At 70.8% G+C, this 113,405-nt stretch carries 102 protein-coding genes and 1 tRNA gene (2 of these 103 only partly in view); 42 read left to right on the top strand and 61 right to left on the bottom strand.

Annotated elements, in window-relative coordinates:
- Positions 1-504, top strand: partial view of a helix-turn-helix domain-containing protein gene (locus ACSDR0_RS04485; protein WP_435287433.1) — the 3' portion only. Its footprint begins 183 nt before the window's first position; 504 of the gene's 687 nt are visible here — the last part of the coding sequence; the start codon falls outside the window, past its left edge; the stop codon is at positions 502-504.
- Complete coding sequence (locus ACSDR0_RS04480) at positions 479-1,588, top strand: tyrosine-type recombinase/integrase (RefSeq protein WP_435287432.1); 1,110 nt, start codon at positions 479-481, stop codon at positions 1,586-1,588. The genes ACSDR0_RS04485 and ACSDR0_RS04480 overlap by 26 nt, the downstream gene beginning before the upstream one ends.
- Positions 1,589-1,628: 40 nt before the next feature.
- On the opposite strand, the gene ychF is transcribed toward ACSDR0_RS04480, so the two are convergent.
- Positions 1,629-2,717, bottom strand: coding sequence for a redox-regulated ATPase YchF (gene ychF, locus ACSDR0_RS04475; protein ID WP_435287431.1), 1,089 nt, complete (start codon positions 2,715-2,717; stop codon positions 1,629-1,631).
- 150 nt (positions 2,718-2,867) lie between these two features.
- Here ychF and ACSDR0_RS04470 point away from each other — a divergent pair, with 150 nt between their 5' ends.
- Together ACSDR0_RS04470 and ACSDR0_RS04465 are read left to right on the top strand one after the other, a co-directional pair.
- On the top strand, positions 2,868-4,172 hold the full coding sequence (locus tag ACSDR0_RS04470) for a DNA recombination protein RmuC (protein WP_435287597.1): 1,305 nt from the start codon (positions 2,868-2,870) through the stop codon (positions 4,170-4,172).
- A gap of 137 nt (positions 4,173-4,309) precedes the next feature.
- On the top strand, positions 4,310-4,837 hold the full coding sequence (locus tag ACSDR0_RS04465; RefSeq protein WP_435287430.1) for a DUF6542 domain-containing protein: 528 nt from the start codon (positions 4,310-4,312) through the stop codon (positions 4,835-4,837).
- Between the two features lie 243 nt (positions 4,838-5,080).
- Here ACSDR0_RS04465 and ACSDR0_RS04460 read toward each other — a convergent pair whose 3' ends face one another.
- Complete coding sequence (locus ACSDR0_RS04460) at positions 5,081-6,049, bottom strand: 4-hydroxy-3-methylbut-2-enyl diphosphate reductase (protein WP_435287429.1); 969 nt, start codon at positions 6,047-6,049, stop codon at positions 5,081-5,083.
- Between the two features lie 112 nt (positions 6,050-6,161).
- On the opposite strand from ACSDR0_RS04460, the gene ACSDR0_RS04455 reads away from it, so the two are divergent.
- Complete coding sequence (locus ACSDR0_RS04455; protein ID WP_435287428.1) at positions 6,162-7,739, top strand: hypothetical protein; 1,578 nt, start codon at positions 6,162-6,164, stop codon at positions 7,737-7,739.
- A gap of 26 nt (positions 7,740-7,765) precedes the next feature.
- Entirely contained in the window at positions 7,766-8,974 is a 1,209-nt protein-coding gene (gene xseA / locus ACSDR0_RS04450) for an exodeoxyribonuclease VII large subunit (protein ID WP_435287427.1), read from the top strand.
- On the opposite strand, the gene ACSDR0_RS04445 is transcribed toward xseA, so the two are convergent.
- Positions 8,952-9,422, bottom strand: a complete 471-nt coding sequence (locus ACSDR0_RS04445; RefSeq protein WP_435287426.1) for a GNAT family N-acetyltransferase — start codon at positions 9,420-9,422, stop codon at positions 8,952-8,954. The two genes, xseA and ACSDR0_RS04445, sit on opposite strands and share 23 nt — an antisense overlap.
- A 215-nt stretch (positions 9,423-9,637) precedes the next feature.
- Here ACSDR0_RS04445 and ACSDR0_RS04440 point away from each other — a divergent pair, with 215 nt between their 5' ends.
- Complete coding sequence (locus ACSDR0_RS04440; RefSeq protein WP_435287425.1) at positions 9,638-9,868, top strand: exodeoxyribonuclease VII small subunit; 231 nt, start codon at positions 9,638-9,640, stop codon at positions 9,866-9,868.
- Between the two features lie 37 nt (positions 9,869-9,905).
- On the opposite strand, the gene ACSDR0_RS04435 is transcribed toward ACSDR0_RS04440, so the two are convergent.
- Positions 9,906-10,439, bottom strand: coding sequence for a DUF4245 domain-containing protein (locus ACSDR0_RS04435; protein WP_435287424.1), 534 nt, complete (start codon positions 10,437-10,439; stop codon positions 9,906-9,908).
- Positions 10,440-10,477: 38 nt separating this feature from the next.
- The gene (locus ACSDR0_RS04430) at positions 10,478-11,083 is read right to left on the bottom strand and encodes a TetR/AcrR family transcriptional regulator (protein WP_435287423.1); all 606 of its coding nucleotides are present in this window, start codon (positions 11,081-11,083) and stop codon (positions 10,478-10,480) included.
- An 82-nt stretch (positions 11,084-11,165) separates the two neighbouring features.
- Between ACSDR0_RS04430 and glpX the strand changes: the two genes are divergently transcribed.
- Positions 11,166-12,200 (top strand): class II fructose-bisphosphatase, encoded by a 1,035-nt coding sequence (glpX, locus tag ACSDR0_RS04425; protein ID WP_435287422.1) that lies wholly within the window; start codon positions 11,166-11,168, stop codon positions 12,198-12,200.
- Positions 12,201-12,320: 120 nt separating this feature from the next.
- Here glpX and ACSDR0_RS04420 read toward each other — a convergent pair whose 3' ends face one another.
- A complete protein-coding gene (locus ACSDR0_RS04420; protein WP_435287421.1) occupies positions 12,321-12,923 on the bottom strand; it encodes a DUF1707 SHOCT-like domain-containing protein in 603 nt (200 codons plus the stop codon).
- 199 nt (positions 12,924-13,122) lie between these two features.
- On the opposite strand from ACSDR0_RS04420, the gene ACSDR0_RS04415 reads away from it, so the two are divergent.
- Positions 13,123-14,289, top strand: coding sequence for an MFS transporter (locus ACSDR0_RS04415; RefSeq protein ID WP_435287420.1), 1,167 nt, complete (start codon positions 13,123-13,125; stop codon positions 14,287-14,289).
- Positions 14,290-14,310: 21 nt separating this feature from the next.
- Here the strand turns inward: ACSDR0_RS04415 and iolD are convergent, their stop codons facing one another.
- The 7 genes from iolD to ACSDR0_RS04380 all read right to left on the bottom strand — a co-directional run bounded on the left by iolD (position 14,311) and on the right by ACSDR0_RS04380 (position 22,606).
- Complete coding sequence (gene iolD / locus ACSDR0_RS04410) at positions 14,311-16,155, bottom strand: 3D-(3,5/4)-trihydroxycyclohexane-1,2-dione acylhydrolase (decyclizing) (RefSeq protein ID WP_435287419.1); 1,845 nt, start codon at positions 16,153-16,155, stop codon at positions 14,311-14,313.
- Between the two features lies 1 nt (position 16,156).
- A complete protein-coding gene (iolB, locus tag ACSDR0_RS04405) occupies positions 16,157-16,996 on the bottom strand; it encodes a 5-deoxy-glucuronate isomerase (RefSeq protein ID WP_435287418.1) in 840 nt (279 codons plus the stop codon).
- 115 nt (positions 16,997-17,111) lie between these two features.
- Entirely contained in the window at positions 17,112-17,993 is an 882-nt protein-coding gene (locus ACSDR0_RS04400; protein ID WP_435287417.1) for a class I fructose-bisphosphate aldolase, read from the bottom strand.
- Positions 17,990-18,970 carry a 5-dehydro-2-deoxygluconokinase gene (iolC, locus tag ACSDR0_RS04395; protein ID WP_435287416.1) on the bottom strand — a complete coding sequence of 327 codons (981 nt, stop codon included), beginning with the start codon at positions 18,968-18,970 and terminating at the stop codon, positions 17,990-17,992. The genes ACSDR0_RS04400 and iolC overlap by 4 nt, the downstream gene beginning before the upstream one ends.
- A complete protein-coding gene (locus tag ACSDR0_RS04390) occupies positions 18,967-19,932 on the bottom strand; it encodes a TIM barrel protein (protein WP_435287415.1) in 966 nt (321 codons plus the stop codon). The genes iolC and ACSDR0_RS04390 overlap by 4 nt, the downstream gene beginning before the upstream one ends.
- Positions 19,933-19,982: 50 nt before the next feature.
- Positions 19,983-20,960, bottom strand: coding sequence for a Gfo/Idh/MocA family protein (locus ACSDR0_RS04385; protein ID WP_435287414.1), 978 nt, complete (start codon positions 20,958-20,960; stop codon positions 19,983-19,985).
- Positions 20,961-21,115: 155 nt separating this feature from the next.
- The gene (locus ACSDR0_RS04380) at positions 21,116-22,606 is read right to left on the bottom strand and encodes a PLP-dependent aminotransferase family protein (RefSeq protein WP_435287413.1); all 1,491 of its coding nucleotides are present in this window, start codon (positions 22,604-22,606) and stop codon (positions 21,116-21,118) included.
- A 67-nt stretch (positions 22,607-22,673) separates the two neighbouring features.
- On the opposite strand from ACSDR0_RS04380, the gene ACSDR0_RS04375 reads away from it, so the two are divergent.
- A complete protein-coding gene (locus ACSDR0_RS04375) occupies positions 22,674-23,636 on the top strand; it encodes a DMT family transporter (RefSeq protein WP_435287412.1) in 963 nt (320 codons plus the stop codon).
- On the opposite strand, the gene ACSDR0_RS04370 is transcribed toward ACSDR0_RS04375, so the two are convergent.
- A complete protein-coding gene (locus ACSDR0_RS04370; RefSeq protein WP_435287411.1) occupies positions 23,542-23,886 on the bottom strand; it encodes a hypothetical protein in 345 nt (114 codons plus the stop codon). The two genes, ACSDR0_RS04375 and ACSDR0_RS04370, sit on opposite strands and share 95 nt — an antisense overlap.
- Before the next feature lie 263 nt (positions 23,887-24,149).
- Between ACSDR0_RS04370 and ACSDR0_RS04365 the strand changes: the two genes are divergently transcribed.
- A complete protein-coding gene (locus ACSDR0_RS04365) occupies positions 24,150-25,802 on the top strand; it encodes a fumarate hydratase (protein ID WP_435287410.1) in 1,653 nt (550 codons plus the stop codon).
- A 28-nt stretch (positions 25,803-25,830) separates the two neighbouring features.
- Here ACSDR0_RS04365 and ACSDR0_RS04360 read toward each other — a convergent pair whose 3' ends face one another.
- Complete coding sequence (locus ACSDR0_RS04360; RefSeq protein ID WP_435287409.1) at positions 25,831-27,300, bottom strand: AAA family ATPase; 1,470 nt, start codon at positions 27,298-27,300, stop codon at positions 25,831-25,833.
- A 112-nt stretch (positions 27,301-27,412) separates the two neighbouring features.
- A complete protein-coding gene (locus ACSDR0_RS04355) occupies positions 27,413-27,946 on the bottom strand; it encodes a GNAT family N-acetyltransferase (RefSeq protein ID WP_435287408.1) in 534 nt (177 codons plus the stop codon).
- Between the two features lie 150 nt (positions 27,947-28,096).
- Here ACSDR0_RS04355 and ACSDR0_RS04350 point away from each other — a divergent pair, with 150 nt between their 5' ends.
- From ACSDR0_RS04350 to ACSDR0_RS04305, 10 genes are all read left to right on the top strand, one after another.
- Positions 28,097-28,705: a superoxide dismutase gene (locus tag ACSDR0_RS04350; protein ID WP_435287407.1), complete on the top strand. Its 609-nt coding sequence runs from the start codon at positions 28,097-28,099 to the stop codon at positions 28,703-28,705.
- Positions 28,706-28,843: 138 nt separating this feature from the next.
- Positions 28,844-29,959: a serine/threonine-protein kinase gene (locus ACSDR0_RS04345; RefSeq protein ID WP_435287406.1), complete on the top strand. Its 1,116-nt coding sequence runs from the start codon at positions 28,844-28,846 to the stop codon at positions 29,957-29,959.
- A 35-nt stretch (positions 29,960-29,994) separates the two neighbouring features.
- The gene (locus ACSDR0_RS04340; protein ID WP_435287405.1) at positions 29,995-31,797 is read left to right on the top strand and encodes a protein kinase domain-containing protein; all 1,803 of its coding nucleotides are present in this window, start codon (positions 29,995-29,997) and stop codon (positions 31,795-31,797) included.
- An 81-nt stretch (positions 31,798-31,878) separates the two neighbouring features.
- Complete coding sequence (locus tag ACSDR0_RS04335; RefSeq protein WP_435287404.1) at positions 31,879-33,270, top strand: class II fumarate hydratase; 1,392 nt, start codon at positions 31,879-31,881, stop codon at positions 33,268-33,270.
- A gap of 102 nt (positions 33,271-33,372) precedes the next feature.
- The gene (locus ACSDR0_RS04330; RefSeq protein WP_435287403.1) at positions 33,373-33,759 is read left to right on the top strand and encodes a tautomerase family protein; all 387 of its coding nucleotides are present in this window, start codon (positions 33,373-33,375) and stop codon (positions 33,757-33,759) included.
- A 204-nt stretch (positions 33,760-33,963) separates the two neighbouring features.
- Entirely contained in the window at positions 33,964-34,710 is a 747-nt protein-coding gene (locus ACSDR0_RS04325) for a 3-hydroxybutyrate dehydrogenase (RefSeq protein WP_435287402.1), read from the top strand.
- 132 nt (positions 34,711-34,842) lie between these two features.
- A complete protein-coding gene (locus ACSDR0_RS04320) occupies positions 34,843-36,825 on the top strand; it encodes a helix-turn-helix domain-containing protein (protein WP_435287401.1) in 1,983 nt (660 codons plus the stop codon).
- Between the two features lie 151 nt (positions 36,826-36,976).
- Positions 36,977-38,296, top strand: a complete 1,320-nt coding sequence (locus ACSDR0_RS04315) for an MFS transporter (RefSeq protein ID WP_435287400.1) — start codon at positions 36,977-36,979, stop codon at positions 38,294-38,296.
- A gap of 20 nt (positions 38,297-38,316) precedes the next feature.
- Entirely contained in the window at positions 38,317-39,378 is a 1,062-nt protein-coding gene (locus ACSDR0_RS04310) for an alpha/beta fold hydrolase (RefSeq protein ID WP_435287399.1), read from the top strand.
- A gap of 2 nt (positions 39,379-39,380) precedes the next feature.
- Positions 39,381-40,823 carry a tannase/feruloyl esterase family alpha/beta hydrolase gene (locus ACSDR0_RS04305; protein WP_435287398.1) on the top strand — a complete coding sequence of 481 codons (1,443 nt, stop codon included), beginning with the start codon at positions 39,381-39,383 and terminating at the stop codon, positions 40,821-40,823.
- A 55-nt stretch (positions 40,824-40,878) separates the two neighbouring features.
- Here the strand turns inward: ACSDR0_RS04305 and ACSDR0_RS04300 are convergent, their stop codons facing one another.
- Complete coding sequence (locus ACSDR0_RS04300; protein ID WP_435287397.1) at positions 40,879-42,852, bottom strand: glycosyltransferase family 2 protein; 1,974 nt, start codon at positions 42,850-42,852, stop codon at positions 40,879-40,881.
- Between the two features lie 60 nt (positions 42,853-42,912).
- The gene (locus tag ACSDR0_RS04295; RefSeq protein ID WP_435287396.1) at positions 42,913-43,545 is read right to left on the bottom strand and encodes a lytic transglycosylase domain-containing protein; all 633 of its coding nucleotides are present in this window, start codon (positions 43,543-43,545) and stop codon (positions 42,913-42,915) included.
- 414 nt (positions 43,546-43,959) lie between these two features.
- On the opposite strand from ACSDR0_RS04295, the gene ACSDR0_RS04290 reads away from it, so the two are divergent.
- From ACSDR0_RS04290 to ACSDR0_RS04280, 3 genes are read left to right on the top strand one after another with little or no spacing between them, the layout of a single operon-like run.
- Complete coding sequence (locus ACSDR0_RS04290; protein ID WP_329085956.1) at positions 43,960-44,634, top strand: response regulator transcription factor; 675 nt, start codon at positions 43,960-43,962, stop codon at positions 44,632-44,634.
- A gap of 20 nt (positions 44,635-44,654) precedes the next feature.
- Positions 44,655-46,061, top strand: coding sequence for an ATP-binding protein (locus tag ACSDR0_RS04285; protein WP_435287395.1), 1,407 nt, complete (start codon positions 44,655-44,657; stop codon positions 46,059-46,061).
- A complete protein-coding gene (locus ACSDR0_RS04280) occupies positions 46,058-46,750 on the top strand; it encodes a hypothetical protein (RefSeq protein ID WP_435287394.1) in 693 nt (230 codons plus the stop codon). Before ACSDR0_RS04285 ends, ACSDR0_RS04280 begins: the two co-directional genes overlap by 4 nt.
- Positions 46,751-46,971: 221 nt before the next feature.
- Here the strand turns inward: ACSDR0_RS04280 and ACSDR0_RS04275 are convergent, their stop codons facing one another.
- From ACSDR0_RS04275 to ACSDR0_RS04230, 10 genes are all read right to left on the bottom strand, one after another.
- Positions 46,972-48,294: a PhoH family protein gene (locus ACSDR0_RS04275; RefSeq protein WP_435287393.1), complete on the bottom strand. Its 1,323-nt coding sequence runs from the start codon at positions 48,292-48,294 to the stop codon at positions 46,972-46,974.
- Between the two features lie 242 nt (positions 48,295-48,536).
- Positions 48,537-49,304 (bottom strand): isoprenyl transferase, encoded by a 768-nt coding sequence (locus ACSDR0_RS04270; protein ID WP_435287392.1) that lies wholly within the window; start codon positions 49,302-49,304, stop codon positions 48,537-48,539.
- An 80-nt stretch (positions 49,305-49,384) separates the two neighbouring features.
- Positions 49,385-49,861, bottom strand: coding sequence for a hypothetical protein (locus ACSDR0_RS04265; RefSeq protein ID WP_435287391.1), 477 nt, complete (start codon positions 49,859-49,861; stop codon positions 49,385-49,387).
- 87 nt (positions 49,862-49,948) lie between these two features.
- Positions 49,949-50,962: a hypothetical protein gene (locus tag ACSDR0_RS04260; protein WP_435287390.1), complete on the bottom strand. Its 1,014-nt coding sequence runs from the start codon at positions 50,960-50,962 to the stop codon at positions 49,949-49,951.
- 190 nt (positions 50,963-51,152) lie between these two features.
- A complete protein-coding gene (locus ACSDR0_RS04255) occupies positions 51,153-51,902 on the bottom strand; it encodes a TIGR04222 domain-containing membrane protein (protein ID WP_435287389.1) in 750 nt (249 codons plus the stop codon).
- Between the two features lie 192 nt (positions 51,903-52,094).
- Positions 52,095-52,469, bottom strand: coding sequence for a hypothetical protein (locus ACSDR0_RS04250; protein ID WP_435287388.1), 375 nt, complete (start codon positions 52,467-52,469; stop codon positions 52,095-52,097).
- Positions 52,462-53,277 carry a DUF692 domain-containing protein gene (locus ACSDR0_RS04245; protein ID WP_435287387.1) on the bottom strand — a complete coding sequence of 272 codons (816 nt, stop codon included), beginning with the start codon at positions 53,275-53,277 and terminating at the stop codon, positions 52,462-52,464. Before ACSDR0_RS04245 ends, ACSDR0_RS04250 begins: the two co-directional genes overlap by 8 nt.
- 137 nt (positions 53,278-53,414) lie before the next feature.
- A complete protein-coding gene (locus ACSDR0_RS04240) occupies positions 53,415-54,374 on the bottom strand; it encodes a TIGR04222 domain-containing membrane protein (RefSeq protein ID WP_435287386.1) in 960 nt (319 codons plus the stop codon).
- A gap of 323 nt (positions 54,375-54,697) precedes the next feature.
- Positions 54,698-56,497 (bottom strand): phosphoenolpyruvate carboxykinase (GTP), encoded by a 1,800-nt coding sequence (locus ACSDR0_RS04235; protein WP_435287385.1) that lies wholly within the window; start codon positions 56,495-56,497, stop codon positions 54,698-54,700.
- A 290-nt stretch (positions 56,498-56,787) separates the two neighbouring features.
- Positions 56,788-57,315 (bottom strand): hypothetical protein, encoded by a 528-nt coding sequence (locus ACSDR0_RS04230; RefSeq protein WP_435287384.1) that lies wholly within the window; start codon positions 57,313-57,315, stop codon positions 56,788-56,790.
- A 209-nt stretch (positions 57,316-57,524) separates the two neighbouring features.
- Between ACSDR0_RS04230 and ACSDR0_RS04225 the strand changes: the two genes are divergently transcribed.
- Complete coding sequence (locus ACSDR0_RS04225; protein ID WP_435287383.1) at positions 57,525-58,223, top strand: TetR family transcriptional regulator; 699 nt, start codon at positions 57,525-57,527, stop codon at positions 58,221-58,223.
- A gap of 124 nt (positions 58,224-58,347) precedes the next feature.
- Here the strand turns inward: ACSDR0_RS04225 and ACSDR0_RS04220 are convergent, their stop codons facing one another.
- The 3 genes from ACSDR0_RS04220 to ACSDR0_RS04210 form a co-directional block, all read right to left on the bottom strand.
- Positions 58,348-59,616, bottom strand: coding sequence for a C40 family peptidase (locus tag ACSDR0_RS04220; protein WP_435287382.1), 1,269 nt, complete (start codon positions 59,614-59,616; stop codon positions 58,348-58,350).
- A gap of 199 nt (positions 59,617-59,815) precedes the next feature.
- Positions 59,816-60,316 carry a transcription elongation factor GreA gene (gene greA, locus ACSDR0_RS04215; protein WP_344750139.1) on the bottom strand — a complete coding sequence of 167 codons (501 nt, stop codon included), beginning with the start codon at positions 60,314-60,316 and terminating at the stop codon, positions 59,816-59,818.
- A gap of 110 nt (positions 60,317-60,426) precedes the next feature.
- Positions 60,427-60,855 (bottom strand): DUF4307 domain-containing protein, encoded by a 429-nt coding sequence (locus ACSDR0_RS04210; protein ID WP_435287381.1) that lies wholly within the window; start codon positions 60,853-60,855, stop codon positions 60,427-60,429.
- A 226-nt stretch (positions 60,856-61,081) separates the two neighbouring features.
- Between ACSDR0_RS04210 and mca the strand changes: the two genes are divergently transcribed.
- The 3 genes from mca (at position 61,082) to ACSDR0_RS04195 (ending at position 62,678) form a co-directional block, all read left to right on the top strand.
- Positions 61,082-61,978, top strand: coding sequence for a mycothiol conjugate amidase Mca (gene mca / locus ACSDR0_RS04205; protein ID WP_435287380.1), 897 nt, complete (start codon positions 61,082-61,084; stop codon positions 61,976-61,978).
- A gap of 34 nt (positions 61,979-62,012) precedes the next feature.
- Positions 62,013-62,213: a hypothetical protein gene (locus ACSDR0_RS04200; protein WP_435287379.1), complete on the top strand. Its 201-nt coding sequence runs from the start codon at positions 62,013-62,015 to the stop codon at positions 62,211-62,213.
- 147 nt (positions 62,214-62,360) lie between these two features.
- Positions 62,361-62,678 carry a GNAT family N-acetyltransferase gene (locus ACSDR0_RS04195; RefSeq protein WP_435287378.1) on the top strand — a complete coding sequence of 106 codons (318 nt, stop codon included), beginning with the start codon at positions 62,361-62,363 and terminating at the stop codon, positions 62,676-62,678.
- Between the two features lie 127 nt (positions 62,679-62,805).
- Here the strand turns inward: ACSDR0_RS04195 and ACSDR0_RS04190 are convergent, their stop codons facing one another.
- The 3 genes from ACSDR0_RS04190 to ACSDR0_RS04180 all read right to left on the bottom strand — a co-directional run bounded on the left by ACSDR0_RS04190 (position 62,806) and on the right by ACSDR0_RS04180 (position 65,618).
- The gene (locus tag ACSDR0_RS04190; RefSeq protein ID WP_435287377.1) at positions 62,806-63,966 is read right to left on the bottom strand and encodes a hypothetical protein; all 1,161 of its coding nucleotides are present in this window, start codon (positions 63,964-63,966) and stop codon (positions 62,806-62,808) included.
- 192 nt (positions 63,967-64,158) lie between these two features.
- Positions 64,159-65,067 (bottom strand): cytochrome c oxidase assembly protein, encoded by a 909-nt coding sequence (locus ACSDR0_RS04185; protein ID WP_435287376.1) that lies wholly within the window; start codon positions 65,065-65,067, stop codon positions 64,159-64,161.
- The gene (locus ACSDR0_RS04180) at positions 65,064-65,618 is read right to left on the bottom strand and encodes a DUF2243 domain-containing protein (protein ID WP_435287375.1); all 555 of its coding nucleotides are present in this window, start codon (positions 65,616-65,618) and stop codon (positions 65,064-65,066) included. Before ACSDR0_RS04180 ends, ACSDR0_RS04185 begins: the two co-directional genes overlap by 4 nt.
- A gap of 355 nt (positions 65,619-65,973) precedes the next feature.
- On the opposite strand from ACSDR0_RS04180, the gene ACSDR0_RS04175 reads away from it, so the two are divergent.
- Entirely contained in the window at positions 65,974-68,058 is a 2,085-nt protein-coding gene (locus tag ACSDR0_RS04175; RefSeq protein WP_435287374.1) for a thioredoxin domain-containing protein, read from the top strand.
- Between the two features lie 51 nt (positions 68,059-68,109).
- Here the strand turns inward: ACSDR0_RS04175 and ACSDR0_RS04170 are convergent, their stop codons facing one another.
- Positions 68,110-70,278 carry a transglycosylase domain-containing protein gene (locus tag ACSDR0_RS04170; protein ID WP_435287373.1) on the bottom strand — a complete coding sequence of 723 codons (2,169 nt, stop codon included), beginning with the start codon at positions 70,276-70,278 and terminating at the stop codon, positions 68,110-68,112.
- 101 nt (positions 70,279-70,379) lie between these two features.
- Complete coding sequence (locus tag ACSDR0_RS04165) at positions 70,380-70,859, bottom strand: Lrp/AsnC family transcriptional regulator (RefSeq protein ID WP_435287596.1); 480 nt, start codon at positions 70,857-70,859, stop codon at positions 70,380-70,382.
- Positions 70,860-70,961: 102 nt separating this feature from the next.
- Here ACSDR0_RS04165 and hppD point away from each other — a divergent pair, with 102 nt between their 5' ends.
- The 3 genes from hppD to ACSDR0_RS04150 all read left to right on the top strand — a co-directional run bounded on the left by hppD (position 70,962) and on the right by ACSDR0_RS04150 (position 74,680).
- Positions 70,962-72,071, top strand: coding sequence for a 4-hydroxyphenylpyruvate dioxygenase (hppD, locus tag ACSDR0_RS04160; protein ID WP_435287372.1), 1,110 nt, complete (start codon positions 70,962-70,964; stop codon positions 72,069-72,071).
- Between the two features lie 263 nt (positions 72,072-72,334).
- Positions 72,335-73,108, top strand: coding sequence for an RDD family protein (locus ACSDR0_RS04155; protein ID WP_435287371.1), 774 nt, complete (start codon positions 72,335-72,337; stop codon positions 73,106-73,108).
- A gap of 72 nt (positions 73,109-73,180) precedes the next feature.
- Positions 73,181-74,680 (top strand): M1 family metallopeptidase, encoded by a 1,500-nt coding sequence (locus tag ACSDR0_RS04150; protein ID WP_435287370.1) that lies wholly within the window; start codon positions 73,181-73,183, stop codon positions 74,678-74,680.
- 172 nt (positions 74,681-74,852) lie between these two features.
- Here ACSDR0_RS04150 and ilvA read toward each other — a convergent pair whose 3' ends face one another.
- Positions 74,853-76,061 (bottom strand): threonine ammonia-lyase, encoded by a 1,209-nt coding sequence (gene ilvA, locus ACSDR0_RS04145; protein WP_435287369.1) that lies wholly within the window; start codon positions 76,059-76,061, stop codon positions 74,853-74,855.
- Positions 76,062-76,216: 155 nt separating this feature from the next.
- Between ilvA and ACSDR0_RS04140 the strand changes: the two genes are divergently transcribed.
- Positions 76,217-76,822 carry a hypothetical protein gene (locus ACSDR0_RS04140; protein WP_435287368.1) on the top strand — a complete coding sequence of 202 codons (606 nt, stop codon included), beginning with the start codon at positions 76,217-76,219 and terminating at the stop codon, positions 76,820-76,822.
- A gap of 111 nt (positions 76,823-76,933) precedes the next feature.
- On the opposite strand, the gene ACSDR0_RS04135 is transcribed toward ACSDR0_RS04140, so the two are convergent.
- On the bottom strand, positions 76,934-78,115 hold the full coding sequence (locus tag ACSDR0_RS04135) for an FIST signal transduction protein (protein WP_435287367.1): 1,182 nt from the start codon (positions 78,113-78,115) through the stop codon (positions 76,934-76,936).
- Positions 78,116-78,464: 349 nt separating this feature from the next.
- Here ACSDR0_RS04135 and ACSDR0_RS04130 point away from each other — a divergent pair, with 349 nt between their 5' ends.
- The gene (locus ACSDR0_RS04130; protein WP_435287366.1) at positions 78,465-79,862 is read left to right on the top strand and encodes a sigma 54-interacting transcriptional regulator; all 1,398 of its coding nucleotides are present in this window, start codon (positions 78,465-78,467) and stop codon (positions 79,860-79,862) included.
- A 9-nt stretch (positions 79,863-79,871) separates the two neighbouring features.
- The gene (locus ACSDR0_RS04125; RefSeq protein WP_435287365.1) at positions 79,872-81,818 is read left to right on the top strand and encodes a vWA domain-containing protein; all 1,947 of its coding nucleotides are present in this window, start codon (positions 79,872-79,874) and stop codon (positions 81,816-81,818) included.
- Between the two features lie 49 nt (positions 81,819-81,867).
- On the opposite strand, the gene ACSDR0_RS04120 is transcribed toward ACSDR0_RS04125, so the two are convergent.
- The gene (locus tag ACSDR0_RS04120; protein ID WP_435287364.1) at positions 81,868-82,290 is read right to left on the bottom strand and encodes a DUF6292 family protein; all 423 of its coding nucleotides are present in this window, start codon (positions 82,288-82,290) and stop codon (positions 81,868-81,870) included.
- 402 nt (positions 82,291-82,692) lie between these two features.
- Between ACSDR0_RS04120 and ACSDR0_RS04115 the strand changes: the two genes are divergently transcribed.
- Together ACSDR0_RS04115 and ACSDR0_RS04110 are read left to right on the top strand one after the other, a co-directional pair.
- Entirely contained in the window at positions 82,693-83,016 is a 324-nt protein-coding gene (locus ACSDR0_RS04115; protein ID WP_435287363.1) for a hypothetical protein, read from the top strand.
- Between the two features lie 51 nt (positions 83,017-83,067).
- Positions 83,068-83,493, top strand: coding sequence for a hypothetical protein (locus ACSDR0_RS04110; protein WP_435287362.1), 426 nt, complete (start codon positions 83,068-83,070; stop codon positions 83,491-83,493).
- Positions 83,494-83,643: 150 nt separating this feature from the next.
- On the opposite strand, the gene ACSDR0_RS04105 is transcribed toward ACSDR0_RS04110, so the two are convergent.
- Together ACSDR0_RS04105 and ACSDR0_RS04100 are read right to left on the bottom strand one after the other, a co-directional pair.
- The gene (locus ACSDR0_RS04105; protein WP_435287361.1) at positions 83,644-84,783 is read right to left on the bottom strand and encodes a cystathionine gamma-synthase; all 1,140 of its coding nucleotides are present in this window, start codon (positions 84,781-84,783) and stop codon (positions 83,644-83,646) included.
- Positions 84,784-84,793: 10 nt separating this feature from the next.
- The gene (locus tag ACSDR0_RS04100; RefSeq protein WP_435287360.1) at positions 84,794-84,964 is read right to left on the bottom strand and encodes a hypothetical protein; all 171 of its coding nucleotides are present in this window, start codon (positions 84,962-84,964) and stop codon (positions 84,794-84,796) included.
- A 137-nt stretch (positions 84,965-85,101) separates the two neighbouring features.
- Between ACSDR0_RS04100 and ACSDR0_RS04095 the strand changes: the two genes are divergently transcribed.
- Positions 85,102-86,382: a sensor histidine kinase gene (locus tag ACSDR0_RS04095; protein ID WP_435287359.1), complete on the top strand. Its 1,281-nt coding sequence runs from the start codon at positions 85,102-85,104 to the stop codon at positions 86,380-86,382.
- Positions 86,383-86,430: 48 nt separating this feature from the next.
- Here ACSDR0_RS04095 and ACSDR0_RS04090 read toward each other — a convergent pair whose 3' ends face one another.
- Entirely contained in the window at positions 86,431-87,801 is a 1,371-nt protein-coding gene (locus ACSDR0_RS04090; RefSeq protein ID WP_435287358.1) for a cystathionine beta-synthase, read from the bottom strand.
- Positions 87,802-87,934: 133 nt separating this feature from the next.
- Between ACSDR0_RS04090 and ACSDR0_RS04085 the strand changes: the two genes are divergently transcribed.
- The 3 genes from ACSDR0_RS04085 to ACSDR0_RS04075 all read left to right on the top strand — a co-directional run bounded on the left by ACSDR0_RS04085 (position 87,935) and on the right by ACSDR0_RS04075 (position 91,709).
- Complete coding sequence (locus ACSDR0_RS04085; protein ID WP_435287357.1) at positions 87,935-88,909, top strand: SGNH/GDSL hydrolase family protein; 975 nt, start codon at positions 87,935-87,937, stop codon at positions 88,907-88,909.
- 59 nt (positions 88,910-88,968) lie between these two features.
- Positions 88,969-90,312, top strand: coding sequence for a PQQ-binding-like beta-propeller repeat protein (locus ACSDR0_RS04080; RefSeq protein ID WP_435287356.1), 1,344 nt, complete (start codon positions 88,969-88,971; stop codon positions 90,310-90,312).
- A 176-nt stretch (positions 90,313-90,488) separates the two neighbouring features.
- A complete protein-coding gene (locus ACSDR0_RS04075; RefSeq protein ID WP_435287355.1) occupies positions 90,489-91,709 on the top strand; it encodes an acetyl-CoA C-acetyltransferase in 1,221 nt (406 codons plus the stop codon).
- Positions 91,710-91,778: 69 nt separating this feature from the next.
- On the opposite strand, the gene ACSDR0_RS04070 is transcribed toward ACSDR0_RS04075, so the two are convergent.
- From ACSDR0_RS04070 to ACSDR0_RS04040, 7 genes are all read right to left on the bottom strand, one after another.
- Positions 91,779-92,189, bottom strand: a complete 411-nt coding sequence (locus tag ACSDR0_RS04070) for a PPOX class F420-dependent oxidoreductase (RefSeq protein WP_435287354.1) — start codon at positions 92,187-92,189, stop codon at positions 91,779-91,781.
- Between the two features lie 70 nt (positions 92,190-92,259).
- A complete protein-coding gene (locus tag ACSDR0_RS04065) occupies positions 92,260-92,487 on the bottom strand; it encodes a DUF4287 domain-containing protein (RefSeq protein WP_329093696.1) in 228 nt (75 codons plus the stop codon).
- 270 nt (positions 92,488-92,757) lie between these two features.
- Positions 92,758-93,432, bottom strand: a complete 675-nt coding sequence (locus ACSDR0_RS04060) for a response regulator transcription factor (RefSeq protein ID WP_435287353.1) — start codon at positions 93,430-93,432, stop codon at positions 92,758-92,760.
- Positions 93,433-93,493: 61 nt separating this feature from the next.
- The gene (locus tag ACSDR0_RS04055) at positions 93,494-94,681 is read right to left on the bottom strand and encodes a sensor histidine kinase (protein ID WP_435287352.1); all 1,188 of its coding nucleotides are present in this window, start codon (positions 94,679-94,681) and stop codon (positions 93,494-93,496) included.
- A gap of 132 nt (positions 94,682-94,813) precedes the next feature.
- Positions 94,814-96,142 (bottom strand): alpha/beta hydrolase family protein, encoded by a 1,329-nt coding sequence (locus ACSDR0_RS04050; RefSeq protein WP_435287351.1) that lies wholly within the window; start codon positions 96,140-96,142, stop codon positions 94,814-94,816.
- A 344-nt stretch (positions 96,143-96,486) separates the two neighbouring features.
- Positions 96,487-97,272 carry a Bax inhibitor-1/YccA family protein gene (locus ACSDR0_RS04045; protein WP_435287350.1) on the bottom strand — a complete coding sequence of 262 codons (786 nt, stop codon included), beginning with the start codon at positions 97,270-97,272 and terminating at the stop codon, positions 96,487-96,489.
- A gap of 147 nt (positions 97,273-97,419) precedes the next feature.
- Positions 97,420-97,803 (bottom strand): winged helix-turn-helix transcriptional regulator, encoded by a 384-nt coding sequence (locus tag ACSDR0_RS04040; protein ID WP_435287349.1) that lies wholly within the window; start codon positions 97,801-97,803, stop codon positions 97,420-97,422.
- 278 nt (positions 97,804-98,081) lie between these two features.
- Between ACSDR0_RS04040 and ACSDR0_RS04035 the strand changes: the two genes are divergently transcribed.
- Positions 98,082-99,308 carry an ATP-binding protein gene (locus ACSDR0_RS04035; protein WP_435287348.1) on the top strand — a complete coding sequence of 409 codons (1,227 nt, stop codon included), beginning with the start codon at positions 98,082-98,084 and terminating at the stop codon, positions 99,306-99,308.
- A gap of 147 nt (positions 99,309-99,455) precedes the next feature.
- On the opposite strand, the gene ACSDR0_RS04030 is transcribed toward ACSDR0_RS04035, so the two are convergent.
- From ACSDR0_RS04030 to mfd, 12 genes are all read right to left on the bottom strand, one after another.
- Positions 99,456-99,884 carry an ester cyclase gene (locus tag ACSDR0_RS04030; protein WP_435287347.1) on the bottom strand — a complete coding sequence of 143 codons (429 nt, stop codon included), beginning with the start codon at positions 99,882-99,884 and terminating at the stop codon, positions 99,456-99,458.
- A 672-nt stretch (positions 99,885-100,556) separates the two neighbouring features.
- Positions 100,557-100,629 (bottom strand) — tRNA-Leu (locus ACSDR0_RS04025).
- A gap of 228 nt (positions 100,630-100,857) precedes the next feature.
- Complete coding sequence (locus ACSDR0_RS04020; RefSeq protein WP_435287346.1) at positions 100,858-102,174, bottom strand: NAD(P)/FAD-dependent oxidoreductase; 1,317 nt, start codon at positions 102,172-102,174, stop codon at positions 100,858-100,860.
- Positions 102,175-102,344: 170 nt separating this feature from the next.
- Positions 102,345-103,145: a uracil-DNA glycosylase gene (locus ACSDR0_RS04015; protein WP_435287345.1), complete on the bottom strand. Its 801-nt coding sequence runs from the start codon at positions 103,143-103,145 to the stop codon at positions 102,345-102,347.
- Between the two features lie 307 nt (positions 103,146-103,452).
- Positions 103,453-104,535, bottom strand: coding sequence for a hypothetical protein (locus ACSDR0_RS04010; RefSeq protein ID WP_435287344.1), 1,083 nt, complete (start codon positions 104,533-104,535; stop codon positions 103,453-103,455).
- Positions 104,536-104,766: 231 nt separating this feature from the next.
- Entirely contained in the window at positions 104,767-105,726 is a 960-nt protein-coding gene (locus ACSDR0_RS04005) for a Ppx/GppA phosphatase family protein (protein ID WP_435287343.1), read from the bottom strand.
- Positions 105,723-106,271 (bottom strand): DUF501 domain-containing protein, encoded by a 549-nt coding sequence (locus tag ACSDR0_RS04000; protein WP_435287342.1) that lies wholly within the window; start codon positions 106,269-106,271, stop codon positions 105,723-105,725. The genes ACSDR0_RS04005 and ACSDR0_RS04000 overlap by 4 nt, the downstream gene beginning before the upstream one ends.
- A gap of 40 nt (positions 106,272-106,311) precedes the next feature.
- A complete protein-coding gene (locus tag ACSDR0_RS03995) occupies positions 106,312-106,722 on the bottom strand; it encodes an FtsB family cell division protein (protein WP_435287341.1) in 411 nt (136 codons plus the stop codon).
- A 256-nt stretch (positions 106,723-106,978) separates the two neighbouring features.
- Positions 106,979-108,256 (bottom strand): phosphopyruvate hydratase, encoded by a 1,278-nt coding sequence (gene eno / locus ACSDR0_RS03990; protein ID WP_435287340.1) that lies wholly within the window; start codon positions 108,254-108,256, stop codon positions 106,979-106,981.
- Between the two features lie 175 nt (positions 108,257-108,431).
- On the bottom strand, positions 108,432-109,376 hold the full coding sequence (locus ACSDR0_RS03985) for a MazG family protein (protein ID WP_435287339.1): 945 nt from the start codon (positions 109,374-109,376) through the stop codon (positions 108,432-108,434).
- Between the two features lie 9 nt (positions 109,377-109,385).
- A complete protein-coding gene (locus ACSDR0_RS03980) occupies positions 109,386-110,039 on the bottom strand; it encodes a SurA N-terminal domain-containing protein (protein ID WP_435287338.1) in 654 nt (217 codons plus the stop codon).
- Positions 110,040-110,066: 27 nt separating this feature from the next.
- Positions 110,067-113,405, bottom strand: partial view of a transcription-repair coupling factor gene (mfd, locus tag ACSDR0_RS03975; protein ID WP_435287337.1) — the 3' portion only. It continues 216 nt past the right edge of the window; only the last 3,339 of its 3,555 coding nucleotides appear in the window; its start codon lies beyond the right edge, outside the window — the gene reads right to left on this strand; the stop codon is at positions 110,067-110,069.

Here is a 113,405-nt window from a genome sequence, read left to right as displayed (position 1 = left end):
GCCGAGGTGATGGTGCTCGGCAAGGCGCTCGGTGTGCCTCCGATTGAGCTGATCTTCCCGGTGGGTCAGCAAGACGAGGTTGAAGTGCTCCCCGGCCAGAACCTGCCGCCGTGGGTGGCCCTCCAGTGGTTCGCCGGAGAGGATTCGTTCGGTAGGCGATTCCATGACGACGGCAAGATCTATAGCGAGGATCAGGAGGAATACGAGCAGTCCGCGACCTTCGCCTACCGGTGGCACAAGATCTACGTGAAGCAGTGCCTGGAAGCGAAGAATGAAGCCGACGGAGCACGCAAGGCGGCCACGGTCGCCGAGACAGACGCCGAGGCAAATGCCCACCTGAGGCACGCCAGGTCCGAAGAGGCGCAGTACCGCACCAATAGAGAGCTGCTGCGTGAACATCGTCAGCGCATGCGGCATGACGGAATCACTCCCCCTGAGATGTGGGGAGTCCTAGCCGATATCGATGAGGGCGGACGCGATGGCGAGCATCAAGAAGCGCGCTGACGGGAAGTGGCGGGCCCGGTACCGGGACGCGGAGGGCAAGGAGCACGCCCGGCACTTCGACAAGAAGGTGGACGGACAGCGGTGGCTCGACGAGGTCACCGCGAGCGTGCTCACTGGACAGTACGTCGACCCGCGCGCCGGGCGGGAGACGTTCAAGGCGTACGGCGAGCAGTGGCGGGAGGCCAAGCCACACCGGCCTGCGACGGCGAAGGCCGTCGAGCAGCATCTGAGGTGCTACGCCTACCCAGTGCTCGGCCGGCGGTCGCTGTCGTCGATCCGCGGCTCGGACATGCAGGGTTGGGTCACGGGGTTGACGAAGACGCACGGCCTGGCGGCGTCGACCGTCCGGACCGTGTACAACACGATCAATGCCGTCTTCCGGGCGGCGGTGAGGGACCGGCTGATCGCGCGGAACCCGTGCGAGGGCATGGAGCTCCCGGCGATCCCTCGGAAGAAGGTCGTGCCGCTGACTGTGAAACAGGTCCAGGAGCTCGCGGCGGCGATGCCCGCGCGATATCGGGCGCTGGTCGTCCTGGGGGCCGGCACCGGGCTACGGCCGGGCGAGCTGTTCGGCCTCCAGGTCCGGCACCTGAACTTCCTCAGGCGCATGGTTCAGGTCGATCAACAGGTGCAGCAGACCGCCGGGCACGGCGTCCGTGTGTGCGAGCTCAAGACCGAATCGTCGTATCGGGTGGTTCCACTCCCCCAGGTGGTCATTGACGCGCTGGCGGCCCATCTGGAGGCTTTCCCGGCCAAGCCTGAGGAGTTCGTCTTCAGCGCGCCGCAGGGCGGGCCGATCGTCTACACGCACTTCATGGACAACGCGTGGCGGAAAGCGGTGAAGGAGTCCGGTCTCCCGGCGAATACCGGGCCGCACGCGCTGAGGCACGCGTACGCCTCGATGCTGATCGCGGGCGGCGAGTCGGTGAAGGTCGTCTCCGAGCGCCTGGGGCACACGAACGCGGCGATGACCTTGAACGTCTACAGCCACCTGTTCCCCGATTCGGAGGACCGGACGAGGAAGGCGATCGACGCGGCATTTCAAGATCATGCGGACTCTGTGCGGACCGAGGTGGCCCAGTGAAGCACCCCGTCCCTGGTCAGAGCGTGGTTTCCAAGATCGGTCAGACGTTGAAGCGGAACTCCACCACGTCGCCGTCGCGCATGACGTAGTCCTTGCCCTCGATGCGGGCCTTGCCCGCCTGGCGGGCGGAAGCGATGGAGCCGGTCTCCATGAGCTCGTCGAAGGAGACGATCTCGGCCTTGATGAAGCCGCGCTGGAAGTCGGTGTGGATGACCCCGGCCGCCTCGGGGGCGGTGGCGCCCTTGCGGATCGTCCAGGCCCTCGTCTCCTTGGGACCGGCGGTCAGGTAGGTCTGCAGCCCCAGGGTCTCGAAGCCCACCCTGGCCAGCTGGGTCAGGCCCGACTCCTCCTGGCCGACGGACTGCAGGAGCTCCAGCGCCTCCGCGTCGTCGAGTTCGACGAGCTCGGACTCGATCTTCGCGTCGAGGAAGACGGCCTCGGCCGGTGCGACGAGCGCCGACAGCTGGGCCCGGAGCTTCTCGTCCACCAGTTCGTCGGCGTCGAGGTTGAAGACGTACAGGAATGGCTTGGCCGTCAGCAGGTGCAGCTCGCGCAGCTCCTTCGGGTCGATGCCCGCGCCCTTGGCCCCGGCGTACAGGGTGGCGCCGCCGTCGAGAAGCTTGAACGCCGCCTCCGCCGCGTCGAGCGCGGCCTTGCGGTCCTTGTTGGTCCTGGCCTCCTTCTGGAGGCGGGGGATCGCCTTCTCCAGAGTCTGCAGGTCGGCGAGGATCAGCTCGGTGTTGATCGTCTCGATGTCGCGCCCGGGGGCGACGCCGCCGTCCACGTGGGTCACGTCGGGGTCGTCGAAGACCCGGATGACCTGGCAGATCGCGTCGGTGTCACGGATGTTGGCGAGGAACTGGTTGCCTCGCCCCTGTCCCTCCGAGGCGCCGCGGACCAGACCGGCGATGTCGACGAACTCGACCTTCGCGGGCAGGATCTTCGCGGACCCGAAGATCTCGGCCAGCTTCTCAAGACGCGGGTCGGGAACGCCGACGATGCCCACGTTGGGCTCGATGGTGGCGAACGGATAGTTCGCCGCCAGGGCGTTGGCGGTCTTCGTCAGCGCGTTGAAAAGCGTTGACTTGCCGACGTTGGGCAATCCGACGATGCCGATGCTCAGGCTCACGTGAGCCGAGTTTACGCGGAATGCCCACTGCTACCCGCCACGGGCCGGTCACAGGTACGAGTCACCGGCGCGAACGGAGCCGGTTCCGGTCCGGGAGCGTGTCGGCGCGCCAGGAATGGACGAGCCTGGAATCATGCCGGGGTGGATGTCATGGCTCTCTCCTTCCAGCTCGCGGTGGGCCTCGCCGCGGGACTCGCGATCGGGTTCCTGCTGGGCCGGGCGCGAGCCTCCTCGGGAGCCGCGGACGTCACGACGCGCCTGGCCGACGCCGAGGCCCGCGCGAAGATCGCCGAAGAGAAGGTCGTCTACATCGAGGGTCAGCTCTCCGAACGGTTCCAGGCCCTGTCGAGCCGGGCGCTCGACGTCAACAACCTGCGGTTCCTGGAACTGGCGGAGACGAGGCTGGCCGCCAACCGGGCCGAGGCGTCCGGTGAGCTGGAGCAGCGCAAGCAGGCCGTCGAGCACCTGATCGAGCCGCTGAAGGACACCCTGGCCCGCGTCGAGACGCAGTTGCGCGACACCCAGACGGGCCAGCGCGCCGCCCACGCCGAGCTGGCCAAGCACATCGACGTCGTCCGCGAGAGCAACGAGCAGCTCCGCGCCCAGACGAGCTCGCTGGTGCGGGCCCTGCAGCGGCCCGAGGCCAGGGGCCGGTGGGGGGAGCTCCAGCTCCGCAGGGTCGCCGAGATCGCCGGTATGCAGCGGTTCTGCGACTTCGACGAGCAGGTGAGCGTCACCACGCCGGACGGCGTCCTGCGGCCCGACATGATCGTGCGACTGTCCGGCGGCAAGAACATCGTGGTCGACTCCAAGGTCTCGCTCTCCGCCTACCTGGAGGCCGCCGAGTCGACCGATCCCGACCACCAGTCGGCCCGGCTCGACGCCCACGCCCGGCATGTGCGCGACCACGTCGACCGGCTGGCCTCGAAGCCCTACTGGCAGGCGTTCAGCCCGGCGCCGGAGTTCATGGTGCTGTTCATCCCCGGCGAGGCGTTCCTCGCCCCGGCGCTGGAACGCGACCCCGCCCTGCTGGAGTACGCCATGCGGCGGCGGGTCCACATCGCCACGCCCACCACGCTGATCACCATGCTCCGCACCGCGCAGTACGCCTGGCAGCAGGCCGCGCTCGGCGAGAACGCGCTGGCGATCTTCGAGGTCGGCAAGGAGCTGTACGAGCGGCTGGGCAGCATGGGGCGCAACGTCGACGCCCTGGGCCGCTCGCTGAGCCGGGCCGTGGAGTCGTACAACAGGACGGTCGGCTCGCTGGAGACCCGGGTGCTGGTGAGCGCCCGCAAGCTGAACGATCTGGGGCTGGTCGAGACCGACCTGGACACGCCGCAGGCGGTCGAGGACCTGCCGCGCGCCCTGACCTCACCGGAACTGCTCGAGCGAGAGGAGCCAAGCCCGCCTCTCGTATCCCGCCTGAACGGTAGGTTGACCAACGACCTGCCCTGAAACTGTTCCCCGAAGGCTCCGGCGGCCGGACACTGGAGACGGCGGGTTCGACGACGCGCGGGCCCGCGAGGGTCAGGGTCAAGGGGGCGAGTGGTGGAGAAGCGAGGCGGCGTGCAGCCGGTCGGCGGGGTGATCGCATGAGTGAGCTTGACCGGGCCACGGGCATCCGGCTGACCGTCCGGGGCGCGCTGGCCTTCGTGCTGGTGGCCACGCTGCTGGGCAGCGTGCTGCAGGCGCTGCTGGGAGTGGCGGCGCTGACCGGGGCGGCGTTCGTGGCCGGTTGCGTGGCCGCCGCGTCGCTCGTGAACCGCCGGGACCTGCTGGCGCTGGTGGTGTCCCCGCCCCTGGTCTTCTTCGTGACCACCGCGTTCATCGAGGCGGTCCGCTCCCTGTTCGCGACCACGCCCGTTCAGGCCTTCGGCCTGGGCATGTACACCGCGCTGTCGCAGGGAGCCCCGTGGCTGTTCGGCGGCTCGTTCCTGGTGCTGGTCATCGCCTGGCGCCGCGGCCTGACCCGCTGCGTCCGCGAGCTGCGCGAGGAGCTCAAGGCGTCCAAGGCCTCGGTGCCCCGCCCCAGGAGCGGCGGCGACGGCGCCACCTTCGCCCCCGAGCCCGAGGGATACTTCGAGCCCAAGGTGTACGGCACCCCGCGCGAGGGGCAGTAGCGTCCGGGCACGAGGCCTCACACGTGATTCCTCCCGCACTCCTCCCGCGGCACGCGGGGCGACGAGGGCCACGACGACCCGCAGGACATCCGTGCCGGTCGTGCGCGGCACGGATGCCCGTACGGGCGACGGGGCCCGCTTCCCGCGGGCCCCGAGATGCGAGGTTCCCCGGACGGCGGGCCCCCTGTGGTGGAACCCCTCAGCCAGAGCCTCCCGGGGAGGCCGCTGACCGGACCGGCGTGATCAGACCGCGGCGCGCAGGTCCTTGCGCAGCTCGTGCGGGAGCGCGAAGCGCACGCTCTCGTGGACGGACTCGATCTCCTCGACGTCCGCGAAACCGTTTCGCGCGAGGCGGGCCAGGACCTCGGCGACGAGCTCCTCGGGCACCGAGGCACCACTCGTCACACCGACCGTGGTGACGCCGTCGAACCAGGCGTCGTCGATGAGCGAGGCGTCGTCGACCAGGTAGGAGGCGTCGGCCCCGTGGTCGAGGGCGACCTCGACCAGCCGCTTGGAGTTGGAGGAGTTCTCCGAGCCGACGACGATGACCAGCTGGGCCTGGGCGGCGATCTCCTTGACCGCGACCTGGCGGTTCTGGGTGGCGTAGCAGATGTCGTCGCTCGGGGGGTCGATCAGGTTGGGGAAGCGCTCCTTGAGCCGGGAGACCGTCTCGGTCGTCTCGTCCACCGACAGCGTGGTCTGCGACAGCCAGACCAGCCTCTCGGGGTCCTTGACCCGCACGGTGTCGACCGAGTGCAGGCCGTCGACCAGCTGGACGTGGTCGGGCGCCTCGCCCGCGGTGCCCTCGACCTCCTCGTGGCCCTCGTGGCCGATGAGGAGGATGTCGTAGTCCTGGGAGGCGAAGCGCTTGGCCTCGTTGTGCACCTTGGTCACCAGGGGACAGGTGGCGTCGATCGTCTTGAGGCTGCGCCGGGCGGCCTCCTGGTGGACCGCCGGGGAGACTCCGTGGGCGGAGAAGACGACGATGGCGCCCTCGGGCACCTCCTCGGTCTCCTCAACGAAGATCGCTCCGCGCTGCTCCAGCGTCTTGACCACGTGGGTGTTATGGACGATCTGCTTACGGACGTAGATCGGAGCGCCGTACTGCTCCAGCGCCTTCTCCACGGCCTGCACCGCACGATCAACCCCCGCGCAGTAACCACGGGGCTTCGCCACTAGTACGCGTCGGGTCGCGGGGGTGTCTGAAGTCATGCTCTTATGCTACGTGGACACGTCCGCGAGACAGCCCATACGTCCCACAAGCTCATGCGGCACAAGTCTTGCCACACTAGCCTTCTCCATACAGACCTCCCAGGGAGACGACATGTCAGTCCCCGACATGATTCGCAATGTCACACAAAAGGCAAAAGACCTGCCACTGCACATGCTGCAGTCCGCGCTGAGCGGGGTCGGCCAGGCCCTGCTCCTCGGCGACCGCGTGCGGACCAGGTTCAAGGGCACCTCCGGCCAGGGCGAGACCGCCGACGAGCCCCTCGGCACGGTCGACGCCCAGCCCGCGAAGACCGGCGAGGAGACCACGGGCCAGGCGGGGAAGCCCACCCGCCGCGAGCCCGTCATCTTCGCGCCGCGCCCGGAGAAGGCCGCGAGCGGGACCACCGCCGAGAGCAACGGGACCAAGACCACTCCCGACCCGGTCATCTTCAGCCCCGCCAAGCCCGACACCGCGGCGCCCTCCGCTCCCGAGGCCAAGGCCCCCGACGCCAAGGTCGAGGCCGTCGAGGCCCCGGCCACCGCCGAGACCACCGAGGCGCCGGCCGCCCCCCGGACCGCCGAGGCGCCCACCGCCGCTCCGGAGCCCGAGACCGTCACCGCTCCGGAGTCCGAGACCGTCACGGCGAAGCCCGCCGAGACCGTCACGGCGAAGCCCGCCGAGACCGTCGCCACGGAGGCCCCGGCCACCGCTGAGGCGAAGGCCGAGAAGGCTCCCGCCACCGCCGAGGCGAAGGCCGCGGAAGCCCCGGTCATCGAGGAAACCCCGGCCACCACGGAGGCCCCGGCCGCCGTCGAGACCGTCCAGACCGTCGAGGCCAAGGGCGCGGAGGTCCCGGCCGCCGAGGCCGGCGCCACCGAGGCCGCGGAGCCCGAGGTCGCCAAGAGCGTCGCCCCGGAGGCGACGGAGACGGCCGCTCCCGAGACCGCCCCGGTCGAGGCTCCCGCCGCCGAGGTCGTCGAGGCTCCCGTCGCCGAGGTCGTCGAGGCTCCCGTCGCCGAGGTCAAGGCCCCTGCCAGGAAGCCCAGGGCCACCAGGACCAAGGCCCCCGTCGCGAAGCCCGAAGCCGCGGAGCCCCGGGCCGAGGAGACGAGCGCGGTCGCCGAGGCCCCCGCCAGGAAGCCCAGGGCCACCCGGGCCAAGGCCAAGGCTCCGGTCACCGAGACCGCCGCGCCCGAGGTCGTGGACTCCGGGACCGTGGAGTCCGAGACCACCACCCCCGAGATCACCGCTCCCGAGGCGGCCAAGACCGCTCCGAAGGCCAGGGCGACCAGGGCCCGCAAGACGACCGCCAAGGCGGCCCCGGCGGAGGTCGCGGCCGAGGCTCCCGCGGCGGTGAAGGTCGAGGTCACGAAGGTCGAGACCGCGAAGCCCGAGACCGCGGAGGCCGCGGTGGTCGAGGTGACGGAGACCAGGGTCGCGGCACCCGAGGCGGCCGACGCGGCCGGGCTCTCCGGGGCGACCGAGCCCTCCTCGGAGACGACCGCCACACTCGCCGAGCCGCTGCCCGGTTACGCCGAGCTGACGGTCGCGTCCCTGCGGGCGCGGATGCGCGGCAGGACTGCCGGGCAGATCCTGGAACTGATCACCTACGAGCGGGCGACCGCCAACCGCGAGGCCGTCGTGCGGATGTACGAGAACCGCCTGGCCAAGCTGGAGGCCGCGGAATAGTCACGCCCGGCGCGTAGGCTCCCGGCATGAGCTCGAAGACCACCCCTGAGCAGCCCCTCCCGGTTCGCACGGTGTTGCAGATGGTCGGCGGCTGGATCGGCAAGCTCGGCACCGTCTGGGTCGAGGGGCAGATCACCGAGCTGACCGCCCGCGGCGGCACGGTGTTCCTGACGTTGCGTGATCCGGTGGCCAACGTGTCGGCCCGGGTCACCTGCCCGCGCGGCGTGTACGAGGCGACCCTCCCCCGGCCGGTCGACGGCGCCAGGATCGTGGCCCACCTGAAGCCCGACTTCTGGGTCAACAAGGGTTCCTTCGCGTTCACGGCGCTGGAGTTGCGGCCGGTCGGGGTCGGCGAGCTGCTGGCACGGCTGGAGCGGTTGCGCCAGCTGCTCGCGTCCGAGGGGCTCTTCGGTGTCGACAGGAAGCGGCGGCTGCCGTTCCTGCCGGGCACGGTCGGGCTGATCTGCGGTCGCGACTCGGCCGCCGAGCGCGACGTGCTGGAGAACTCGCGGCGCCGCTGGCCCGCCGTGCGGTTCAAGGTCGAGCCGGTGGCCGTGCAGGGGCCGTACGCGGTCGGCGAGGTCACCGAGGCGCTGCGCAAGCTCGACGCGGACGGCGAGGTCGACGTCATCGTGGTCGCGCGGGGCGGCGGGTCGATGGAGGACCTGCTGCCCTTCTCCGACGAGGCCCTCGTCCGGGCGGTGGCGGCGTGCCGCACGCCCGTGGTCAGCGCGATCGGCCACGAGCAGGACAATCCGCTGCTCGACCTGGTCGCCGACGTGCGCGCGTCCACGCCGACGGACGCGGCGAAGAAGGTCGTGCCGGACGTCGGCGAGCAGATGACGCTGATCCGCCAGCTCCGCGACCGGGGCCGCAGGGTGGCGGGCGGCTGGCTCGACCGCGAGACGGCCTGGCTGGCGGCGGCCCGCTCCCGCCCCTCTCTCGCCGACCCGGTGCGCGAGGTCGAACGCAGGGCCGAGCAGGCCGAGCAGCTCAGGGACCGGGCGAGACGCTCTCTCACCGCCTCCCTGGACCGCGCCCAGGATTCGCTGGAGCACCTGCGCGCCCGCCTGGTCTCGCTGTCTCCCGCCGCCACGCTGGAGCGCGGCTACGCGATCGTGCAGCGTCCCTCGGGTGACGTCGTACGTCTCGCGAGCGAGGTCTCCCCCGGTGACGAGCTGACGGTGCGCTTCCCCGACGACCGGGTGAAGGTCAGGAGCGAGACCGCCACGTGAGCGAGGGGTAGCCGTCGTCGACGAAGCCGAGCCGCCGGTAGAGGGGCTCGGCGTCGGAGGTCGCGTGCAGGTCGACCCTGCGGACCCCGATGTCGCGGTACCACCCCAGGAGCGCTTCCATGATCGCCCGGCCGTGCCCCTGGCGCCGGTGACGGGGGTCGGTGGCCATGCCCTGGACGTAGCCGTAGCGGCCGTCGGGGAGGGAAGGGCCGGGGAAACGCTGGAAGATGAGGCCGATCCCGCAGGCCGCCAGCCCCTCCCCGGGGGCGTCCACCACGTAGACGGCCGTGTCGAGGCTGCCCAGCCTCTCCTCGAGACTCTCCGCGTAGGCCTCCTGCCACTCCTCCTCGATCGGGTAACTGCCGTCCTGGGCCATGCGGTCGGCCAGAACCTCACGAAGACGCACCAGCTCGGGGATGTCCTCCGAGATCGCGTCGCGAACGCTCATCTGAGCATTGTTCCAGCCGCCTTCCCCGGCGGAGCCGCCGGGGAAGGCGCCCGGTGGATCACGCGGGTGCGCGCGGTACCGGTGACGGAGCCGCGGACGGTACGGCGAGGCGAGGCGCCGCAGGCGTCCGTCATCGGGCGTCCGTCACCGATGAGACCGCGCCGGGCGGGCGCCACAGGCTGAAGATCCCCGGGACACGACCTAAGGTGGGACGCGTGGCCGATGAGAAGACACCGTCGTACGAGCAGGCGCGCGAGGAGCTGACCGAGGTGGTCCGCAGCCTTGAGGCGGGCGGGCTCACGCTGGAACAGTCGATCGAGCTCTGGGAGCGCGGCGAGAAGCTGGCCGCGATCTGCGAGGAGTGGCTCCAGGGGGCCAGGGTGAAGCTCGCGGCGGCCATGGCGCAGCGGCGGCAACCCGACCCGGCCGGAGACGCCCCCTTCTGAGGCCCGGCCCAGGCGCCCTCCCGCGGCGAGGCGGGCGTCAGGAGGTGACTCTCGACTGCTGTTTCAGTGACCCGGCCAGGGCGGACAGCTCGTCCCACGGGGCGGTGCCGGTGACGACGATCGTGACGTCCGGCAGGAACCGTACGAGGGAACGCTGGTTCTTGTCCTCGCGGAGGCGCTGCTCCCAGGTCACGCCGTTGATCTGGACGGTGCCGGTGACCGTGGAGGTGTTGGCGAGCCGGTTGGCGAACTCGGCCGCGGGCTTCTCGTTGCTCTGGGCGAGCATGGCGTGGAAGCGCTTGGCGGTGGCGAAGCCGAGCCTCCAGGTCGTGACGCCGTTGTCGCTCGTGTTCCGGGAGCTGTTCGGTACCCACCCGGCGGCGACGGGCTCGGGGGCCCACAGCTGGAAGGGCGCCGTACGGCGCAGGTCGGCCAGGGCGATCGAGTAATCGACCCTGGGGATGTGCTCGGTCCTGCTCTGCGGCGTGACCAGCAGGAACAGGCCGACGGCGCCCAGACAGACCGCCATCGCGAACACGTAGCCGTAGAAGCCCTGAGTGAACTTTTGCACGACTGTCGACACTATCCGTTCGGGAGTGCGGTCCGTCCTCAGGGGCGGCGGATCTGGGCGATGATGGTCAGCACGTCCTCGGCGAGGGCCCGGGAGGCGTCCTCGTCGTCGGACAGGGCGACTTCGGAGACCGCGGCGGCGAGCGCGCCGGTGAGGACCACGACCAGTGCCCCCTCGTCTCCCTCGAACAGGGCGGCGTTGCGCTTGGCCCACTGCTGGAGCCGGTCGCGCATGACGACCTCGAACCCCGGCGGCCCGTCCCCGCGCAGGAACAGCGCGGAGATCTCCCGCTCGGCCAGGCAGCCCTCCAGGTAGGCGCGGGCCCCGGCGATGAACAGCCGCATCGGGTCGTCCTCGCCCTCAGCCCTGGAATCCTGGACCGCCTGCTTGGTCCGCTGGGTCTGGCGGGTCTGGAACTCCTCGAAAAGCGTGAGGTAGAGATCTGCTTTGCCGGAAAAATGATGGTAAAGACTTCCGACACTCGCCCCAGCGCGGGCGACCACATCGGTGACCCCGGTTTCGGCGAAACCGCTCGTGACGAAAATCTCCCTTGCGGCGGACAGGAGCGCGACGCGCGTGGCGGCACCTCGCTCGGAGGTCCGCGCACCCACGCCTTTCACCAGTCGTTCCGTGTCGCTGCTCATGCTGGGCACATTATCCTCCGCCGACCGGTCAGAGGGGTGCCAACTACGATCGTTGTATTGACCACGAGAGGGGTTTCCCACCATGTCCGATGAGACGTCCGTTCCCGACGCCCTCGCCACGGGAGAACACGCACCCGATCGCAACCTCGCTCTGGAACTGGTCCGGGTCACGGAAGCGGCCGCGATGGCCGGTGCTCGCTGGGTCGGGCGAGGTGACAAGAACGGCGCCGACGGCGCCGCGGTGAACGCCATGCGCCAGTTGATCAACACGGTGTCCATGAGCGGCGTGGTGGTGATCGGCGAGGGCGAGAAGGACAACGCGCCGATGCTCTACAACGGCGAGCACGTGGGCGACGGCAGCGGCCCGGCGTGCGACGTGGCCGTGGACCCGATCGACGGCACCAGGCTCACCGCGCTCGGCATGCCCAACGGCATCTCGGTGATCGCGGTCAGCGAGCGCGGCTCGATGTACGACCCGTCGGCCGTCTTCTACATGGACAAGCTGGTCACCGGCCCCGAGGCCGCCTCGTCGGTCGACATCAACGCGCCGGTGGCCGACAACGTCGCCGCGGTGGCCCGCGCCAAGGGCGGCGTGCCCTCGGACGTGACCGTGGTCGTCCTCGACCGGCCCCGCCACGAAAAGATCATCCGAGAGATCCGGGAGGCCGGCGCCCGGATCAGGCTCATCACCGACGGCGACGTGGCCGGTGCGATCATGGCGGCCCGGATGGGCACGGGCGTCGACCTGATGCTCGGCATCGGCGGCACCCCGGAGGGCATCATCGCCGCGTGCGCGCTCAAGTGCCTGGGCGGCGTCATCCAGGGCAGGCTCTGGCCGCAGGACGACGCCGAGCGCCGCCGGGCACTGGACGCGGGCCTCGACCTCGACGCCACGCTGAGCACCGACGACCTGGTCAGGTCGGACGACGTGTTCTTCGCGGCCACCGGGATCACCGACGGCGAGCTGATGCAGGGCGTCCGCTACCGCGCGGGGAGGGCCATCACCAACTCCCTGGTCATGCGCGGCCGTTCCGGGACGATACGGAAGATCGAGAGCGAGCACCAGCTCTGGAAGTTGCGGGCCTACAGCGCGATCAACTTCGACAGCGCCAGCTGAGGAACGGACGCCGGAGCCGGGATCGACGTCAGCCGAGGCGCCCGCAGACGGCGGAGTGCCGTCAGCGAAGAGGCGACGGCACTCCGGAGGCCGGTCCCGGCGGCCGGCCCGGAAACGGTGTCAGCGGCGGAACCAGGAGCGGCGGGGACGCTTGGGAGACTTGGCCACGATGCTCCCCAGCGTGACGAGGCCGGTGATCTCGATGACCGGCCCGTCGGGCGAGGGGGGAACCTGGTTCTTCTTGCCCCCCGCGAACGCCGAGGCGGGCATCTCGATCCGCACGCCCTCGGGGACGATCAGGGTGAGGGTGCCGCCCATCACGGTGACGTGCAGGGTCACGTGGCTCGACTGGAGCAGCGCGTCACACAGGTCGAGCTTGACGTTGGCGCAGATCGCGGTGGCCGTGAACCGGGTCGGCACGACCCAGCGGCCCGAGCGCTCCTCGGAGCCGAAGAACGCCGCCACCGGACGGACGTCGGTGCGGAGCGGCTGCGCCTCCGGCGGGAGCAGGTCGGCGGTGAGCGCGGAGAGCTCACCCAGCGTGCGGGCGCGGTAAAGGGCCTCGGTGCGCTCGTCGTGCTCCTCGTGGTTGAGACGTCCGTCGGCGAGCGCGTCGCCCAGCGCGGCGGCCACCCTCTCGCGGTCGACGTCTCCGGCCCTCAGGTCGGCGGGGCGTGGCTCGGGGTCGTAACGGCGGACGGCGGGGGGACGGGGACTCTCCACCCCTCGACCATAATCCCTGCCGGGGCTCCGGCAGCGGTGCGAGAGCACCGACATGCCCCGGAAGTTCGGCCCCGGCGCGGCGGCCCGCCCGCCCCCGCCCTGGCCGGCGAAACCGGCGGATGATCGGCCATTGACCCTCGGGTACCCCGCCCATACCCTGACGAGAACTTGAATCCCCCTCACGTTCCCGGAGGTCGTCATGCCGACCCCACGTGACAGGCGGGCGCGCGTGGCGACCTGGGCGGCGTTCTTCGTCCAGGGCCTCTGCTTCGCCACCCTGCTCACCCATGTGATCGACCTCCAGCACAAGTTCGGGCTCAGCGACGGCGACCTCAACCTGGTCCTGCTGCTCGTGCCGGTGATCGCCGGTGTCGGCAGCGCGGTCGCGGGCCTCCTGGCAGGCCGGTACGGCAGCGCCCCGGTCCTGCGGATCTCCCAGGTCGCCGTCTGCACCGCCGTGGTCCTGTCGGGCTGGAACGACCAGCTCGCCGGGCTGTACGCGCTCAGCGCCGTGTTCGGCCTGTTCCTCGGCGCGGTGGACGCGGCCATGAACATGCAGGCGGTCGCCGTCGAGCGCCGGTACGGCATGAGCGTGCTGACCGGCTTCCACGCCGTGTGGAGCGTCGGCTCGATGCTGGGGGCCGGGTTCAACGCCGCGTTCAGCGAGCTCGGCGTGGAACTGCGCTGGGCCTTCTCCATCCCGGTGCTGATCGGCGCGGCGATCTCGGTGACCATGCTCCCCCGCCTCTACGGGCGGGAGGAGGAGAGGTCCGGCGAGAAGGCCGCGCACGTGGCGGTCCGGGTGCCGTGGCGGCCGATCATCCCGCTCTGCCTGGCGATGGCGTTCCTGTACGTCGGCGACGCGGCGGTCTCCAACTACGGCACGGTCTACATGGAGAAGGCGCTGGCGGCGAGCGGCTGGCTGGTGCCGTTCGCCTACTTCGTCTACCAGGCGACCATGCTCCTGGCGCGGGTCCCCGGCGACCTCGCCGTCCGCAGGTACGGACCGGCGCCGGTGGTCCGCGTGGGCGCGGTGATCGCGGCCGTGGGCACGCTGGGGGTCGTCGTCGCGCCCGGCGTCGCGGTGGCCGTCGTGTCGTTCGGCCTGATCGGCGTCGGCCTGTCCGTCATCGCCCCGCAGTCGTTCTCGGCCGCGGGCCGTCTGGGCGCCGGGGCGGAGACCGCGATCGCGCGGGTCAACATGTTCAACTACGTCGGCTTCCTCGTCGGCGCCGCCGTGGTCGGGACGCTCAACGACACGGTGAGCATCCGGGTGGCGTTCGTCCCGGCCGTCGTCCTGGTGGCCCTGATCGTGTTCCTCGCCAGGGGCTTCCAGCCGGACCCCGAACCCGCCGCGCGGCCGTAGCCGCGGGGGAGCCCACAGGTCTCACAGGTAGCGGCGCTGGTCCCGTTTGGCCAGCTCGTAGGCGGCACGCGCCCGCCGCACCTCCGGCAGCCCCGACACCTCCGCCACCGGGACGTCCCACCAGGCCGTGGTGTCGGGACCCGGCCCCGGCACCGTCTCGACGTACACGACGGTGGTGCCGACGGCCTCCCTCGCCTTGGTGAGCGCCACCCGCAGCGCCTCGGGGCCGTCGGCGCGGATCACGTCGGCGCCCAGGCTGGCCGCGTTGGCGGCCAGGTCGACCGGGAGGAAGGCCCCGTCCAGCGCGCCCCCGGCCCCGCGCATCCGGTAGGCGGTGCCCAGGCGTCCCGCCCCGACCGACTCCGACAGGCCGCCGATGGAGGCGAAGCCCCGGTTGTCGACGAGCACCACGACGAGCTTGACGCCCTCCTGCACGGCGGTGGCGATCTCCTGGGCCATCATCAGGTAGGAGCCGTCGCCGACCAGCACGAACACCTCGCGCTCCGGCGCGGCCAGTTTCACCCCGAGCCCTCCGGCGATCTCGTAGCCCATGCAGGAGTAGCCGTACTCGACGTGGTAGGACTTCGGGTCGCTCGCGCGCCACAGCTTGTGCAGGTCGCCGGGCATCGATCCGGCCGCGTTCACCACCACGTCCGAGGGCCGGGCCACCTCGTTGACCATGCCAAGCACCACCGGCTGGGTCAGCACCTCCCCGGTCGTCAGCAGGGAGACCTGCTCCTGCCACTCGTGGGTCAGGCGCGTCGCCCTGGCGGTCCAGCCGGGGTCGGCGCTCCAGCCTCCGAGGTCCAGGGCGCGCAGCGCCTCGCGGGCGTCGGCGACGAGCATCTCGCCGGAGTGCTTGGCGGCGTCGAAGGCCGTGACGTTGACGTTGAGGAACGCGGCCTCGCCGAACAGGGTGCGGGAGGCGGTGGTGAAGTCGCTGTAGCGGGTGCCGATCCCGATGACCAGGTCGGCGTCGCGGGCCAGATCGTTGGCGGCGGCGGTGCCGGTGTGCCCGATCGCGCCGACCGCGCAGGGGTGGTCGTACGGCAGCGTCCCCTTGCCCGCCTGGGTCTCCCCCACCGGGACGCCGTGCCCGGCGGCGAACACGGCCAGCGTCTCCCACGCCTCGCTGTAGACCACCCCGCCCCCCGCCACGATCAGCGGCCGTCGCGACCGCCTGACCAGCTCCGCCGCCCGTGCCAGCGCGGCGGGTTCGGGGACGGGACGCGCCACGTGCCACACCCTGCGGGCGAACAGCTCCTCGGGCCAGTCGTACGCCTCCGTCTGCACGTCCTGCGGCAGCGCCAGCGTGACCGCGCCCGTCTCCGCCGGGTCGGCCAGCACTCGCATCGCGGCCGGCAGCGCCGAGAACAACTGCTCGGGCCGGTTGATCCTGTCGAAGAACCGGGAGACGGGACGCAGCGCGTCGTTGACGGTCACGTCGGGGAAGCGGGAGTCCTCCAGCTGCTGCAGGACCGGATCGGCGGCGCGGGTGGCGAAGACGTCGCCGGGCAGCAGCAGCACCGGGATCCGGTTGATCGTGGCCAGCGCCGCCCCGGTGACCATGTTGGTGGCGCCGGGGCCGATCGAGGTGGTGCAGGCGAAGGTGGACAGCCGGTTGCGGGCCCGCGCGTAGCCGACGGCGGTGTGCACCATGGCCTGCTCGTTGCGGGCCGGATAGTACGGGAGGTCGCCGTCCGTTCCCGCGCCCCGCTCGGCCAGGGCCTGCCCGATCCCGGCGACGTTGCCGTGGCCGAAGATGCCCAGGCATCCGGCCACCAGCCGGTGTTCCACGCCGTCGCGCTCCGACCACTGGTTCGCGAGGAACCGCAGGAGCGCCTGTGCCACGGTGAGTCTCGTCATTTCACTGCGCCTCACGGGGCCCCACGGGGCCTTTCGTCATCGGAACCCTCGGGTCGATCGGCTGCTCCGCCCACGAGGCGCGGATCCAGGCGTGCCGGGGGTCGTCGCAGAAGGCCATCGACCGTTCGGGCGCGGGCCCGGCCAGCACGTTCAGGTAGTAGAGGTCGTAGCCGGGGGCGGCCATCGACGGGCCGTGGTAGCCGCTGGGGACGAGCACCACGTCACCGCCGCCCACCTCGGCCAGGGTGTCGTGGGTGCCGTAGACCCGCTGGTAGCCGGGGCCGCCCTCGAAGTAGTAGATCTCCTCCAGCACGGCCTCGTGCTCGGAGACCGTGTCGTGCTTGTGCGGCGGGTAGGACGACCAGTTGCCGCCGGGGGTGAGCACCTCCACCGCGACGAGCTTGTCGCAGTCGAAGGCGTCGGGGGCGCAGAAGTTGTTGACCTGGCGGCTGGCCGACCCCGTCCCGCGCACCTCGACGGGGACCGCGTGCGCGGGGCCGTAGCGGACGGGGAAACGCCTGGTCGCGCGGGCGGTGGGGAGGGCGAAGCGGCCCTCGCCGGTGATCCGCGCGGTCGTGCCGACGGGCAGGTAGGCGAAGTCGGTGACCGCGTGGAAGACCGAGGTCCGGCCGTTCAGCGTGAGCCGCACCCCGTCGCACTCGACCACGCACGCGCCCGACAGCGGCAGGACCAGCATCTCCTCACCGCCGGTGTCGAACTCCACGCTCTCACCGGACATGCAGAGCACGCGGAGCCCCGCGTACGTCCACCCGGCCGCCTCCGGGGTGATCGACAGCGCCCACGGCGCCCGCGCGGTGCTTCCCGCGGGAATGAAGGTCATGACCGCTCCTCACCGGCACTCCGGCCGGGTCTCCCGTTCGTGTCCTCGCCGGCGCCGCTCCGGCTCGGTCTCCCGTTCCCGTTCTCGCCGTCGCGAACCCCGCCCGGTCTCCCGTTCACGACACCTCCAGCATCGCCGCGGCGGTGTCGACGGCCGCGGCCACGTCGTCATCGGAGGGATACAGCAACGCGCGGCCCACCACCAGACCCCGCACGCCGGGAAGTCGCAAGGCCTCGCGCCAGGCCGCGTAGGTGAGCTCCGGCGCGCCGCCCGGGTCGCCGCCCAGGAGCAGCGTCGGCAGCGTGGTGGCCCGCATCACCCGTTCCATGCCGTCCACGACCGGGATCTTCAGCCAGGTGCGCGCGGAGGTCGCGCCGAGCGCCTGGGCGACGTGCATGGACCGGATGACCCCCTCGGGTGACAGGTCGTGGGTGACCGCGCCGCCCACCCGCCGGGACCAGAACGGCTCGACCATGGCGACCAGGTCGCGCGAGGCCAGCTCGGTGACGGCCCGGCCGCACGATTCCAGGGTGAGGGCGGTGGCGGGGTCGTCCATGCCGATCCGGCAGAGCATCTTGCCGCCGTCCAGACCCGCCCGGACGATCCACGAGGTGTCGTAGGCGGTGAAGCGGTCGTCGAACTCGAAAGCCGACCCGTGCAGGCCGCCCCGGTTCATCGACCCGATCACGACCTTGCCCTCCAGCGCGCCGAGCAGCAGGAGGTCCTCGACGATGTCGGGGGTGCCGAGCAGGCCGTCCACACCGGGCCTGGCCAGCGCCACGCACAGACGTTCCAGCAGCTCGACGCGGCTCTCCATGGCCCCGGGGCGGCTTCCGACGCCGATGACGCCCCTGGCCGTGTGGTCGGCGGCGATGATCAGGAGCCGGTCGCGCTCCTCCAGCGGCCTCCCGCGCCGCCGCGCCGCCGCCGCCTCCGCGATCCGCCCGGGAAACCGCGCCCGCGTGTCGAGGAGCATCCGGTGCTCTCGCTCGTTCATGTGTTCCCCACCTGTCGCCCGTCTGTCCGGCCGCCTCGCTCACCCTTCGCGCCGAGCACGTCCATCACCTCGTCGAGCCGGGGCATGGCCGGGGCGCAGGCCAGCCGTCCCGCGACGATGGCCCCGGCCGCGTTGGCGAACCGCAGCGTGGCCTCAAGCGGCCAGCGTTCGAGGAGACCGTGGCAGAGGGCACCGCCGAAGGCGTCTCCCGCGCCGAGGCCGTTGACCACCTCCACCGGCACCGGCGGCACCTCCACCGTCTCTCCCGCGGTCATGCCGAGCACCCCTGCCGCGCCCTGCTTCACGATCGCGAGTTCGGCGCCCGCCTCCAGCAGCGCCTCGGCGGCCTCGTACGGCTCGCGGGTGCCGGTCGCCACCTCGACCTCGTCCAGGTTTCCCACCGCCACCGTGACGTGGCGCAGGGCCTCGCGCACCTGCTCGCGGGCCTCCTCGGCGCCGGACCAGAACATCGGGCGGTAGTCGAGATCCAGCACGGTGTGCGGCACGCGCCCCCTGGCCCGCCAGGCCGCGAGGTGCGCGCTCCTGGAGGGCTCCTGGGACAGCCCGGTGACGGTCGCCCAGAACAGCCGGGCCTCCGCGACGGCCTCCAGGTCCAGCTCCTCGGGAAAGATCTCCAGGTCGGGGGCCTTGGGGAAGCGGTAGAAGTAAAGCGGGAAGTCGTCCGGCGGCCGGATCTCGCAGAACGTCACCGGGGTGGGCAGGTGCGCGACCGGGGTGACGAAGCTGTCGTCGACCCCGTACTCGCGCAACGCGTCGTGCACGAAGAGCCCGAAAGGGTCGTCCCCGGTCCTGGTGATCACCGCGCTGAAACGGCCCAGCCGGGCGGCGGCCACGGCCACGTTGGTGGGACTGCCGCCCAGATACTTGCCGAAGGTCTCGACCTCGCGCAGCGACACCCCCACCTGCAGCGGGTAGATGTCGACCCCGGCCCGCCCCATGGTCAGGACCTCGATCATGGGCGCCCCTCGCCGGGTGGCCCGCCGGGAGACGCCCCCGCACCGATTCCCGCCGTGCCGGGCCCGCCCGGCACGCTCTCGTCGCCGGTGAGCCTCCTCAGGTACGCCAGGCTCTCGCGGACGTTCTCCTTGGGATCGTTGGAACCGTTGGGACCGTTGGCGTCGCCGTCGGCGGGGCCAAGCACGACGTCCTGCTCCAGGACGTACCAGCCGTCGTATCCGGCCGCGGTCAGGCCGCCGACGATGGCCGGGAGGTCCACGTCGCCCCGGCCCAGCGGGCGGTAGAGGCCTTCCTTCACGGCCCGGGTGTAGGTCAGCTCGCCCGCCCTGACCCGCCCGGCCATGGCGGCGTCCACGTCCTTGAGATGGACGTGCGCGATCCGTCCCGCGGCGCGGGAGACCAGCTCGGCGGGGTCGGTGCCGCCCGCGAGGAGATGGCCGGTGTCGAGGCACAGCGGCATCGAGCTGCCGTCGAGCACCCGCTGGACCTCCTCGCGGTTCTCCACCACGGTCCCGATGTGCGGGTGCAGGGTGACGGTCCTGCCGAACTCCCTGGCGTTCTTGAGGATGCGGCGCAGGTTGCCCATCAGGGTCTTCCAGGCGGAGGCGTCCAGCTCCGGCCTGGCGTCGTAGCTCTCGGCGCCGGTGGAGGCGGCCAGCACGACCACGTCCACCTCGCCGTCCATGAAGGCGCGCATCGCGGCCCGGACGACCGGGAGCGGGTCGTGGTCGGCATCGTGCAGGACGACGGGAACGAACCCGCCCACCGCCCGCAGCCCGTACTCCGCGAGGAGGGAGCGGCAGCGCGTCGGCGAGGGCGGCAGGAACCCGTCGGGGCCCAGCTCGGTGGCCGTCAGGCCCAGCTCCCTCATCTCGGCGAGCACCCGGTGACGATCCAGCTGCCGCCCCCAGCCGGGGACCTCGCAGACACCCCAGGAGATGGGGGCGCCGGCCGTTCTCACCGGACCGCCTCCGCCGGCGGATCCGGTCTCTCGCACAGGGTCGCCTCTTCTCACACGATCACCTCCGTGACGCGCACCGGACGCCCCTCGCGCCGGGAGAGCTCCGCGGCCTCGGCGAGGTAGAGCGCCGCGAGGGCGTCGTCGACGGTGCAGGGACTCTCCGTCTCCCCCCGTGCCGCGCCGAGAAACGCGCCGAGCTCGGCGACGTAGGCGGGCTCGAACCTCGTCGCGAAGTCGGGCCAGGGCTCGCCCGGCGGCTGCAGGCCCTCGGTGCTGGTCAGCGGCACGCGCGGGTCGAGGCCGACCGCCCAGGTCCCCAAAGTGCCCGCCAGCTCCATCCGCACGTCGTACCCGGCGCCGTTGTATCGCGAGCCCTGCAGGGTGACGAGCGTGCCGTCGTCCATGGTGAGCAGCGCGGCGCTGTTGTCGACGTCCCCCGCCTCGGCGAAGAACGCCTCGCCCCGGTTGGAACCGGTCGCGTAGACGGTGTCGGCCTCCCTGCCGGTGACCCAGCGCAGGATGTCGAAGTCGTGGATGTGGCAGTCGCGGTAAATGCCGCCCGAGCTCGGGATGTATCCGGGGTCGGGAGGCCGGGGGTCGGCGGTGAGCATGTGCACCCGGTGCAGCGTGCCCAGCTCGCCGGCGGCCAGCGACTTCCTCGCGGCGGCGTAACCGGCGTCGAAGCGCCGCTGGAAGCCGATGTGCACGACCGTGCCGCTCCGCCTGACCGCGTCGAGCACGCGGAGGGTGTCTCGTACGCCGGGCGCCACCGGTTTCTCGCAGAACACCGGCACCCCCTTGGCGCAAGCGCGCATCAGCAGCTCGGCGTGGGTCGCCGTGGGGGTGGCGACCACCACCGCGTCGCTGTCGAACGCGTCTCCCACCCGGGCTCCCAGCCTGGCGGCCACCCGCGCCGCCCGCTCGCCGTCCGCGTCGCTCACCACCAGCTCGTCGACCCCGGGATGCGCCGCCAGGGTCGCGGCGTGGAACGCCCCGATCCTGCCGAGTCCCAATAGCCCAACACGCATTGTGCCTCCGGAGAAGAAAGCGGTCGATCTCCAGTTCTAGGCGAGGAGTCAGAAGCCGTCAAGAATTTGTCAGGACATAAGGACGAGTCACCGGGCCATACGGGAAGGCCCGCGGAGGGCATGTCCACAGGTGGCGGGCGTTCCCGTGAAGCCGGTCAGTGGCGCAGAGCGTCCGCGAGGGCGCGGATCGTCGCGTCGGCGCGGCGGGCGGGCAGGCGGGCGAAGCCCATCACCAGTGCGGGCGGGCCAGGGGCGTGCCGCATCGGGCCCACCGGCTCGACCGCCAGCCCGCACTCCTCCGCCGTCTTCGCCACCATCGCCTCGTCCCAGCCGTACGGCAGCTCGGCGAGCAGGTGGAGCCCGGCGGAGACGCCCCGCACGGTGATCTCGGGAAGGTGCTCGCCGAGGGCCAGCGCGAAGGCGTCGCGGCGGGCGCGGTACTCCCTGCGCATCCTTCTCAGATGCCGGTCGTAGCCGCCGGTCGTGATGAAGTCGGCCAGGACGTACTGCTCCAGGACGGGCGACCCCAGGTCCAGCTCGCCGCGGGCCAGACGCAGCGATTCGGCGATCTCGGGCGGGGCGGCCACCCAGCCCAGGCGGAGCCCGGGGGCCAGGGACTTGCTGACGCTCCCGACCAGGATCACCCGGTCGGCGGCCAGCCCCTGCAGGCAGCCCACCGGGTCGCGGTCGAAGCGGAACTCCGCGTCGTAGTCGTCCTCCAGGATCGCCGCGTCCGTCGCGGTGGCCCACTCGATCAGCGCGGCGCGGCGGCGGGGCGAGAGCACGACCCCCGTCGGGTACTGGTGCGCGGGGGTGAGCAGCACCGCCCGCGCCCCGGTCGCGGCCAGGGCCTCGACGTCGACGCCCTCGCCGTCCACCGGGACGGCGACCAGGTCGGCGCCCGCGGCGTGCAGCAGCGGAAGCTGGCGTCCCCCCGCCGGGTCCTCGACCGCCAGCCGGATCCGGCCGGGAGGCGGCGCGGGGTGCGCGGCCCGCCGGACGTACCAGCCGAGGTCGTGGGGCGAGCGGACCCGGGGGAGCCGCCCGGCGAGCGCCTGGATCGTGAGGCTGATCCCCTGGGCCACCCCGCCCACGATCACCAGGTTGTCCGGGCTCACGTCGGCCGCCCTGACCCTCCGCAGATAGGCGGCCAGCTCCTCGCGCAGCGCCGTGACACCGCCGGGATCGCCGTAGTCCATGGCCTCGGCGGGCAGCGCGGCGAGCGTCCTCCTCATCGAGGCCAGCCACCGCTCCCTGGGGAACGCCCCCAGGTCGGGCGCGGTGGAACGGCGCCCGTGGTACGGCTCGAGATCCCTTTCCCGGGTGCGTGCGGCGCGCGGCGGGTCCTCCGGTGCCCGAGAGGGACCGTCGGGGAGGACTGGGAAGGCTGCGGGACGGCTCGCGGCGGGGGCCACGGTGGTTCCCGCCCCGATCCGGGAGATCAGGAAGCCCTCGGCGACGAGCTGCTCGTACGCCTCGACCACCACGCCGCGGGAGAGCCCGAGATCCCTGGCCAGCTCGCGGCTGGCGGGCAGCCTGACCCCGGCGGCCAGGCGCCCGCGCCGTACCGCCTCGCGGAGCTCGCGGGCGATCTGGGCGGCGACACCGCCCGCGGCCCGGTCGACGGCAAGATGCAGATCGGCCAATTGGTCCTCTGTTTCGATGCCACATTGGACCCGACAAGGGTGCCATTGGCTTCCTAGCATTCCGCACATGAACGTGGATGTCAGCACTACCACCCGCCCCGCCGCCCGGCCGGAGTCGCGCGGCCTGGCCGAGGCCGCGACGGCGATGTTCCTGGTGGGCACCCTGGCGGGGGTCTCCGGAGTGATCGGGGACTACCCGGTCTACGGCGGCCAGGCCCTGCGCTACCTGCTGGCGGCCGTGATCCTGCTCGCCGTCGCCCGGGTCGCGGGGCTGCGGTTCGTCCGGCTCACGCCCCGCGAGACGGCACTGCTGGCGACGCTGTCCCTGACGGGGTTGGTGATCTTCAACGTGTGCGTGATCGAGGCCACCCGGCACGGTGGCCCGGCCCTGGTCGGGACCATCCTCGGCACCGTGCCGCTGGCACTGGCCCTGTTCAGCGGGCGCCCCTCGCGCCGGCTTCTCGGGGCGGCGGCGGTGGTCGTCGCCGGGGCGACGGTGGCCACCGGGCTGGGCAGCGGCGACCTGGCCGGGCTGCTCTGGTCGCTGGGCGCGCTGAGCTGCGAGGTCTGCTTCTCCATGCTGGCCATCCCGCTGCTGCCGAAACTGGGCGCGGTGCGCGTCTCGGCGTACTCGGTGACGCTGGCCGTGCCGATGCTGGCGGTCGCCGGGCTGCTGGTGGACGGCGCCGCGATGGTCCGCGTGCCGACGGTGCCCGAGCTCGCGGGCCTGGGTTACCAGTCGCTGATCGTGACGACCGTGGCGTTCTTCCTCTGGTACGACGCCCTGCCCCGGCTCGGCCCGGGAACCGCGGGGCTGTTCGCCGGGCTGATCCCGGTCGGCGCCATCGTCACCGGCGCGGTCCTCGGCCTGGGCGCGCCCTCGGTGCCCGACCTGCTCGGTGCCGCGCTCGTGGTGGCCGGCATCGTCATCGGCCTCAGCTCCGCGGGGTCACCCGCTGCGGGGGTACGTCGACCGGCTGTGGCGGGGCGGCCCGCTGCCGGGGAACCTCGGCCTCCTGGGGCAGGCTGACCCGCGGCGTGGGCGCGTCGGCCCGCGGGGGCAGGGGCACCCGTCGCGAGGGCAGATCCGCCTGCCCCGAGGCGACGTCGACCCGCTGCCGGGAGAGGGTCATCGGGGGTTCCGGCCAGCTCACCGGCCACTGCGGGGTGCGGCCGTTGACTTCCTTGATGCTCGCCAGCGTGATGGCTATCAGTGACACGGCGAGACCGGCCACCACGAAGACGGCCACGATCGCCAGCAAGACGATGTTCCCAGTCATGACGGTGTTCATTGCTGTCTCCCGGCTCACGCCGGACGCCCGGTCCGGCTCCTTCCAGCTTCCTCCGTTCCTTCGGACATATATCCACAAAAGACGCATAGGCGACTAATGCTTGTCCCAAATATGTAGTTTTCATCACATATGTCAGCAACCCGGCTCGGGCTCGGAAGAGGGGCACCACCCCAACCGACCGCGAGGATCGAGCGTGAACGGGAGGCCGTACCCTCTAGGGAAAACAGCGCCCGCACGGAGGATCGACGACGATGCCCGAGTTCGACTACACCGACCTGCTTCCCATGGGACCGGACGAGACGGAATACCGTCTGATCACGGCCGAGGGGGTACGGGTCGTCGAGGCCGCGGGACGCAGGTTCCTGGAGGTCGAGCCCGAGGCGCTGCGGCTTCTCACCGAGAACGCGATCCACGACATCTCCCACTACCTGCGGTCGTCCCACCTCGCCCAGCTCCGCAAGATCATCGAAGACCCCGAGTCCAGCGGGAACGACCGCTTCGTCGCCCTCGACCTGCTGAAGAACGCCTCGATCTCGGCGGGCGGCGTGCTCCCGATGTGCCAGGACACCGGCACCGCGATCGTGATGGGCAAGCGCGGGCGCCACGTGCTCACCGACGGCGCCGACGCCGAGCACCTCTCCCGCGGGGTCTACGACGCCTACACCCGGCTGAACCTGCGCTACTCCCAGATGGCCCCCCTCACCATGTGGGAGGAGAAGAACACCGGCTCCAACCTCCCCGCGCAGATCGAGCTCTACGCCGAGGACCCGGGCGGCCACCCCGACGAGTACAAGCTGCTGTTCATGGCCAAGGGCGGCGGCAGCGCCAACAAGTCGTTCCTCTACCAGGAGACGAAGGCGGTGCTCAACGAGAAGCGGATGCTCCAGTTCCTGGAGGAGAAGATCCGCTCGCTCGGAACCGCCGCCTGCCCGCCGTACCACCTGGCGATCGTCGTCGGCGGCACGTCCGCCGAGTTCGCCCTGAAGACCGCCAAGTACGCCAGCGCCCGCTACCTGGACTCCATCCCCACCGAGGGCTCCCCCTCCGGCCACGGCTTCCGCGACACCGACCTGGAGGCCAAGGTCTTCGAGCTCACCCAGAAGCTCGGCATCGGCGCGCAGTTCGGCGGCAAGTACTTCTGCCACGACGTCCGCGTCATCCGCCTCCCCCGCCACGGCGCCTCCTGCCCCGTCGCCATCGCGGTCTCCTGCAGCGCCGACCGCCAGGCCCTGGCGAAGATCACCCCCGAGGGGGTCTTCCTGGAGCAGTTGGAGACCGACCCGGCGAGGTTCCTGCCGGAGACCACGGACGACCACCTCTCGGACGACGTCGTCAAGATCGACCTCAACCGCCCGATGCCGGAGATCCTCGCCGAGCTGACCAGATACCCGGTCAAGACCCGCCTGTCGCTGACCGGCCCGCTCGTGGTCGCCCGCGACATCGCCCACGCCAAGATCGGCGAGCTCCTGGACGCGGGCGGCGAGATGCCGGAGTACCTCAAGGACCACGCGGTCTACTACGCCGGTCCCGCCAAGACTCCCGAGGGCTACGCCTCGGGTTCCTTCGGCCCCACCACCGCCGGGCGCATGGACTCCTACGTCGAGCGCTTCCAGGCCGCCGGGGGCTCCAAGGTCATGCTCGCCAAGGGAAACCGCTCCAAGCAGGTCACCGACGCGTGCAAGACCCACGGCGGCTTCTACCTCGGCTCCATCGGCGGACCCGCCGCCCGCCTCGCCCAGGACTGCATCAAGAAGGTGGAGGTCCTCGAATACCCCGAGCTGGGCATGGAGGCCGTCTGGAAGATCGAGGTCGAGGACTTCCCCGCCTTCATCGTCGTGGACGACAAGGGTGAGGACTTCTTCACCGACTCCACCGGCCCCGTCCTGACCATCGGCCGCCGCTGACCACCCCCGCCCGCGAGACGCCGCCTCGTCAGGATCCGCCGTACAGGCGCTCGAGGTCGACGAGTTCGACGTCGGAGCGCCGTGCGGCGGTGTGCACGAGGTCGGCGGTGAAACCCGACCGGGAGAACAGCAGAAGCTTGGGCAGCGCGGCGACCTTCGCGCTGGGAAGCAGCCCGCGCAGGTGTTCGAGGCGCTGGAGTTCGGCGAGGGGAACGGGGGTGGTCGTCCCCTTGGCCTCCCCGATCGCGATGATCCTGTCGGCGGCGAACGGAGCCGTCTCGGTCACCACGATGTCCAGTTCGTGGCCCTGCCGGTGCTCCCTGCAGGGAATCTGCGTGGGCCGGACGGCCGCCGCGACACCTCCGAGGGTTTCGGCGGCGGCGTGTTCAAGGCACCACTCCCTGGAGAGGTCCTCGAAGTGCGGGCCGTAGATCTTCCCTGACACCGTGTCCGCGTTGGCGGCCCAGACCTGGGCCGCTCGCCGTATGACCAGTTCGGGCTCGTGCCGCTGAATGAGCAACTGATGGAAGCGGACGACGGGTTCCGCGACGCGGAACAGGGCGCGCTTCTCCCGCAGGGCGTCGTCGACCTGCTCGATCAGACCGATGTCCTGAAGTCCCGACAGCAGGTGTGCCAGGGCGCTGCTCGGGCGGCCGAGCGCCGAGGCGATCTCCGAACGCCGGTGGTTGCCGACGCTGAGAGCGCTCAGGGTCGCGGCGTAGGAGGTCGGGTCGGCGACGGAGGGTTCCTCCCTGAGCAGAAGCGCGCCCTCGCGAAACATCGCCGAGGCCGGGTTGAGCAGGCGCCGCTCTACCCATCGGTCGAACTTCGCGAGGTCGGCCGGCCCGGATCCACCGCACATCTCGAGGTAGGCCGGAGTCCCTCCGACCAGGGCGTTCAGCCGGAACGCGAGTTCGGGGTCTCGGCCGGCGTTCCAGAAGGCGGCGGCGTCGCGGAACCTGAACGGCCGGACGACCAGCTCCAGCGAGGCTCGTCCGCGAAGCGGCGCCCCACCGCCGAGAAGCTGGGCCATGGTGGTGAGGGCACTGCCACAGAGGATCATCCGGGTCCGCGTGCGCTCCTTCGCGTGGCCGAGTGGGCTGAGCGCCGCCTGAAGGTACGAGGGCAGGGCCGGGGTCGCCGCGGTCAGGTAGGGGAACTCGTCGATGATGACGGGCACGGCCCGCTCCTCGCCGAGACGCAGCAGTTCGTCCAGTGCGTCGCGCCAGGTCCCGAAGACGACGGGCGTGCCCAGTCCGCGAAAAGCCGCGTAGGCGGCACCGAGATCCGCGAGGTTCTGCCGCTCGCTCTGCTGAGTGGCCGCGAACAGGAATCCGCCCGTCTCCCTGGCCAGCAGTTCGAGCATCAGCGTCTTGCCCTGCCTCCGGCGGCCGTAGACCAGGCCCAGCGTCGCCCCGGCGACAGGGGACGTGACGAACTCCGAGAGCTCCTCCCATTCCGCGTCACGGCCGAAGAGACGGTCCGGTTTCGAGATCATCGTCCTCCTCGGATATCGCCACAAGAATGATAGCTACAACTATCATAGCTACAGCTATCATTCTTGTACTCATCATCATGCCCGACTTAGCCCACGGAGGCGACGGGCGACCTCAGATTCCGGGGACCTCGGGCGAGAGGTAGACGCGAAAGGTGCCGAGGAGCTCGCGGGTGACGCCGAACTCGCGCAGCGTGGACCAGCCGAGGCGTTCGTAGAGGCGTACGGCGGCGGTGGCCGCGGGTGAGGTGACGAGCCAGGAGGGGCCCGCGTCCGCGGTGACGCGGCGGAGCAGGGAGGCGCCGAGACCCCGGCCGGCGAAGCGCGGGTCGACCGCGAGCTCGTGGACCTCGAAGCGGGCCTTCAGCACCGACGTGTCGCCGCCGAGGGCGTCCGCGATGGGGCGGTAGAGGCGGTCGGAAGGCCAGGGGTCGGGGGTCTCGAAACCGCAGGTGAAACCGGCGGGCTCGCCGTCGACATGGACGGTCACGCAGCGGAAACCGGGCCTGCCCGTCTGTGACGGCAGGCGCCTGACGAAGGCCTCGACCTGGTCGGGGGTCTCGTGCCACGGCGACGGCGTGAACGCCGCCGCGTAGATCGACCTCAACACCGCGGGGCTTGGCTCCGCGTCGTCGAAGACCGGCGGCACGAGACCTCCTGGACCAAACTGACCTTCGCCATCATGATGCAACTGCAACTTATTTGCAATAGTAGGAGACCTAGGTCGCAAGGCTGATGCAGATGCGAATAACTTGCAATAGTGTCCAAGGAAAAGGTGATCAACGAGGAGGTAGCCCGCATGGGTGAGTACACCCTTCCCGACATGCCCTACGACTACGCGGCCCTGGAGCCCGCGATCACCGGGGAGATCCTGGAACTGCACCACTCCAAGCACCACGCCGCCTACGTCAAGGGCGCCAACGACACCCTGGAACGGCTGGCCGAGGCGCGCGACAAGGGCGAGTTCGGCGGCCTGGTCGGGCTGGAGAAGACCTTCGCCTTCAACCTGTCCGGGCACGTGCTGCACTCGATCTTCTGGCAGAACCTCTCCCCGGACGGCGGTGACCGCCCCGACGGGGAGCTGGCCGCGGCCGTCGACGAGCACTTCGGCTCCTTCGAGGCCTTCGCCGGGCAGCTCACCGCCGCCACCGCCGGGGTGCAGGGCTCCGGCTGGGGCATCCTGGCCTGGGAGCCGCTGAGCCGCCGCCTGGTCGTCGAGCAGGTCTACGACCACCACGGCAACGTCGGGATGAACACCACCCCGCTGCTGGCCTTCGACGCCTGGGAGCACGCCTATTACCTCCAGTACCGCAACGTACGACCCGACTATGTGGAGAAGCTGTGGAGCTTGGTCAACTGGGCGGATGTCACGCAGCGTTTCTCAACAGTTACAAGCACGAAAATCTGACCCAAGTTGGCAAGAAGATTCGGCCCGGTCTCTACTGGTCGCATTACGCAAATCGGTAAGCTGCACCACATGCGTGCGCCGCCCGGATACCTTCTCGCAGCGCGCTACCGGCTGTCAGAACCGGTTGGGCGCGGTGGCATGGGTACTGTTTGGCGCGCGCACGACGAGTTGCTCAACCGTGAGGTGGCCGTCAAGGAGGTCCGCCTCCCCCTGGTCCTCGACGAGGAACTCCGCGCCGAGCTGTGCGCCAGAACCGAGCGCGAGGGGCGCGCGACCGCGATGGTCGCCCACCCCTCCGTCATCACCGTCTTCGACGTCGTCACCGAGGACGAGCGCCCCTGGATCGTGATGGAGCTGCTCCGCGCCAAGTCGCTGGAGCAGCTTCTCCAGGACCACGGCCCGCTGCCGCCGCGCCAGGTGGCGGAGATCGGCCGGCAGGTCCTGGGGGCGCTGCGCGCCGTGCACGCCAAGGGAATCCTTCACCGCGACGTGAAGCCGAGCAACGTCCTGGTGACCGACGACCGGGCCGTGCTCACCGACTTCGGCCTGGCCGCGCTCGAAGGCGACGTGTCGATCACCCAGGCGGGCATCGTGCTGGGTTCCGCCGGATACATCGCCCCCGAGCGCGTGCTGGGTGCCAAGGCCAGCCCGTCCGGCGACCTGTGGTCGCTCGGCGCGACCCTCTACACCGCCGTCGAGGGCCGGGGCCTGCACGGGCGCCGCACGGCCGCGGCCGCGCTCGCCGCGCTGACCAGTGGCGAGCCGATCCCCATGGAGCGGGCCGGACCGCTGACCCCCGTGCTGCGCGGCCTCCTCACGATCGACCCCAACTCCCGGCTCGAGGCGGGACGGGCCTCGATGATGCTCGCCCGGGTGGCGGCCGGCGGGATGGTCGAGGAGTCCTTCTCCAGGTCCCCGGGGCGGCCCGACGGCAGGCTGTCCACGAGCGGCTCCGACGGGGCGTCGGCTCCGCCGTTCAGCCGCCGCTCGCAGCACCGCGGGTTGCACCGGGTCGGCTCCTCGCCGCCGCCGGCACCGCGGCTCTCGTCGCCCGTGTCGCCCCCGCCGCCCTCGGGACCCACGTCGGGGCCGATGCCCCAGCTTCGCTCGCACCGGCGCCCCGGAGAGGGGGTCCACAGGAAACCAATGGAGGTTTCGCCAAGCTATCGCCCAATTGTCCGTTTTATGACACCCTTTATAAGGTTGGTCCTCCCGCGTCTTCTCTGGCCGAGGGAACTCCGTAAGCGTGGGTAAAGCGCTTCTCAAGTCGGAATGGCTATCTTCTTCTCATGCCGGAACAGCAGACGCGCGTGCTCGCGGACCGTTACGAGCTGATCGCGCCGCTCGGCCGGGGCACGATGGGCACCGTTTGGAAAGCCCACGACCGTTCCCTTGGCCGCGAGGTCGCGATCAAGGAGATCCGTCAGGAGCCCGGTCTCAGCGAGGCACAGCGCGCCGAACTTCGGGAACGGATGATCCGTGAGGGTCGTACGGCCGCCCGGATCAGCCACCCCTCGGTGGCCACCATCCACGACGCCATCGTCGAGGACGGCAGCCCCTGGATCATCATGGAGCTCGTGCAGGCGCGTTCCCTGGAGCAGGTGATCGAGGAGGAAGGGCCCCTTCCACCCCGTCTTGTCGCCGAGATCGGGGCCGACCTGCTGGGAGCGCTCCGCGCGGCCCACGCCCAGGGGGTTCTGCACCGCGACGTCAAGCCCGGCAACGTGCTGATCACCGAGAGCGGCCGGGTGGTCCTCACCGACTTCGGCATCGCCAAGGCGGAGGGCGACACGAGCCTCACCAAGACCGGCATGGTGATCGGCTCCCCCGGATACACCGCTCCCGAGCGGGCCCGTGGCGAGCACACCGGGCCCGAGTCCGACCTGTGGTCCCTCGGCGCCACGCTGTACTTCGCGGTCGAGGGCCGCCCGGCCTACGAGCGGGCCTCGGTGGCGGAGACCCTGGCCGCGCTGATGAGCGAGCAGGTCGACCCGCCGACCCAGGCGGGCCCGCTCCGCCCGGTGCTCGAACAGCTGCTGGAGAAGGACCACACGACGCGCCTGACGGCCGCCCAGGCGGGCGCGCTGCTCCGGGCGGTGGCCGACACCCCCTCGCACCTCGCGGAGTCCCTCCCCCCGGTCCAGGCGCCCGCCGCGGCCCCTCCCGCGCCCGCCCCGGCCTTCGCTCCCTCCCCCTCGGCCTCCGAGACCCCCTTCACCGAGGACACCGGAGACGGCGAGGAGGACCCCGAGGAGCCGGACGAGCCCAAGGACGGCGCCGGCGGTTTCGACGCCGACCGCACCATGGTGGTCATCCGCCCCAAGGACGGCCTGCGCATCCCCGGCGGTAAGACACCCTCCGAGCCGTCCCCGGCGACAGCCTCCGGCCGCCCGACGGCCTCGCCCTACCCGGACCGCCCGCCCTTCGCGGAGCCGGGCAGGCCGGTCGCGGGACGGCAGGGCCCTCCCGGTCTCGGAACCCCCGTCGCGCGGGCACCCGTGGCCCCCGGCGGCCCCGCTCCCAGGAAGCCCGGGGCGTTCGGGCCCGGCGCCTTCGGAGAGCCGGACAAATCAGCGGCCTTCGGAGAGCCGGGCGGGTCGGCGGCTTTCGGGGAGCCGGGAAGCGAGTCGGCGGCCACCCCGCCCCACGGGTTCCCGGTGAGCGGCGGGCCCGATCTCTCCGTCACCCCGCCGCACGGCTTCCCCCCGGTCGATCCGGAGCTCGGGGCGCCCGGCCCGGGACGCCCGGGGTCCGAGGCGCCGCCTCCGCAGCTGAGGCTCCTGCCCGACAACCGGCCCGCTCCCGGCAACCGGCCCCCCGCCGGCGACGGCCCGCCCGGCCAGGGAGGACCGGTGTCCTCTCAGCCCTGGCGTCCGCCGGGTCCCGAGGCCTCCGACGGCGCCTATCGCTCCCCCGGCCTGGGCACCGACCTGTTCGCGATCGCGAGCCAGAACGCCCGGCCCGACCCCGGCCGCCCCGGGCCGAGGAAACCGCCGTCGCAGAAGACCCGGATCGGCGTCCTCGTCCTCATGGGCGTGGCGGCGATCGCCCTCGTGGTGATCATGATCCTGTCGGTGGCCGCCTTCTTCTGAGGACGGCCCGCGAGGAGAACCCCGTACCCGCCACGCTCCCCTTCCCGGTTTGATTCCCTCTTCAGGACGCAGACTGGGTTCATGAGCGAGTATCGGATCGAGCATGACTCGATGGGCGAGGTACGGGTTCCCGCGGGTGCGAAGTGGCGGGCGCAGACCCAGCGGGCGGTGGAGAACTTCCCCGTCTCCGGACGCGGGCTGGAGGTCCCGCACATCGCGGCGCTCGGCCTGATCAAGGCGCTCGCCGCCGAGGTCAACGCGGAGCTGGGGGTGCTCGACAAGGAGCTGGCGGGGGCGATCGCCGAGGCCGCCACCGACGTTGCGGAGAACGAGTGGGACGGCGAGTTCCCCGTCGACGTCTTCCAGACCGGCTCCGGCACCTCCTCCAACATGAACGCCAACGAGGTGATCGCCACCCTCGCCGAGGAGCGGCTCGGCCGTCCCGTCCACCCGAACGACCACGTGAACGCCTCGCAGTCGTCCAACGACGTGTTCCCCACCTCCATCCACGTCGCCGCCATGACCGAGGTCTCGTACCACCTGATCCCCTCGCTGCGGCACCTGGCCACCGCGCTGCGGGACAAGTCGCTGGAGTTCGACGGCGTGGTCAAGGCCGGGCGCACGCACCTGATGGACGCCACCCCGGTCACGCTGGGACAGGAGTTCGGCGGGTACGCCACGCAGATCGACAACGCCATCGGGCGGGTGCGGAGCGCGCTCCCGCACCTCGCCCAGCTGCCCCTGGGCGGTACGGCGGTCGGCACCGGCGTCAACACCCCTCCCGGCTTCGCGACCAAGGTCATCGAGAAGCTGCGCGAGGCCACCGGGCTGCCGTTCTCCGAGGCTCCCGACCACTTCGAGGCCCAGGGCGCCCGGGACGCCGTCGTCGAGCTCTCCGGCCAGCTCCGCACGGTCGCGATCTCGCTCAACAAGATCGCAAACGATCTGCGCTGGATGGGGTCCGGCCCGCGGGCGGGACTGGGCGAGATCAACCTGCCCGACCTGCAGCCCGGGTCGTCGATCATGCCGGGCAAGGTGAACCCGGTCGTCCCCGAGGCGGTGACCATGGTCGCCGCCCAGGTCATCGGGAACGACGCGGCCATCGCCTTCTCCGGCGCCTCGGGCACGTTCGAGCTCAACGTGATGCTCCCGGTCATCGCGCGCAACGTCCTGGAGTCCGTACGGCTGCTCGCCAACGCCTCCCGGCTGCTGGCCGACCGGTGCGTGCACGGCATCACCGCCAACGTCGACCGCATGCGCGAGTACGCGGAGTCGTCGCCGTCGATCGTCACGCCGCTCAACCCGTACGTCGGGTACGAGGAGGCCGCGAAGATAGCGAAGCAGGCCCTGGCGGAGCGCAAGACCATCCGCGAGGTCGTCATCGAGCGCGGCCACGTCGCCAACGGCACTTTCACCGAGGAGCGGCTCGACGAGTTGCTCGACGTCCTGTCCATGACCCGCCCGCCCTCGTAGATCACGCCCCCGCCGCCGCTCCTGGACCGGTGACCGGGCCGGCGTCGCGGATCGGCCGCCCCGGCCGATGTCCGTAGATCGGCCGCCTGGGAGACTCGGGGCATGACCCAGATCAAGTTCTACGGCCGCAGGGACGTGTGGTCCGACCGACGTCAGGAGATCTCCGACACGGTCCACGGCTGCCTGGTGGACGTCTGGCGGCTTCCCGAGGACAAGCGGTTCCACCGGTTCCTGCTGCTGGACGCCGAGGACATGGTCTGCCCGCAGCGGAGCGAGCGGTACCTCATCGTGGAGATCGTCTGTTTCAGCGGCAGGACGGACGAGGCCAAGCGCTCGCTGATCCGCGCCCTGTTCAGCAGGACCGGGGACGCGTTCGGCCTGCCCGCCGAGGACCTGGAGATCGTGATCATGGAGTCGCCCAAGGTCAACTGGGGCATCCGCGGTCTCCCCGGCGACGAGCTCACGCTCATGTACCCGGTCACCATCTGAGAGCCGCCCCCGTTTCCGTCGCCCCCGGGCGGCGGCCGGCTCCCGGCGTTCTCGTACGCCGCCCCGCGCGAAGGCGCTCCGGGAAACGGGCGGGGAGGAAAGGCGGGGCCCCGTCAGAGCGGAGGCTCGCCACATAAGCACGCGACGGAGTGTGGGGGCGGGCGACATGGGCCGGGATTCGGGTCATTGCCTAGATTCGGCAGCATGATTGACCTAGCGGGTCGGCGAGCCGTGGTGACCGGGGCGGGCAGCGGGATCGGGCGCGCCTGTGCGCACCGGCTGGCCGCGGCCGGGGCACACGTGCTGGTGGTCGACATCGACGCCGAGGCGGCGGCGAAGGTCGCCGCGGAGATCTCGGGGACACCTGTCGTCGCGGACCTGTCGAAACCAGACTTCGTACGGGCGATCCCGCCCGGCACGGACATCGTGGTGAACAACGCCGGGTTCCAGCATGTGGCCCCAATCGAGGAGTTCCCCCCGGAGATATTCTCCAAGATCCTCAGGGTGATGGTCGAGGCCCCCTTCCTGCTGGTCAGGGAGACCCTCCCGGGGATGTACGAACGCGGCTGGGGCCGGATCGTCAACATCTCCTCGGTCCACGGGCTCCGCGCCTCGCCCTACAAGTCGGCGTACGTGACCGCCAAGCACGCCCTCGAGGGGCTGTCCAAGACGATCGCCCTGGAGGGCGCCCCGCACGGCGTCACCTCCAACTGCGTGAGTCCCGCCTACGTCCGCACCCCCCTGGTGGAGAACCAGATCGGCGCCCAGGCCGGGACCCACGGCATCGGCAGGGACGAGGTGGTCGAGCAGATCATGCTCGCCCCCGCCGCCGTCAAACGGCTGATCGAACCCGAGGAGGTCGCCGAACTCGTCGCCTACCTCTGCGGCCCGCACGGCTCCTTCATGACCGGCACCTCCCTCCCCATAGACGGCGGCTGGACCGCCCGCTGACCCCGGTGAGGACGCGCGGCGTCGCCATGAACCCGTGAAACCGCGCCGGGAACTGCAGTGAGGAGCGAAGGAGCCGGGTCCCAGCGGCCTCACCGCGACGCGCAGCGTCGCCATGAACGGAGAATGGTCGGTATGAACGCACGGGTCTTTCTCGAACTGCTGGCCAGGGAGGCTTCGGCGGTCGAGTTCGAGGGGCCCGTTCTGGCGGCGAGGACCGGCGGGGCCGGCGCGGAGGCGCTGGCGGAGCTGGAGGAGGCCAAGCTCGCCGCGCTGAAGGTGCGGGCGCTGCTGCGGCGCAGGGCGAAGCGGGAGGCCGAGCTGTCGGCGCTGTTCGACACGGCGGGCGACCTGGCCGGGCTGCGGGATCTGGACGCCGTCCTGGAGGCCATCGTGCACCGCGCCAGGCAGCTGCTCGGCACCGACGCCGCCTACATGACGCTGCACGACCCCGAGCGGGGCGACACCTGGATGCGGGTGACCGACGGCTCGGTGTCGGCGAAGTTCCGGGCGCTGCGGCTGGCCATGGGCGCGGGGCTCGGCGGGCTGGTTGCCCAGACCGCCACCCCGTACTCGACCGCCGACTACTTCGCCGACGAGCGCTTCCGCCACAAGACCGACATCGACGACGCGGTGCTCGAGGAGGGGCTGGTCGCCATCCTCGGCGTACCGCTCAAGCTGGGCGCGCGGGTGATCGGGGTGCTGTTCGCGGCCAACCGGAGCGTGCGGCCCTTCACCCAGGACGAGGTCGTGCTGCTGGGCTCGCTGGCCGCGCACGCGGCGGTGGCGATCGACAACGCCCGGCTGCTCCAGGAGACCAGGAACGCGCTCGAGGAGCTCAGCGAGGCCAACCGGCAGGTGAACGCGCACAGCCAGGCCGTGGAGCGCGCCGCGCTCGCGCACGACAGGATGACCGGCCTGGTGCTGCGCGGCGGCGGGGTCGAGGACGTGGCGGCGGTGGTGACGGAGGTGCTCGGCGGCTCGCTGGCGGTGCTCGACGACGCCGGGCGTCCGATCGCCGGGGACGCGGGCGTGCTGGAGGAGGGCGCGCTGGGCGAGGGGGCGTTCGACCAGACGACGTCAGGACCGGGGACGGGCTCGGGGACGCACCAGAGGCCGGGCTCAAGGCCGGGGTCGAAGCCGGGCGTCAGGCGAGGGACGCGGACGGTCGCGGACGTGATCGCGGACGCCGCGCGGTCGTCGAGGGCGCTGGGACGCACCGTGCGGCAGGGAGACCTGCTGGTCGCGTCGGTGGACGTGGGCGCGGAGCCGCTGTGCACGCTGGTGCTGCGCAACGGCGGTCAGGTGTCGGACGCCGACCAGCGCATCCTGGAGCGGGCCGCGCTGGTCACCGCGTTGCTGCTGCTGTTCAGGCGTACGGTGGCCGAGGCGGAGGGCCGGGTCAGGGGCGAGCTGCTCGACGACCTGATCTCGCGGCCCGCCCTCGACGGCCTGGCCGACCGCGCCCGGCGGGTGGGGGTGAACCTCGACCACGACCACGTGGTGGTCGTGGTCCGCCACGGCGGCGGGCGGGAGCGGGCCGCGTTCTGGGCGTCCTCCCAGGCGACGCTGCACCACGGCCTCGCCGCGCAGCGCGGCGACGAGGTGGTCCTGCTGCTTCCCGGGGACCGGCCGGGCCCCCTGGCCAAGCGGGTGGCGGCCGAGCTGAGCGCCTCGCTCGGCCACCCGGCCACGGCGGGCGCCGGAGGGCCCGTACGCGGCACCGCGGAGGTGGCCGCCGCGCACCGGGAGGCGCAGCGCTGCGCCGACGCCCTGGTGGCCCTGGGGAGGGCCGGGGAGGGCGCCGGGGCCAGGGAGCTGGGCTTCGTCGGACTGCTGGTCGGCGAGGGGCGCGACATCGGGGCGTTCCTCGCCTCCGCGCTCGGCCCGGTGATCGACTACGACGCCCGAAGGGGCACCGCGCTGGTGCAGACGCTCACCGCGTACTTCGGCATGGGCGGCTCGCTGTCGCGGACCAGCGAGGCCCTGCACATCCACGTCAACACGGTCACCCAGCGCCTGGACCGGATCGGCCAGCTCCTCGGCGACGACTGGCAGGCCCCCGACCGGGCCCTGGAGATCCAGCTCGCCCTGCGCCTGCACCGCCTCAGCGGCTGACCCGGCCGCGCCGATCGGTCCCGCGAGGGGCGGCCCCACACATCCACATAGGGCGCCCGTCGGCTATGGCGGTCGTACCCATAGGAGTGACGCCGGTCACTACGTACGGTAGCCGAAATCCCCCCAACAGCGACTTCCCCTGGTGAGTGAGATGGCAGAGAAAACCCGTACCCCCATCGGAAAGATCGTCGGTGCCAGTCTGATCGGCACCACGATCGAATGGTATGACTTCTTCCTGTACGGCTCCGCCGCCGCACTGGTCTTCCCGCAGCTGTTCTTCCCCCAGTCGGAGCCGCTGACCGGCACCCTGCTGGCGTTCCTGACCTACGCGGTGGGCTTCGTGGCCCGCCCGCTGGGGGCGCTGGTCTTCGGGCACTTCGGCGACCGGATCGGCCGCAAGAAGCTGCTGGTGGTCAGTCTGCTGATGATGGGCGGGGCGACCTTCCTGATCGGCTGCCTGCCGACCCACGCGGCGATCGGCATGGCGGCACCGCTGCTGCTGACCCTGCTCCGGCTCGTCCAGGGCTTCGCCCTCGGCGGCGAGTGGGGCGGCGCGGTGCTCATCGTCTCCGAGCACGGCGACGCCGCGCGCCGGGGCTTCTGGGCCTCCTGGCCGCAGGCGGGCGCCCCGGGCGGCAACCTGCTGGCCACCGCCGTGCTGGCGGTACTGGCCGCGGTCCAGACGGAAGAGGCGTTCGTGAGCTGGGGCTGGCGGATCCCGTTCCTGCTGTCCGGCGTACTGGTGCTGGTCGGCATGTGGATCCGGCTTTCCATCAGCGAGTCGCCCATCTTCCAGCAGGCGGTCGCCAACGCCAAGCCCTCGCAGTCCCTGCCGATCGTGGAAGTGTTCAGGTACCACTGGCGGGACGTCCTCATCGCGATCGGCGCCCGCTTCGCGGAGAACGTCTCCTACTACGTGATCACCGCGTTCGTGCTGGTCTATGCGACGGCGCAGGCGGGGCTGGCGAAGCCGGTCGTGCTCAACGCGGTGCTGATCGGGTCGGCCATCCACTTCGTCTCGATCCCGCTGTGGGGGGCGCTCTCCGACCGGCTCGGCCGCCGGCCCGTCTACCTGCTCGGCGCCGCCGGCGTGGGCCTGTGGTCCTTCGCGTTCTTCCCGCTGATCGACACCAAGAACTTCGCCGCCGTCACGCTGGCGGTGACCGTCGGGCTGATCCTGCACGGCGCGATGTACGGCCCGCAGGCCGCGTTCTTCTCCGAGCTGTTCGCCACGAGGATGCGCTACTCGGGCGTCTCGATCGGCTCGCAGCTCGCCTCGATCGTCGCGGGCGCCCTGGCCCCGCTGATCGCGGTCGCCCTGCTGGACGCCTACAAGTCGTCGTTCCCGATCATGCTGTACGTGGCCGGAGCCGCCGTGCTCACCCTGATCACCGTGTACCTCTCGCGCGAGACCAGGGGACGCGACCTCGTCACCATCGGCACCCACGACGAGGCTCCGACCACCCGCTGACCCGTACGGAGAGACATCTGATGCGCATCGAGAACCGGCCGGTGCCCACCGGCCGGATCACACAGAACGTCCTGTCGGTCGCGGGAAACGACGGGAACACCGAGAACACCGGGGACACCGGGAGCGCCGCGGAGAGCGGCGGGACGGTGCTGTTCGTACACGGGAACGTGTCGAGCGCCGCCTTCTGGCGGAACACGATGCTCGCCCTGGCCGAAGCGGGTCACCGGCCGCTCGCCGTGGACCTGCGGGGCTTCGGCGACACCGAGCCCGCCCCGGTCGACGCCACCCGCGGCCTGCGGGACTACTCCGACGACGTGCTCGCCCTCCTCGACGCCCTCGGGCTGGACGGCGTGCACCTGGTGGGCTGGAGCATGGGCGGCGGTGTCGTGCTGCAGGCGCTGCGCGACCGGCCGTCCGCCGTGCGGAGCGTGACCCTGGTCAACCCGATCTCCCCGTACGGCTTCGGCGGCACGCACGGTGTCGACGGCGTGCTGAACCACCCCGACGGCACGGGCGGCGGGGCGGGAGCGGCCAACCCCGACTTCGTGAAGCTGCTCGCGGCCGGGGACACCTCCGACGACTCCCCGGTCTCGCCGAGAAACGTGATGCGGACCACGTACGTGAAGCCCGGCACGGTGATCGAGGACGAGGACGCCCTGGTCGCGTCGATGCTGTCCACGAGGGTCGGCGAGGACCACTACCCGGGTGACGCGGTGGCGTCGGAGGAGTGGCCGGGGGTCCGTCCCGGTACGCGGGGCGTGCTCAACTCGTTCGCCCCGACACACTTCCGGCTCGACGACCTGCACACGATCGACCCGAAGCCGCCGATCCTGTGGATCAGGGGCGAGGCCGACGTGATCGTCTCCGACACCTCGCTGTTCGACCTGGCCCACCTGGGCGCCCTGGGCGCCGTCCCCGGCTCGCCCGGCACCCCCGCGCAGCCGATGGTCACCCAGACCCGCGCCGCCCTGGAGCGGTACGGCCCCTACACCGAGATCGTCCTGGACTGCGGCCACAGCCCGCACATCGAGCGGCCCGCCGAGTTCCGCGCCGCCCTCTCTGACCACCTGAAGCGGAGTTGACGATGCGCAGTATCGATGGCGACGCCTCACGTCGCGGTGAGGCCGCTGGGACCCGGCCCTTCCTCAGTCCGGTCCCCGGCGCGACCTCACGGGTTCACGGCGACGCCGCGCGTCGCGGGTGGGCCGTGGGGCTCAGCGCCGTGACCTTCGCCGCCCTGCTGGCCGGGGCGCCCGCGGCGAGCGCGGAGACCTCACCGGCGCACTGCGCCCGGCTGGACCGGGTGGCGGTGCCGGGTGCCGAGCACCAGGTGAAGGCCTGCCTGGACGACCTCACGACGGCGGGCACGACCGTCTCCGGACACACCGACCCGGCCGACTGGGCGGGCCTGCACCCGGCGGGGGCGGTCAACCCGAAGGGCGTGCCCGGCATCCAGGTCGACGGCTACTTCCCCGACACCTCGACCTCCAACACGACGCACGGCTGGAACCACGACTCGCAGTTCGTCCTGCGGCTGCCCGACAACTGGAACGGCGGCCTGGTGGTCACCGGCACCCCCGGCAACCGGGAGCAGTACGCCAACGACTTCACCGTCTCCGACTGGGCGCTGGCCAAGGGATACGCCTACGCGGTGACGGACAAGGGCAACGTCGGCGTCACCTTCTACAAGGACGGCCGCAAGCCCGGTGACGCGGTCGCCGAGTGGAACGACCGGGTCACGCAGGTCGCGGTCGCGGCCAAGGCCGTCGTCGCCCAGCGCTACGGCAGGCTTCCCAAGCGGACCTACGCCGCGGGCATCTCCAACGGCGGATACCTTGTCCGCTGGCAGCTGGAGAACCGGGCCTGGCTCTACGACGGCGGGATCGACTGGGAGGGCACGCTCTGGCGGGTCAAGGGCGACAACCTCGTCAACTACCTGCCCCCGGCGCTGCGGGCCTATCCGGCGGGTGACACCCAGGCGATGTACGACGCGGGTTTCGCCCGCGGCTCGGAGTTCCTGTGGCCGTTCCACTACCAGTACTACTGGGACCTGACCCAGCGCCTCTACCGTGAGGAGCTCGACCCCTCCTTCGACGGCGACACCGACGCGGGCACCCCCTTCTGCTCCTCGGGCACCCCGGCCTGCGACGCCGACTACGACTACGACGCGCGCAAGCCGTACGCGGCGGTGCGGAAGATCGGGCTCACCGGCCGGATCGGCAAGCCGCTGATCACGATCCACGGCACGCTGGACACGCTGCTGCCGATCTCCCGCTCCGGCGACGTCTACGCGGACATGGTCGGCGAGCACCGGCCGTTCCGCTACTACCGGATCACCGACGGCACCCACGTGGACGGTCTCTACGCCGCCTACCCCGACAAGCTCCGCCCGCTGCTGCCGTGCTTCCGCAGCGCGTTCGAGACCCTGGAGGGCTGGGTGGAGCGCAGGCAGAGCCCGCCGCCGAGCGCGACCCTGCCGAGGCCCTCGACCGGCGACCTGCCCAACGAGTGCCGGCTGGGCGTGTGACATCTCCGCACGGCGCCACACCACTCTCGCGGGCCGTGTGGCGCCGTGCGGAGTTTCAGCTGAGCATGTAGCGCCGCTGGACGCTTCTGGTCACCCGGACCGCGTGCCTGACCAGCGGTATCCGCAGCGCGATCCGCTTCAGCAGCGGGTACCAGGGCTCGGAGGGCTTGGCGGCGGACCTGTGGATCTCCACCCGGCCGCCGCGGTTCATCTCCACCTTGAAGCGGAGCCCGGTCTCCGTGCCGTCCACCCGCAGGAACGGCGCCCAGACGCCCGGCGCGAGGAACCCCTCCCGGTACGCCAGCCGGGTCGGGATCTTGGCGATCAGCCGCCCGGCCAGTTCCCCGGGGACACCGGGCTCGACCAGCGCGGGGGCGGCGACCTCGCGTTCCCTGCCCGCGATCTGGCGGAACACCAGCTCCGCGGGCGGCCCCCCGCTCGGCGGCACGTACGGCACGGGCACGACGACGAAGACGTGCTTGCGCTGCCTGATGACCGTCGTACCCGGTGAGACCAGGACGATCGACTCGGGGAACGAGCGCGGTTCCACGCAGATCCCCAGCTCTCCGCTGTCGGACCACCAGGGGACGATCAGCCGTTTGGAGCAGTCGGCCACCATCCCGGTGCAGTTCAGCGGCGACCCGGTCACCCGGGTGTGCGCCTGCTGCGCACCTCCGTACATGCGCACGTGTATCTCCCAGAGTCCCGGCCGCAGCGGACCGTCCGTGGCCGCCGAGTCGACGTCCAGCCTGGCCGTTCCCGTGACCTGGAGCCTGACCCCGTTGCGATGGCGGCAGCGGACGATCGAGCACTTCGAGGGCAGGAAGTGGATGGCCCCGGTGTCCTCGTGCCTGATGTAGACCTCGAACCGCGCCTTGGCGGCGGCCTGGCTGACGTCGGCCATCTCGGGCGGCAGGCGGAGCCCGTCGAGGGGTACGGGAGGCTCCCAGAGCAGCCCGTCGCCTCCGTAGGGGACGAAGCGCATCGGGGTGCCGTCGGCCTGCGTCATCTCCACGGTGAGCCCCATGGTGAGCGCGCCGCCGTCCCAGGTGAGGTCGTCGAGGTCCGCCTGGAGGCGGACGCCTCGCATGGCTCCGGCCAGCAGGACGAGCTGGTCGAGGCGCCCCGCGCGAAGCAGCGCGGCGCGGGCCCGCAGCTGGACGGGCAGCAGGAGGTCGAGGCGGGGTGGGAAGCGCTGGACGACCAGCTCTCGCAGGGTCGTGAAGGTGGCCGCCCGGTCCGTGGAGGAGGTGACGAACCTGCTCCCGCCGAGCCTTCGCAGCACCGCGGTGCGAAACCACTGGGCGTACATCCGGTCGCGCCGGCGGCCCTCGGGGACCTCGTCGTCGATGATGTCGAGCAGCTCGCGCAGCTCCGCGGCCCAGACGTAGGGGTCCTCCCGCGGGTCGGACCGCTGGGTGACGTGGCAGCAGACCTGGCCGGCCATGACGACGACGTTCTTGGCCCGCAGGTAGGCGCGGAGCACGAAGGCCTGCTCGGCCAGGCGCCCGCCGGGATCGGGGAAGTTCAGCGCCTCCGCGTCGAGGAAGGCCCTGCGATAGAGCTTGTGCGGTGTGAGCAGCGTGAGCAGCCGGTCCGTGACGATGTCGGCGTGCTCGCGGTCGGCGTCGAAGACCGTGGAGGACGGTTTCTGGTCGCTGATCAGCCGCCCGAGGAGGATGTCGGCGCCGGTCCGCACGGCCCGCAGGTACATTCGCTCCAGAGCGGCCCTTTCCAGGCGGTCGGTCTGGTCCAGCAGGTAGACGTACTCGCCCCTGGCGACCATGAGGGCGACGTTGCGGCCGCGCATCGGCGACCCGGTCCGCTCAAGGTGGAGCACCCTGACGTTCGACCGCACCGCGGCCAGGGTGTCGAGACGCTGCTGGATTCCGTCGTCGGAACCGTCGTCGGCGAAGATGACCTCGTAGTCCTCGGAGGCCATCGTCTGCTCCAGCACCGACCGGATACAGGCGTCGGCGCCATCACCGGGGTTGTGCACCGGCACCACCACGCTGACCTTCACGTCCATGCGGCCAAGGGTGCGGCGCGCGGCGCCTGGAGACGGCCAGACTTGCCGACTCCTGGTCTCTTAGTACCAGCCTTTGGCCTGGGAATGGGCCCAGGCACCACAGGGCGAGCCGTAGCGGCCCTTGATGTAGCTGAGCCCCCACTCGATCTGGGTGGCCGCGTTGGTCTGCCAGTCGCCTCCGGCGCTGGCCATCTTGTGGCCGGGGAGGGACTGGGGGATGCCGTAGGCGCCGCTGGAGGTGTTCATGGCGCGCTCGTTCCAGCCGCTCTCCTTCATCCAGAGCTTCTCCAGGCAGCCCCACTCGCCGGCCCAGCCCCTGGCCTCCAGCATCTGCTTGCCCAGTGCCCTGTTGCCGGTCGGGTTGGAGGTGCCCGGGGGAAGCTGCTGGGGGTTGAAGCCGCCACCGCCCGGCGCCTCGTCAACGATCTTGACCGGGTTGAGCATCTTGCGGTTGTCGCGTTCGGCGGCGATCTTGTCGGCCTTGAGCGCCTGGGCGGCCTGGGCCTTCAGCATGTCGGACTCCAGGTCGGAGCCGAACGGGTCGGAGCCGAGCATCTGCGCCATCTCATCCAGGGTGAGCGGCTGCGTCGGCGGCGCCGAGGCGTTCTGGACGGCGGTGTAGGCGGTGAAGGCGCCTCCGCCCACCAGGACGACGAGCGCGGCGCCCAGGATCAGCACGCGCTTGGAGGTCATACCGCGTTTCGAACTGGGCTCGGCGGGGGCCTTCCCCCTGGCCGCCCTGCGGTTCGTACGGCGGCCGCGGGGCGCCGAGCGCTCCTTTAGTTGCTGTGATCCTGGACTCACGACCTATGAGCTTGCCGTGCGGAGGGGGGTGGTACGCAACCGGAACGGGAGAGTTGGTCTGCGTCCGGCCGGACCCGCCGGGGTTTCTCACGACCTAACCACCAGGCCACGAGCACTTTCCGGGCAATGAAATCATGGGAGTGATTTTGCTCACATTTTGCCCTGTGGAGCCACTTGGGCCGACTGAGTGATCATGAAAGCGCCCGAATCGTGGTCTGACCACCTCATTCAGGTACTGTTTGCCTTATGTCTGGGTTTTGTGACCCGGCAGATCCATCCGAGCCTTGGGAGAATGATTACCCGGTGGCAGGCATCCTCCTCGTCGAAGACGACCCCTCGGTCCGGACCGGGCTGGAGCTCGCGCTCACCCGGCAGGGCCACTCCGTCACCGCGTACGCCAGCGGCGAGGAGGCGCTTGAGCACATCAAGTCCCGCCGCCCCGAGATCGCCATTCTGGACGTCATGCTGCCCGGCATCGACGGCGTCGAGGTGTGCCGCCGCATCCGCAGGCTCGACCAGCTGCCGGTGATCCTCCTCACCGCCAGGGGCGACGACCTCGACGTGGTCGTGGGGCTGGAGGCCGGGGCCGACGACTACGTGGTCAAGCCGGTCGAGCCCCGCGTGCTGGACGCCCGCATCCGCGCCGTCCTGCGCCGGGTGGAGTCGGTCGCCTCCGACCGCATCACCTTCGGCGATCTGGTCATCGACCGGGGCGCGCTCAAGGTGGCGCTGGGCGGCCGCGAGGTCCATCTCACCCCCACGGAGCTGCGGCTCCTGCTCGAACTCGTCCGCCACCCCGGCCAGGTGCTCAACCGCAGATACCTGCTGCGGGCCGTCTGGGACCACACCCACGTCGCCGACTCGCGACTGGTCGACGCCTGCGTCCAGCGGGTCCGCGCCAAGATCGAGGCGGTCCCCGCCGAGCCCGAGTTCATCCACACGGTACGGGGATTCGGCTACCGGTTCAGCCCGCCGTGAAGCGGATGTTCCCTCCCTCGATGCGGCGGATGTACACCGGCCTGCGCGGGCGCCTGGTGATCACCTTCACCCTCATCGCCGTCACCGCCTCCGCGGTCGTCGCGGGAATCGGCTACGAGTTCGTCAAGAGCCGCATGATCGGGCGTGCCGAGCAGGTGGCCGTGAGCGACGTGCGCGACACCCTGGAGGGCATCAGGGTGCCCATCGGCGCCCTCTGGCCGGGAGACAGCCCCCCGACCGACGAGGAGATCAGCGCGCTGCAGAAAAGCCTGCGGCCCCAGGGCGGCAAGGTGGTGGTCCGCTACGAGGACTACCTCTACCCCGACGGCGACTTCGGCACCAAGAACGTCCCCGGTGACCTCGCCGCCAGGGCCACCCAGCGGATGGTCGCCAAGCGCATGACCGTCGGCGGCGACATGTGGCTGCTCATCGGCACCCCCGTCTGGCGGATCGAGCCCATACACACCGCCCAGCCCACCGGGATGACCGTCTTCGTGTTCGCCCCCCTCATCGAGGAGGAGCGGCTCCTGAGCGGCCTGCGGCAGCCGCTGGCCGTCGCCGGCGTCGCCATGCTGATCATCGCGCTGTCCCTGGGCCTGGTGTCGGCCCGGCAGCTCCTGCTGCCGGTCAGGCGGCTCGGCTCGGCGGCCCGCGCGCTCGGCGCCGGCCACCTCGACACCCGCCTGCCCGTACACGGCCAGGACGAGCTCGCCGAGCTCACCGCCACGTTCAACGACACCGCCGCCGCCCTGGAGCGGAGCGTCACCGAGCTGCGCGCGCTGGAGGCGATGTCCCGCCGCTTCGTCGCCGACGTCTCGCACGAGCTGCGAACCCCCCTGACCGCGATGACCGCGGTCACCGACATGCTCTCCGAGGAGGCCGAGCGGCTGCCGCCCGATCCCGCGGCGGCCGTACGGCTGGTGCTGCGCGAGATCGCGCGGCTGCGGACCCTGATCGAGCAGCTCATCGAGGCGAGCCGGTTCGACTCGGGCACGGCCACGCTGAACGTGGACACCGTGAACATCGTCGACGTGGTCTGCGACTGCCTGGAGATGCGCGGCTGGTCGGACCAGGTGCGGGTGAACGTGCCCGAGGGACTGGCCTTCTCCGTCGACCCCAGGCGCTTCGACGTCATCGTGGCCAACCTGGTGGGCAACGCCCTGCGCCACGGTGAGCTCCCGGTGATGGTGACCGCCCGCAGCACCGCGAACGGCCTGGAGGTGAAGGTGCGCGACCACGGCAAGGGCATTCCGGCGAAGGACCTGCCCTTCGTGTTCAACCGTTTCTACAAGGCCGGCGCCCGGGGCGACGGCAGCGGGCTCGGCCTGTCCATCGCGCGGGCCAACGCCCAGCTGCACGGGGGCACGATCTCGGTCCGCGCGCAGCGGCCGGGAACCCTCTTCACGGTCTGGCTCCCCCCGGCATGAGAAGACTCACCCGCCCGCACGCCCTGACCGCCCTCACCTCACCCGGCACGAGACGGCTCACCGGCCCGCACACCCCGGCCACACGTGGCGCGAGACGGCTCACCGGCCCGCGCGCCCCGGCCGCCCTGACCGCACGTGGCACGAGACGGCTCGCCTGCCTGCTCGCCGCGGCCCTGGTGCTGTGCGGATGCGGCATCTCCCCCACCGACGTCCAGGACTACGGCCGCCCGCCGGTGATCAGCTACAGCCCCACGTGGGTGACGGTCTATCTGCTCCGCGACGGCCGGCTGGAGCCCGTCAAGATCCCGGTGGTCTCCGACTCGGCCAAGAACATCATCGACACCCTGTTCCGGGCCGGCAAGCAGCCGCCGAAGGCGGGGCTGACCAGCGCGCTCAACGACTTCAGCCACTACGACACCAAGACGACCCGCTACTCCGACAACACCGACCAGCGCAACGAGCCTGACGACAACCTGGGCTACCGGCTGAACGTGATCATCACGGGCGAGGGCAAGGTCTCCAAGGAGGCCCTCGCCCAGATCACCTGCACCATCCGGCAGAACAAGCAGGAGAGCATCTGGAGCGTCGAGGTCACCCGGCTCTTCCCCGGGACCCCGGAGACGATGGGCGACCGCGGCTGCTTCGAGTACCGCAAGCTCGCGGCGCCCGGCGTGCGGCTGCCGCCCTGAGAAGCCCCGCGCCACCGCCGCGGGCACCGGACGCACGACCGCCCGCCTGAGAGACCCTGCGGACGCCGGACGTACGGCCGCCGACCGCGGGCGCCCGGCGTTTCATCGCGAGAAGCCCGGCGTACCGCCAGAGAAGCCCCGCGCCGTGACGGCGCGGAGCGCGGCCGCGGGGCTCGTAGGGCACCCGCGACCGCGCTCCGGCCATGGCGTCGAGACGCCGGTCACATCGTGATGTCCTCCAGCATCTCGGTGACCAGTGCGGCGATCGGCGAGCGCTCCGAGCGGGTCAGCGTGACGTGCGCGAACAGCGGATGCCCCTTGAGCTTCTCCACCACCGCCACGACGCCGTCGTGCCGGCCCACCCGCAGGTTGTCGCGCTGGGCGATGTCGTGGGTGAGAACGACCCGGGAGTTGGCGCCGATCCGGCTCAGCACCGTGAGCAGCACCCCGCGCTCCAGCGACTGCGCCTCGTCCACGATGACGAAGGCGTCGTGGAGCGACCGGCCACGGATGTGGGTGAGCGGAAGCACCTCCAGCATGCCCCGGTCCATGACCTCCTCGATCACCTCGGGCGTGGTGACCGCGCCCAGGGTGTCGTAGACCGCCTGCGCCCACGGGCCCATCTTCTCGTTCTCGGAACCGGGCAGGTAGCCCAGCTCCTGACCGCCCACGGCGTACAGGGGACGGAAGACGATGACCTTGCGGTGCTGGCGGCGCTCCAGGACCGCCTCCAGGCCCGCGCAGAGGGCGAGGGCCGACTTGCCGGTACCCGCCCGGCCACCCAGCGAGACGATGCCGACCTCGGGGTCCATCAGGAGATCGAGCGCGATCCGCTGCTCGGCGGAGCGGCCGTGCAGGCCGAACACCTCGCGGTCGCCGCGCACCAGCCGCACCGACTTGTCGGGCAGCACCCGGCCCAGCGCGGAGCCCCTGCTGGACAGCAGGCGCAGGCCCGTGTGGGTGGGCAGGTCACGGGCGTCGGCCATGTCGGCCGTACCGTGCTCGAAGAGGGTCTCGACGTCCTCCGAGGTCACCTGGAGCTCGTCCATGCCGGTCCAGCCGGACTCGACCACGAGTTCGGCGCGGTACTCGTCCGCGGCGAGCCCGATGGAGGCGGCCTTCACGCGCAGGGGGAGATCCTTGGAGACCAGCACCACGTCCTTGCCTTCCGCGGCGAGGGTCTTCGCCACGGTCAGGATGCGGGTGTCGTTGTCGCCGAGCCGGAACCCGACGGGCAGGATGGACGGGTCACTGTGGTTGAGCTCGACCCGGATGGTGCCCTCGCCGATCGGCATGGGCTCGTCCAGACGTCCATGTGTCACCCGGAGTTCGTCAAGGGACCTTAGCGCCTTGCGCGCGAAGTATCCGAGCTCTGGATGATGGCGTTTGCCCTCCAACTCGGTGATGACGACGATCGGGAGGACGACCTCATGCTCGGCGAAACGGCTCATCGCCGTTGGATCCGCCAGGAGCACCGAGGTGTCCAGGACGTACGTGCGCCGCTGAACTGCCGGCGACGTGGGTGAGGACGAAGGGTTTGCCACGCGTTCTCCCCCGGGCGCCAAGGACGGCGCCCTGCCATGAGCTGGGATGCGGACCGGCCCCGGGCCCGCTCACGAGAACGTCGAGCAGGGACCGTTGACCGGCCCTCCTCAGCAGGTCGTGACGCAAAGGCGGGCCCTCTCCGGCGTAGGCGAGCTGTGCTCTCCTACTTCTTACGGTACGTCCTGAATGCCCGACTTCCAACTGCTTAAGACTGACCGAAAGGGGTCGTTCATGTGGAGTTTCAGGAACCGTACCTGCGGTGTCGCGCGGCGTAGGAGCGGAGAGCCCGCAAGAAGTCGACCCTGCGGAAGTCAGGCCAGTAGGCCTCGCAGAAGTAGAATTCGGAGTGAGCGCTCTGCCAGAGCAAGAAGCCCGAGAGCCGCTGCTCTCCCGATGTCCGGATGACCAGATCCGGGTCGGGCTGGCCGCGCGTGTAGAGATGCTCCGCGATGTGCTCGACATCGAGGACCTCGACAAGGTCCTCGATACTCGCGCCCTTGCTCGCGTGCTCCTGGAGAAGGGAGCGCACCGCATCAGCGATCTCACGCCTTCCTCCATACCCAACAGCAACGTTCACAATCAAACCGGGACGATGTGATGTCGCTTCTTTTGCGTTTTTGAGGACACGGGCCGTGTGATCAGGCAGAAGGTCAAGCGCCCCCATGGGCTTGATGTGCCACCCGTCGGCCACGAGCTCCTGGACAACGTCCTCGATGATCTTCATCAGGAGGTCCAGCTCGTCCTTGGAGCGGTTGATGTTGTCGCTCGACAGCAGCCACACGGTGACGACCTCGACACCGGCCTCGCGGCACCAGCCGAGCAGCTCCGAGATCTTGTCCGCGCCCTTGCGGTGCCCGCGGCTCACGTCGTCGATGCCCATCGAGCGCGCCCAGCGCCGGTTACCGTCGACGATCACGCCGACGTGCCGGGGGGCCATCTCCTTCTGACGGGACAGCTTCGCCTCAAGCCGGCGTTCGTACACCCGGTAGACGAGATCGCGCACGCCCATTGGAGCCCCTCCCTCAGCACCCGCCACGAAATGAGCACTGACAGGCAATTATCGCCGCCCCGCGGACCCCTCCGCCCCCTCTACAGGGATCTGGCGGGCTTGCCCGGCTTGTGGGACCCCAGGCAATCCTCGGCCTCCGCGACGAGCGCCTCCACGAAGACGCCCAGCTCAGAGGATGTCAGAACGGCACGCATACCCACCCCGCCGCCACCCCAGGCCTCCAGGAACGCCCTTCTGGTGAGCCGCCACTCTCCGCCGGGCCCTCGCCGCCCGGGGACCCAGACCGGGATGGTCCGCAGCTGGCAGCGGAGTTCGCCCCCGCCGACGACGCCGTTCCTGGCTCGGTAACGAAAGGCGAACAGTTCCGTGTCGTCGGGAAAGCGGTCGTCGGGGTCGGGCCAACGGGCCTCGTGACCCGCACGCGCCTCGGCGACCCCCCGCGCCAGCCGGGTCAGGAACCAGCCGCACCGCTCGCCCACCGTGCCGTACAGCGCGCCGTCGCGGTGGAGCCGCAGGGTGATCTCGTACGGAGTGCCGACACTGTCACGGCACGCCACCGGCGTAACGGTCAGATAAGAACCATCAAGACAACGCAGTCCCCCCACCTCAGAGAGGGTATCCCCGCTCAGTCCGCCAAAACGTGATCAACGCCATCCATGTCCCCGCCAGCCGGGCGGCTGGTGCCACTCGGTCCAGCCGTATCCGGATCGCCCGTCCTCGGCCTCGAACCGGCACAGGGCACGCGGGAAACGGGCGATCTCCCCCTCCGGGGACGTCATGGCGACCGGGGCGAAGGCGAGCGGGACGGCCGTCATCGGAAGCCCCGGCACCTCCAGCCGCGCCCGGGACGGGAAGCCGTCCTCGCCGAACTCGCTCGCCGCGCCGAAGCCCACGTGCTCCTCGGTCGCCCCGCCCGGCGGGACCGTGAAACACGGCCAGGGCATCTCGAAGCCGACGTTGGCCCGCATGCCGTGGAAGAACGTGCCGTCGTCGAGCCGCCCGGAGCTCCACAGCCACGACATCCCCCACCAGTCGCGCTCCCCCCAGCTGTGGTCACGCTCGCCGTACCCGGAGAAGGCGATCTCCTCACCCCCGGCCCCGCCGATCCCGCCGATCCGGATCGTCCCCGCGACCTCGCAGGGGATCTCGTACCGGGACATGAAGCGGTAGGGGTACGGGTCGCCGCCGCTCCGCCACTCCAGGTCGAACGCCAGCGAGGTCCTCTCGGCGCCCCCGAGGTCCCCGTACGCCGCGGCCGGGTCGTCCAGGACGGCCGCCGCCCCGGCGTCGAGGGTCACCCGGAAGGATCGCATGGGGGCCGTCACGTCGTGGACGGCGCGGAAACCCTCACCGCGCACCGCGAGGACACCGGGACGCGTCCCCGCCTCGTCCCACGAGGGAGGCCCGGGGACGGACAGCGGGACGTCGTGGTCGGCCAGCAGCACCGTGGGCCGGTCCCTGCCGACCAGGCACGCCCAGTACCAGGCGCGGTTCCAGTTGGGATACAGGCCCAGCCGGACGTAACCGGCGAGAGAGCCGTCCTCGGCCGCGAAGTCGAGATAGACGGACTCGTTCCACAGCGGCTCGGGACCGGCCGGGTGCGGCCCCTCGTCCTCGGGCCGCAACGGCCACGTCGCGTGATCGACGAACTTCCCCACGGTCACTCCGATGCAGGCACTCGATCATGTATCGGCACGTATCCGGCCCAACCTAACCGACCGTGCCCCCGCCGGACAGGACCCCTTCGGGGCCGCCGCCCCGCCGTGCCGTCCCGCCGTCCCGCCGTGCCGTCGCCCGCGAGCCGCCCGCCCCCCTCCCGTGCCGCCGCCCGCGTCCCGGGCGGGATCTTCAGGAGCTGCCGCCGCAACCGCCCCCGCCCCCGCAGCTGGAACCGGAGTCGGAGCCGCCCCCGCCGTCGCTCCCGTGGAAACCGTGGGAGGAGGAGCACGACGAGGTGCCGGAACGGGAGGCGCGACGTGGCGGGCCGCTCATGGACAGGGTCGCCGCCAGCCGCCCCTCCTTCAGCCGCTTCAGGCCGTGCAGGGCGACGCCCAGGATGTTCAGCTCGTCACGGTCGAGGTGGTCGCCGGCCCGGGGGGGCAGGAACCTGTCCTCGCGGTAACGCAGGCGGTAGTGGGCCAGCGCGGTCTTGCCCGCGCGATTGGGGTGGGTCGGGTCCGCCCGGCCGGAACCGGGGGCGTCGATCAGCCCCAGGTCCCTCAGCCGTGCGATCAGCACGGCCACCGCGGGCCCCCGGGACACCGCGTCCCTGATCTCCCAGACCGGCACGCCACCCCCCTTCCCCTGGAGCAGGGCGAGGATCTCGGTCTCCACCGGCTGGGTGAGCACGCCGACCTGGCCGGACACCTGGGTCAGCCCCCCGTCGCGCCGCGCCCGGACCGTCCCTCCCACGACCAGCGAGGCCAGCGCGGTGTCGACCGCCCGGAACCGGCCGCCCGCGAGCAGCGCCAGCTCGTACGGCGTCAGCTCGGGCCCCTCGTAGACGCGCGAGGGATGCGCGGCCAGGCGCAGCGCGATCGCCCCCGCGACCACCAGAAGCGCGAAACCGACGACGACGATGATCTGTACGGTCTGCATGACGGCCTCCGGGATGACGCCCCTGCGTGAGGTTCACTACCCAGTGGACGAACAGGGAGGAGCGAAAGTTTCAGCGGCACCTGCCTCGGCACGCCCGACTCCCGACCCCCGGCCCCCGGCCCCCGGCACGCCTGACGCGGCACACCCGGTCCGGCGCGCCCCGATCAGCATGCCGGATTCGGCGCACCCGGTTCAGCGGCGCCTGCCGAAGAGCGACCATCGGCGGCGCGCGGGAGCGGGCTCGGGGGCCACGGGTTCCTCCGGCAGCCGTCCCGCCGCGCGGAGGCGGTCGGCGAAGTCACGGGCGTCGGCGTGGGAGCCGCCCTGCGGCTTGGGGCGGCCTCGGGCGTACGCGTCGAACTCACCGGCGAAGCCGTCGCCGAGCAGCACGGCCAGGTCGGGCCGCAGCCTGGCCACCGTCCTGCGCCGCTTGGAGATCAGGCTCGACTCCTGGATCCGCAGCCGCTCGCGGTCGAACCCGCTCGGCGCCTCCTTCCCGGCCACCAGGGCCGCCACCAGGGCCGCCTGGGCCCTGGCCAGCTCCTCACGTGCCGCGTCGTCAGACACGGGCCATCGCGTCGCGGATCCGGCCGAGCTCCCCCTCCAGGGCGCCGTCACTGGGGTAGTCGTCGTCCCATTCGAGCAGTACACCGGGCGGATCGACCCGGGCGCACAGCTCGGAGAGGATGTCCAGCACGTCCTGCGGGACGTGGGCGGTGTGGGTGTCGTGCCATACCCCCTGGTGGGAGTGGCCCCCGGCGACGTGAACGTAGGCCAGCTCGGACAGCGGAAGGCCGTCCAGCGCGGCGGTGGCCGACAGGCCCAGGTTGACCTGGTTCGTGTAGAGGTTCGCCACGTCGATCAGGAGCCCGACGCCGGTCATCTCCACCAGCTCGCCGAGGAAGGCGGCCTCGGTCATCTCGTCCTCCGGCCAGCCGAAGAGGGCCGCGACGTTCTCCAGGGCCAGCGGTACGGGAAGCGCCTCCTGCGCCCGCCGCACGTTCTCGGCGACGACGGAGAGCGCGGCCCGGGTGCGCGGGACGGGAAGCAGGTGTCCGGCCTCCATCCCGCCCGCCCGCACGAAGGCGAGGTGCTCGCTGACCAGCGGCGCGTCCAGGGCGAGGGCGCAGTCGGCCAGGTGGGCCAGCCGCCGCGGATCGGGGGGCTCGGCGCCGCCGATGCCCAGCCCGACACCGTGCGGGATGACCGGAACCCCGCGGGCGCGGAGCACGCGCAGCGACTCGGGGAGCCGGGCGGGGGTGACGTTCTCGGCGATGACCTCGACGAAGTCGACCCCGGGCAGCCGCTCCACGGTCAGGTCGATCTCCGGCCGCCAGCCGATGCCCACGCCCAGCGCCGGAGGCTCAGCCGCCATCGGAGGCACCCCCGTCCGGACCCGCCGGCCGCCCGGCCACCACCGCGTCTTCGGTGTCTTCGGTGTCTTCGGCGTCCTCAGCGGCTCGGACGGCTCCGGCCACCGTCACCGCCGTCACCGCCGTGGCCTGGTGCCGCTCACCCGCCGCAACCGCCACCGCCGCACCCTCCTCCGCAGCTGGATCCGCCACCACCGTCACTCGATCCGCCGGAGTCACCCGACCCGCCGGAGCCGTCCCAGCCACCGGAGCCGAAGTCGCCGCCACCGCCGAGGGAACCGCCGCCACAGGCGCCCGTGGCGCAGTTGCCCGAACCGGTCGTGTTCTGGCGCTGGAGCTCCTCCTCCAGGCCGGGCTCGTTGAGCTCGCTCAGGCCGTACAGGGCGACGGGAATGCCGACGGCGAAGGCCAGATCGGGGGTGAGTGGACGGGCGCCCCGCGCGTAGGTTCCGCGGGCGGAGGCGAGCATCTGGTGGCCGGCGTGGCTTAGAACGTCGCGCAGGGCCCGCTTCTGCCGCGTGTGGACGGAGAAACCGCCGATCACCGAGACCAGGCCCACCAGCAGCGCGAAGGTGCCCCATCCCCCGGTGGCTCCGGCGAGCAGGATGCCCGCCACGAAGATCATCTCGATGATCGAGGTGACCTGGAGCCGGCTCAGCAGCGCCTGCGCGTGGTCGAGCGCGCCCTCGGGCACGAGCAGGCCGAGCCCCAGCAGCCGGTAGCGCAGGCCGTCGACGCTCTGCCCCTCGGCCACCGCGCGGCGGACCTCGCCCACGGGGGCCGAGCCTCCGCGCAGGTGGAGCGTCTCCATGACGGCGTACTCGATCGGGTCGGGAGACGGCTGGGCCCCGGCGACCAGGCTGGCCTGGCCGCCTCGCGAGATCCGGATCGCCCCGGCCCTGGCCAGCAGGCCGAGCGCGGTGTTGATCACGCGGCGCGGCCCCCCGGAGAGATAGGCGAGCTCGTACGGGTTCGGCGGGCCGCCGTAGTGGCCGATCATGGCCGAGCGAACCCTGCGGTGTTCACGGCTCAACGCGAAGGCCGTGGAGAGGATGACCAGGCCGACGACGCAGGCGATGACGAACAGCGAGAACTCCATGTCCGCCTCCTCGGGGGGAAAGGTGGGCCGCGGGAGCGACGTCCCGCGTACCCAGGTAGACGCGCACAGCCTGGCAGAAGTTTCGCCTGACTTCGACGGCGACTCGGTGAGATGTCGGTCACCAGGCGAAATGCGGGTCACAGGCCCCGGCGCGGCCGGAATCGGTGACCCCGGCCGCGCCGTCCCCCCTCCCCCGGATGGCCTGGCGGGGGCGAAGAGCACGGGCGCGGGCAGCCCGCCCGGGTGCTCGGCGCGGGCGGACGCGGCCCGGGACCCGCGCGGCCCGGCCGGGCGCCCGTGCCCCCGCTCAGCCCGGCGGCACCTCAGCCCAGACGCGCGACGAGGGCTTCGTGCTCCTCCCAGAGCTCCCCGGGCAGGCGGTCGCCGAAGGTCCTGAAGAAGTCGGGCATCAGCGACGCCTCCTGCCTCCAGATCTCCTTGTCGACGCTCAGCAGCGTCCGCATGTCCTCGTCGGAGACGTCGAGGCCCTCGGTGTCGAGCTTGGCGGGGAGCAGGCCGATGGGAGTCCTTACCGCCTCCGCCTGGCCGTTGAGGCGCTCGACGATCCACTTGAGCACGCGGGTGTTCTCACCGAAGCCGGGCCAGATGAACCGGCCCTCGTCGTCCTTGCGGAACCAGTTCACGTAGTAGACGCGCGGCAGTTCGGCGTTCTCCCGCCGGCCGATCCTGAGCCAGTGAGCGAAGTAGTCGCCCATGTTGTAGCCGCAGAAGGGCAGCATCGCGAACGGGTCGCGGCGCAGCTCGCCGACCTTGCCCTCGGCGGCGGCGGTCTTCTCCGAGGCGATGTTGGCCCCCACGAAGACGCCGTGCCGCCAGCTCAACGACTCCGTCACCAGCGGCACCGCGCTGGCGCGGCGCCCGCCGAACAGGATGGCGGAGATCGGCACGCCCTTCGGGTCCTGCCACTCGGGAGCGATCGTCGGGCACTGCGCGGCCGGGACCGTGAAGCGGGCGTTGGGGTGGGCGGCGGGCTCGCCGGAGTCCGGCGTCCAGTCACGGCCCTTCCAGTCGGTCAGGTGCGCCGGGGGCCGGTCGGTGAGCCCCTCCCACCACACGTCGCCGTCGTCGGTGAGGGCGACGTTGGTGAAGATGCTGTTGCCCCAGAGCGTCTTGACCGCGTTGGCGTTGGTGGATTCGCCGGTGCCGGGGGCGACGCCGAAGAAACCCGCCTCGGGGTTGATCGCGCGCAGCCGCCCGTCGTCGCCGAAGCGCATCCAGGCGATGTCGTCGCCGATCGTCTCGACCTTCCATCCGGGGAGGGTCGGCTGGAGCATGGCGAGGTTCGTCTTCCCGCAGGCGCTCGGGAAGGCCGCCGCGACGTAGCGCGTCTCCCCGGCGGGCGGGGTGATCTTGAGGATGAGCATGTGCTCGGCCAGCCAGCCCTCGTCGCGGGCCATCGTGCTGGCGATGCGCAGGGCGTAGCACTTCTTGCCGAGCAGGGCGTTGCCGCCGTACCCGGAGCCGTAGGACCAGATCTCGCGGGTCTCGGGGAAGTGGCTGATGTACTTGGTGGGGTTGCACGGCCACGGCACGTCCTTCTGGCCGGGCTCCAGCGGGGCACCGACCGAGTGGACGGCCTTGACGTAGCCGCCGCGCTCCTCGATGAGCCGCAGGGCGTCCTCGCCCATGCGGGTCATGACGCGCATGGACACGACGACGTACGGCGAGTCGGTGATCTCCACGCCGAGCTGGGAGATCTCACCTCCCAGGGGGCCCATGCAGAACGGCACCACGTACATCGTCCGGCCGCGCATGCTGCCCTTGAAGATCTCGCCGAAGGTACGGCGCATCTCGGCGGGGGCGATCCAGTTGTTGGTCGGACCCGCGTCCTCCTGCCGCTCGGAACAGATGTAGGTCCTGTCCTCGACCCTGGCGACGTCGCTGGGGTCGGAGGCGGCGTGGAAACTGTTCTGCCGCTTGGCCAGGCGCGTGAACGTGCCCTGCTCGACCAGCAGGTTCGTCAGGCGGGTCCATTCGGCCTCGGAGCCGTCGCACCATTCGATCCGGTCCGGCTGAGTCAGGTCGGCGATCTCCTTGACCCACCCGGCGAGCTCTTCGTGGCTGGTCGGGCTGACGGCGGTGACATCTACGGTAACGGACACTGCTGGGGCTCCTTTACACTTCTCGGGGCCAAAACATCATTGACGACCGAACCGCGCTCAATCCAATTGGCATAGACCACTGAATTCATGCGATCACGCGTCATGACGCTCCACCCCCGACGTCTCCGACGGCGTATGGCCTGGCAGGAGACGTAAGGTTTTGAAACCCCTACCCAAAAGAAGTAAATCTAAAAAAGCCGTTCCAGCAGTGGTATAGGCCAATGAGAGAGGTCTAAACCAATTTGCGAACAGGTTCAGACCAATTCATTGACCATTTCCGCTGCCCAGGATCAGGAATTCATGCCCGGACCCGCGGCCCTGACGCGGTCGACGTGCTGGAGCGCGTCCCTCAAATCCGCCAGCCAGGTGTCGGTGTGGTTGCCCACCAGGCGCACGCACCAGGCGAGCGCGTCACTGCGGCTGCGGGCCACCCCGGCGGCGACGAGGGTGTCGAGCACCTGACGCTCCGACTGCTTGAGCCGGGTCATGACGGGCACCGAGAGTGTGGTGAACATCACTGTCTCGTCGCCGACAGCGACCCCCCAGGAGACCTTCCTGCGGAAGCGGTGCTCGGCCTCCAGAGCGATCTCGACGCGCCGCTCCCTGCTCTCCTCGCGGAAGCGCAGGATGCCGCCCTCCATGGCGGCGGAGCGCTCCACCTCGGAGACGTCGTCGCCGAGCGCGGGAGGGCGGAGCCTGCCGACCACCGCGATCTCCTCGCGGTCGAGCACGATGTCGACGCCGCCTTCGAACCACTCCTCGGGCAGCCTTCCCGAGAACCAGCCGCGCAACTTCTCCACTGCTTCATCATTTTCCATGTAATTTAGATTACATCGCTTCGTCGGACGGGGACAGTACGGCGCCGGGACCGGGCGAGAGCCTCCCGGCAAGCCGGGGGCATGTCCGCGACGACGACTTCAACCGCTCCGCGTTCACGACGAGGGCGATCTCGACCGGGCCTCCCCCGGGAAGGACGTCCGCGCCCACAACGGTGTCGGCGGGGCCTCCCAGACGCGAGAATCAGCGCATGAGCTCACCGCCGCGTCCCGAAGGCCTCCCCGCGGAAGGACCGCGTCCCGAAGGGCTGCCGTTCGAAGGACCGCGTCCCGAGGGGCTGCCTCTCGAAGGACCCCGCCCCGAAGGGCTGCGCGAGCGCAAGAAGGCGAAGACCCGATGGACGATCCAGGAGCACGCGCTGCGCCTGTTCGCGGAACAGGGCTACGAGGCGACGACCGTCGAGCAGATCGCCGAGGCCGCGGAGGTGTCACCGAGCACGTTCTTCCGCTACTTCCCCTCCAAGGAGGACGTGGTCGTGCGAAGTGAGTACGACTCGCTGATCGTCTCCGCCCTCCGCGGGATCGCCCCGGACGCACCACCCGTCGACGCGTTCCGGCAGGCCGTACGAGCCGCGTTCGAGGGTTTCGACCCCGGCGACCTCGCGCGGGCCTCCGCCAGGGCCCGGCTCGTCCTCTCCGTGCCCGCGCTGCGGGCCAGGCAGCTCCAGGCCGCCGCCGGAACGCACACGGCGATGTGCGCGGAGCTCGCCTCCCGCACCGGCCGCGACCCTCGCGACCTCGCCGTGGAGACCTTCGCCGCCGCGGTGATCGGCGCCATGCTCCCCGCCGTCGGCCGCTGGGCCGCGAACCCCTCGGAGAACCTGCCCGACCTCCTCGACGCCGCCCTGACCCAGCTCGCCGCGGGCCTCCCGCTCGGCGGGACACCGTAAAAACGCTCGGCGGGACACCGTAAAAACCCCGCGAAACCCCCCACGAGCCCGCCGGGACACGTACGACCCCGGCGTCCCGTAAGCCCGCCGGAACACGTGCGACCCCGGGAGGAACGAGCGCGGGCTAGCGGACCCGGGCGGCGACCCCCGGGCTGATCCGCACGGCCCCGGCGAAGTTGCGGGTGCTGACGGGGACGAGCTTGACCACGTCGCCGGTCCTGGGGGCGTGCAGCATCTTGCCGTCTCCCCAGTAAATGGCCACGTGCGAGACGTAGCCGGGGTTGGTGGGGTCGTGCCGCCAGAACAGCAGGTCACCGGGCTGCGCCTGGGAGAGCGGGATCTGGGGGCCGGAGACGAACTGCTGGTGCGTCACCCGGGGCACCTTGATCCCCGCCTGCTGGTACGCCCACTGGACCAGACCCGAGCAGTCGAAGCTGTCCGGGCCCTCGGCGCCCCACACGTACGGGCGGCCGAGCTTGCCGATCGCGGCGGTGAGCGCGGTCGTGACCTGGGCGGCGCTCATGAAGGAGCTCGCGGACCAGGTCGTGGTCTCGCCGATGGTCTTGGTGGGGGCCGTCAGCACCGGGTTGATCACCGCGACCTGCGCCCCCTTGGGCAGGGCTCGCAGGAGGGTGAGGCGCAGCCTCGCGGAGTCGGTCTTCGGCGCGCTCACCACGAGCGCGTTGTTCTCCGGGATGCCCAGCGCGCGGGCGGTCGGCCGGGAGACCACGGCGTCGATGGCGCCCATGCCCATCGTGGCGTAGGCGCCGACGCGCAGGTTGCGCCCGGCGGTGGTGAAGGTCTTGCCCAGCGGCATGCCCCCGTCGTTGCCCAGGACGAAGGAGACGGCGACCTCCCCCGCCGAGACGTTCCGCCAGAGCCTGTCGGAGCGCGCGGTCGGCTTGGGGGTGTAGGCGCGGAACGTCGAGGGGTTCACCCCGAGCGTCTGCACCGGCTTGCCGTCCAGGACCACCTCCGCGGCGTCGGCGCGCTCCACCGCCCGCACCCCGGAGAGCTGGGCGATCCTGGCGACCACGGTCGCGCTGAGCGGCCTGTTGGCGACGACGAACAGGTGCGGCTGCCGCATCGAGGTGAGCGGCGCCACCGGTTCGGGCACGCCCTGGCCCGGCCCGCTCTGGGCGGGCTTCGCCACCTGGGTCGGCACGGTGGCGACGGACTTGCGCATCGTGACCGTCTCCGGATCGGCCTCCGGCATCTGGGTGAAGATCATCAGGCCGGTGGCCAGCACGCAGACGAGCAGGACGGCCAGGACCGGGACGGCCCGCCTCATCAGGCGGGCGGTGCGGTGGCTGTAGCGGAGACGGGGGCTGTAGGCGAGGTCCTGCCGGGCCTCCCGGATCAGGTCGGAGACACGTGGCCGACGATCGAACACGAGATCTCCCCTTCTTCACGGACTCCAGCCCTACGAGGGTGCCGTAGACGGCCCCCCGATGCACGCGAACCCACTGAAAAGCGCCCTATCTGCAATACGGCCGCAAGACTAGCGAAATCCCGCCAAATCCTCCGACACACGGCAATCCGCCGGGACGCCCGTCCCGGCGGATCAGCGAATCGATCGGAGTATGGGGAGGTCAGTTGCCGATGTACGGCACGGCCTCAAGGATCTCGACCGTGTTGGAACGGCCGTTCGGCATCGTGTAGGTCGCCTTCTCGCCGATCTTCTTGCCGTTGATCGCCGCGCCGAGCGGCGACTTGGGCGAGTAGACGTCGATCGGGGCGCCGCTCTCCTCACGTGAGGCCAGCAGGAAGGCGACCTCCTCGTCATCGCCCTCGAAGCGGACGGTGACGGTCATTCCGGGACCGACCACGCCCTCGGTGCGGGGCGCCTCGCCGACCTTGGCACTGTCCAGGATCTGGCGGAGATGGAAGATGCGGGCCTCCATCTTGCCCTGCTCGTCCTTGGCGGCGTGGTAGCCGCCGTTCTCCTTCAGGTCGCCCTCTTCGCGTGCTGCCTCGATCTTCTTGGCGATGTCGACACGCCCGGGCCCCGAGAGGTGCTCAAACTCAGCCTTCAGGCGGTCGTACGCCTCCTGAGTGAGCCAGGTGACGCTCTCGCTGTGGGAGTCGGCCACGGGTTCTCCTTGCTTCCTCGGGGGCTTCGTGCTTGGTGCTTGGGGTTGCGGTCGGACGAATCTCGAAAGGCTAACAAGTTAACCCCTCGACCGCCTCCCCAAATGTCTCACTATACGAGATAGCAGTACTGGACATGGCCGGAAGTGGCTGGAGCACTGGTCTCTAGCCGTTCGGTAAGCCGAACATACCCCTCACCAGCCGGAATATTGACCTCCTTGCTACCGACCTCGACGTGGTGGACGTCGGTGGCCCGCAGGCGGCAGAGCGCCGCTCGGTCGGATGGCTTGACCACTTCGAAGGTGATCTGCAGAGAATCGCCGCGGGTGGCATCGAACGCGATGACCTGGTCGATGACCTCCGTGTTGCCCTTGGCCGCCCACATCACGTATCCCCACCCCCCGGCGCACACGGCGCAGAGGATCGCGATCACGACGTGCACGACGAAGCGCCCCCTGACCTCCGGGCGGTCGGGAAAATCGCCCGGGGTGCCGAGAACGGGACCGTCCTGACGGCCCTTCTCGGCTTCGCTGGTGGCCATGACGGAATCTCCCTGCACTACCTCGGTGTTATCCGAGACAATTGTCCCCTGCGGGGGCCTCGCCCTCGCGACCGCCCAAGAGAAACTAACCTCTCCCTAGAGTGACGTAAGCCGAGGGCGCGCGGGGCACCACGTCGAGCGGAGCGGAACATACGGCCAGGCGGGCCGTCCGCGAGGCGACCGACGACGATCCGAAGCGCGACCGACATAAGGAGACACCGAGCCCGTGAGTGCACCGCTCAGGCTGATGGCCGTTCACGCGCATCCCGACGACGAGTCGAGCAAGGGCGCCGCCACCATGGCGCGCTACGTGGCCGAGGGCGTGGATGTGCTGGTCTGTACGCTCACCGGAGGCGAGCGAGGGTCGATCCTGAACCCCAAGATGGATCGCCCGGAGATCCTTGAGAACATCGGTGAGGTCCGCCGTCTGGAGATGGAGCGCGCCCGCGAGATCCTCGGCGTGCGGCAGCGCTTCATGGGATTCGTCGACTCCGGCCTGCCCGAGGACGAGAGCGAGCCGCTGCCCGAGGGCTGCTTCGCCCTGCAGCCGCTGGAGATCGCCTCGGAGCCGCTGGTGGCGGCCGTCCGCGAGTTCAGGCCGCACGTGATCCTGACCTACGACGACGACGGCGGCTACCCGCACCCCGACCACATCATGACCAACCGCGTCTCGGTCGAGGCATTCGAGGCGGCCGGCGACCCCGACCGCTACCCGGGCACCGGCGAGCCCTGGCAGCCCCTGAAGCTCTACTACCACATGGGTTTCACCAAGGACCGGTTCGAGGCGCTGCACGAGGCGATGAACGCCAAGGGCATCGGCTCCCCGTACGCCGAGTGGATCTCCCGCTGGGAGGACCGCCCGCAGAAGTGGCCGGTGACCACCCGCATCCCCTGCGGCGACTACTTCGAGCTCCGCGACGAGGCGCTGCTGGCGCACGCCACCCAGGTCGACCCGGACGGATTCTGGTTCGTCTGCCCGCGCGACCTGCAGCGCGAGATCTGGCCGACCGAGGACTACCACCTGGCTCGATCGCTCGTGGACGTCGAGCTTCCCGAGGACGACCTGTTCACGGGCGTCCACACGGAGGTCCCGGCCGACACGATCTCGCACGCCTGCCACTGACACGACCATGGGGTGGCGGTGGCAAACTTGACATGTGATTGCATTTGACACCGTCACCAAGGGTGACGTCAGCCCGGGCCTCCTGGGCTTCCTCGTCGTGGCCGGCCTCGGTCTCGCCCTCTACCTGCTGGTCAAATCGATGAGAAAGCAGATCTCCAGGATCGAGGTGCCCTCCGAGGCCGAGCTGAGGGAGCGGAACGGCACCACCGGCACGACGACGCCGACCGCTCCCTGACCCCGCCGGCCCGGCGCGCTTCCCCGGCCGGCCCGGGGTGGCGGTCGCCCGTTTTCCAAGATCCACGGCCCTGACCGGCCACCACGCGTACACGCGGAAGAGCGGGACCGGCCGAGCCGAGCCCCCGGAGAACAAGCGAGGACGAGCATGGCCGACGACATCGAGGTCTCCGACAACCCCGGAGCCTCCCGCTTCGAGATCCTGCTGGACGGCGAGGTCGCCGGGTTCGCCGAATACCGCCTGCGCGCCGGGAAGGTCATCTTCACCCACACCGAGATCCTCCCCGAGTACGAGGGCAAGGGCCTGGGCGGCAGGCTGGTCTCCGCGGCCCTCGACGCGAGCCGCTCGTCCGGCCGGTCGGTCGTGCCGCTCTGCCCGTTCGTCGCCCGCTACATCCGGCGCCACCACGAGTACCGGGATCTGGTGCCCGAGGGTTACGTCGACCTCCTCGACGAGGAGACCTGACCTCGCCGCTCCCTCCGTGAGCCGCGCGAGGACCCCGCCCGCCGGTCACCGGACGGGCGAGGCTCATCGGCTCCTCCAAGTCGCACGGGACGCTCACCCGCTCCCCTGAGCCGTACGAGAACGCCCGTCAGTCACCCAGGGCGTCCGTCGAGGACCAGGCGCGCTCCAGCGCCTTGGGCAGCCCCCACCGGCCCAGCGTGGTGAGCACCTCGGTCCTGTCGACGATCCCGAGACACGCCCAGAGCGGGGTGACCGAGCTGAAGAGCGTCTCGGCCGCCTCCAGGTCCTCCGGCTCGTCCAGATCGACGTCGATGTCCTCCGACTCGGCGATGAGCCTGGCGATCCGCTCGGGCGACGCCAGCACCCCGGGGCCGCGCCTGGCCAGGGCGGCGACCACGGCCAGCCAGTCGGCGTGGTGGATCGCGCACAGGGCGGCCAGCACCGAGTCCTCGTGGCTGAGCTCGCCGTCGAGGTCGGAGAAGACCTCCAGCCGGTCCTCCTCCTCGGGCAGGTCGGAGATCGGCCCCGCGATGCCCGCCGTGACGGTCAGCCAGAGCTCCTCGTCGTCGGCCGGCAGCGGCTCCCCCTCGTACCCGGCGCAGGCCCGCAGCACGTTGCCGGGATAGCCGGGCCTGGCCAGCACCTCGCGCAGCCGGGTGGCCGCGGCCCGCAGCTCCCTGACGGGCCGCTCGGGGTCGGGCAGCTCGGCCAGGATGCGCCGCAGCTCGCCCAGGGCGAACGCCTCCTCCTCGTCCCAGGCGGCGAACAGCTCCTCGTCCTGCTCGTCGGAGACCGCGGTCCCCGGGACCCGCCCGTCGGGCAGCGGGCCGGTGAGCCAGCGCTCCTGAAGGTCCGCGTAGGCCTCTCTGGCCTGCTCGTCGCCCCGGGCGAGCGCGTCCGGGTCGATCTCCCCCGCGGCGACCCGTTCCTCCAGGTGGGCGACCAGCCGGCGGAACATCTCCTCGCCGACCGGCCCCCGCTCGTCCTCCTCGGGCCAGACGAAGAAGCTTGGGGTGAGCAGGAGCGGCTCGGTGCCCGTGGACTCCATCCAGCGCTGTACGTCCCCCACGGTCGCGCCGCCGGATTCGATCGCGCTGAGCGTCGCCTTCGCGGAGTCCCAGAAGGGCACCGACAGCGGGTTACCCGCCGCCAGAAGCGCCCGCCTCAGATCGGGCAGCGCCACCAGCGCCACCCCGGACGGCACGGCGAGCAGCGCGCGGGCAACATCACGCCGGGTCAGCTCGGAGGCCGCCCTTCCGGCGTGCACACAGACGAAGTCGAGATCCACGCCCAGTGAGCCTACGCCCGAAGCGCGGTGAACACACCTTCCCGCCCGGTGTCACCTCCCGCACCCGAGGTGGCGGGGCCGTTCTGGGCGCGGGGAAGGCCGTACGACACGCTCCTGACAGGCGCGAACGTCTCGCCGGCCGCCATTCTCCGCCCGTGTCCAGGAGAGGGCCGGGGCGCATCGGGAGAGAGGTCAGGGGAGGCCGGACGCGGTGGCCGGGGCGTGCGCCCCGCGGGGTGCGGTGGCCCGCGTGGGACGCCAGGTGCTCACCAGCGCGAACGCCAGCAGCAGCTCGGCGATGTCTCCGCCGTAGTACATGATCTCCGCGGCTCCGCGCAGCTGTGCGACCGGCACCGGCACGTCGACGACGAGCCCGGCGTACATCAGCTGCGACAGCGTGGCGTGTACGGCGATCGCCACCCCCAGCACGACCAGCCGGAGCGGTACCGGCGGGCGCCGCGGCGCCGGATCCGGACCGGCGATCACCCAGGCGAACAGGCAACCGGCCAGCAGGAAATGCACGTGCACCAGGTGGTGCGGCAGCGTGCCTTCGGAGGTGATCCGATACAGCGGGGTGCAGTACAGCGCCACCATGGCGCCCACGCTGAGCAGCAGCGCGATCCACGGGTCGGCCGACAGGTGCACCGCCCGGCAGCGCAGCACGGCGCCGACGCGCCGCCCGTGAACCGGCGGCAGCGAGCGCAGCAGCAGGGTCACCGGGGCGCCCAGCACCAGGCCCAGCGGCGCCAGCATGCCGATCAGCAGGTGCTGCAGCATGTGCCCGCGAAAGTCCGCCTCGGCGAACGCGGCGACGGGCCCGGTCACGGCGGCGGCGACCAGCGCGACGCCCGCGAGGAAACCCGCGGTCCGCCACCGGCTCCAGCCTCTGGGCTCGCGACCGCGCCGCGCCGCCAGCAGCGCGTACCCGCCCCCCACCGCGGCCAGAACGGCCAGGGCCGCCAGTGGCAGTGCCTCCGCCAGCCCGCCGCCGTGCCGGTGGGCCTCGTGCGCCAGAGCGATCACGGCGTCGGCAGGGTGGGCCTCGTGCGCCAAGAGCATCGCGACGTCGGCGGGGTGGGCCTCGTGCGCCAGGAGAATCACGGCGTCGACGCGGCGGGCCCGCGCCCGCCCGCGCCGCACAGGTCGACCGGGCCGGCACCGCGCCGCAGCAGCCACCCGCCGGCCACCAGCGCCGCGCCCAGGAGCAGGAATCCCAGGTCCCACCAGGTCTGGTACGGGCCGGTCCGCACGTGGTGGATGCCCAGCACGTGGTGATCGACGATGCCCTCCACCAGGTTGAACGCCCCCCATCCGAGGAAGATCCAGCCCCACAGCGCCCGCGATCTCCACACCCGGCCGCGGGAGTGCAGGACCCGCGAGTACAGCAGGCCGAGGCCGATCAGCACCGCCAGCCAGGTGAACGCGTGGAACAGCCCGTCCCACAGCGTGTTCATCCGCAGCCCGGGAACGGTGTCCGGCGAGTAGTACCTCACCCCGATGTTGTCGGTGTTCGTGCTGGACAGCATGTGGTGCCACTGCAGGATCTGGTGCAGCAGGATGCCGTCGACGAACCCTCCCAGCCCGATGCCCAGAACCGTGCCGGGCACTGCGAGCCGCTCAGTCCCGGCCGTCCTGGCCGACCTGTTCGCCATCACGGCCCCCTCACTCCCGGCCAGGTCCCGTCCGCCTCACGTACGGCCGGTCGGTTCGAAGCCGCGTGCCGCCCGCCGAGGAGAAGGGGCGCCCCCGCCGACGGGATGTGGTGGGGGTCCTCCGGCAACCCCACCAGAGCGATCGGCGGACGCGGGGGAGCGACGCACCCGCGCATGTCATCCTCGGCCTAAAATCTCGGCCACAGCCGCGCACGACACCCGGGGGCGCGCGCTCGCGGGGTCATCCCCCTCCCGGTTTAGTGTGAGAAGGATCGTGCGGGCAGAAACACGACACGCGACCTCCGCGCGCCTCGCGAGGAGAACGCACGTACCGCGTACGCAGGAAAGGGTCTTCATGAACCGCTTGAGGGACGCGACGAGCCCCTACTTGCTGCAGCACGCGGACAATCCCGTCGACTGGTTCGAATGGGGTGAGGAGGCGTTCGCCGAGGCCGCCCGGCGGAACGTGCCGCTGCTGATCAGCGTCGGCTACTCGGCGTGCCACTGGTGCCATGTGATGGCCCACGAGTCCTTCGAGGACCAGGCCACGGCCGCGCTGATGAACGAGCACTTCGTCAACGTGAAGGTCGACCGCGAGGAGCGACCCGACGTCGACGCGGTGTACATGGCGGCCACCCAGGCCATGACCGGCCAGGGCGGGTGGCCGATGACGGTCTTCGCCACCCCGGAGGGCCACCCCTTCTACACCGGCACCTACTTCCCCAGGCAGCAGTTCCAGCGGCTGCTGGCCGGGGTGTCGAGCACCTGGACCGGCGAGCGGGAGGCCGTGCTGGAACAGGGCTCGAAGATCGTGGAGGCGCTGAACGAGCGGTCGGCGCTGCCGTCCGGGCCGCTGCCCACGCCGGACACGCTCACCCGGGCCGTGCACAGCCTGGCCGAGACCTTCGACCCGGTGCGCGGTGGTTTCGGCGGGGCGCCCAAGTTCCCGCCGTCGATGGCCCTGGAGTTCCTGCTGAGGTACGGCGCGGCCGCCCCGGAGGGGACGGAGGGTGAGGACCGGCGGGCGACCGCCGACGCGGCGACGTCCATGGCCGGGCGGACGCTGGAGGCCATGGCCCGGGGCGGCATCTACGACCAGCTCGCCGGCGGGTTCGCCCGCTACAGCGTGGACGCCGACTGGGTGGTTCCGCACTTCGAGAAGATGCTCTACGACAACGCCCTGCTCCTGCGGGTCTACGCGCACTGGTGGCGCTCCACCGGCTCCGACCTGGGCAGGCGGGTGGCGCTGGAGACGGCCGACTGGCTGCTGGCCGAGATGCGCACCCCCGAGGGGGGCTTCGCCTCCGCCCTGGACGCCGACAGCGAGGGCGTGGAGGGCAAGTTCTACGCCTGGACCCGCGAGGAGCTCCGCGAGGTCCTCGGCGAGGAGGACGGGCTCTGGGCGATCGAGCTGTTCGAGGTGACCGGGACGTTCGAGCACGGCACCTCGGTGCTGCAGCTCCTCGCCGACCCCGATCCCGGCGACGCCGAACGGTTCGCCCGGGTACGCTCCGCGCTGCTGGCCGCGCGGGCCGGCCGGGTGCGGCCGGGCCGGGACGACAAGGTGGTGGCCGCCTGGAACGGCCTGGCCGTCGCCGCCCTCGCGGAGACCGGCGCCCTGTTCGAGCGGCCCGACCTCGTCGAGGCGGCGCGCGCGGCGGCCGTGCTGGTCGACGAGCTCCACATGGACGGCGACCGGCTGCTGCGCACCTCCCGCGACGGCAGGCCAGGGACCAACGCCGGAGTCCTGGAAGACTACGGCGACCTCGCCGAGGGCCTGCTCGCCCTGTACGGGGTGACCGGGGAGGTCCGCTGGTTCAAGCGGGCCGAATCGCTGCTCGGCACCGTCCTGGAGCGGTTCTCCGACGGCTCCGGCGGCTTCTACGACACCGCCGACGACGCCGAGCGGCTCTTCCAGCGTCCCCGGGACGCGACCGACAACGCCACCCCGTCCGGCCAGTTCGCCGCCGCGGGCGCGCTGCTCTCGTACGCCGCGCTGACCGGCTCGACCAGGCACCGCGAGGCGGCCGAGGCGGCCCTGGGCACGGTCACCGTGCTGGCCGACAGGCACGCGCGGTTCGCCGGGTGGGGGCTGGCCGCGGCCCAGGCGGCGGTGTCCGGCCCGATCGAGGTCGCGATCGTGGGCCCGGCGGGCGATCCGGCGACGGCCGCCCTGCACAGGACCGCCCTGCTGTCATCCCTGCCCGGTCTGGTCGTGGCTCTCGGCGAGCCCGATTCCGCCACCGGTTCTGGTCCCGGCGCCGATTCCGGTCCTGATTTTGGTCCTGATTTCGGCTTCGGTGCCGGGGAGGTCCCGCTTCTGGCCGGCCGGGGGCTGGTGGGCGGCGAGCCCGCGGCCTACGTGTGCCGTGGCTTCACCTGCAGGATGCCCGTCACCACCCCCGAGACCCTGCGAGCCGAGCTGGCGAACGGGGCGTAAAGGGCGGCCGGGACCGGTTGCTCCGGCCGGGATCAGATGTCCCGGCCGGAGTCAGATGCCCTGGACGGGGTCGCCGAGCCTGCGCCCCAAATCGTCGGGGCCGAGACCGCCGTCGCCCTCGTCGCCGGGGTCCTCACCCCGGCCGGGCCCGGGGCCGTCGCCGGGACCGCCCGGTCCCTCGTCGGCGTCCTCGGGGGTCGTGGTCTGGTCGGGCTCCGGGGTCGTGGTCTGGTCGGGGTCCGCGCTCTGGTCGGGGCCGGGAGTGCCCAGCTCGTCGGGACCGGGCGTGACCGTGTCCTGGCCGCCGTCCTGCTCGTCGCCGTACCGGTCGTCGGAGCCGTAGTCGCCGTACGGATCGGAGTAGCCGTAGTTGGACGGCTCCTTGAACTCCTTGACCGGCTTTCCCTTCATCGCCTCGGTCATGAAGGCCCGCCAGATCTGCGCGGGGTAGGAACCGCCGTACAGGGCGCTGCCGTTCACCGTCACCGGCTTGTTGTCGTCGCGGAACATGTCGACCGCCACGGCCAGCTGCGGGGTGAACCCGGCGAACCACACGGCCGCCGACTCGTCGGTGGTGCCCGTCTTGCCCGCCACGGGACGGTCGTAGAGGCGGGCGCCGGAGCCGGTGCCCGCCTCGACGACCTGGGTCAGCGCGTAGGTGGCGTCGACGGCGGCCTGCTCGCCGAAGGCGCGCTTCCCCTTGGTGGAGCTCTTGACGACCTTGCCCTCGGCGTCGGTGACCGAGCGGATCACGTGGGCCTCGCGGTGGACGCCCTCGGCGGCGAAGGAGGCGAAGCCCGAGGCGTTCTGGACGGCGCTCACCGAGGCCACGCCGAGCGGGAGCGTGGCGGCGCCCCGGTGCGGGTCGAGCTGCTTGCCGGGGATCCCGGCCTCCTCGGCGACCTTGACGACCTTGTTCAGGCCGACCTTCTGGGCGAGGTCGACGAACGCGGTGTTGACCGAGTTCTGGGTCGCCTTGACCAGGTTGACCTCGCCGTAGGAGTAACCGCCCGAGTTGGGGATGTCCGCGGAGGCGATCCGGAGCGGGGAGTTGCCGTTGACCCTGGTGTCGAGGCCGAAGCCGTTGTCCAGGGCCGCGGCCAGCGTGTAGGCCTTGAACGTCGACCCGGCCTGCACCTTGGCGGAGAAGGAGTTGTCGAACTTGTTGGCGGTGTAGCTGCGGCCGCCGTAGAAGGCCACGACCTCACCGGTGGCGGGGTCGACGGCGGCCAGCCCGGTGCGGACCTTCTTGGGGGTGTCGTCAGGCAGGACCGAGGTGACGGCGCGCTCGGCGGCCGCCATCAGGCTCTTGTCGAAGGTCGAGACGATCTTCAGCCCGCCCTGGTTGATGACCTCGTCGGTGTATCCCCTGCGCTTGAGCTCGGCCGTCACCTGGTCGAGCATGTAGCCCTCCTGCCCTTTGGGCGCGAAGACCGCCTTGGGCTTGCGGAGGCTGGGGAAGGTCACCGCGGCGGCCTCCTCCGAGGTGATCGCCCCGGTGTCCACCATCCCGTCGACCACCGACCTCCAGCGGTCCCTGGCCGCGTAGAGGTCGGGGCCCTGCGGGTCGGCGAACCTGGAGGGCTGCTGGATCACCGCGGCGAGGTAGGCGCCCTCGGCGAGGGTCAGCTTGCTCACGTCCTTGCCGAAGTAGGCTCCGGCCGCCGCCTGGACCCCGTCGGCGCCCCGGCCGAAGTAGATCGTGTTGAGATACTGCTCCAGCACCCAGTCCTTGGACTTCGACTGGTCCACCTTCAAGGAGATCATGACCTCCTTGAGCTTCCTGACTATGGAACGTTCCTGGCTGAGGCCGCTGTAGTAGTTGCGAACCATCTGCTGGGTGATCGTGGAGCCGCCCTGGAGCTGCTGGCCGCTGACCGTGGACCACATGGCGCGGAAGGTGCCCGAGAGGGAGACGCCCTGGTCCTCGTAGAAGGAGCGGTTCTCCGCCGCGATGACCGCGTCCCGCAGGCTCCTCGGCACCTTGTCGAGGGCCACGCTCTTGCGGTTGACGCCCTGTCTGGCCAGCACGGTCTTGCCGTCGCGGTAGTAGATCACCGAACCCTGCGCGGTGGCCCTTGGCTGCGTGCTGTCGGGGATGGGGGTGATCGCCCACACCACGCCGAGCAGGCCGATCGCCGAGATGACCCCGACGCCGAAGACGATGAGTGTGATCCTCAGGAGCTTCCTCCTGGGACTGCTCGTCCCGCCCTTTAACACGCGTGACCCCCCGATAGGACCCGCCGCTGACCCCCGACGGTGCGGACCGTTAAGGGTAAACGATGGATAACGGTGTCTGGCCCCTGCTTGGCATGGTACGGCTAGCCCTTCCCCTTGCGCGGGACATCGGCCACCAAAGGCAGAACACGGTATGGCACAGGGGTGTCCAAGGCGATCACCGATGACGTCCTGACCACGCCCCGGACATCAACGATCAGGTCAATTACCCGCTGCAGGTCGGCATTGCTGCGCGCCACCACCCGGCAGTGCATGTCGTCGCCGCCGGTGATCGTGTGCACCTCCAGCACCTCGGGAATGGCGGCGAGCTGGTCGGCGACCGGATCGTGCCCGCTGACCTGGCGGATCTGCAGGGTCACGAACGCGGTCACGTCGTAGCCGAGCGCCGCGGGGGCGATGTCCGGGCCGAACCCGGTGACCACCCCCCTGGAGACCAGCCGGTCGAGGCGCGCCTGCACGGTCCCCCTGGCCACACCGAGCCGCCGCGAGCACTCCAGCACCCCGAGCCGGGGCTCCGCCGCCAGCAGGGCGATGAGCCGGGCGTCGAGCTGGTCGATCGTCATGATGTACAGATGCTCCGCGGTGACCGGCGAGTAGGTGCACATATTGTGCAGTCTTTGAAGACAGTGTTGCACAAACAGCCCAAAAAACCAGACAGTATGCGCATGAGTGACATCTTTCCTGTGAACGGTATGGACTGCGTGGTCTTCGCGGTGGGCAACGCCAAGCAGGCCGCCCATTACTACTCCAGCGCGTTCGGCATGCGGCTCGTGGCCTACCGGGGCCCGGAGAACGGCAGCCGTGACGAGGTGGCGTACGTCCTCACCTCGGGCTCCGCCAGGTTCGAGTTCCGGGGGGCGGTACGTCCCGGTACCGGGGTCGCCCGCCACGTGGCCGAGCACGGCGACGGCGTGATCGACCTCGCCATCGAGGTCCCCGACGTGGAGACGGCCTACGCCCACGCGCTCGCCCAGGGCGCCCGGGGTCTGGTGGAGCCGCACGTGATGGAGGACGACCACGGCAAGGTCGTGGCGGCGGCGATCGCGACCTACGGCGAGACCCGGCACACCCTGGTCGACAGGTCCAACTACAGCGGCCCGTACCTGCCCGGCTACGTCGCGGCGAAGCCCCTGGTGGCGGCCCCCGACGTGCGCAACGGCCGCCTGTTCCAGGCCGTCGACCACTGCGTCGGCAACGTGGAACTCGGCAAGATGGACGAGTGGGTGGAGTTCTACAAGCGGGTCATGGGCTTCACCAACATGGCGGAGTTCATCGGCGACGACATCGCCACCGAATACTCGGCGCTGATGTCCAAGGTGGTCGCGGACGGCACCCGCAAGGTGAAGTTCCCGCTCAACGAGCCGGCGATCTCCAAGAAGAAGTCGCAGATCGACGAGTATCTGGAGTTCTACGGCGGCCCCGGCGTCCAGCACATCGCGCTGGCCACCAACGACATCCTCGGCACCGTCGACCACATGCGCGAGGCCGGTGTGAGCTTCCTGGACACCCCCGCCTCCTACTACGACGACCCCGAGCTGCGCGCCCGCATCGGCGAGGTCCGCGCGCCGATCGAGGAGCTGAAGAAGCGCGGGATCCTGGTCGACAGGGACGAGGACGGCTACCTGCTGCAGATCTTCACCAAGCCGGTGCAGGACCGCCCGACGGTGTTCTTCGAGCTGATCGAGCGGCACGGCTCGCTCGGCTTCGGCAAGGGCAACTTCAAGGCGCTCTTCGAGGCGATCGAGCGCGAGCAGGACCTGCGGGGCAACCTGTAACCGGGGGCCGATCGAGGCCGTCCGGCCAGGGAGCGCCCGCGACCAGGGACAGGGAACCCGTCCAGGGCCCGGAAGCGGCCCGCGCCCGAGGCCGGCCGACGTTCGGAGCGCCCCGACGACCATGGCCGACCATGGCCCGACCTTGGACCGACCGCGCCCCGGAGCGGCCCGCGACCAGGGCCGTCCGGGGCCTGCCGGGGCTCGGGAGCAACCCATAACCGTCCTTGGCTTTGCGATGGCGGCCTTGTGGCGATCACCCTTGAATGGGATCAGTACCGCCACCGCCGGACGATCGGGGATCGGACCCGTGGTCCGATCCCGCGTCGCCCGGACCGGGCCACGAAGGCCCGGGTCCCGGTCCCGGTCCCGGTCCCGGTCACGGTCCCGGTCACGAGCCTGACCCCGGGCACGATCCCGCCTCCGGCCACAAGCCCGATCCCGGGCACGAGCCCGGTCACCAGCCCCTCCCCGGGCACGAGCCCTTCCCCGGCCGCGGCCCCTCTCCCGGCCACGAGCCGGGCCCCGGCCCCCGCCACGGGCCCGGCCCCGACCCCGGTTTCGGTCACGCCTCCGCGGGCGAGCCGCCCAGCGGTTTTCCCCGGCCGGGCGCCATGAGGCTGGGCGGGCGCTGGCGCCGCCTCTTCGCGGGAATCTTCGACCTTCTCGTCGTCGGGCTCATCTCCTCGCCCTTCACCTACCGGACCGTCAGCACCATCACGGGCGCGGCGAGTGGTCTATCGGTGCAGGTACCCTACGCGGAGACTCTCCTGGTGGCGGTTATCGGCTTCCTGTACTACTGGCTGCTGACCGCCTTCTGGAACGGTCAGACGCTCGGCAAGAAGATCTTCCGGCTACGCGTGGCGGACATCAGCGGTCAAAGAGCCGGTGTCGGGCAGGTCGCGCTCCGCGAACTGGTGACGTGGCTCATGTACTCCACCTGTTGCCTCGGCTGGATAGACGTGGCTTTCATCCTTTTCTGGTCACGTAAGCAGGCCGTGCACGACATCGCGGCCAGAACGCTTGTCATAGACGCCTGATCGCCGCAGGTCAGTCGCGTAATGTGCCATTCCACGGGCTCGGCCGTGCGGCCGGGAAAGGGGCTTTAACGTATGGCGTCCAAACGGCTGGCCACCACGGCGACCGCCGCTCTTCTCTGCACGCTCGGGACCGTCGGCACGGTCGCCTGCTCGGCGTCGAACGGGGAGAGTGTCCCTCCGGCGAGTCCCGCGAAGCCGGTCGCCTCCACCGTGAGTCCCCTGAAGCCGGTCGCCTCGGCCTCCGACGTCGCCGCCGGTCGCGAGGCCCTGCCCGGCGCCCCGGGGATCGGCGACGCCGACTTCCCCACCGACGGCAACGGCGGCTACGACGTCGACCACTACGGGCTCAGGCTGAGCTACGACCCGCCCACCAAGCACCTGTCGGGAGTGACCCAGATCCAGGCCCGGGCCACCCAGAACCTGGCGAGCTTCAACCTCGACCTCTCCGGCTTCACCGTCGGCCGGATCACCGTGGACGGCAAGCCCGCGAGATTCGACAGGTCGGGGACCGAGCTCAACGTCACCCCGGCCGCGCCCATCTCGAGCGCCGCCGTGTTCACCGTCGAGGTCGCGTACGCTGGCGAACCCGAACCCGTCCGGGGCTCCTCCAACCTGGGCACGTACGGCTTCATCCCGACCCGGGACGGCGCGTTCGTCACGTGCCAGCCCAACGGCGCCAAGACCTGGTTCCCCGGCAACGACCACCCCTCCGACAAGGCGAGCTACGACTTCGAGGTCACCGTGCCCGCTGGGCTGACCGCGCTGGCCAACGGCGAGCTCGTCGGCGCGCCGAAGACCGCCGGGGGCAAGACGACCTTCCGGTGGCGGGAGAGCCACCCGATGGCCAGTTACCTCGCCACCATGACGCTGGGCAAGTTCGAGATGCTCCAGGGCACGACCCCCGGCGGCCTGAAGAACGTGGCGGCCGTCGACCCGAAGTTCCGCGGCTCGCTGCGGAAGCTGTACGACGTGTCGGGAAGGGTCACCGACTACTGGAGCACGGTCTTCGGCCCCTACCCCTTCTCCTCCACCGGAGGCGTGGTCGACGACTTCCCCGCGGGTTACGCGCTGGAGAACCAGACCAAGCCCATGTACGGCGGATTCGCCCCCGACGACGCCATCATCGCCCACGAGCTGGCCCACCAGTGGTTCGGCGACAGTCTCAGCATCACGCGGTGGAGGGACCTGTGGCTCAACGAGGGCTTCGCGACCTACGCCGAGTGGCTCTGGTCGGAGCACGAGGGCCAGGCCACCGCCGAGCAGCTCTTCCGCAGGCACTACAGCGCCGGGGCCGACGACCCCATCTGGAGCTACGCCCCAGGCCAGGCCAGGCCGAACGACCTGTTCAACAACTCCGTCTACACCCGGGGCGGCATGACGCTGCACGCGCTCAGGCAGCGGATCGGCGACCCGGCGTTCTTCAGGCTCCTGAAGGAGTGGAACGCCGCGCACAAGTACGGGAGCGTCACGACCCCGGAACTCGTCGCGATGGCCGAGAAGATCTCCGGCAAGAAGCTCGGAGCCCTCTTCGACGCCTGGCTGTTCACCCCGCGGAAGCCGACGACCTGGTGACAGGGCCGTCCACCCGGTGACGTGACCTGCCCCGGCGCCCCGGTGCCCCGGCGGCGAGCCTCGAAACGCCGCGACGCCCTCGCGCCCCCGTAAGCCGGGCCCCTCGTGGGCCTCGCAAAACCTCGTAAGGCCTCGTAAGGCGGGGGACGCGGGGGCGACCCACCTCGGCGGATCACGCGACGATGATCTTGTATCCCTCGACGCGCAGGGAGCCCAGAACCTCCTCGGAGTGCACGGGCCCCTTGGTCTCCAGCTGCAGCTGGACCTCGACCTCCCCCAGGTGCATGCCCAGCCGCTCGTGCACGATGTCGAGCACGTTCGCGCCGAGTTCCGCCAGCCGCGACAGCAGCGCCGCCAGCGCGCCCGGCCGGTCGGAGAGCGGGACCCGCAGGGTGAGATAGCGCCCCGCGGCGGCCAGACCGTGCCGAAGGACCTTGGCCAGCAGCAGCGGGTCGATGTTGCCCCCGGAGAGCACGGCCACCACCGGCGGCTCGAAGACGTGCGGGTGGGCCAGGATCGCGGCCACTCCGGCCACGCCCGCGGGCTCGACGACCTGCTTGGCGCGTTCGAGGCAGAGCACCAGCGCCTGGGAGATCTGGCTCTCGGTGACGGTGACGACGCTGTCGACCAGATAGTGGATCAGCTCGAAGGGCAGCTCGCCCGGACGGCCCACCGCGATGCCGTCGGCCATCGTCGAGGCGGGCCTGACCTCGACCGGATGCCCGGCCGCCAGCGACGCCGGGTAGGCGGCGGCCCGCTCCGCCTGCACCCCGACGATCCGCACGCCCGGCCTCAGCGACTTGACCGCGAGCGCCACCCCGGCCGCCAGCCCGCCCCCGCCCAGCGACATCACGATCGTGCCGACCTCGGGCAGCTGGTCCACGATCTCCAGCCCGATCGTGCCCTGCCCGGCGATGACGTCGTGATGGTCGAAGGGGTGGATGAACACGGCCCCGGTTCGGTCCGCGTGCTCCCTCGCCCGCTCCAGCGCGACGTCCACGGTGTCACCCGCGAAGAGCACCTCGGCGCCGTACGACCGGGTCGCGGCCACCTTGGGCAGCGGCGCCCCCTGGGGCATGTAGACCGTCGCCCTGGCCCCGACCAGCCCCGACGCGAGCGCGACCCCCTGCGCGTGGTTGCCCGCGCTGGCCGCGACCACCCCCCGCCGCCGCTCCTCCTCCGTCAGCCCGGCGATCCTGACGTACGCCCCCCGGATCTTGAACGAACCCGAGCGCTGCAGGTTCTCGCACTTGAGGTGGACAGGCCCGCCGATGATCTCGGAGAGCACGTGGGAGTGGAGCAGCGGGGTGCGCAGGGCGACGTCGGCCAGCAGCTCACGCGCGGCGACCACGTCGTCGTAGGCCACCTGTGGGTCTGACATGCGGATCATCGTACGACGTGCGCGCCCGCCCTCGTCCCCACACGAAGCCCGCCCCCACCCCTGATCGTGAGCAGCGGGTGGCGGCGCCGCGCACGATGCGGGTGATCTGACGGAACCGGTGGAAGTCCCTCGACGGGCCGGGCGATGATCTCCTCGTGAAACGGCTCGTTGTGGCGACGGCGGTCTGCCTTCTGGTCGCTCTGGGAGTGGCGGGCCTGCAGGCCTGGGAGCCGCGGCGGCCGGATCTGACGGGACTGGCGCGCGAGGAGGTCCTCACCCTCGACGCCTCCACGCGGGCGACCTTCCTGCGGGTGGTCGACGACCACCTGCAGACGGCTCCCGAACGGGTCGGGAACACCTTCCTGACCCAGGAGAGACCCGAGCTCGATCCGCGGATGTTCTGTCACGAGGAGCTCGTCGAGATCCGCAGGAAGAGCGCGAACGCCTACCTGGTCGGCGTCGTGGCCATGTGCGAGGAGTTCGCCCGCTCCGGCGACGCGCTCCTGTCGGGAACCGGTTTCAGGGTCCCGCTGCTCGTCACGCTGGAGGCCGCCGGAGGCCGCTTCGAGGTCCGGCACGTCAGGGAGGCCGGGGACGGCGCCGAGAACCTGCCCTCCATCCGCGCGATGTTCTCCCCCGACGGCGCGCCCAGGGCACACGAACTCGGTGGTCACGGCTCCCCAGGCCTGGCGGAAAGAACCGGCGACGAGGCCCGCCGGGCCTTCGGCCTCCCCTCGACCGCTAAGATCATCCACCCGTGACCGGAAGCCGCCCGTTCCGGGATCCGGCAGAAGGAGATGACCCGGTGAGCAGCCGTCGCGCCCCGAACTCATCGCCGGCTTCGGCGACGAGCAGCTCAGGGTCGGCCGACGTCACGGGTGGCCGGCCGGCCGGTGGGAGGAGAAGACCAGGACCGAGGCGGTGAAGCCGTGGACGTGGTTGTGGCCGCCCACCGGGCCCACCTCTCCGGCGGCGAAGAACCCGGCGACCCCGATGGGACCCAGGGTGTCGCGGACGGCGACGGCGTCGTGGTCGGCGCTGCCGAACATGGCCGAGCCGCGGCCGTTGCAGGAGAACAGCAGGGCGCCGTCCACCCGGCCGAACTCCTCGCGGTGCGCGTCCAGCAGCTCGTACAGGTCCTCGTCGGCGGTGGCGGCATCACGGACCTGGAAGCGGACGGTACGGCCGATCTCGACGATGTCACCGATGGCCACGGCCTCCCGCTCGGGATCGATGCCGAGCACGCCCCGGATCAGGAAGTCGCCGCGCTCGTGCTTCTCGGCGTACTCGTCCATGGCGATGCCGATCTGCAGCCCCGAGGCGACCAGGTCACGGTCGTCCTCGTCCAGGGCGCTGACGATCTCCTCCAGCCGTGCCAGGGCGGGCTGCCCGGCGAGTTCGAGCAGGAGGTTGTCCTCGACGGAGGTGACGGCCATCGTCGGGCCGATCGGGCGGCAGCCCTGACTGACCACGGTGCTGACGTTGAGGGCGCCGCTGAGCAGCACCCCGACGGCCCCCTCGGTGTGGATCTCCCCGTTGGCGAAGAGCCGGACCGCGCCGCGGCCCTGGATCGCGTTGGCCAGGCCGCCGATCAGGGGGAGGTTTCCCATGACCTCCTCGGAGCGCTCGACGAAGCCGTCGGTGGGGAAACTGTAGGGGTCGGCGAGCAGGATGGCCGCGTGATCGTCGGGGGCGCGGTCGGGCAGGCCGACCACGACGAAGCGGTCGTCGGTCCTCAGCGTGTCGAGCACGAAGGTCGTCAGCCGCGCCCCGCCGAGGGAGGCGGCCCAGGCGCTCACCGCCGGGGTGACCTCGACCCCCTGCCCGTCGCCGATGACCCCGGTGGCGCTGCACCCGAGGACGGCGGCGCCGGGCGCCATGCTCATCGCGCGCAGCCCGGCGCGGGAGACGTCGTCGGGATCGTCCCCGCAGATGAAGAAACAGAGCAGGTCGGCCGGTCCGGACAGGCCGGACAGGGCTTGGCGCACCGCGCTCTCGGCCGCGGAGACCAGATCGGACCCCACCGCCAGGCCGTCGGCGAAACGGCTCGTCATCAGCGCCACTCGTCTCGCCCCTCCCTCTTGTCCCGTGTCCGGTGGCTCGCCGGGAGCGCCCGGATCTCGTCCGGATCTCACCCTGAAGCCCTGAAGCCTGCCGTGAGGCCTGTCGTGAACTGCCGCGAGGTCCGTCGGCGCCGCGAAACCGTGAACGCCGGAGATCCCACGTGGCGGCCCCTTCCGAGGCCGGCCCGGCTCCTTGATCCGGGAGCCACCCGATGTCTTGTCTTGGAGCGATTCTCCCCACTGCCGACACAAGCACTCACGTTGGCCGCCACGCAATCGCCAAGATCCGAAAGAGGGATGAGAGTGCCGCATCGGGCGTTGTGGACGTAGGCTCGATCCCGTGCCTCAAATCCCAGAGCCACGTACTCTGCGCGAGCTGCGCGCGAGCGGCCATATTCACCGTACGGTAAAGGCCGAGATCCGTGAGAATCTCCTGACCCGCCTGCGGGCAGGAGAGCCGCGGTTCCCCGGCATCGTGGGCTTCGACGACACCGTCCTGCCATACCTGGAGCGAGCGTTGCTCGCCGGGCACGACCTGGTCCTGCTCGGTGAGCGGGGTCAGGGCAAGACCCGGCTGATCCGCACCGTGACCGGGCTCCTCGACGAATGGACCCCCGTCGTCGAGGGCTGTGAGATCAACGACCATCCCTACGAACCCTCCTGTGTCCGCTGCCGCCGCCTGGCCGACGAGGCGGGCGAGGAGCTGCCGATCTCCTGGAAGCACCGGGACGAGCGGTACGGCGAGAAGCTGGCCACCCCCGACACCTCCGTCGGCGACCTGATCGGCGACATCGACCCGATCAAGATCGCCGAGGGGCGCACGCTCGGCGACCCGGAGACCGTCCACTACGGCCTGGTCCCCAGGAGCAACCGCGGGGTGTTCTCCGTCAACGAGCTGCCCGACCTGGCCGAGCGCATCCAGGTGTCGCTGCTCAACGTGCTGGAGGAGCGCGACATCCAGGTCAGGGGCTACAACCTGCGCCTGCCCCTGGACATCCTGCTGATCGCCAGCGCCAACCCCGAGGACTACACCAACCGCGGCCGGATCATCACCCCGCTGAAGGACCGCTTCGGCGCCGAGATCCGCACCCACTACCCGTTGTCGATCGAGACCGAGCTGGTCCTGATCCGCCAGGAGGCCGCGCTCGGCGAGGTGGGCGCCGACCTGCCCGACCACCTGATCGAGGTGATCGCCCGGTTCACCCGGCTGGTCCGCGAGTCCACCGCGGTGGACGCGCGCTCGGGGGTCTCGGCCCGCTTCTCCATCGCCGCCGCCGAGACCGCGGCGGCCTCGGCCGTACGGCGGGCGGCGCTGACCGGCGAGGACCACGCGGTGGCCAGGGTCGCCGACCTGCCGGGGATCGTGCACACGCTGCGCGGCAAGGTGGAGTTCGAGGTCAGCGAGGAGGGCCGGGAGACCGAGGTGCTCTCGCACCTGCTGCGCAGGGCGGTGGCCGAGACGTTCCGCGGCACGCTCGGAGGCGCCGACCTGAACCCGCTCCTGGAGAAGTTCTCCGAGGGCGTCCAGGTCGAGTCGGGGGTGGCGGTCCCCGCGGCCGAGTTGCTGCGCAGGGTCGGCCCGGTTCCGGGCCTGGCAAGGATCATGTCCCAGCTCGGCATCGGCGACGAGTCCCCCGGACACGCCGCCGCCGCGCTGGAATTCGCCATGGAGGGCCTTTACCTCCTGCGCCGGCTGTCCAAGGACGAGGTGGACGGCACGACGGTTTACCGCACCTGAGGTGTCTGCATGAGCTATCGCTATGGCGAATACCGGGACGGGCCCGACCCGCTCGCCCCGCCGTACGACGTCCGTTCGGCGCTGGACCGGATGGGCGACGCGATCCTGTCCGGTTCCAACCCCTCCCATGCCCTGCGCGACCTGCTCAAGGAGGGCCTGCCGGGCGCGCAGGACCGTCGCGGCCTTGAGGATCTTCTCCGCGAGGTGCGGCGGCGCCGCCGCGAGCTGCGCGAGCGCGGCCGGCTCGACGGCACGCTGGAGCGGGCCAGGGCGCTGCTGGACAAGGCGATCGGCCAGGAGCGGGCCGAGCTGTTCCCCGACCCCTCGGACGAGGCCCGGCTGCGCGAGGCGGAGCTGGCCGCCCTGCCCGACGACACGGCGAGCGCCATCCGGGAGCTGGGCACCTACCGGTGGCGCTCGGCCGCCGCCCAGCGGACCTTCGAGGAGCTGCGCGACCTGCTGCGCAGGGAGGTGCTCGACAGCCAGTTCCGCGGCATGCGGCAGTCTCTGGCCAACCCCGACCCGGCCGCCATGGAGCGGGTCAGGGAGATGATGTCCGACCTGAACGACATGCTCGACCGGGATTCCCGGGGTGAGCACACCCAGGCCGACTTCGAGCAGTTCATGTCGAAATATGGGGACATGTTCCCAGAGGCGCCACGGAACCTGGAGGAGCTGGTCGACGCCCTGGCCCGGCGGGCGGCGGCCACCCAGCGCCTGCTGGCCTCCCTGACCCCGGCCCAGCGCGAGGAGCTCGACCAGCTGATCGAGCAGACCCTCCAGCAGGCCGGGCTGGACGAGCAGATGCGCCGCCTGGGCGAGTCCCTCTACGCCCGCCGCCCCGATCTGGCCTGGAACACCCCGGAGCGGCTGAGCGGCGACGAGCCGATGGGGATGTCCGACGCCGTGGGCGCGCTGGACGAGCTCGCCGACCTGACCCAGCTGGAGGCCGCGCTCCGCCAGGACTACCCCGGCGCCCGCATGGACGACATCGACGAGGCGGCGATCCGGCGGGCCCTGGGCCGGTCGGCCGTCGACGACCTGGAGGCGCTCAAGCAGGTCGAGCGCGAGCTGGAGCAGCAGGGCTACCTCCTGCGCCGGCGCGGCAAGCTGGAGCTCACCCCCAAGGCCGTACGGCGCCTGGGAGAGACCGCGCTGCGCCGCGTCTTCGCCTCCCTGGAGAGCGGGCGCCGCGGCGACCACGACCAGGTGGACGCGGGCTCGGCCGGCGAGCTCACCGGCTCCTCACGGCCTTGGCGGTTCGGCGACGAGCAGCCGATCGACGTGGTCCGTACGGTGATCAACGGGGTCCGGCGCGGCGGGAGCGGCGGCGCGGTGACCCTGTCGGTCGACGACTTCGAGGTGGCCGAGACCGAGCGGCGCACGGCGGCCGCGGTGTGCCTGCTGGTCGACCTGTCCTACTCGATGGCGCTGCGCGGCACCTGGGCCGCCGCCAAGCAGACGGCGATGGCGCTGCAGGCGCTGGTGGCCTCGAAGTTCCCCCAGGACTCGGTGCAGATCATCGGCTTCTCCAACTACGCCCGGGTGCTGCAGCCCGACGAGCTGGCGGGGCTGGAGTGGGACATGGTCCAGGGGACGAACCTGCACCACGCCCTGCTGATCGCCGGACGCCACCTGGACCGCCACCCCGACTTCGAGCCGGTCGTGCTCGTGGTCACCGACGGTGAGCCCACGGCCCACCTGCGGCGCAACGGTTCGGCGGCCTTCGAGTGGCCGCCCACCCAGGAGACGCTGGAGCTGACACTCGCCGAGGTCGACAAGATGACCCGGCGCAGGGCGACGCTCAACGTCTTCATGCTCGCCGACGACGAGCGCCTGAAGGAGTTCGTGAACGAGGTCGGGCGGCGCAACGGCGGGCGGGTCTTCTCCCCCGGCGCCGACCGCCTGGGAGAGTACGTCGTCAGCGACTTCCTGCGGGCTCGCCGCACCCGCTGAGTGCCCGTACGGGGAGATCGGCCGGTCCCCCCGTACGGGGCGGCGCGTTTTAAGCGCTGACGTAGGCTACGTAGCCGTCGAGCGCCAGATCGAAACCGTCGCGATAGTGGCGGTAGGAGCGGTAGCAGGGCCGCCACGCCGTGCTGTTGCCGACGCCCGCGCGGGCGTCGGCGATCGCGGAGGGGACCCGCGCGGGGGAGGGCAGGAGGCCACCGCCGAGATAGCGGTCGTCGGCGAGGACCGTGGGGGTGGCGGAGTCGCCGCCGACGTATCGGCCACGGCGCCAGCCGCTCTCCTCGTCCCAGACCAGCGCGTCGCCGCCCGTCAGGCGGATGGTGACGGTGCGCGGGTCGCAGGGGCCCTGCCACCAGCTCTCGACCTGGTCACCCAGTGCCTCGACGACGAGGCCGGCGTAGCGGGACGGCTGGTCCCGCCACTCCTCGGTGTACGGCTCAACATGTTTGACACCCACGGCGGGCACTCCCTTGTGCCGTCTTACTCTGTCCGATGGAACGCCCGCCCGGCACGACCACGGCTTCGGCGCCGCCGATCTCATCACACGGGAACGAGCTCGCCCCCGATCCTACTCACCCCGCGGACGTGCTCCGAGCGGAATGTGAAGATCGGTAATCTCGCACGACCGATACCGCCCCTTACCTCAACCGTGACCCTTTCGTAACAACCGCGTTGAAGCAAACCCCGTCTACCCAGTAAAGGAAAAACACGGTTTTCGAAAGGGGAGGAAGTGAGCCCGATGCTCGCGGGAATTCTCGTGGCGCTGATGCTCATCGTCTGCGTCTGTTTCGAGTTGTGCATGGTCCCGCACACCCGAGACAGGCACGACACCGTCGAAGGCGAGTGACCCAGCCCTGTCTTGAACGGCGGCGGCATCCGGGAAACGCTTGTTCTCCACGTCCCGGAGGGCCCCATGTGGATAATGGCCACGACAGTCGGCGCGATCGTCGTCGCGGGCTTTCTGATCGTCCTCGTGGCCGTGGTGATCAGCATTCACGTCGAGGACGGCCGCTTCACGATCACCGGTGACGCGCCCGGCAGGGCCACCGCGAGAACGCGCAGGCTGCTGGGGCTGAAGGTCGACCACAGCATCTGCCGGAAGGCGAAGGATCCGGAGCACGCCTGCCCGCTGTGCCGGAACATCCTTCAAACGATCATTAAGGAAGACCCCGCCGGCGAGTGACGCCGCGCGAGCTGTACCCAGACGAGATCACCGGATACTAATGTCTGGCGCATGACAGACCTGCTGCTCTGGCTGCACATCGGTTTTGCGATCTTCGCTCTGGGGCCGATCACCGCCGCCACGATGTCCACCCCCAGATTCATCCGCGCCAAGAACGTCGACGTCCTGCGCTATCTGCACAAGACCACGCGCATCTACGGTTTCGCGTCCGTCGGCGTCTTCCTGTTCGGGCTGCTGCTTGGCCGCGAATTCCTCGGAAAGCCGTACCTGTCGATATCCATGACGCTTTTCATCGTCGCCGCGGTGCTGCTGATCATGGTGGACCGGGATCAGAGCACCGCCATCCGGGTCCTCGCCAGCGAGAGCCCGGACGACGACGCCAAGGTGCAGACCGGCCGGATCGCCGCGCTCTCCGGCGTGATCGTGCTGATCTGGATGGTCATCCTGGCGCTGATGGTCTGGGGCAACCCGACCTGAGCCGCCCGGCGGCCCGCCCCGAACCCACCTTGGCCGCGTCGGCGGCGCCGGGCGATTCCGTCTCGTCCGAGCGGCGCGCAGCCCCGCCCGGACCCGCCGCGCCCCGCCCGGACCCGCCGCGGGCCCGCGTCTCCCTCTCCGCGCCCGTTCCTAGGCCAGCGCCTGGGTGAGGTCGGCCAGCAGGTCGTCGATCGACTCGATGCCGACCGACAGGCGCACCAGGTCGCCGGGAACCTCCAGCGGCGAGCCCGCCACGGAGGCGTGGGTCATCCGGCCGGGGTGCTCGATCAGCGACTCCACGCCGCCGAGCGACTCGCCCAGGGTGAACAGCTTGGCCCTGTTGCACACCTCGACCGCCTCGGCCTCTCCCCCGGCCATCCGGAAGGAGACCATGCCGCCGAAACGCCTCATCTGCTTGGCCGCCACCTCGTGGCCCGGGTGGTCGGCCAGGCCCGGGTAGAGCACCGAGGTCACCCGCGGATGGGCGAGCAGCAGGTCGACCACCCGCTCCGCGTTCTCGCAGTGGCGGTCCATCCTCACCCCGAGCGTCTTGAGGCCGCGCAGCGTCAGCCAGGCGTCGAACGGCCCGGCCACCGCGCCCATCGCGTTCTGGTGGTAGGCGAGCTCCTCGCCCAGCCCGGCGTCTCGCGCGACGAGCGCGCCGCCGACCACGTCGGAGTGGCCGCCCACGTACTTGGTGGTGGAGTGCACGACGATGTCCGCGCCCAGTGCCAGCGGCTGCTGCAGGTACGGGGAGGCGAAGGTGTTGTCCACCACCAGCAGCGCGCCGCACTCGCTCGCGAGCTGGGCCAGGGCCGCGATGTCCGCGACGCCGAGCAGCGGGTTGGTGGGCGTCTCCACCCAGATGATCTTCGTCTTCTGGGTCACGGCGGCCGCCACCGCCGCCAGGTCGCCCAGCGGCACCGGGTCGTAGTGCAGCCCCCAACGCTTGTGGACCTTCGCGAACAGGCGGTAGGTGCCGCCGTAGGCGTCGTTCGGGATGATCACGTGGTCACCCGGCTCGCAGACCGTGCGGAGCACCGTGTCCTCGGCCGCCAGGCCGGAGGCGAAGGCCAGGCCACGGCTGCCGCCCTCGACGGCGGCCATGGCCTCCTCCAGCGCGGTCCTGGTCGGGTTGGCCGACCGGCTGTACTCGTATCCGGCGCGCAACCCGCCCACGCCGTCCTGCTTGTAGGTGGACACCGCGTAGATCGGCGGCACCACGGCCCCGGTGTAGGGGTCGGGCTCCTGACCTGCGTGGATGGCCAGCGTCTCGAATCCATGGTTCATGGGGTCAACGCTACTCGTAACAGCGGGGACTCCAGGGCCCAGGGAGCCGCTCTCCACGGCTCTCCGCCACTCCCTCGTCGTGCTCCCCGCCGATCCGCGACAGCAGGACCGGGTCGGCGAGCGTCAAAGCCGCGCCGACCACGAGCCCCGCGACCAGCAGCACGATCCCGATGATGGTCATCTCTTTCCCCCTTCGACCTCTCCAGGATCGGCGACGGGCCCTGGGCGCCGCCTCCCCTGAAGGGCCGGTTCCGGTGGGAACGGTTCAGCCGAACGGCCGATATGACATGTCCCCCCTGAGGCCTAGGCTCGGGGACCGTGGGAGAAACGAGCCGGCTGGTCTACTGGGTCAAACGACTCAGCGAGATCGCGTTGATCGGCTGGCTCCTCCTGCTCCTGCTGATCGACGTGGTGGCGACCGCGGCGAGCGGCCCCACCCCGGCGATACTGCTGAACCCCCTGTGCGGCCTGGTGGGCGTCGTGGCGGTGGTGCGACGCCGCCGCTGGCGGGTCGGCGGGTTCGTCACCCTGCTGACGGTGTCGTTCGTGTCCTCCCTGATCATCGGGATCGCCAACGGCGACGGCGGCCTCAGTGCGGCGGAGATCGGGTCGCTGCTAGTCCTCACCGTCGGCGGCCTGCGCGCGATCGAGCCGGTGCGGCGGGCCGCGCTGTTCTCCCTGGCGGCGATGGTGGTGCTCGAAGCCACCGCCAGCCGCCTGAACTCCGTGGGCCCGGAGGGCACGGTGGCCGTCGGCTTCCTGCTCTTCGTCTGCTGGTCCTTCGCCGCCGGCATCGGCGCCTACCTCCGCTTCCAGCTGGAGCGCCGCAGGGAGGCCGTCGACACGGTACGGCGGTCCGAGCGCCTGGAGCTGGCCAGGGAGTTGCACGACCTGGTCGCCCACCACATCACCGGGATCGTGGTACAGGCGCAGGCCGCCAAGGTCGTCGCCGAGCAGAAGCCCGAGGCCGTGGTCCCCTCCCTGGAGGCGATCGGCAACGCCGGGGCCGACGCGCTGACCTCGATGCGCCGCCTGGTCAGCGTGCTGCGCGCGGAGGACGAGGCCGCCCGCTCACCGGGCAGCACGCTCATGGACATGCGCACGATGGTCGAGCGCTTCTCCGCCGCGGGCCCCCAGGTCACCTTCGACATCGGCCAGGGCATCGCCGAGGGCACCGTGGCCCCGGAGGTGATGACCACCCTGCACCGGGTCCTCCAGGAGTCGCTGACCAACGTCCGCAGGCACGCGCCGGGCACCGGCTGGGTCGAGGCGGACCTGAAGCTCACCGACGGCTCCGACCTGCGCGCCTGGGCCGAGAGCGTGCGCATGAGGACGAGAAACGGCCAGGACCCGCGGGGCCGGCGTGCCGCCTACGCCTCCACGGGCACCTCGACCGGCGCGGGCACCTCGGCCACCGGGGGCGCCGTACGGCTGCGGGTGCGCAACTACGGCTCGATGGGCGACGTCAGGATCTCCCGCCTCGGCGGCGGGTTCGGCCTGGTGGGGATGGCCGAGCGCGTCGAGGCGCTCGGTGGCCGCCTCATGGCCGGGCCCACCCCCTCCGGGGCCTGGGAGGTGATGGCGGAGTTCCCGCTCTGACCTCTCCGCCCCGGCCCCGGAGACCTCCGGGGCCGGGGCGGAGGCGGGCTAGTGGTTGGCGAGGAAGGCCAGCAGGTCCTGACGGGTGATCAGGCCGACGGGCTTGCCGTCGTCGAGGACGACCGCGGCGTCGGCCTTCTCCAGCGCCTCGACGGCGATGGAGACCGGCTCGCCCGCGCCGATCGTCGGCAGCGGCTGCGACATGTGGGCGGACAGCGGGTCGGTCGGCCGCACCCGGCCCCGGTAGAGGGCGTCGAGCAGGTCGCGCTCCAGGATCGAGCCGACCACCTCGGCGGCCATGACCGGCGGCTCCTCCTTCATCACCGGAAGCTGCGAGACGCCGTACTCGCGCATGATCGAGATGGCCGTGTCGACCGACTCGTGCGGGTGGGTGTGCACGAACTCCGGCATCCCGGAGCTCTTGCGCGTCAGGACGTCCTTGACCAGTCCCTCCTCGCTGGAGGTGGTCAGGAAGCCGTAGTCGGCCATCCACTCGTCGTTGAAGATCTTCGACAGGTAGCCCCGGCCGCCGTCGGGCAGCAGCACCACGATCACGTCGTCCGGCCCGGCCCGCTCGGCCACGCGCAGCGCCGCGACCGTCGCCATGCCGCAGGAGCCGCCCACCAGCAGCGCCTCCTCGCGGGCCAGCCGCCGGGTCATGTTGAAGGAGTCCTTGTCGGAGATCGCGATGACCTCGTCGCAGATCGTGGTGTCGTAGTTGGCGGGCCAGATGTCCTCGCCGACGCCCTCCACCAGGTACGGCCGGCCGGCGCCGCCGGAGTACACCGAGCCCTCGGGGTCGGCCCCGATGACCTTGACCCGGCCTCCGGAGACCTCCTTGAGGTAGCGGCCGGTGCCGCTGATCGTGCCCCCGGTGCCGACGCCCGCCACGAAGTGGGTGATCCTGCCCTCGGTCTGCTCCCAGATCTCCGGGCCCGTGGAGTGGTAGTGGCTCTCGGTGTTGCGCGGGTTGGAGTACTGGTCCGGCTTCCAGGCGTTCGGCGTCTCCTTGGCCAGCCGGTCGGAGACCGAGTAGTAGGAGTCGGGGTGGTCAGGAGAGACCGCCGTCGGGCAGACCACGACCTCGGCGCCGTAGGCGCGCAGCACCGAGATCTTGTCCTGGGCCACCTTGTCGGGCACCACGAACAGGCAGCGGTATCCCCGCTGCTGGGCCACGATGGCCAGGCCGATCCCGGTGTTACCCGAGGTGGGCTCCACGATCGTGCCCCCCGGCCTCAGCTCCCCCGACCGCTCTGCGGCGTCGATCATCCGGACCGCGATGCGGTCCTTCACCGAACCTCCGGGGTTGAAATACTCCACCTTCGCCAGCACCTGGGCGGAAACGCCCTCCGTCACCTTGTGCAGTCGGACGAGAGGGGTGTTACCCATCAGCTCGACGAGCGAGTCATGTACGCGCACCGGGATATCACCTCGAAATACCAAAGCTCGGTCGGCTTGTTGTCGTGATCGCCGTGGTCCCATGGGGGTGGCGGGGACGCGGCTGTGTTACCAAAGGCAACGCTACCGCCCCGTAGGGAGGGAGCGACGCCACGTGATCTGGACACCGGGTGTGGCGAGGGCCGCCCGCCGCATCGCCGCGGCGGCCGCGCTGGGTGGAGGAGGCCTCACCGCGCTCGGCGCGGCGACCTACGGGCTGCTGCTGGCCGAGGCCCTGGTGGCCCGCCGCGCCGTCGGCCGCCCGCACGGCATGGAGGGGCCGCCGTCGGACGGTGTGTACGGGGCCTTCGGTGGCGAGCCGCTCCGGATGGTCATGCTCGGCGACTCCACCTCCGTCGGCCTGGGCACCTCCGACCCTGCGGAGACCCCCGCCGTGCTGATCGCCAACGGGCTGGCCGTGATCGCCGAGCGGCCGGTGCGGCTGGCCGTGGCGGGCAGGTCGGGGGCCACCTCCGCGGAGCTGGCCGACCAGGTGGACGAGGCGCTGAAGGCCCGGCCCGAGATCGCGGTCATCTTCATCGGGGCCAACGACGTCACCTCGCAGAGCAGGCCCGCCCAGGCCGTGCGGCACCTGCAGAAGGCGGTCAGGCGGCTGCGGGAGGCCGGGGCGGAGGTGGTCGTGGGCACCTGCCCCGACCTGGGCACGGTCCGGCCGATCGCGCAGCCGCTCCGCTGGCTGACGCGGCGGTGGAGCCGCCAGCTGGCCGCCGCGCAGACCGTCGCCGTGGTCGAGGCGGGCGGGCGCACCGTGGCCTTCGCGGACCTGCTGGGACCGGAGTTCGACACGAACCCCGCGGAGATGTTCGGCCTTGATCGTTATCACCCATCTGCTCAAGGTTATCTCCAGGTTGCTTACGCGGTGCTACCTTCCGTATGCAGTGCGTTGGAACTCTGGCCCGAGCCACGGGCCCGGCGCGCTGAGTCGATCTACCTCGCGGCGGCCAAGGCCGCGGAGGAGCCCGGCGCCGAGGTCTCCGCGACCCGTGTCGCCGGACGAGCGACCGGACCTCACGGACGGTGGGTGACCATGCTCGGCCGCAGGCCGGGAATGCGGCCCAACGACGACTGAACACGGTCACCCTCCGCTGCGAAGCCGTAACGCCTCGCCCGCATTGGAGTGGAATACCCGTGATCCGGCCCCTCGCGAAACCGGCCCTGGTGCTCGCCGGAGCTTTGACCCTGGGCGGCTGCTCCGGCACTGAAGCGGCCACCCCCGACCATCCCACCTGGCACAACACCGAGGTGAACGCGGTCAGCCGCACCACCACCGCCGGTGGCGTCGCCACGACGACCTCCATGAAGCCCGACGGCACGCTGGAGACGGTGGCCCTCGACCTCGCCACGGGCAGAAAGCTGTGGGCCCACCCCTCGACCATGGCGGGCCGCCTGCCGGGGATGGGGGTGCCCGCCCCCGCGATCGTCGAGACCTCCGCGGGGCGGGCCGTCGCGGTGACGATCGACCCCGCCAGGCGGGGCCGCTGGAAGGCCACGCTCGTCGGCCTCGACGCCAGGACCGGGGCGCGCAGGTGGAGCCGCCCGGTGCACTCCACCTTCGGCCCGCAGCGGTGCGGGGCGTTCGTGTGCGTGTCCGAGAACACCGCGCTCGCGAGCGCCCGCGTCGTCGTCCTCGACCCGGCCACCGGCCGGACCATGTGGAAGATCCCCGGCATCGCGGAGGCCGAGTGGTCCGACGCCTCGCGCGTGGTGTTCCTCCGCCTGGCCCGCCACCCCGTCCTGGAGGCGCACGACCTGAAGACCGGCAAGACCGTCTGGCGGGTCCCCGTCGAGCAGCCCCTCGGCCCCGGGGTGGACCTGTCGGGAGGCTGGTCCTTCGGCGCGACGGCGGGAAACCTCGTCGGATACGTCGCCCCCTACACAAATCCGAAGACGAGCAAGGTCTCCGCCTTCGGCCTGTTCTCCGTCAAGCTCGCCGACGGCACGGTCAACTGGATGCGCCCGTCGGTGGTCCGCGTCTACCCCAGCGGCAGCCCCGGCTTCGCGCCGGTGGTCCGCCCGGTCGACCAGGAGGGCCGGTACGGCGGGTTCGCCCGCCTGGAGGCCGGCAGCGGCCGGGTGCTCGGCCAGATCTCCGCCGAGCAGGTTCCCGAGTCGGGCTGGTGGCTGGCCTTCCCGCCCCGCATGGAGAAGGTCGGCTTCCTGCGGCACGACAAGCCGGGCAACGTCTTCGACCTCCCCAGCGGCCGTGACGCCGACGTCAAGAACGAGCGCGCCTGGTCCTTCTGCGTGACCGACCCCAAGCCGCTCGCGCTCAAGGGCCAGAACTCCGGCTTCTACTCGGTGGCCTCGCTGTGCGAGTACAGGCTGGCCGACGGCAAGCGGGTGTCCGGCTCGGGCGCCCCGCCCCTCTGGTTCACCGGCAGCCAGAACGGCTGGCGGATGTGGCGCGACGAGAAGGGCGGCCTCCACGGGATCAAGGACGGCGACGGCACCTCCCCCGGCATGTACGGCTGACATCCGCGACCGACGAGACGGCCGATTCGTGACGGTCCCCGTCCCGATCTCACGGCGGGACGGGGACCTTGTGCGTCCCGTACAAAGTTCTGTTTCAACGCCCCCCGGGGCGTGGCTTCGGGCATACCGCACGGTACGCTCCGCTGGAGGAGCAGACACGAACCCAGGAGAGCCACATGCCCGAGGCAGTCATCGTCGCGACCGCGCGCTCGCCCATCGGACGCGCCTTCAAGGGGTCCCTCAAGGACATCCGCCCCGACGACCTGACCGTACAGATCATCCAGGCCGCGCTTGCCAAGGTCCCCCAGCTCGACCCGACCACGATCGACGACCTCATGCTGGGCTGCGGCCTGCCGGGCGGCGAACAGGGCTTCAACATGGGCCGGGTGGTCGCCACCCTGCTCGGCCTGGACACCGTTCCGGGCACTACCGTGACCCGCTACTGCTCGTCCTCGCTGCAGACCACCCGGATGGCCCTGCACGCGATCAAGGCCGGCGAGGGAGACGTGTTCGTCTCCGCGGGCGTGGAGTGCGTCTCCCGCCTCAAGAACGGCAGCTCCGACCAGGGGCCCGACACGATGAACCCGCTGTTCGGCGACGCCCACGCCCGCTCGGTCAGTGCCGCCGAGGGCGGCAAGGGGGTCTGGCACGACCCGCGCGAGGACGGCCAGGTGCCCGACGTCTACGTGGCGATGGGCCAGACCGCGGAGAACCTCGCCGGGCTGAAGGGCGTCTCCCGGCAGGAGCAGGACGAGTTCGGCGTCCGCTCCCAGAACCTGGCGGAGAAGGCCATCGCCAACGGCTTCTGGGAGAAGGACATCACCCCGGTGACCCTGCCCGACGGCACCGTGGTGAGCAGGGACGACGGCCCCCGCGCCGGGACCACCTACGAGGCGGTCTCCCAGCTCAAGCCGGTCTTCCGCCCCGACGGCACGGTCACCGCGGGCAACTGCTGCCCGCTGAACGACGGCGCCGCCGCCGTGATCGTGATGAGCGACACCAGAGCCGCCGAGCTCGGCATCACCCCGCTCGCCCGGATCGTCTCCACCGGCGTGACCGGCCTGTCCCCCGAGATCATGGGCCTGGGCCCGGTCGAGGCCTCGAAGCAGGCCCTGGCCAGGGCGGGCATGGCCATCGGCGACGTGGACCTCGTCGAGATCAACGAGGCGTTCGCCGCCCAGGTCATCCCGTCCTACCAGGACCTCGGGATCGACATCGACCGGCTCAACGTCAACGGCGGCGCCATCGCGGTCGGCCACCCCTTCGGGATGACGGGTGCCCGCATCACCTCCACGCTGATCAACAGCCTGGCCTTCCACGACAGGTCGATCGGCCTGGAGACCATGTGCGTCGGCGGTGGCCAGGGCATGGCCATGGTTCTGGAGCGCCTCAGCTGAACCCGGCGCCCCCGGCCGGGCTCCGGGCACCCGTTGGCCCGGCCGCGGTGTCCCCGTTCCGGGGGCGGCTCAGCCGTGCACGTCGGGGCCGGCGCGGGTGATCGCGATCCTCAGGATCACCCGCCGCTCCCGCTCCATGGCGGCCCGGTAGTCGTCCCAGTCGGGGTGCTCACCGGAGATGTCCCGGTAGTAGCCGACCAGGAGGTCCATCGCCTCGGGCAGGGAAACGATCTCCGCGACGCCGTCGATCTGGATCCACTGGCCGAAGAAGGCGTCGGTCGTCACGCAGAGCGAGACCTGCGGGTTCCTGCGGAGGTTGCGCACCTTCGCCGCGGTCTCCCTGGTGCTGACGATCGCGTTTCCCTCGGCGTCGAGCCCCACGGTGACCGGAGAGAGCTGCGGGCGTCCATCGGCGTGCGAGGTCAGCATGACCGCGCGGTGGTTGGCGCGGATGAACCCGCGCGCCTTGTCATGATCCATGACCCCATCATGGCCCGTACATCAAAGCCCGCACCACCGGGGTGGCGCGGGCTTCACGGAGATAGACGACTTACAGGTAACGGGTACGGCGATGCCGCTCGTGCTCGTGCACAATGGCGGCGGCGTAGCCGTGGGTCAGCCCGTGCTCATCGGCGAGCCAGGTGGCACGCTCATCGCAGCGAAGGAACGACGGGCCGTTGTCGATTGCTTGGAACCACTCTGGGAGTGCGCGTCCCGTGATGTCCGGGACCCTTGCGATCAGCTTGCTCTGCGTCTCCAGTGAGTGGTTCAACGACATGGGCACCTCCACGGATAGGCTCCTTTGCTCGACAGTGCATCACGAAAGCCCAGATAGCAAGCCCCGAGATGCTCTCTTCCGTCGCGGTTCGTCTATCCCCCGTTGCCTTCCGTTCACTCACATGTCCGCCCAGAAAAACGGGAGACCCCGCCGGAACGGGCCCGGTGCCGCCGTCCTTGGCCGGATCGGCGACGGACGGCCCACCGCTCCTGACCTCCCCCACCGCCCGCCACCGAGGCGATCGGGATACGCGGCCCCGCCGCCACAGGGTCATCGTTCTTTCGGTCGATCCACCGTGATGAGGCCGCTTTCGTACGCGTACACCACGGCCTGAGCCCGGTCGCGTAGATCCAGTTTGCTGAGAATCCGATTGAAGTGCGTCTTCACCGTCGCCTCGGCCAGTCGCAGCCGAGCGGCGATCTCCGTGTTCGACAGGCCACGCGCCACGTGGAGGAGCACCTCCCGCTCCCGCGCGGTGAGCACGTGCGCGTCCCGCCCGGTCGTGTCACCGACCGGAAGATGCGCGGCGAAATGCTCCAGCAGGCGCCGGGTCGTGCTCGGCGCGACCACGGCACCTCCCGAATGCACGGACCTGATGGCGCTGAACAGCTCCTCCGGGAACGCGTCCTTGAGGATGAAGCCCGAGGCTCCCGCTCTGATCGCGGCGAAGGCGTACTCGTCCAGGTCGAACGTCGTGAGGATGAGCACCTTCGGCACCCCCGCCACCGCGTTGGCGCGGATGAGCCCGGTCGCCTCGACGCCGCCCATCCGCGGCATCCGCACGTCCATGAGCACCACGTCGGCCTTGGTCGCCCGCAGCACCTCGATCGCCGCCACACCGTCCGCGGCCTCGCCGACCAGCTCGATGTCCGGCTGGGAGTCCAGGACCAGCCGGAACCCCGCCCGTACGAGTTCCTGGTCGTCGACCAGCACGACCCGGATCATGGCGTCTCACTCCGCCTCGGCGACATCCGCCCTCATACTGCCGGGTCTGATCCTTTCGGCGTTATTCATCGCGTCCTGTGGGGATACGGGCGAGCACCTGGAAGCCACCGCCGGCCCGGGGCTCCGCTCTGATCGTTCCGCCGTATATCGCCGCCCTCTCCCGCATGCCGGCCAGACCGTGGCCCCCCTCGATCCGGAGCGTGGACGCCCCCTGGCCGTCGTCAGCGATCATGAGCTTGATCTCGTCGTGGCCGAACCCCACCTCGACGGTGGCCCGTGTGCCCGGTCCACCGTGCTTGAGGGTGTTCGTCAGCGCCTCCTGGACGATTCGGTAGATCACCAGCTGCTCTCCCTCGGGCAGGTCACGGGGGGTTCCGGACACGGCGAGCTCGGTCGGCAGCCCGGACGCGCGAGCCTGCTCGACGAGCTCGCCGAGCCGCGCCAGGTCGGGCTGGGGAGAGTGCGACTCCTCCGCGCCCGTGTCGTCGCGCAGCACGCCCACCAGCCGCCGCATCTCGGCAAGCGCCCGGCGGCCCGTCGTCGAGATGGTCCCCAGGGCCTGCCGGGCCCGTTCGGGATCACTCTCGATGGCGTATCCGGCGCCGTCCGCGTGGATGACGATCACGCTCACGTTGTGCGCGACCACGTCATGCAGCTCGCGAGCGATGCGCACCCGCTCCGCCGTGGCCGCGATGAGGGCCCGCTGGTCGCGTTCCCTTTCCGCCTGTTCCGCCCGTTCCACCAGGCTTTCCACATACCGGCGGTGGGTGTTGGCGTAGATCCCGGCGATCCAGATCGCGATGACGAACACGGAGAACGCGGCGTACTCCTTGGCCAGCACGAACGCGGATTCGTTCGGCCGGAACACCACGAGCAGTATGCCGAGCTGGGCGACCGCTCCGGCGGCGATCGCCCAGCGCAACCGGCGCCGAGAGGCCACTCCGTACATCGCAATCAGCACCGCGCTGTTGGCGGCGACCATGTCGACGCTCGCCGCCCACTGCGCGAAGCTCACCGATGCCGTGATCGCGAAGACGGCGAGCGGGTGTCTCCGCCGCCAGAGAAGCGGCGCCAGCAGGACCGCGACCAGCGCGAGGACGCCCCAGAAGCCACCCGTACCGGGTCCCGGCGCGCTCGGATCGCCGTGGTAGATCACCTGGACAAGGCAGAGCAGCACCAACGGCCCGAGGACGAGGACGTCCTTCAGGGCTCTGTGACGTGCCCCCAGGGCACGCGATCCGCCGAACACCGACTCAACGATACGTACCGGTCGCCGGGCCGGATTCCCCCTTGAGGCGGAGACGCCAGTACAACCCGGGGAAGGTGCCGGTACGACCTGGGGTGCAGCGCCGGCGGGGTCGGCCCGCCCGGTCGCACCGTTCTACGGAATGAGTTTCACCTCGGGGTAACGCCTGGCGGGGCCGTCGAAGAGGCGGGTGTGCCGTCCCCGCAGGTGCAGGTCGAAGAACGCGGTGACGTAGGCGCGCTGGGCCGTGACCGAGCGTTCGGGATCGATCGTCCCGATGATCTCCGCCACGGGCACCTTCCCCAGCTTCCCGGCGACCTGCGGGATCATCGCCTGAACATCCATGAAAGACAGGTGCTGAGCCCCCGTGAACCGCACCTCGCGCTTCCAGCCGCTCGACCTGTCCCAGAAGGACTTCCAGGTGGGCTCGCTCTCCCGTGTGGTCGGCTCCCCCGCCACCTGCAGGAACGGCTTCGCGAGACCGCTTCGGACGACCGGTCCGAAAAGCGTGCCGTCGAGGTTGATCCCCGCGTCGACGCGCCGGTCGTCACGCGTGAGCTGGGCGGCCGTGGCTCCGCCGAAGGAGTGGCCGAACATTCCGGTACGGGACAGGTCCAGTGCGCCGGACAGCCCGGCCGGCAGTGGCGCGCGTTCCTCGTCGGGATTGTGCCCGCGGTCGAGGCGGGCCAGCCGGTCGAGCACGAACCTCATGTCCTCGACGCGAGTCGCGAGAAGGACCTTCGTGAGCTTCTCGAACGCCTCCTTGTCCGGCACCGGGGGGAGCCTGGCCCGTTCGACCCTGCCGCCGGGGAACTCGACCTGGTCCGGCTGGTAGGTGTGATCGACCGTGACGACGACGTAACCGCGGCTGGCCAGTTCCTCGACCAGGACGGTGCCGAGGGTACGCGGGCCGTCGAGTCCCGGGGAGTATAGGACGACGGGAAGGGCTCCCGCTCTCCGATCCACCGGCGCGCCCGTCCTGGCGTGCGTCCTCGTCGCGGCCCAGTTCACCTCGCCCGGCTTGATGCCCAGGTCGGAGGCCGTATCCTGATCGAAGTCAGCCGCGGCAAGCGGTGGCATCTGCGGCGCGAGGGGCAAGTTCTCCGCGCCGCGAGCGGGATACCAGACGCTCACCATGAGTTCGCGGTAGGGCCGGGACGTCACCAGGGAGTCGGGGCGCGACCGGTCCACCAGGTGCAGGGCGACCGTGCCGATCGGATATCTCCCGGTGGGCTTCGGCAGCGACATCCTGAGGGCCGTCGCGGACGCGCCCGCCGTATCGGCGAGAGCGGACCCGCCGATGGACGCCGACGAGCCCGGCGCCTTCGCGGCTGGCCCGTGCGATCCGGGCCCGGCGGCCGCCGCCGACGTGGTGGCCGGTGCCAGCAGGGTGGCGGCGACCCCCAGGCCGACGATCGTCCATCCGGTACGGCCAAGCTTGGGATCTCGCGGGAAAGCAGGCATCGGTCATCTCCTCGTAGGTGGTTGACGTGCTACGAGAAGCCTTCCAGCGATCTTTTGGCCGCCCTTCGTCCTCAGGGATGAACGTGGGTTGACGCGGTGGGTTGACCCGCGACGATCATCATCCGCAGGCATGACGCCGTGCTCGTGAAGAGCGCCGGAAGGTCGCGGAACGGCCGAAGGAAGGTGGCGGAACGGCCGGCACAAACGAACCGCCCCGTTCGTGATGAACTCGGTCATCACGAACGGGGCGGTTCGATACCTCGGATTCGCCGACGGCGCCGGATCGGTCACCCGGACTCGACGAGCCCGGCCTGACGGATCCGGCGGGGCCGCCGGCGTGTTCGTCAGTCGCTACTCGAGAAGTAGCTCAGCAGGCGCAGGATCTCCAGGTAGATCCAGACCAGGGTGACGGTCAGGCCGAAGGCCATCAGCCACGAGTACTTCTCCGGGGCGCCGTTCCGCACTCCGCGCTCGACCTCGTCGAAGTCGAGGAGCAGGAAGAAGCAGCCGACGAGGATCGCGGCGATGCTGAACACGTAGGCCAGCACGCCACCCGACCGGATGCCGATGCCGTCCTCGATGAAGAAGCCGGCGACCAGGTTGATGAGCGCGAGACCCATCAGGCCCAGAGCCGCGGCCACGACGAACTTGGTGAACTTCGGCGTCACACGGATGATGCGCAGGGAGTAAACGGTCAGCATGGCGGCGAACGCCAGAGCCGTACCGACCACCGCCTGGAAGACGATGCCGCTGTACAGATCGTTGTAGACGTGGCTGATCACGCCGACGGCGACACCGTAGGCGACCGAGTAGCCGAGGATCAGCACGGGGTTGGTGCTGGACCTGAACGAGATGATCAGGGCGAGGATCAGGCCGACGATGACACCGGCGATCGCCGCGACCATGCCGAGGTTGAGCACCCAGGCGACCGCCGCCGAGACGACAAGCGTGCCAAGGGTGATGAAACCACGCACGACCACGTCGTCAATCGTCATCGTCCGCTGGGCGGGCGGCGCGTATGACGGCGTGTTGTACATACCCTGAAGCTGGTCAGGGGTGGGGGTCGGCACGCCCCAGCCTTGCTGCTGGCCCTTGGCCTGCCGACTGAATACGGGGTTCTTGCTCTCCATCGCTGCCTCCACGCTGCGACCTACGCGATCAGCGTATTAGATCGGTTGTCACACGGCCGTATCGTGCTGATATCTATGTTGTTCAAGTGGCCGTACGGCTACCGCCGTTGTTGCCAACGAACGGGTGGCCCGTCAGGTTCCCGGCCCTCACGCCTGTTTCGCCGATCGCTCGTCGAAAAGCCGCTGGGACGCCTCGACCTCGTCGAGGTTGCGGCGCGCCCACTCGCAGATGCCGGTCACGGCCACCGACAGGTCACGCCCCATCCGGGTGAGCACGTATTCCACCGTGGGCGGCGAGGTCGGGTAGACGTTGCGCTCGACGATGCCGTCGCGCTCCAGGGCCCGCAGCGTCCGGGTCAGCATGCGCTGGTTGATCCCCTCGATCCGCGCCTTGAGCCGGGAGAACCGCTGGGCCCCGTGCCCCAGCGCCGCGATCACCAGCAGGGACCACTTGTCTCCGATGTGACCGATCACCTGCCGGGCGATCCCGTTGGCCCGGAGCATGGGCTCCAGGTTCGCCTCGTCCCTCATGGTTACTATTTTATACCAGCGGGCCGTCGAATCCCAGGCGGCGAGACAAGTCGTCCCGCGACCCCTTCGCGCGGGTCACGGGCCCGAACAGGCGGCCCATACACACGGGCATCGCGTCACGACCGCGAACGGACCCGACGAACGCACCGTCACCCGTGCTGGGCGCGGCCGCTTACCAAAAGGCCCGCCGACCAGGTCAGGAGCCATCGGGCCGCAGACCCGGCCCCCGCCTCCTGGACTAGCTTTGAAGGTGGAGGGGGTCGAGGAAAGGCGCTGTGATGGACTTGGAGATCGATTACAGGGCGGTGTTCGAAGCCCTCGCGGCCCCGCTGCTGGTGATGACGCCGGACCTCGTCGTGGTGGCGGCCAACAACTCCTATTTGAAGGTGACCGGGCGGGGCCGGGCGGACCTGCTCGGCCGGCCCTTCTTCGCCGTCTTCCCCGGAAATCCGGACACCCCCAACGATCCTGACGGGCAGGGGGCGGGGCGTCTGCGCGCTTCGCTGGAACGGGTCATCGCCACCGGCGAACCGGACACCATGGCGCTGCAGCGGTACGACATCGAGGCGAGCGACAGGCCGGGGGTGTTCGAGGAACGATACTGGAGCACGATCAACGTGCCCGTCCTCGGCCCGGACGGCGAGGTGAAGCTGATCGTTCACCGTAGCGAGGAGGTCACCGGCTTCCTCCGGCTGCTATGGCGGTCCGGCGAGCGCGGCCTCACCGGCGCGCGGGCGGAGCTGGGGTCGCTGGAGACCGACGTCTACGTTCGCGCCCGCGAACTCCAGGACCTCAACGAAGGACTCCAGCAGGCCCACAGGCAACAACGCCAGACCACGTCGGCGCTGAGGGAGACCATCGAGCGGCAGCGGCAGTTCGTCTTCGACGCCTCCCACGACCTGCGCAACCCGATCACCGGGCTGCTGACCGAGCTGGAGACCGCACTCTCGGAACCTGACACCGATCCGCAGCAGATCCTGCGCAAATTACTGCGAGGCACCGAGCGGCTCAACGACATCGTCGCCGATCTGCTCGAACTCTCCCGGCTGGACACCGCGACGCCCGCCGCCACCGAGCCGGTCGACCTCGGCCGCCTCGTCGTAGACGAGCTGGAACGACGGACCCTGACCGCCACCGTCCTGGCCCGGCTCGATCAGCAGGTGGTCGTGCGCGCCTCCCGGATCCGGATGTCCCGGCTCCTGGCCAACCTGATGGCCAACGCCGAACGGCACACCACCACCGTGATCGAGGTCATCGTCACCACCGCCCCGCCCGACGCGATCCTGGAGGTCATCGACGATGGACCCGGGATCGCCCCCGCCGACCGCGAAAGAATCTTCGAACGCCTCTGCCGCCTGGACGACGCCTGTCGCCGGGATCCCGGCGGCTCCGGGCTCGGCCTGCCCATCGCCCGCCAGATCGCCCAGGGCTACGGCGGCCACCTGTACGCCGCCGATCACCCCACCGGTGCCCGCTTCGTCCTCCGCCTCCCTCTTTCCGCCTAGGGTCCGTCTCCTACCGTCTCTCGGCGGTGGGACATCGGTGTTCCCGTTCGGACTTTGCCGACGATCTTCCATCCGGGCCTCGCCGCTCCCGGATCGCCCCGGAACTCCGCGACAGACCGTGACCCGCGACCCCGGATGGGAAAGGGCTCACCGAGCGACCACCAAGCCGCAGCCGAGCTGGCTGTACAGCTCCAGCTGGTCGTAGTAATCCTGGTGCGAAATGACCAAATCGTTGGCGACGCGGGCCACACATGAGGCGCGGACGGTGATGCGATGGCCGGTTCCCTCCAGCTCACGCCCGTCGGGCAGAGGGAAGGGGCCCAGGTGGGTGCCGATGAACGTCCATTCCGTCACCACGGGATCGTCACAGGCGACCTCCAGCCACGCCGTCTGGTGGAAGTCCGGGAAGCCCTTGAAAAACTGCTCGTAGAACCGGGCGATCTGCTCATACCCTTCTGCCACGCCTGACGGCGTGACGAGAACGGCGTCCGGGCTGTAGAACTCAAGCACCCGGTGCAAATCATGAGTGTTGATCGCTTCGCACAACCGGTGCTTGATCTGCCAAGAATTGGACATGATATTGGCCCTTCGCTGGTGCGGGACGAGGCAGCGAACCCGCCGAGGCCTCCAAGGTGATCGGGATGACGAACGTCACGGCGCTCAGGCGGCATCGAGCGAGGTCGGAGCCTCGACGGCGCTCTTTCAAGGCTACCCAGTGAGGAGTCAGCCGCCTACCCCGATGGCGTCGTGCGCACCCCACGGAAGGTGTCGCGATCTCCCGGCCCGCCCATGGCGGTGTCAGCAAGACAAAGGAGACCACGAACGCGGGCCGGCGGGGCGACGATTCCGGCGCGGTCCGGGGTCATCCGGTGCGCGGTCGCCTCGCCCCCGGCCGGGCGGCTTCGCGACCCGCGCCACGCGCCACGCGGCTGTACCCACGTGGTTCGCCACCGGTGTGCCGGCCGCCCGGACCGCCGGCCTGGCGGGGCACGGCGTCGCCATGCCGCCCCACGTCCGGGCGAAGCGCTTCGAAGGACGGCCGAGGGACAGGAGCGTCTCGCCCGGCGGTGAATCCCGAAGGCCCTCAAGCAAAATGATCACATTTAGGTAACCCCAAACGTTTTACGAACGCATTTGGGATGAACAGCCGTGACCGTTCGGCGCCAACCGTGGACAGCCGTACGGCACAGAAAGGCCCGTGACCGCGTTTTCACTGGTCACGGGCCTTGTTTTACAGATCACCATGAGTGCCCCCGGAGGGACTCGAACCCTCACTCGAACCCTTTTAAGGGGTTTGCCTCTGCCATTGGGCTACGGGGGCGCCGTAATCATACGTAACGGACCACTCATGCGTAACTGCTCAAGGCAACCGTCGCATCACTTCCACCGAGAATCTGCGGACCGCCCCGGTTCCGGGGGCCCGGTCAAGGAATAGCACACCGCCGGGAACGGCGAATCCGGAGGTGGGCCGGGTCGCCCACCCCCGGGTTCGGGAGTTCGGTTCACTTGAAGGGTCCGGCTGTTCAGTCCCTCTGAAGGGTCCGGCCGTTCAGTCCCTCGCGGCGGCGCGGAACTCGGTGCGTGGTTCCTCGATCTCCCCGAGAGAGACGGTCTCGCGCTTGAAGAAGAGCGCCAGGGTCCAGTCGGCCGTCACGCGGACCTTGCGGTTGACGGTGGGCACCCGCGACAGGTGATAGGTGCGGTGCATGAACCACGCGGCGAGCCCGCGGAGCTTGATCCCGTAGACGTTGGCGACACCCTTGTGAAGGCCGAGCCCGGCGACGGAGCCGACGTACTTGTGCCGGTAGTCGGCCAGTTCCCGCCCGCGCAGGCTCCGGGTGATGTTGTCCGCGAGGACCTTGGCCTGCCGTACGGCGTGCTGCGCGTTGGGCGCGCAGTACTGGCCGGGGTTGGTCAGGTCGGGCACCCCGGCCACGTCTCCGGCCGAGTAGGCGTCCTCGACACCGACCACGGTCAGGCGGGAGGTCGTCTTGATCCGGCCGCGCTCGTCGAGGGGCAGGTCTCCGGCGTTGACGACCGGGCTGGGCTTCACCCCGGCGGTCCACACGATGGTGGCGGCCTCGAACTCGTCGCCGTCGGAGAGCTTGACCAGGCCGCCCACGCAGGAGTCGAGGCGGGTGTTCATCTTGACCTCGATGCCGCGCTCGCGCAGCTGCTCGGCGGTCCACGCGCCCATCTCGGGGCCGACCTCGGGGAGGATGCGGTCGGTGGCCTCGACGAGGATCCAGCGCATGTCCTCGCGGGAGATGTTCCGGTAGTAGCGGGCGGCGTCGACCGCCATGTCCTCCAGCTCGGCGAGCGCCTCGACGCCCGCGAAGCCCCCGCCGACCACGACGAACGTCAGGGCGCGCCTGCGCAGGGCCTCGTCTTCGTCGCTCTCGGCCCGGTCGAGGAGTTCGAGGACCCGGTTGCGCAGCGCGATCGCCTCGCCGACCGTCTTGAAACCGATCGCGGCGTCGGCCAGGCCGGGGATGGGGAGCGTACGGGAGATCGACCCGGCGGCCATGACGAGGATGTCGTAGTCGATCTCATGCGGCGTGCCGACGTTGGGCGCGAAGGTGACGGACTTGGCCGCGTGGTTGACCTTGGAAACCTTGCCGTTGAGGATCGTCGCCTTCGAGAGCACGCGGCGGAGCGGGACGACCACGTGCCGGGGCGAGAGGTTTCCCGCGGCCGCCTCGGGCAGGAAGGGCTGGTAGGTCATGTGGGACTCGGGGGTCAGGACGGTGATTCGCACGCTTCCATCGCGCAGTTCCTTGCGGAGCGTGTGCTGCAGGCGCAGCACGGTGTAGAGGCCGACATAGCCCCCACCGACGACCACGATGTGCTTGGAGTTGCGGTTCACTTCGACGCCATCCTTAGTTTCGAGGCTTGTGAAACCTTTCACAAGCATACGTCCGCGCCCCCGATCGCGCCAGCCGCACGCCGGGCAAACCAGCCGAAATTTCTGCTAACGGCTAGAAACGCCCGGCCTTCTCGGGAGAATTCCCGCCAATCTTCTCTTTGTGATCGAGTTCACAAGCGGCGAAGCACGTTCGCCCTGGTGAAGAGGTCGTCGAGCATCCGCGCGGTCACCCGGCCGGTGAAGGTGTTCTGCTGGCTGGGGTGATAGCAGCCGAGAAGATGTGCGGAACTTCCCTGGGGAGAGGTGATCTCCGCCTCGGCACCGTGCCCGAAGGGCGGCCTCGGTCGTGGCAGGGCGTACCCGGCGTCCCTCAGCGCGGGCCAGATCGCCTGCCAGGCGAAACCTCCCAGCGCGACGACCACCCGTACATCCGCCGAGACCAGCGCGACCTCGCGGGACAGCCAGGGGAAGCAGGCGGACCGCTCGGCGGGCTCGGGCTTGTTGGCGGGGGGAGCGCACCGGACCGCCGCCACCATCCGCGCGCCGACGAGCCGCTGGCCGTCGCCCGCCCGGAGGCTGGTCTCCTGTACGGCCAGGCCGGTCCGGTACAGCGAGGCGAACAACCAGTCGCCGCTGCGGTCGCCGGTGAAGATCCTCCCGGTCCTGTTGCCGCCGTGCGCCGCCGGCGCCAGCCCGACGATGAGGATCTCGGGCCTCTCGTCGCCCCATCCGGCGATGGGCCGGCCCCAGTAGGTCTCCTCGGCGAACGCCCGCCTCTTGACCGTCGCCACCTCCTCGCGCCACTCCACCAGGCGCGGGCAGGCCCGGCAGACCGACTGCGCGGCCTTGAGCTCCGCGAGGGTACGGCTCTCCCCCGCGAGTTTCCGCACCTCGACGGGGTCGTGCGCGACGGGGGTGCCGGGCTGGGCGGGATCGTCGGGCCAGCCGGATCCGGGAGGAACGTGGGTCATCCTTCGATGGTGCCCGAAACGGGAGACCACCCGGCCCATTCCCTGCCGCTCGCCCGGCGCGAGAACCATCCAGGCGGGCTCCCGACTCGGGCTCCGGAAGGCGGAGGCGGGCACGCGAGTCCGGGAGGCGGGCGCGGGCTGGAAGGCAAGGGCGGGAAAGCGGGCGCGGTTCGCGACGCGGTTCGGAAGGCGGGCGCGGGGAAACGAGAAGCGGCGCCCGCCGGGATGCGGGCGCCGCCTGTTTCACTCGGGACGCGGCCCGGCGTCAGACGCCGGGCGCGCTACCTCGACCTACCGTGCCATCAGGTCACACGGGGAGGGTCGGGGTCGGGGTGGGGGTCGGGGTGGGAGTCGGGGTGGGAGTCGGGGTGGGGGTCGGGAGGGGCTTGCAGACGACCTTGGCCACCACGGTGCTGGTGGTCGGGCCACCGTAGATCTCGATCGCGCGCTTGGACTCGCCGGAGGTCGCGGTGGTCCAGCTGTCGTACACGCTCTGACGCTGCGAGCCGTGACCGCTGAAGTGGGCGTACTTCCAGTCGCCCGCCACACCGTTGCTGACCCAGCGGTACTTCACCGTGGTACGACCGCTCGCGCTGATCGTGCCGGTGAACGTACGGGTCGTCGGGCAGGAGCCCTCGTAGGCGGACGGGGCGTCGACGGACGCCCAGACCTTCGGCGACTCGTCCTCGCACCGGATCTTGAAGTAGGCGCGGTTGGAGGAGGCCTCCACCGGGCCGACGATCTGCAGCGAGGCCCAGCCCCTGAAGTCGTCACGGGGCCTGATCACGTGGAAGACCTTGCGCGAGCCGTCGACGCGGACGGAGTCACGGTCGACGACGTGGCCGTTGACGACCCAGCGGTAGTGCACCCAGCGGGTACCGGAGGCGTGGATGCGGCCGATCAGGGCGGCCTTGCAGTTGCCCTCGTCGACCCACACCTGAGCGCTGACGCGCGGGGGAGTCTTGATCTCGTGGTCGTCCTCGGCGGAGCCACAGGAGACCGAGAAGTAGCCCTTCGAGGAGGTGGCGCCGCGCGGGGCCAGGACCTGGATGGCCTGCCAGCCCTTGACGTTGCCCTTGAAGGTGGCCTTCTCCTTGACCGTGAAGCTCTTGGCGCCCTTGCCACGGAAGGTGAAGGACTTCACCTTGCCCTTGGAGCCGTCGCCACGCAGCCACCGGTAGGCGACCGTGGTCTTGCTCTTGACGGCCTTCACCTTGATCTTCGAGGAGAAGGTCACGTTGACGGGGCACTCACCCGCGTACTTCGAGGGAGATGCCTTGGGGGTTCCGGCAGAGACGACGGGCCTCGGCTTGGCGGCGGCCGAGGCCACCCCCGCCTGGCTCGATCCACTGACCGCCGCTGCGGGCGAGGCCAGCACGCCTACTGCCATGGTTGCCAGCATGGCCGCGCTGGCTCCTGCTGCGGCTAGCTTTCTGGCTAGTCCGGACTTCATGAGGGGATGCTCCGTTCGTTGGGAAGCAAAATCGCTCAGGAGACGGTTGCCGCCCCGACAACAGCTGTGCCGGGCCCCACGGCAAAGCCCCACTAAAGCTTCTTTACCTAACCATAAACGGGAAGCTTTCCTCAATACTCCCTAAACAGGCGAATTGTCTAGGTCTTGTTATGAGTCGGCGATCGACCACGCGATGCCGTCGAGGATGTCGTGCTCGCTGGCGACCACCTCGCCGAAGCCGTAGCGGGCCACTATCCGGTCCAGGATGAGCGCGCCCGCCCCGATCACGTCGGCCCTTCCTGGATGCATGATGGGAATCGCCGCCCGCCGTTCAACGGTCATTCCAAGCAACCGCTCGGCGATGTCATGCACCTGACCTGCCGCGATTCGCGAGTGGTGAATTTTCTTCGGATCGTATTCCGGCAGCTCAAGCGCCATTCCGGCGACGGTGGTGACGGATCCGGCGAGCCCGACCATCGTCAGCGCCCGCTCCACGGGCACCTCGGCCGCGACCCGGTCGAGCGCCTCGTCGATGTCGGCGGTCATCGCCTCGATCGCCTCCGCCGACGGAGGGTCACCCGCGTCGCGCAGGTGACGCTCGGTCAGCCGGACACACCCGATGTCGACCGACAGCGCGGCCTCCACATGCGTCGAGCCGAGCACGAACTCGGTCGAGCCGCCGCCGATGTCGACCACGAGGTACGGGGGGCGGGTGCCGTCGGGGGCGGGCAGGCCCGTCTCGTACGAGAACCGCACCAGATCGCGGGTGGCCCCGGAGAACGACAGCTCCGCCTCCTCCGCGCCGGTGATCACTTCGGGCTCCACGCCGAAGATGTCGCGCACGCCGTCCACGAACTCCTGCCGGTTGGCGGCGTCTCTCGTGGCACTGGTGGCGACCACGCGGACCGAGGAGGCCCCGTGCTCGGCGATGAGCCCGGCGTAGCCGCGCATGGCGGCGAACGTGCGCTCCAGGGCCTCCGGGGCCAGCCTGCCGGTCTTGTCGACCCCCTGGCCCAACCGGACGATCTCCATGCGGCGCTCCAGGTCGATCAGCCTGTCCCTGCCGACGTCGGCGACGAGCAGGCGGACGGAATTGGTGCCACAGTCGATCGCGGCGACGCGGATCACTCGGTCTCCTTCGTGGTCGGTGCCACGGCCTGGGCACACGGTGCTACGGCTTCGGCGACGCACGGTCCGGCGGACCACCAGTCGCCGAGCGCGTCGAGGGCCTCGCGGCCGAAGGGGTTGCCGCCCGGGACCACGAGCTCGTGCCCGACCAGGGCGTGCAGGCACTTCACCCGGGTGGGCATGCCCCCGGTGCTCTGCATGTCGCGGGGCAGCGGCTCCAGGCCGTCCTCGGCGGCCGCCCTGTCGCGGCGCGCCACGTAGTCGTCGTGGGCGGCCCGGTAGGCCTTGGCCAGCTCCGGATCGTCGGCGAGCCTGGCCTGCATGTCCCGCATCATCCCCGAGGTCTCCAGGGTGCCGATGGCCGAGGCGGCCCTGGGGCACGTGAGGTAGAACAGGGTCGGGAAGGGCGATCCGTCGGGCAGCCTCGGGGCGGTCTCGACGACGTCGGGAAGCCCGCACGGGCAGCGGTGCGCCACCCCCCGCAGTCCTCGCGGCGCCCGGCCGAGCTGTCGCTCCACCGCCGCCACGTCGCGGTCATCAACCATTCGTGACACCCCCTGAAAGCCGACAACCAGGGTATCGGCGTCACCCGGCGGCCTTGGCCGCCTTCTGTCCCCTGCCGCTGTCGGCGGCCTTGACCGAGTCCCACAGCGTCTCGTACCACGGCGGCCTGGCCACGGTCTTCCGCTCACCGGCCGTGCCCTTACCGGGCGAGGGTGAGCCTCCCATGACGACATAGCACTTCTGCCCGGGATCGCAGTAGAAGAGGCGCTCCCTGCCCTGCCGCTTGATGAAGCCGGGGTCAAGGAGCTGCTTGGAGCGGTCGTCCAGGGCCTTGATCGCGGCGATCTCCCTGGCCTTCTCCTGCTCCAGCTGGGCGATCTGGCGGCGCTGGGCGACGTACTCCCTGATGGGGTAGGCGAGGCTCATGGCGATCGCGCACACCACGATCGCGAGCACCGCGGCCCGTCCCGTCAGCTGCGGCCGTGCCGCCATGCGCCCTCCTCCGTCTCCACGCTCTCGTGGTGTCGTCCACGTGCCCCGCACGGTGGTCGCGACACCGGCGGGGGCCGATCTCTCCTCGTCGATCCGGCGTCCGTCTCCGGCGCCGGCCTCTCCGCACCGGTCTCTCCGTCCGATCTCCTCGCCCCGATCTCCTCGGGCAGGAGCGGGGCGGGGAGGCCGGCGCTCGTCCGCGGTGTGGCCGGCGGTGTGGCTCGCGCCCGGAGCGGGCGCGAGCCGCCAGACGAAACTACCGCCGGAAGCGCGGGAAGGCGGCGCGACCCGCGTAACGGGCCGCGTCGTCCAGAAGCTCCTCGATGCGGAGCAACTGGTTGTACTTGGCCACCCGGTCGGAGCGGGCCGGGGCGCCGGTCTTGATCTGGCCGCAGTTGGTGGCCACCGCGAGGTCGGCGATCGTGGTGTCCTCGGTCTCGCCGGAGCGGTGGCTCATCATGCAGCGGTAACCGCTGCGGTGGGCCAGGTCCACGGCGTCGAGGGTCTCGGTCAGGGTGCCGATCTGGTTGACCTTGACCAGCAGCGCGTTCGCGGTGCCCTCGGCGATGCCGCGGGCCAGGCGCTCGGGGTTGGTCACGAACAGGTCGTCGCCGACCAGCTGGACCTTGTCGCCCAGGGCGCGGGTGATGGCGTTCCAGCCCTCCCAGTCGCTCTCGTCCAGCGGGTCCTCGATGGAGACCAGCGGGTAGTTCGCGACCAGGTCCTCGTAGAAGGCGATCAGCTCGGCGGCGGACAGGCCCTTGCCGTCGATGGTGTAGACGCCGTCCGAGTGGAACTCGGAGGCGGCCACGTCGAGGGCCAGCCCGATGTCCTCTCCCGCGACGTATCCGGCCTTCTCGATGGCGACCAGGATCAGGTCGAGCGCGTCGCGGTTGGAGGGAAGGCTCGGCGCGAAGCCGCCCTCGTCGCCGAGGCCGGTGGCGTAGCCCTTCTCCTTCAGGACGGCCTTGAGGGCGTGGTAGACCTCGGTGCCCATCCGCACGGCCTCGCGGAACGTCTCCGCCCCGATCGGGGCGATCATGAACTCCTGGATGTCGACGTTGCTGTCGGCGTGCGCGCCGCCGTTCAGGATGTTCATCATCGGCACCGGCAGCACGTGCGCGTTCGGCCCGCCGAGGTAGCGGAAGAGCGGCAGCTCGGCGCTCTCCGCGGCGGCCTTCGCCACGGCGAGCGAGACGCCCAGGATCGCGTTGGCGCCCAGGCGGGCCTTGTTGGGCGTGCCGTCCAGGTCGATCATGACCTGGTCGATGCTGCGCTGCTCGGTGGCGTCGAAACCGAGGATCTCGTCGGCGATCTCGTCGGTCACGCCGAGAACGGCCTTCTCGACACCCTTGCCGCCGTAGCGCTCGTCGCCGTCACGCAGCTCGACGGCCTCGAACTGGCCGGTGGACGCGCCGCTGGGAACCGCGGCGCGCCCCTGGCTGCCGTCGTCCAGGAGGATGTCGACCTCGACCGTCGGGTTGCCCCGGGAGTCAAGGATCTCTCGGGCGGTAACGCCCTCGATGGAAGCCACGAAGCGCTCCTAAAGTCGCAGGACAGTTTGCCTCAGAAGCCTACCGAGACCTACTTACCGGTACGGCGGCCGGGACGCCTCCGGACGATGTCCGTATGAGGTCCGCGGGGAATCCGGAGGGGGTCCGGGAGGTGGCCGCGCGTCGTCCGGGGGATCGGGACTCGGGAACCCGGCCTCAGAGTGGCCGGGCGCGGACCTGGTCGCGGTAGGCGCGGGCGACGGCGCGCAGCTCGGCCTCCGGGTCGAGCCCGGCCTCCTGAGCCTGCCGTACGAGCTCGAAGAGCCTGGCGCCCAGGCCGTCGGCGGGAATCCCCTCGGGGAGGGCCGCGGGGGCTCCGGCGCGCCCGGCGCGGCGCAGGAGCTGCGCGACCAGGGAGAGCGCGGGCTGGCCCATCGGGACGCCGTCGACGGCCGAACCCGGGTCGCCGCCGTTCTTGGCGGCGCGCTCGGCGGCCTTGATCGTCTCCCAGTTGGCGCTGACCTCGCCCGCGCCCTTCACCCGGGTGTCGGCGAAGACGTGCGGGTGGCGGCGGACGAGCTTGGCGACGATCCCCTCGGCGACGTCGTCGACGTCGAACCCGTCGGGCCCGTCACCGGCGACCCGCGCGTGGAAGACCACCTGCAGGAGCAGGTCGCCCAGCTCCTCGCGCAGCGCCGCGTGATCGCCCTCCTCGATGGTCTCCAGCACCTCGTAGGCCTCCTCGATGAGGTACGGGGCCAGGGACTCGTGGGTCTGGCGGGCGTCCCACGGGCATTCGACCCGGAGCCGGTCCATCACCGAGACCAGATCGAGCAGCCGCGCGCCCGGCAGATCGTACGAGCCCGGCACGATCTCGATCACCGGCGGGTCGTCGAGCGCCACGGCGGCGTAGCCGATGGAGCGCATCAGCGCCTCGTCGGCCTCCAGCCACACGACGGTCGCCGACACGGCCTCGCGGACCAGCGCGGCCGGGTCCGGGGCGACCACCTCGACGTCGACCCCCGCCTCCGCCAGGTAGGGCAGATGCGGGTGGTCGGCGGAGCCGGTGCGTACCGGGCCCTCCTCGAGGACCCGCCACGCGTGGCGGCTGAGCAGCCCCGGGGCGACCCGGGGCGAGGTGGTGACGACGATCAGCGGCATGCCCGGAGGCTACTGCTGTTGCTGCTGCGGCGGCGCGGGCGGCGCGTCGGCGGGGCCGGGAGCACCGGGGGCGCCGAAACGGCCGGCGTCGACGAAGACGCTCGGCTGCTGCTCGCTCCGCTGCTCGTTCAGCTTGCCGTACCGGGGGTTCCAGGTGATCGGCATGGCCTGCAGGTCCTTGATCGCCTGCTGCTGGCCGCGCTGGATGGCGGCCTCGTCCGTTCCGCCGCCGTACTTGGCGATGAGCTTGCTGATCATCACCTGCGACTTCATGAACTCGCGCGCCTGCGAGGGCGCCACGGCCTGCTGGAGCATCTGCTGCTCGAACTTCTCCTGGCCGCCCTGGCCCGCGATCACCTGGTCGACCTCACCCTCGGTGACCGTGATGCCCTTGCTCGCCGCGACCTTCGCGTGCTGCTTGGCGTTGGCCAGCTGGAAGAGCACGAGCTGCGGGACGCTGTCCTTGAACTGCAGCTGCGAGGCGGAGACGTTGGCCTTGGCCAGCGCCGCCTCGTACTCGCGCACGTTCCTGTCCAGCTCACCGGAGCTGATGCGCTCCCCGCCCACGACGGCGGCGGCACCGGCCTGGTTCGGAGAACAGGCGGTCAGCGCGACACCCGCGGCGGCGACCGCCAGGATGACGCGAACTCGAGTCGACTTCACATGCGTTCCCTTCACGACAAACGTCGCTTACTCTACCCGCACGGCTTCGAGGAACATCGCCTCGACGAGATCACCGCACCACTTGAGCAGGTCCAGATCGCGCAGCGGCTGACCACCGAGGGGCCTGGTCTTGGGCACCGGCACCAGCAACGTACCGGCCGCCTGCTTCAGCAGTGCCTTCGGGTAGAGCCTTTGCAGCCTGACCTGCTGGGAGTCCTTCAGGTCCACCGGCGCGAACTTGATGTTCTGCCCCTGCAGGGTGACGTCGGTGAGCCCGGCGCGGCGGGCGCGGATGCGAAAGCGGGCGACCTCCAGCAGGTTCTCCACCTGCTGGGGCGGCCGTCCGTACCGGTCGACGAGCTCGTCGCGCACCGCGCCGATGTCGGAATCGGAGCCGATCGCGGCGATCCGCTTGTACGCCTCCAGGCGCAGCCGCTCGGAGGTGACGTAGTCGTGCGGGATGTGGGCGTTGATCGGCAGCTCGACCTTGACGTCGGGGCGCTCGTCCTCCCGGTAGGTGCCCGCCAGCTTGGCCTTCTGCTCCTGCACGGCCTCGGCCATCATGCGCACGTACAGGTCGAAGCCGACGCCCGCGATGAAACCCGACTGCTCGGCGCCCAGGATGTTGCCCGCGCCGCGGATCTCCAGGTCCTTCATCGCGACGTACATGCCCGCGCCCATCTCGGTGTGCTGGGAGATGGTGGCCAGGCGCTCGTGGGCGGTCTCGGTGAGCGGCTTCTCCGGCGGGTACAGGAAGTAGGCGTAGCCGCGCTCGCGGCCCCGGCCGACCCGGCCGCGCAGCTGGTGGAGCTGCGACAGGCCGTAGTTGTCGGCCCGGTCGACGATCAGGGTGTTGGCGTTGGGCACGTCCAGGCCGGACTCGACGATCGTGGTGCAGACGAGCACGTCGAAGTCGCGCTCCCAGAAGCCCACCATGATCTTCTCCAGCTGGTGCTCCTGCATCTGGCCGTGCGCGACGGCGACCCTGGCCTCGGGCACGAGCTCGCGCAGCATGGCCGAGACCTTGTTGATGCTGGCCACGCGGTTGTGGACGAAGAAGACCTGGCCGTCGCGCATCAGCTCCCGCCGGATCGCGGCGCCGATCTGCTTCTCGTCGTACGGGCCGACGAAGGTGAGGATCGGGTGCCGCTCCTCCGGCGGGGTGAGGATCGTGGACATCTCCCTGATGCCGGTGAGCCCCATCTCCAGCGTGCGGGGGATCGGGGTCGCCGACATGGCCAGCACGTCGACCTGGGTGCGCAGGTGCTTCATGGCCTCCTTGTGCTCGACGCCGAACCGCTGCTCCTCGTCGATGATGATCAGGCCGAGCTGCTTGAACCTGACCTCGGGCGAGAACAGCCGGTGCGTGCCGATCACGATGTCGACCGAGCCCTCCCGCATGCCCTCCATGGTCGCCTTGACCTCGCCGTCGCTCTGGAACCGCGACAGCGGCCTGACGTTCAGCGGGAACCCGGAGAACCGCTCGGCGAAGGTCGACATGTGCTGCTGCACCAGCAGCGTGGTCGGCACCAGGACGGCCACCTGCTTGCCGTCCTGCACGGCCTTGAACGCCGCCCGCACCGCGATCTCCGTCTTGCCGTAACCCACGTCGCCGCAGATCAGCCGGTCCATCGGGATCGGGCGCTCCATATCGCGCTTGACCTCGTCGATGGCCTCCAGCTGGTCGCCCGTCTCGGCGTACGGGAAGGCGTCCTCCATCTCCCGCTGCCAGGGGCTGTCGGGCGCGAAGGCGTGTCCCGGCGAGGCCATCCGGGCGGAGTACAGGCGGATCAGCTCTCCGGCGATCTCCTTGACCGCCTTCTTGGCCTTGGTCTTGGCCTTGGCCCAGTCGGCGCCGCCCATCCGGTTGAGCGTGGGCGACTCGCCGCCGACGTAGCGGGTGACCTCGTCGAGCTGGTCGGTCGGCACGTAGAGCCGGTCGCCCTTGGCGTACTCGATCACCAGGTATTCGCGGGTGGCGCCCTGCACGGTCCGCTGCACCATCTCGACGTAGCGGCCCACGCCGTGCTGCTCGTGCACGACGTGGTCGCCGACCTTGAGCTGGAGCGGGTCGACCATGTTGCGGCGCCGGGAGGGCAGCCGCCGCATGTCCTTGGTCGACGCCTTCTGGCCGACCAAGTCCAGGTGGGTCAGCACGGCCAGCGCCGGGGTGACGAACCCGTGCTCGACCAGGCCCGTGGTGACGTGGACGACCTTCCTGTCGGGCACGGTGTCGAGGCCTGGCTCCAGGCGCGCGGGCAGGTCGACGCCCTTGAGCAGCTCGACCATGCGCTCGGCGGGGCCGTGGCCCTCGCTCAGCAGAACGACGACCCGGTCGGAGTCGAGCCAGCCCTTGATGTCGGACAACGCCCGCTGGGTGTCGCCCCGGTAGGACTCCACCTCGCGCGCCCTCAGCGCCTGCCCGCCGCCCTGCTCGTGACCCGGGCCCGCGTCGTCGGTGTCGGCGCCGAACGGCGCGAGCGACCACCAGGGCTGGCCGAGCCGCCGCGCGTGGTCGCGGACCTCCTCCAGGCCGCGGAACGCCGCAGCGCCCAGGTCGATCGGCGCCTCACCGCCGGACGCCGCGTTGATCCAGGACGCCTCCAGGAACTCCTGGCTGGTCCGCACCAGCTCGTCGGCGCGCCCCCGGATGCGCTCCGGGTCGCACACGAAGATCGCAGCCTGTCCGGGCAGGTGGTCGATCAGCAGATCCATCTCCCCGGCGAGCACCGGCGCGAACGCCTCCATGCCCTCCATCGGCACGCCCTCGGCCAGCTGCTCCAGGATCTCGGCCAGCGAGGGGTGCGCCTCGGCGAGCTCCCTCGCCCTCTCCCTGACGTCGGCGGTCAGCAGCAGCTCCCGGCAGGGGGCGGCGAACAGCCCGTCCTCGGCCACCTCCAGCGAGCGCTGGTCGGCGACCTTGAACCAGCGGATCTCCTCGACGGTGTCGCCCCAGAACTCCAGCCGGAGCGGGTGCTCCTCCGTGGGCGGGAAGACGTCGAGCAGGCCGCCCCTGACCGCGACCTCGCCGCGCTTCTCCACCATGTCGACCCGGTGGTAGCCGTTCTCCACAAGGCTGTGGACGACGGTGTCGAGATCGGCGTCGTCTCCGGCGCGCAGCCGCACCGGCAGCAGGTCGCCCAGCCCTCGTACGATCGGCTGGAGCAGCGCCCTGATCGGCGCGACGACCACGTGCAGCGGCCCCGCGGACTGGTCGCCCTCGACCGGGTGGGCCAGCCTGCGCAGCACCGCCAGACGCTGCCCCACGGTGTCGCTGCGCGGTGACAGGCGCTCGTGCGGGAGCGTCTCCCAGGCGGGGAAGACCGCGACGGCGCTCTCGTCCAGGAGGCTGGTGAGGGCGGCGGC

Source organism: Streptosporangium sp. G11 (genome assembly GCF_051192615.1).
GTDB lineage: Bacteria > Actinomycetota > Actinomycetes > Streptosporangiales > Streptosporangiaceae > Streptosporangium.
The sequence above is the reverse complement of the archived record's forward strand: the minus strand, read 5'-3'. Positions and strand labels throughout refer to the sequence as shown.

Bases quoted from the DNA above. Each gene is read 5' to 3' on its own strand.
- ACSDR0_RS04340 (WP_435287405.1), top strand. From the start codon at position 29,995: ATGCCGGAACAGCAGACGCGCGTGCTCGCGGACCGTTACGAGCTGATC.
- ACSDR0_RS04070 (WP_435287354.1), bottom strand. From the start codon at position 92,189: ATGGATCATGACAAGGCGCGCGGGTTCATCCGCGCCAACCACCGCGCG.
- ACSDR0_RS03985 (WP_435287339.1), bottom strand. From the start codon at position 109,376: ATGCCGCTGATCGTCGTCACCACCTCGCCCCGGGTCGCCCCGGGGCTG.
- ACSDR0_RS04060 (WP_435287353.1), bottom strand. From the start codon at position 93,432: ATGATCCGGGTCGTGCTGGTCGACGACCAGGAACTCGTACGGGCGGGG.
- ACSDR0_RS04430 (WP_435287423.1), bottom strand. From the start codon at position 11,083: ATGAGCAGCGACACGGAACGACTGGTGAAAGGCGTGGGTGCGCGGACC.
- ACSDR0_RS04325 (WP_435287402.1), top strand. From the start codon at position 33,964: ATGATTGACCTAGCGGGTCGGCGAGCCGTGGTGACCGGGGCGGGCAGC.
- ACSDR0_RS04150 (WP_435287370.1), top strand. From the start codon at position 73,181: ATGGCGTCCAAACGGCTGGCCACCACGGCGACCGCCGCTCTTCTCTGC.
- ACSDR0_RS04045 (WP_435287350.1), bottom strand. From the start codon at position 97,272: ATGGAGAGCAAGAACCCCGTATTCAGTCGGCAGGCCAAGGGCCAGCAG.
- ACSDR0_RS03995 (WP_435287341.1), bottom strand. From the start codon at position 106,722: ATGGCGGCACGGCCGCAGCTGACGGGACGGGCCGCGGTGCTCGCGATC.
- ACSDR0_RS04050 (WP_435287351.1), bottom strand. From the start codon at position 96,142: ATGCCTGCTTTCCCGCGAGATCCCAAGCTTGGCCGTACCGGATGGACG.
- ACSDR0_RS04175 (WP_435287374.1), top strand. From the start codon at position 65,974: ATGAACCGCTTGAGGGACGCGACGAGCCCCTACTTGCTGCAGCACGCG.
- ACSDR0_RS04000 (WP_435287342.1), bottom strand. From the start codon at position 106,271: ATGGTTGATGACCGCGACGTGGCGGCGGTGGAGCGACAGCTCGGCCGG.
- ACSDR0_RS04375 (WP_435287412.1), top strand. From the start codon at position 22,674: ATGAACGTGGATGTCAGCACTACCACCCGCCCCGCCGCCCGGCCGGAG.
- ACSDR0_RS04370 (WP_435287411.1), bottom strand. From the start codon at position 23,886: ATGACTGGGAACATCGTCTTGCTGGCGATCGTGGCCGTCTTCGTGGTG.
- ACSDR0_RS04240 (WP_435287386.1), bottom strand. From the start codon at position 54,374: ATGGAGTTCTCGCTGTTCGTCATCGCCTGCGTCGTCGGCCTGGTCATC.
- ACSDR0_RS04100 (WP_435287360.1), bottom strand. From the start codon at position 84,964: ATGACCATCATCGGGATCGTGCTGCTGGTCGCGGGGCTCGTGGTCGGC.
- ACSDR0_RS04135 (WP_435287367.1), bottom strand. From the start codon at position 78,115: ATGACGAGCCGTTTCGCCGACGGCCTGGCGGTGGGGTCCGATCTGGTC.
- ACSDR0_RS04155 (WP_435287371.1), top strand. From the start codon at position 72,335: ATGGGATCAGTACCGCCACCGCCGGACGATCGGGGATCGGACCCGTGG.
- ACSDR0_RS04385 (WP_435287414.1), bottom strand. From the start codon at position 20,960: ATGCGTGTTGGGCTATTGGGACTCGGCAGGATCGGGGCGTTCCACGCC.
- ACSDR0_RS04465 (WP_435287430.1), top strand. From the start codon at position 4,310: ATGAGTGAGCTTGACCGGGCCACGGGCATCCGGCTGACCGTCCGGGGC.
- ACSDR0_RS04065 (WP_329093696.1), bottom strand. From the start codon at position 92,487: ATGTCGTTGAACCACTCACTGGAGACGCAGAGCAAGCTGATCGCAAGG.
- ACSDR0_RS04315 (WP_435287400.1), top strand. From the start codon at position 36,977: ATGGCAGAGAAAACCCGTACCCCCATCGGAAAGATCGTCGGTGCCAGT.
- ACSDR0_RS04360 (WP_435287409.1), bottom strand. From the start codon at position 27,300: ATGATCTCGAAACCGGACCGTCTCTTCGGCCGTGACGCGGAATGGGAG.
- ACSDR0_RS04110 (WP_435287362.1), top strand. From the start codon at position 83,068: ATGACAGACCTGCTGCTCTGGCTGCACATCGGTTTTGCGATCTTCGCT.
- ACSDR0_RS04230 (WP_435287384.1), bottom strand. From the start codon at position 57,315: ATGGAAAATGATGAAGCAGTGGAGAAGTTGCGCGGCTGGTTCTCGGGA.
- ACSDR0_RS04280 (WP_435287394.1), top strand. From the start codon at position 46,058: ATGAGAAGACTCACCCGCCCGCACGCCCTGACCGCCCTCACCTCACCC.
- ACSDR0_RS04035 (WP_435287348.1), top strand. From the start codon at position 98,082: ATGGACTTGGAGATCGATTACAGGGCGGTGTTCGAAGCCCTCGCGGCC.
- xseA (WP_435287427.1), top strand. From the start codon at position 7,766: ATGAGCTCGAAGACCACCCCTGAGCAGCCCCTCCCGGTTCGCACGGTG.
- ACSDR0_RS04125 (WP_435287365.1), top strand. From the start codon at position 79,872: ATGAGCTATCGCTATGGCGAATACCGGGACGGGCCCGACCCGCTCGCC.
- ACSDR0_RS04415 (WP_435287420.1), top strand. From the start codon at position 13,123: ATGCCGACCCCACGTGACAGGCGGGCGCGCGTGGCGACCTGGGCGGCG.
- glpX (WP_435287422.1), top strand. From the start codon at position 11,166: ATGTCCGATGAGACGTCCGTTCCCGACGCCCTCGCCACGGGAGAACAC.
- ACSDR0_RS04075 (WP_435287355.1), top strand. From the start codon at position 90,489: ATGCCCGAGGCAGTCATCGTCGCGACCGCGCGCTCGCCCATCGGACGC.
- ACSDR0_RS04365 (WP_435287410.1), top strand. From the start codon at position 24,150: ATGCCCGAGTTCGACTACACCGACCTGCTTCCCATGGGACCGGACGAG.
- ACSDR0_RS04180 (WP_435287375.1), bottom strand. From the start codon at position 65,618: ATGGCGAACAGGTCGGCCAGGACGGCCGGGACTGAGCGGCTCGCAGTG.
- ACSDR0_RS04335 (WP_435287404.1), top strand. From the start codon at position 31,879: ATGAGCGAGTATCGGATCGAGCATGACTCGATGGGCGAGGTACGGGTT.
- ACSDR0_RS04330 (WP_435287403.1), top strand. From the start codon at position 33,373: ATGACCCAGATCAAGTTCTACGGCCGCAGGGACGTGTGGTCCGACCGA.
- ACSDR0_RS04350 (WP_435287407.1), top strand. From the start codon at position 28,097: ATGGGTGAGTACACCCTTCCCGACATGCCCTACGACTACGCGGCCCTG.
- ACSDR0_RS04030 (WP_435287347.1), bottom strand. From the start codon at position 99,884: ATGTCCAATTCTTGGCAGATCAAGCACCGGTTGTGCGAAGCGATCAAC.
- ACSDR0_RS04310 (WP_435287399.1), top strand. From the start codon at position 38,317: ATGCGCATCGAGAACCGGCCGGTGCCCACCGGCCGGATCACACAGAAC.
- ACSDR0_RS04015 (WP_435287345.1), bottom strand. From the start codon at position 103,145: ATGACCCACGTTCCTCCCGGATCCGGCTGGCCCGACGATCCCGCCCAG.
- ACSDR0_RS04255 (WP_435287389.1), bottom strand. From the start codon at position 51,902: ATGCAGACCGTACAGATCATCGTCGTCGTCGGTTTCGCGCTTCTGGTG.
- ACSDR0_RS04270 (WP_435287392.1), bottom strand. From the start codon at position 49,304: ATGGGCGTGCGCGATCTCGTCTACCGGGTGTACGAACGCCGGCTTGAG.
- ACSDR0_RS04245 (WP_435287387.1), bottom strand. From the start codon at position 53,277: ATGGCGGCTGAGCCTCCGGCGCTGGGCGTGGGCATCGGCTGGCGGCCG.
- ACSDR0_RS04285 (WP_435287395.1), top strand. From the start codon at position 44,655: ATGCGGCGGATGTACACCGGCCTGCGCGGGCGCCTGGTGATCACCTTC.
- ACSDR0_RS04305 (WP_435287398.1), top strand. From the start codon at position 39,381: ATGCGCAGTATCGATGGCGACGCCTCACGTCGCGGTGAGGCCGCTGGG.
- ACSDR0_RS04040 (WP_435287349.1), bottom strand. From the start codon at position 97,803: ATGAGGGACGAGGCGAACCTGGAGCCCATGCTCCGGGCCAACGGGATC.
- ACSDR0_RS04345 (WP_435287406.1), top strand. From the start codon at position 28,844: ATGGGTACTGTTTGGCGCGCGCACGACGAGTTGCTCAACCGTGAGGTG.
- ACSDR0_RS04295 (WP_435287396.1), bottom strand. From the start codon at position 43,545: ATGACCTCCAAGCGCGTGCTGATCCTGGGCGCCGCGCTCGTCGTCCTG.
- ACSDR0_RS04445 (WP_435287426.1), bottom strand. From the start codon at position 9,422: ATGAGCGTTCGCGACGCGATCTCGGAGGACATCCCCGAGCTGGTGCGT.
- ACSDR0_RS04010 (WP_435287344.1), bottom strand. From the start codon at position 104,535: ATGGCAGTAGGCGTGCTGGCCTCGCCCGCAGCGGCGGTCAGTGGATCG.
- ACSDR0_RS04400 (WP_435287417.1), bottom strand. From the start codon at position 17,993: ATGAACGAGCGAGAGCACCGGATGCTCCTCGACACGCGGGCGCGGTTT.
- ACSDR0_RS04225 (WP_435287383.1), top strand. From the start codon at position 57,525: ATGAGCTCACCGCCGCGTCCCGAAGGCCTCCCCGCGGAAGGACCGCGT.
- ACSDR0_RS04455 (WP_435287428.1), top strand. From the start codon at position 6,162: ATGTCAGTCCCCGACATGATTCGCAATGTCACACAAAAGGCAAAAGAC.
- iolC (WP_435287416.1), bottom strand. From the start codon at position 18,970: ATGATCGAGGTCCTGACCATGGGGCGGGCCGGGGTCGACATCTACCCG.
- hppD (WP_435287372.1), top strand. From the start codon at position 70,962: ATGAGTGACATCTTTCCTGTGAACGGTATGGACTGCGTGGTCTTCGCG.
- ACSDR0_RS04470 (WP_435287597.1), top strand. From the start codon at position 2,868: ATGGCTCTCTCCTTCCAGCTCGCGGTGGGCCTCGCCGCGGGACTCGCG.
- iolD (WP_435287419.1), bottom strand. From the start codon at position 16,155: ATGACGAGACTCACCGTGGCACAGGCGCTCCTGCGGTTCCTCGCGAAC.
- iolB (WP_435287418.1), bottom strand. From the start codon at position 16,996: ATGACCTTCATTCCCGCGGGAAGCACCGCGCGGGCGCCGTGGGCGCTG.
- ACSDR0_RS04300 (WP_435287397.1), bottom strand. From the start codon at position 42,852: ATGGACGTGAAGGTCAGCGTGGTGGTGCCGGTGCACAACCCCGGTGAT.
- ACSDR0_RS04195 (WP_435287378.1), top strand. From the start codon at position 62,361: ATGGCCGACGACATCGAGGTCTCCGACAACCCCGGAGCCTCCCGCTTC.
- ACSDR0_RS04320 (WP_435287401.1), top strand. From the start codon at position 34,843: ATGAACGCACGGGTCTTTCTCGAACTGCTGGCCAGGGAGGCTTCGGCG.
- ilvA (WP_435287369.1), bottom strand. From the start codon at position 76,061: ATGTCAGACCCACAGGTGGCCTACGACGACGTGGTCGCCGCGCGTGAG.
- ACSDR0_RS04105 (WP_435287361.1), bottom strand. From the start codon at position 84,783: ATGAACCATGGATTCGAGACGCTGGCCATCCACGCAGGTCAGGAGCCC.
- ACSDR0_RS04460 (WP_435287429.1), bottom strand. From the start codon at position 6,049: ATGACTTCAGACACCCCCGCGACCCGACGCGTACTAGTGGCGAAGCCC.
- ACSDR0_RS04210 (WP_435287381.1), bottom strand. From the start codon at position 60,855: ATGGCCACCAGCGAAGCCGAGAAGGGCCGTCAGGACGGTCCCGTTCTC.
- ACSDR0_RS04165 (WP_435287596.1), bottom strand. From the start codon at position 70,859: ATGACGATCGACCAGCTCGACGCCCGGCTCATCGCCCTGCTGGCGGCG.
- ACSDR0_RS04480 (WP_435287432.1), top strand. From the start codon at position 479: ATGGCGAGCATCAAGAAGCGCGCTGACGGGAAGTGGCGGGCCCGGTAC.